We start from the raw sequence: 115,343 nt of genomic DNA on the forward strand, positions 1-115,343 counted from the left end.
AACCGGTAATTCAAATTATTTTTAAACTTTCTTTCTAAAACCCAACCCAATCAATTTTAACTAAGTTGCTGTTTTATCAGAAGTTTTAATCTTCATCACCGCCGATGGATGTGCATTCTACAGCATTTCAGAACCAACACAACCCCTATTCCGCTTTATTTTTCAAATTATCTCCCAACTGTTTATTTATTCTTCAAAATAGAGGGGTTTTATTATTTTTAAGTTTAAATTAACAACAATTTTGATTTAAATTTATAAATAACGTCATTTCAATCCATTTTACTTCTTCTAATTTTTTATCTTTTTTATTTGCTCATCTAAACCGCACTGAAGTTATTAAAATAATCAACACTTCTATCGACTTAAAAAATTATAAGGTATAAACAAAAAATAGTCGTAATAAAAAACCAAGCTGGAAATCTCTCTTTCTAGTAAGTAATTAAATAAAAGAAATACCCTAAATGCGATTTGCTAATTTTTAATATTACGTTTAAGCAAAACTTTCATCCTTTGGCTTATGTTCAAATTTTATATTCCACTAGAGCTGATTAAATTATTTGAACATCGAGAGCAGGATCAATACATACGATTCAAGCCATGTTGAATGTTGAATGTTGAATGTTGAATGTTGAATGTTGAATGTTGAATGTTGAATGTTGAATGTTGAATGTTGAATGTTATTATTAAATTTCAGGCATAAAAAAACCGCATTTAAGCGGATCATTTATTTTTAAGTTTAAACTTAAAATGGTCGGAGCAGTAGGATTCGAACCTACGACCCTCTGGTCCCAAACCAGATGCGCTACCAAGCTGCGCCATACTCCGAATTGGGGTGAATGATGGGATTCGAACCCACGACAACCGGAATCACAATCCGGGGCTCTACCAACTGAGCTACATCCACCGTTACAACATTTTGGTTCTATAACACCAGACTACCAAATGGTGCGCCTGACAGGATTCGAACCTGTGACCATCCGCTTAGAAGGCGGATGCTCTATCCAACTGAGCTACAGGCGCATGACCGATGATAAAAATATCATGCGATACTCGCCTTGAAGAATTGGTCGGAGCAGTAGGATTCGAACCTACGACCCTCTGGTCCCAAACCAGATGCGCTACCAAGCTGCGCCATACTCCGATTCATCTCAGCTTTTAGTGTATCGCACATCGTGCGGTACGGGGTGCATTTTAGGCGTGACGCCTAGTGACGTCAACACCTATATTCAAAAAAACTCAAAAAATCACTTCAACCGCTTATTTATCAAGCATTTTAGGTATTTTTTGATCAAAATTAACGTTTTAAATTAGCACTAAAGCTTAACATACGATCAAGTGGCAATTTAGCACGTTCTGCAAGGGCTGGATCAACGTGTATTTCTTGATCACCCTTTTGTAAAACCTCTAAAATTCCATCTAATTCGTTCATGGCCATCCATGGACAATGAGCACATGAACGACATGTTGCCCCCTCACCTGCCGTCGGAGCTTCTATTAAAATCTTGTTCGGTACGGCTTGTTGCATCTTGTAAAAAATGCCACGGTCAGTTGCCACAATTAAACGCTCATTTGGAAGCGTTTGTGCCGCTTTAATCAGTTGCGAGGTACTTCCTACTGCATCAGCAATATCCACCACTGACTCAGGCGATTCCGGATGAACCAACACGGCTGCATCCGGATAGATGGCTTTCATATTGGCAATACCGCGTGCACGGAATTCTTCATGCACAATACAGGCACCATCCCATAACAGCATATCCGCACCTGTTTTCTTTTGGATGTAACGTCCCAGATGCTGGTCGGGTGCCCAAATAATCTTTTCACCCAGGCTATCGAGATGTTCAATAATTTCCACTGCACAGCTCGATGTCACTACCCAGTCTGCACGTGCTTTGACTGCCGCCGAGGTATTGGCATAGACCACCACGGTATGATCAGGATGCGCATCGCAAAATGCAGTAAATTCATCTACCGGACAGCCCAAATCTAAAGAACAGGTCGCTTCCAGGGTTGGCATGAGCACGGTTTTTTCAGGAGAAAGTATTTTTGCTGTTTCTCCCATAAATTTCACTCCGGCAACCACCAAAGTTGACGCTGGATGATCACGGCCAAAGCGTGCCATTTCCAATGAGTCAGAAACACAACCGCCAGAAAGCTCTGCAATCTCCTGAACTTCAGGATCGCAATAGTAGTGGGCTACAAGGACAGCATCACGTTTTTTGAGTTCTGCCAGAATTTGTGCAAATTTTTCCTGTTTGACCTCATCACTTAAATGAATATCTTTAGGTTCACCCAATCGATCTAAATGCGCCTGCACAATCGATTTAGCCTCATTGGCAATTAAATTGGTCGCATTACTCATAAACGTGTTCTCTATCCTTAAAACTTGCTTCTAACAAGTCATTTAACCCACTCACCAGTCACAATGGCATCATGCTTTTTTGACCAGTCATTAAAAACTTTACCTTATAAAAAAGCCTCACTACGGAGGCTTTTTTTATTCAACTTAACTTAAGAACGGTAATCTGCATTAATCTTGACATAGTCATAAGACAAATCACAGGTATAGACGGTATCTTTCGCCTGTCCTCGGCCTAAATCGACACGAATGGTCAATTCAGCCTGAGACATCACGCGCGCGCCAGCTTCTTCCGTATAGTCCGCTGCTGCACCACCATCTTTACAGATCTGTACATCATCTAACCAAACCTGAATTTTTTCAACGTCTAAATTTTTAACGCCCGCATAACCAATTGCTGCAAGGATACGCCCCCAGTTCGGATCTGAGGCGAAAATTGCAGTTTTCACCAGTGGTGAATGAGCAATACTATAGGCAATATCGCAACATTCCTGGGTATCTGCTCCACCTTCAACCGCAACGGTAATGAATTTGGTTGCACCTTCACCATCACGTACAATCAGTTGTGCCAAACGTTTCATGACACGTGTCAACACATCTAAAATAATGGCATAACGTGAATCGTCAGTTGAGCTGATTTCAATACCGCCCGCTTGACCTGTCGCCACAAAAATACATGAATCATTGGTTGAAGTATCGCCATCTACCGTAATACGGTTGAAAGAAACATTCACAGTGGTTTTTAATAGTTGCTGTACCAATTCACGGCTGATCGGCGCATCGGTTGCGACATAGCTGAGCATGGTCGCCATATTCGGACGAATCATACCGGCACCTTTGGAAATACCAGTCATGGTGTAGGTCACACCATCCATTTCAAACTGTTCTGATGCCCCTTTAGGCAGTGTATCTGTCGTCATGATACCTTTTGCTGCATCCAGCCAGGCATCTTCTTTTAAAGAGTCTAATGCAGGCTGCAAACCATTGACCAAGCGTTCTATAGGCAACTGTTCGCCAATCACCCCGGTAGAAAAAGGTAAAATTTCGTTTTCAGTAACACCAGCCAGTTCAGCCAGTTTTGCACACGTCGCCTGCGCATTCGCCATACCGATTTTGCCGGTACCGGCATTGGCATTACCTGTATTAATCACTAAATAACGCGGATTACTCACCTGAAGATGCGCTTTACAGACATGCACGGGTGCAGCACAAAATGCATTTTGGGTAAATACACCGGCAACGTTTGAACCTTCAGCAAATTCAAAAATAACGAGGTCACGTCGGTTCTGATAACGCACATACGCTTCAGCTGAACCAATCTTTATACCTTTAACCACATGCATCTGTGGCATTGTTAAGTCGCCCACCGCCATTTTTAAACTTCCAAATAAGTTCGTAATAAAAAAGACAGCTTAGTAGAAATTCAGCAAAAAATCGAGCAGAACACCGGGTTTGATTTATTTTTTATTGGATTGATATTTTCAGGCACAAAAAAACCAGCCCGTAGACTGGTTTTAGCAATACATTCGATTTAGTTGGATGCCAACTGAGTCGATTCCGACAATAGCGCCTGTTTGGCTTTTTCCTGACTTGCAGCAGATAAAGCCGGATTTGAAGCCACAATGCGGTTTGCATTCGCTGCATTTGCCGGTGTGATCGCTGCAGTTTTTAACACTACTGGACGCTGCTGCGGATTAGCAAAGGTATAGCGAATTCCCGTACGTGGACTCATAACCGTAGTGTTTTCATCTTTAACAGCATTCACCGCTGTGTTTTTTGAGGGCTCATTTGCAAAAGCCAAACCTGGAATAGCTAAAGCTAAAATCATCAATGGTTGTAATACTTTTTTCATTGTCTTTTCCGCTTCTCAATGTTCATCAATATGCACTAAATACCACTTAATTCAGCTCTCTGCAAACATATTCACATCTTGCAAAAATAAACCCTATATTTTGCTGCAATAAAAAAACCACTTTATCTATTCAAATCCAAAGGAAAAGAAATATATAAAGTGGCGAAATGTTTAGGGTCTGTTGACAATTCGTCTACGTTTGCGACGACGAGTATTTTTTAGAGGATACTAGGCATGAACTACAAAATTTAGTCATTCTAAATGCGTAGTTCATAACGACGTAGCGTCAAAAAATACTCTAGTCCCGAAGGGTTGTGGCTAAAATTATCTCAAACTGCGTCATGAAATTTAAAAATGGAACCACCATTCTTTGCATTTCATTCCTTGTTTGCTCAATTTTAGCCTACAACGCAAGCCATTTATGAAATGTCAACAGACCCTAGATAAAATTAAATTTTACCGTGACATTGCTTGTATTTTAAACCTGAACCACATGGGCAAGGTGCATTACGGCTTGCAGGCGGCTCAAATGTTTGCTCTGCTGAATTAAAGCCAGACTCTACTTCAACAATTTCAGTACCGCTTAAATCGCCTGCTAACAAATTATCAAACTCTGCATGAGAAAGATTCAATTGCATGGCTTCAGCTTGAGCCTGCTTTTGTGCTTCCATTTCAGCCAGTTCTTCAGCTGTAGGAACATGAACACGTGAAAGATCTGTAATCACATCTGACTTGATCACAGCCAGCATATTTACAAACAGATTAAAGGCTTCTTTCTTGTATTCCTGTTCAGGGTTCTTTTGTGCATAACCACGCAAGTGAATGCCCTGACGCAAGTAATCCATGGCAGCCAAATGATCTTTCCAATGGCGATCCAAAGCACTGAGCATGAAATGACGTTCCAACATGGCTGCTGATTCATCACCCATCTGTTCACGGCGAGTGCGATAGCGTTGTACGATTTCATCAGAAATACGTTCCACCAAAGCTTCTTCGTCTAAACGACGGTCTTCTTCCAGCCATTGATTGACCGGCAAATCAACACCTAGATCTTCACGCAATGCACGTTCCAGACCATCGATATCCCATTGATCATGAATGGATTCAGGCGGAATATAATTTTCAATCACGCCTTTAATCACTTCATGATGCATTTCTTCAATATAATCTTGTAGCGTACTTTCAGCGAGCACTTCATCACGTTGTGAATAAATGATCTTACGCTGTTCGTTATTCACGTCATCGTATTTCAACAAGTTCTTACGAATATCGAAGTTACGTGCTTCTACTTTACGTTGTGCATTTTCAATCGAACGCGACACCATTTTGTGCTCAATGGCTTCATCTTCTTGCAAGCCCATTGCCCGCATCATGCCCACAACGCGGTCGCCGGCAAAAATACGCATCAAGTCATCTTCAAGTGACAAGTAGAAACGTGAAACACCCGGGTCACCCTGACGACCGGCACGACCACGCAGCTGATTATCGATACGGCGCGACTCATGACGCTCTGAACCAATGATATGCAAGCCGCCAGAAGCCAATACCATTTCATGGTTTTGTTCCCATTCAGCCTTTAAGCGTGCTTCATCTTCAGGGGTAGGATTTTCAATGTGAGCCAGTTTGGCTTTCCAGTTACCACCCAGCAAAATATCGGTACCACGACCAGCCATGTTGGTTGCAATAGTCACAGCGCGCGGTGAGCCTGCTTGAGCAATAATGTCTGCTTCACGCTCATGCTGCTTCGCATTCAATACTTCATGCGCAATACCCGCTTCTTTCAATTTTTCAGAAAGAATTTCAGAAGCTTCAATCGTTGCCGTACCAATCAGGATCGGTGCAACACCGTCTTCATGCACCCGCTGAATTTCTTGAATGATGGCGTTATATTTACCATTACGGTTTAAATAAATAAGATCGTTTTCATCTTTACGAATCATTGGTCGGTGGGTTGGAATAAGTACCACATCCAGACCATAAATTTCTTTCATTTCCGCAGCTTCGGTATCGGCTGTACCAGTCATACCAGAAAGCTTTTTGTAAAGACGGAAATAGTTCTGGAAAGTCGTGGTTGCCAAAGTCTGGTTTTCAGGCTGAATTTCCAGACCTTCTTTCGCTTCAACTGCTTGATGCAAACCTTCAGACCAGCGACGACCTGGCATGGTACGACCGGTGTTTTCATCAACGATAATCACTTCGCCATCATGAATGATGTACTGAACATTACGTTGATAAAGATAATGTGCACGAATAGCAGCCGAAACATGATGAACCAGGTTCAAGTTAGATGGTGAATACAAGCTCTCGCCTTCAGCGAGCAAACCCATCTCAATCAATTGATCTTCTACGGTTTCATAACCAACTTCAGTCATTTCAACCTGACGTTGCTTTTCATCAATCCAGAAATGACCGCCATCCGGCACTTTTTCTTCTTTTTGCGCACGAAGTTTTGGTGGGATGCTATTGATCGCAGCATACAATTGTGAAGAGTCATCACTTTGACCAGAAATGATCAATGGTGTACGCGCCTCATCAATCAGGATCGAATCGACCTCATCGATAATGGCATAGGTTAGGCCACGTTGTTTTTTCTCGGCTTGCGAAAACACCATGTTGTCACGCAGATAATCGAAACCAAATTCGTTGTTGGTACCGTAAGTAATATCGGCACGGTAGGCTTCAGCTTTCTCTGTTGGATCCTGCATGGAATAAATAATACCAATGCTCAGACCCAAGAATTCGAATAAGGGACGGTTTAATTCCGCATCACGCTGTGCCAAATAATCGTTCACAGTGATGACATGTACACCCTGTCCGCTAATGGCATTCAGATAGCAAGCCAAGGTACCCATCAGGGTTTTACCTTCACCGGTACGCATTTCTGCAATTTTACCTTCATGAAGGGTAATACCACCAATCAACTGAACATCGTAATGACGCATTCCCATAATTCGCTTTGCCGCTTCACGACAAACAGCAAATGCTTCGGGTAATAATTTATCCAGGCTCTCGCCCTTGTTATATCGTTGTTTGAATTCTTCAGTTTTTGCAGATAAGTCTGCATCGCTTAGTGCAGATATCGTCGGCTCGAGCGCATTAATCTTATCTACGATTTTACGCATGCGTTTGAGTTCGCGCTCATTTTTGGTACCGAAGATTCCTCCGATCAGACTTGCCAACATGAATAGACTCTCTAAATCTTGCTTGTCGAATGAATAAATTTTTTCTCAGTCGTTATTATGGTGCTAGAAATTTGAAGTACAAGGGGTTTGCACAAAACCAATAAAAAAATTCTGCTCACTCGTTCTAGCACGTGACAGCTAAGGTCAAACAATGTAACAAATTTTAAACAACCAATATAGTCATAAAATTCATCATTATCCGGATTTCACTCATCAATTGCGGCCTATATATTCCATTTACTCATAAAGAAATACAAAAACGCTATTTTCATTGCAAAGAAAATTGCGTCATATTAGATCGCATCAACATACATAACAAAGCATATGAGGCTATAAAAATGACATTACGTTTAGGCGATACCGCACCCAATTTTGAACAGGAATCCAGTGAAGGCTTAATTAATTTCTACGACTTCCTGGGTGACAGCTGGGTAATCTTGTTTTCCCACCCTGCGGACTATACTCCGGTATGTACTACTGAATTGGGCTATACCGCAAAACTGAAAGACGAATTTACCAAGCGCGGTGTTAAAGCCATTGCCTTGTCAGTCGATGATGTCGAATCACACAAGGGCTGGATTAACGACATTAACGAAACCCAAAATACTTCGGTCAATTTCCCGATCATTGCGGATCAAGACCGTAAAGTATCTACCCTTTATGACTTTATTCACCCGAATGCCAGTGAAACCCTGACTGTTCGCTCTTTAGTGATCATTGATCCGAACAAAAAAGTACGTTTGATTATTACCTATCCAGCTTCTACAGGCCGTAACTTCAATGAAATTTTACGTGTGGTCGATTCGCTGCAACTGACAGATAACCATAAAGTAGCAACCCCAGCCAACTGGCAACAGGGTGAAGACGTCGTAATTGTGCCTTCTCTTAAAGATGAAGACGAAATCAAGCAACGCTTCCCGCAAGGCTATAAAGCGGTTACCCCTTATTTACGTTTAACGCCACAGCCTGAGAAAAACTAAAGCGCTGCTTTAGTTTTTCGCAAGACAAACGAAGTGCGTAGTATCAAAAGCACTGCTCTGCCCTTGCGCAAGGCAAACGAAGTGCGCAGTACTAAAACTGCTGTCTTATTTTGTCGCAAGACAAGCGAAGCGCGTAGTACAGGATCAGCAAGGCACTGCCTTGCCCTGAGGAATATATTCCGCAAGAAGACGAGAAGCTATGCTTCGAGTAAAAAACTAAAGCGCTGCTTTAGTTTTTCGCAAGACAAGCGAAGCGCGTAGTCTCAGAATTAGAACACTGTTCTGAGGAATATATTCTGCAAGAAGATAAGAAGCTATGCTTCGAGTTAAAATTAAAGCACTGCTTTTATTTTTGTCGCAAGACAAGCGAAGTGCATAGTTTCACTTAGAAAATACTGCTTCGCCCTTGCGCAAACAAGGCGAGAAGCTATGCTTCGAGTATGCAGCAAATATGGAACTCAAATGACGAGCCAGTTCCAATATTGCCCAAGCCTGTCTGATGACAGGCTTTTTTATTTGACCAGGAAGTTGAATTACAAAATCAAGTTGGTGTTTGTTTCACAGCCAGTTTATAAATACGCCTAATCATCTTAAGAATAAATATCGTGATCTATAATATTCATCATTTGCACTGTGGCACCATGTGCCCCGTTTGTGGTCCCCTATTTGGGCAAAAAGGCTTATTTGCCAAAGTAATTTGCCATTGCCTGCTGCTGGAAACTGATCAAGGTCTAGTACTGGTAGATACCGGTCTGGGCATTCAGGATTATCTTCATACCCAAGCCCGCTTAGGCCATATGGTTTCGAAGCTAGGCCGCATAGAAAAGAATTTAGAGTTGACCGCCATTGCCCAGATTCAAAGCCTGGGCTTTAATCCTAAAGATGTAAAACATATTCTGATCTCACATCTGGATTTTGATCATGCAGGCGGTATTTCCGATTTTCCTCACGCCACCGTGCATGTGCTGTCCAGTGAATATAATGCCACCCAAAGTTTTTTTCCCTTAAAAAATAAAGCGCGTTATAAAACCCAGCAATTTAAACAGCATCGATATTGGAATTTTATAGAGCCCAATCAGGGTGAAGCATGGTTTAACCTGCATCAAGTGCAGGGGTTTCGCTTATTTCAGGATGAAATTTTAATGATTCCACTACTAGGCCATAGCCAAGGTCATTGCGGGATTGCCATTAAACAGCATGATGGTTGGCTGTTTTTCTGTGGCGATGCCTACTATTCACACTTGCAACTTGATCCTAAAAATCGACTTCCTACGCTGGATAAACTGGAACGATTTTTTGCTGAAGATAATTACATGCGCGTAGACAACTTGCACAAAATTCAGCAACTTGCACAAACGGAAAAAAATATCGAGATTATTTGTGCGCATGATCCTGTAGAGCTGGAGCGTTATCAAACATGATGAAAAGAACTGCTTTCGTCCTTATCCTGAGTTGCTCAAGCCTAATAGGATGTATGACGTCGTCCGCTGTACCCCTGGAACATCGGTCACAGCTTTGGGGCCAAAGCATCTATCCTGGGCATAATTTTTATCAAATCAGTAATGATGTATTTCGTAGCGAACAGCCCTCGGCTGAACTGATTCCGCAATTAAAAGCACATGATATTGATGTAGTGATTAATCTCAGATCCAGAAATAAGGATGTCGCTGTCCTGCCCGCTACAGATTTTAAGCTGGTGCATGTGCCTATACGCACGTGGGCAATAAACCGGGAAGATTTATTGCAGGTGATGCAACAGATTCAGCAGGCCAAAGCCGCAAACCAGCGGATTTTGATTCATTGCTATCATGGCTCAGACCGCACCGGTGCAAGTATTGCCATGTATCGGATTATTTTTGAAAACTGGTCGATTGAGGATGCCATGAATGAAATGAAACATGGCGGTTATGGATTTCATCCGGTCTGGCTAAATATTGAAAAAATATTTAGCCCTGAAAATGTAAAATGGATTCAACAGCAACTGTTGAATCCATCTTAATTTATTTCGCTTCAAGCCAGATTTAGCGTTTATCCAGCGGAACCCAGTCAATCACCCATGCCGACTTCATTCCCAGGCTTGCATCACTGGTAATTTTCTTGCGGGCAGCATCAGCAACATCACGGTCTTTAGCCGGTCCAACCATAATTCGAACCCCTTTCGAAGTTGGACTCTTGGTCACCTTATAGCCTTTAGCACGCAACTTAGAGGCCAGTGCATCGGCATTGGCCTCATTGGCAGCCAAGGCCACTTGCACCATCCACTGTTTATCGCCATGCTCCAACAAGTCACGAGCTTTTTCCGCTTCTGCTTTTTTCTTGACTTCAGCTTTTTTCTTCGCTTCTGCTTCAAGTTGGGCCTGTTCTTTTTTCTTGGCTTCTAACGCTTTCTTTGCAGCCAACTGTTTTTCGTCTTCAGCTGCTTTGCGTTTTAACTCAGCCTCATGCTTTGCCTTGTCTGCAGCTGCTTTTTTCGCTGCTGCCTGTTTTGCAGCCAACTGTTTTTCAGCTTCGAGTTGGGCTTTACGTTTGTCTTCAGTTATTTTTCTATCAGCATCAGTTCGTTGTTGTTGAGCCGTCTGCTGTTGTAACTTTTTTGCAGCGAGCAGCTTTTCATCTTCCAGACGCTTTTGTTTGACTTTTTCATCTTCCACCAATTCAGGAGGAATATTGTCCGAACTCTGCTGTGCTCCACTACGACGTGCATTTAAAGCGGCGTATTCTTCAGCTGCTTTACGTGCTGCATCTGCTTCAGCCTGTTGCTGCATCGCCAAAAATTCGGCTGCGCGCGCTTCTTGTTCTGCCACGGCTTTTTCACGTGCCCGGCGTTGTTCTTCAAGTAAACGTTTTTCTGTTTCCACATCAACCGTTAAAGGTTGCAGCTGAACCATTTCCCCTTCTGCTGCCGGCTTTTTTTGCTCAACTTGAGCGGCTAAATCCGGGGTTCTCAATTCATTCTGATATATTTCTTCTTTACCCTTGAGAAGCAATGCTGCCAATAAAACACCACCACCTAATAAAACAACGCCTCCCATCCAGCGTTGTTTGCTATTCATTGACATTCTTCCAAATACTCCCATACCGCTTCTAAGGTATGAAATGAACCACATACCAAGATCAACTGATTATTTTTTGTTTCATTTAGCGCTGATTCAAAAGCCAATTGAACACTGTTGAAGTGTTGTACTGTTTCACCCTGTAACGCTTCATCAAGCTGCGCTATTGCGGCGGCTCGTGGAACGGTTAATGGCGCAATTTTCCATGTTAAAACAGTATCTTTCAATAAATCTACGACAGAATTGATATCTTTATCCGCCAACATGGAAAAAACACTGATCACTTCTGTGTACTGTTTATTGTATTCTAAAAATTTTCGCAACTGATTTAACAAAAATTCTACGCCATGTGGATTATGTCCGGCATCAAAAATCACGGTTTTATCTTGAATCTGGCGTATTTCAAAGCGGCCTGGCAATTTTGCATTTTGAATGCCTTGTGCAATGGCAGCTTGAGTCACTTTTAGCCCACTGACCAAAATCGCGGCAACGGCTGTAGAAATATTTTCCAGTGCCAGAGCACCGAGCGGAAGTTTTAACGTGCTGCCTGATGAGGCAAACATCCAAGACTGACCATCTTCGCTATATTGATAAAAATAATCACGGTTGAGCGCAAACAGTTTCGCCTGAGATTCCTCAACCTTGTTTTGGATGGCTTGGGGAACTTCTTGCAAACCAGCAAAAATTACGGGAATATTCGGGCGAATAATCCCGGCTTTTTCAAAGGCAATCTTTTCAATGCTATCGCCCAGCCAGTCTGTATGATCCAGCCCGATATTGGTAATCACTGCGACTTCGGGGTCAATCACATTCACAACATCCAGGCGACCACCGAGTCCGACTTCCAATACCCAGACATCACATTGCTGGGCTTTAAAAATAACAAAAGCCGCCAGTGTGGTAGCTTCAAAGAAGGAAAGCGAGAGATCACAGTCACGACGTGCCTGATCCACCTGCACAAACGCATCTACCAAAGTCTGGTCATCCACTTCAATCCCGGCCAGTTTCACCCGTTCATTAAAACGGTAAATATGCGGTGACTGGTACAATCCTACTTTATAGCCTTGCGCATTTAAAATAGCAGCCAAAGTAGTGGTGGTTGAGCCCTTACCATTGGTTCCCGCTACGGTCAGAACTTTTGCCTGCGGACGAATTACCCCGAGCTTTTCAGCAACAGGAATAACCCGTTCCAGACCTAAATCAATACCCGTAACGTGAACATGGCTCCAATAATCGAGCCATGTATTTAAAGAGTCTGTTGCAAGTGGAGCTGTGTTCAAGACAAATTCATCAGTTTCGCGATAATACGATATACAGTATCACGTAATGCGTGACGGTGAACAATTTGATCGATTACACCATGATCAAGCAAATATTCTGCGCGCTGGAACGGTTCTTCCAGTTTTTCACGTACGGTTTGCTCAATGACACGTTTACCCGCAAAACCAATCATGGCTTTAGGTTCAGCGATATGCACATCACCTAACATTGCCAGTGACGCAGTTACACCACCATAAACCGGATGAGTCAGCACCACTAAATACGGTAAACCTGCATCTTTCATGCGTTGGATTGCAGCTGAAGTACGTGCCATTTGCATCAATGACAACATGCCTTCCTGCATACGTGCACCACCTGAGGCAGCAAAACAGACTAAAGGCTGTTTCTCTTTAATTGCACGTTCAGCCGCTTGCACAAAACGGTCACCAACCACTGTACCCATTGAACCGCCCATAAAGTCGAATTCAAATGCGCATGCGATTAAAGGAACACCTTTAAGCAAACCTTGCATAACAACCAATGCTTCAGTTTCACCAGTTTTCTTTTGCGCTTCAGACATACGATCTGGATATGCTTTGCTATCTACAAATTTCAGCGGATCTTTCGCAACAAATTCCTGACCCAATTCGTTTTGAATCTGATCGAAGAACCAGTTCAGACGGTCGCGTGCTTTCATGCGCAAATGTTCATCACATTGCGGGCAAACATAGGCGTTAAATGACATCGCGGTACGGGTAACCAATGCGTGACATTCAGGACACTCAATCGTAGGCTCGGTAAATGTTGCTTTGAGTGAGGTTTGCTCATCAGGCGTGTGAATACCCGGAACATGGCGTTCCGTCCACGGCGTCGCTGGGCTAAGAATTTTTCCTGGTTTCACTTCTTGATTCATACTAACTCATCGAGCGCAGCTCGAAGCTCCTTGACTTTATTGACCGTTTCGACAACGGCTTGTTCTGGCGCTAAGTTCGCAAACTGTTTCACAAAAGCACTACCAACAATCACAGCATCAGCAGCTACACCCATGGCTTTTGCCGAGGCAGCATCGCTAATACCAAAACCGACACCCACAGGAACGTCAGTCACAGCTTTAATTTTCTGGATACGGGCTGCCGCTTCGGCAACATCTAAAGTTGCAGCACCTGTTACCCCTTTCAAGGATACATAGTAGATAAAACCACTGGCCTGATTTGCCACATGCTGAATACGCTCATCGGTCGATGTAGGCGCCAGCAAGAAAATTTGATCCATGTCGAATTTTTTCAACACATCATCCAAATCTTTAGCTTCTTCAGGCGGTAAATCCACCAGCAGTACACCATCCACACCACATTCATTCGCATACGATACAAACTTTTCGTAACCGATCACTTCTACCGGGTTTAAATAACCCATCAGTACGACCGGTGTTTCTGTATCTTTTTGGCGGAACTCTTTCACCATGTTCAAAGCATCCAGGGTATTGGTGCCGCCTGCCAATGCGCGTTCTGCAGCAAGGGCAATCACGGGACCATCTGCCATAGGGTCTGAAAATGGTAGGCCAAGTTCAATCACATCTACCCCAGCCTCAACCATTTGATGTAACAATGGAACGGTTACCTGTGGATGAGGGTCACCAGCCATCACATAAGAAACGAGCGCTTTACGCTGCTGAGATTTAAGCTGTCCAAAACGAGTGGCTAAACGTGACATAGGGTTGTACTTTCCTTGAATTATTAAAAAACTGAGGAGTTGGCTTTGTAGAAATACAAGACAACGCATTGTAACGCTATTTTTTACTCATTGAATAGAGCCTGAGCATTTCGCGCTACATTCGACTCACCATCTCATTTTTCAGAACAATCCGAGAACACCATTTACTGATATTTACGCTTTTTTCTCAATGATCAAAGATGCCTAATTTTGCTATGTAAACAATTATCCATCATTCAGATAAACTTATTTTTATGTATAAAAAATTGATAAAAATAATCAAGTTAGCCTTTATATTTAAAGTTTTATACAATAGCAAAACCTGTACTTTAGTCAGTAGGTTTTATTTTATAAGATTCCAAAGCCGCAAGCTGAAGTGCTTGCTTGCGCGCTTGCATTGAATTAAAAAACAGCCTGAATAAGCCATTTTTATGGTTCAGATTGGTCTTTCAGTTGCTGTTTTCGCTGTAATAAGGTTTGACCGCTATAGGCCTTATAAGCACGCGCCAAAGCCGACTGATCTGAATATCCCAGGCGCATGGCAATTTCAGTCAGGCTGGTATTGTGTTGCAACAACTGTTCACAGCGTTTCATTCGTTCCGATTCCAGCACAGCCTTAAATGAGCTTTCAAGCTGCTGCAATTGGCGTTGCAGCGTTCGTGTAGAAACATGCAATTCATCAGCAATCTGATCAATTTTTGGGGCTACAGCGTGCAGTCTTAAATACTCGGCCACAGCAGTATGAATTTGCTGTAATACACTTTCATAATGTGGCTTGAGTGCAATAGCCTCCTCTGCCTGTTTCAGCAATAACTGCATCAGTGACGGATCAGCCAGTACCGACTTCATGGTTAAGCTATCCACACCCATCACATAGGCATAACGTGGCTGATCAAACAACACCTCACAACCATAAAATTTTTGATAATGATACTGTGCCATTTGCGGTCTATGTGCCATCTGGATATTTAGAAGTTGCGGTTGATCCGGAAAAATTTGCTTGGCCAAATGCACCATGGCAGCCATGGTCATTTCATGTAACAAGGCATATTTTTCATCTAAAAACTGCCAGCTCAGCCAGATCTCATTGCCCTGCTGATACATCTGTAATGGGATTGCATCGGCACCATCAATCACCAGACGGCTGAAACGTACTATGTACTGCAATGCTTCAGCCACACTGTTACTTCGGGTGGCCATATAACCGAGTACGCCAAAATGTTCAGGACGAATTCGCTTGGCCATTTCAATAGTCAACTGCGGGCAATCCAGCTGCTCACGGGTTAATTGCAAAATGCTGTAAAAAAAAGAAAAGGGGGACTGGGTATCTATGGGCAATTGCAGGACATGTTTCAGATCGTCCCGATAAGGTGCTAAAAATTCAAGCGTGTAAAAGTCGAGCCCCTGTTCTATCAGATACATATTCCAGAGCTGAAAATAACCATTTGGGATTTGTAATTCTTGCATGGCGACTCACTTATAATTTGACATATTATATTTTCACTTTGGCGTAAAATGTATAAAAAATGGCAAGTACTGTCAAAACAAAAATGAAAAAGCACGACATACTGCAATTATCCAAGGCAATTGAAGTAAAACAACATGAATGCCATTGTCCAACCGCAAACCACTCCTGTGGTTCGTAGCAATCTTGATTTCAAACTGAATGAAGTGCCTCGCTTCTGGTTTTCAGGTGATCCGTTTATTACCCGCATGTTCGATGCCTTAAGCCTGACTTTCCCCGATGGTGAACGCTATTTCATTCAATCTGTACGGCTGTTCCGCGACCAGATTACCAATCCGGATTTAAAGCAGCGTGTGGCAGACTTTATCCGTCAGGAAGCACAACACGGCATAGCGCATGACAAGATGAATCAGGTCATGAAAGAACAAGGTATGCCGGTCGATCAATTTATTCAGCGTTTAAATAAGATTTTTAAATTTGAACTAGAAAAACGTTCACCACAATACAACATTGCCATGACCGCTGCGGCTGAGCATTTGACAGCTCTCATGGCCGAAACTTTTTATGGCAATAAAGAGACATTACGCGGTGCCCATCCTTATGTGCGGGCACTGTTTGCCTGGCATGCGATTGAAGAAATGGAACACCGTGATGTCGCTTTTGATGTGATGAAACAGGTCGGTAATGTCCCTGAAAGTACACGAAAACTTGTACTGGCATGGACCACCGTATTGATGTTCGGTTTTACCATTTACCGTGCCAATGTGATGTTGAAACATGATGGGTTTACGCCGTTACAACGACTGCAAATGAATATTCGTGGCCTGCCCTGGTTTTTTGGCAAGCAAGGCGTGCTCACCAGAATGGGCAAGCAATACAAGGACTGGTTTAAAAAGGACTTTCACCCCAGCCAGCATCCGGTGATTGCCCAATACGACGTCTGGGTCAAAACTCTGGAACAAACGGGTGATCCGATTTTAGCTGGTGAAGCCTTTTGGCAGGCTGCAAAAGAATAAGAAGAAGAATAAGAAGAAGAAGAAAAAGAAAAAGAAAAGCCTGCATCCTGCAGGCTTTTTTTATCTTTATAGGCTTAGCACTTGGCGCTTACCACTTTGCATAGTGTTGTTCGAGCAAACCATATTCATTGACCAAGACAATTTCCTGATCATCCTGCTGAATGGTGCCACTGATTTTGGCCTGCCACTGACTAAACTGACTGCCGACCAGTCTTAAATTCAGATTTTCATAACGGCGCCAACCCGTCTTGACCTCCAGATTCAGCTTATTATCCAGTGAGCGAATCTTCCAGTGTCCTTCATCCAGATGCTGGAATAAAACATCGCTTAGCGGATAGAGCACACCATTGATCCACAAGCAGTTCTCATTGCCAAAACTTTCATTGACTCCAGAAGCCAGATTCAAGCCGATCCGGTTATTATTTGAACCCCAAAAATTACTCGATAACCAGAACCATGCCGTTTCCGGACGCAGAAAACCGCAGGTATCATCCAGCGATGCAAAAGTTCTTTCATTAAACTGTATGGTTTCACCCTGTTTATTGATAAAAAAACCTTCACACGCCAAGGTGGTCAGCTTCTGGGTATAAGTCCAGCCATTGATCCCGGTCGGGCTGCACATACTGAGCGGGTCGGTACCAGCACAGAAGATTCGCGCACTGAGCCTAATTTCCCCATATTTGGTGACATGAATATAGCGCACACCGTTGGCATGCTGGATATCGATTTGAAAAGGTGACTTGGAAAAAAAACTCTGGTTATAAAGCGGCTGTTCATCCACAACGGTATTGCGTGATAGCAGATTAATGGCATTCCACTCTAAAACTTCATGGTTCTGATGATTATAAATATAGAAAAAACCATGCCCTGCCCAGGCAATATCGGCAATGGCCAAACCAATGGTGTAGTGTTGATGCTGAATTGAACAGAATTTAAACTTCTTATATTTTAGTCGCTTGCGCCAACCAGTTAAGACATCACCATAAGGCGTCTTATACTGGTATTGATTCAAGTCGATGGTTTTTGGGAGAGAACTAAAACGTCCATAATTCGGTTGTCCATTTGATTGAATCAAATCCATTTATCAAATTCCATCTAGCCAAGAGATAACAATTCCTTAATCTTATTATGCCTATATAAATCCAAGTTAAAAATATCCTTAGTCATATTTTCTTGAAAAAATACAAAAATATATATTATTTACTGAGTTTGATATGTGATGGATATAATTTATTAGTCAAATAGATATAAATTAGCTTTCAGGCAATATTAAATAAGTGTTTTCCCAACAATTCGCACTAAAATCACCCTCGATCAACTGTACATAACGCCCATGGATATGATCAATCGCAATACAATCATCCACATCTAATATGCGATCGGTATGCTGTTTTTGCCAATGCTGTGCAAAGTAGGCTTTACCGCGTTGCTTAGCCAGCATGGCATTTTCTGCCACGACCAGAACATAACGGTGTAACTCGCCAAACTCACGGGCATCGTAACCACCCAGATTAATTAAAAACAGCTTTTGTTCAGATGAATTCGGCTGAGCATTGCTAAAGTGAATTTGATATTGAATACCTTCAAATTCCACGCCATTGATTTGTGCCCAGGCATCGATATGCAGTCCTTTTTGTTCACCAAACCAGGAATTTTTCAGTTGAGGATAAACCTCTTGCAATGAATCACCTACCGCTAACACGACATCATGGACTTCTGTATTGGCACGTGCATGACGACCACCGAGCATGACGATAAATAGGCTGGGCATTGCTTACTCCTTATAGAATCCTCCCCTAGCCCCTCCTTTTTCTAAGGAGGGAAATTTCTCTTTAAAAATAGAAACTCAGGACGGTAAATATTTATCTTCAATATGATACGCGCTGGCGACAGGGATGTCGCCTGTTGAGCAGCATTACAGGGAAGTAATGTCTGCTCAACAAAAAGCCTTTGGTTACTTTGGGCTTTTCCAAAGTAACATCAACATTTACTGCTCGTTTTTTATTAAATTAATTTGTCATGCACTCCAATTTTTACTTAAAAATTCTCTTTTCATTCGTAAGTGAGGCCTTACTTTTGACGGGCCAAAAGTAACAAAAGCCCTTTGTATTTCTGATGATACTTCCCTGTATCATCAGAAATACGGGCGACATCCATCTCGCCTTTCCATTTATTCAAATTTCTGTTGTTTAATGACATAAAAAAATCGTGCTGAGTTTTCTCAACACGATTTTTTGTAATCCACCCTTGCGGATTCAGAATATATTCCGAAGTCCTCACCTTTAAAAAAGGAGGGCTTTCCCCCTCTTTGAAAAAGAGGGGGTTAGGGGGAGATTCTTACATCTCAACCATTTCCACGCCATCAATACGGGCAACCGTCATCAAGTCTTTATCACCACGACCAGAAACCGTCGCGATAATAATTTGATCCTTGTCCATGGTCGGTGCAAGTTTAGTCACATACGCCATCGCATGTGAGCTTTCAAGCGCAGGAATAATCCCTTCAATTTGGGTTAAATCACGGAAGCCTTGCAGCGCTTCCTGGTCATTGATCGGCACATATTCAACACGGTGCATATCTTTCAAGAAACTATGTTCAGGCCCTACACCCGGATAATCCAGACCGGCAGAAATCGAATGCGTTTCAATAATCTGGCCTTGATCATCAGACATCAAGTAGGTACGGTTGCCGTGAAGTACACCCACATGACCTGCATTGAGTGGTGCAGAGTGCTTGCCGGTTTCAATACCGTAACCTGCGGCTTCAACACCGTACATTTTCACATCTGAATCATTCAGGAATGGATAGAACAAGCCCATGGCATTCGAACCACCACCCACACATGCCACAAGTGCATCTGGAAGACGGCCTGCCTGTTCCTGAATCTGACGGCGCGCTTCACGGCCAATAATCGACTGGAAGTCACGAACCAATTGCGGATATGGATGTGGACCTGCAACCGTACCAATCACATAATAGGTTGAGTCAACATTGGTTACCCAGTCACGCATTGCTTCGTTCATGGCATCTTTCAATGTTTTTGAACCGCTTTCGACTGGCACAACAGTTGCACCCAATAGACGCATACGGTACACATTCATGGCTTGACGTTTCACGTCTTCTGCACCCATGAACACCACACATTCAAGACCCAAACGTGCTGCGATAGTTGCAGTGGCTACACCGTGCTGGCCGGCACCGGTTTCGGCAATAATGCGTTTTTTACCAGAAAGTTTTGCCAGCAGTGCCTGACCAATGGTGTTGTTGATTTTATGTGAGCCGGTATGGTTCAAGTCTTCACGTTTTAAGTAAATTTGCGCACCACCCAACTCTTTAGACCATCGCTCAGCATAATATAAAGGACTAGGACGACCTACATAGTAGGCTAAATCACGGTCGAATTCTGCCAGAAACTTAGGATCATCCTTCATTCGGAAATAAAGTTTTTCCAGGTCTTCTAATGCTGCCATGAGCGTTTCTGACACAAAACGTCCGCCATGAATACCGAAATGCCCACGTGCATCGGGGAATTGGGTATAGTCAATTGCCTGACTTTTCTGGCTAGTATTTTGCTGATCCACGATGGACTCCTTGCATAAACTGTTCAATGAGTTGTTGGTCTTTAATACCTTTTGCGGACTCTACGCCTCCGCTGACATCTACTGCATAAGCATTGGTCGTCTTTATAGCGTCTTCAACATTGTCAGGTTTTAAGCCGCCTGCCAAAATTAAAGGAATATCCAGTTTGGGGAACTGTGACCAGTCAAAGCTGTGCCCTGTTCCGCCTTTAAGTTCAGGATGCCAGGCATCCAACAGTACCGCGCTTGCCCCTGCCTGCTGATAGCTTTGAATCGTTGCAACCACATCTAAATCTGGCTTGATCTGGATGGCTTTATACCAGCGACGACCGACCTGTTCGGCAATATCCCGACATTGTTCAGGTGTTTCATCGCCATGAAATTGCAGCACATCTAAGGGTACATCTTTTAAAATGTGTTGAATGTCATCCGCAGATGCATTCACAAATAAACCGACAGTTTGCACATAGGCAGGAACCTGCTGTATCAATACTTTGGCCTGTTCTGCAGTTACGCTACGTGGGCTAGGTGGAAAAAAGACAAAACCAATCGCATCTGCTCCTGCATGCACAACTGAATGTATATCTTCTATTCGTGTGATTCCGCAAATTTTGGCACGGGTTCGCATACAATTCGCTCTAATTTTTAACCTAAACTTTGCCAATTTATAGACATTCTATAAATATTGGGGCGAATCATTGTAATGCAATTTTTTTGGCTTGCGTAAAGTTCATCCGAATTATTCTTGTGTGACGTTGTTTATAGGACATACAAACTTTATACTTCGCCCATCTTGCAACGAGTTAAGCTTAGGCCTTAGGGAAGTTGGTGCGAATCCGACACTGCCCCCGCAACGGTAAAATGAAAAGCATATCTAGATAAATTGAAAAATTTACACCACTGCATATAGATGTGGGAAGGTGGATATGTAGCTGATGAATTCATGGCACATTTAAGTCCGGATACCTGCTTGTTGTGTTCTTTAACTCAATCATTCACGGGGGGTGAATGTATGGAGCTTAAATCATGTCACGTCAATTTCAGCCTACAGCCTTAGTGGGTGCAATCGCTATTGCCTTGGGTTTCTCGGCTACAGCTCAAGCTGCAGATCAACCCGCTGCTAAAGCCAGCTTAGATACCATTGTGGTTACTGCATCACGTAGTGAAGAAAATATTAAGGATATTCCTGCGCGTATTTCAATTATTGCACCACAAATTGTAGAGCAGTCGCCTATTGCCTCTTTTCCAGATCTGCTCAAACATGATGCAGCCATCAATATGGTACAAAGTGGCGGGATCGGGCAACTTGCCGATATTTATTTGCGTGGCACTGAATCTGACCATACTTTAATTTTACGTGATGGCATTCGACTGAATAATGCATCTTCAGGTACAGCAAGTCTTGCTTTTATTGATACGACTGATATCAAGCAAATTGAAGTTTTAAAAGGCCCTGCTTCGGTTTTGTACGGTACTGATGCCATTGGTGGTGTGGTTCAGCTGATTTCAAAAAAACCTGAAAAAACAGGTGCATTTGTTACAGGTGAAATAGGAGAACATAAAACCTATAAATCTGTTATCGGTGCAGATTTAGCGGAAAACGGTTTCTATGCCCAAATTCGCGGTCAACGACTAGAATCCGATGCAACCCAAGTGACCAATCAAAAAACCAATACCAATGAAACGGCTTCTTTTGCGCAAAAAGGCTTTAGTAGCAAATTCGGTTTCGACAAAGAAAATTTTGCCGCTTCTGTCGACTACAGCAGCAATCAAGGCACTAACCTGTATGACGCTTATACATTTAATGGTGCCTTACTGAAACAAGACTTTGAAAATGAAATTATCAATCTTCGTGGTCGGGTGAATTTAACTGAACAACTTGAACTAAATGGTCGTTTATCGCAGTTTAATGATGAAGTTGAACAAAAAGATTCAACCGATTTTGTGCATAGCAAAACGCAGGAAGCTGAACTCTATACCAAGTGGAATTTTCTCCCTCAACAGACTTTGCTAGCAGGTGTTACTCATCGCAAGCTGGATGGTGATATTCTGTCCTACGGCACACCATATGATGAAGATGTAGACTCGACTGGATATTATGTTCAACACCAATTTAACGGGACTAAACTCAATACTCAGGTGGGTGTGCGTGTCGAAGATAATGAAAAGTATGGTTCACATACGGTAGGTCAAATCGCTGCACGCTATCAATTGCTTCCATCTACGAGTGTATATGCAAATGTGGGTACAGCATTTAAATCACCAACATTGAATGAACTTTATAATTCTTGGAACGGCAACCCTGATCTAAACCCTGAAGAAAGCCGCTCTTATGAAATTGGGCTTGACCAAAATCTGGCTTACGGTTTCCAAACCGGTTTATCTGCCTATTACGCCGAAGTAAAAGATCTGATTTCATCAGTCAATTTTGGCAAGTTAGGCAATATCAATAAAGCAAGTTATCAAGGTGGTGAACTTTATTTAGCTTGGCAGCAAGATGATTTATTCGCTAAAGTAACCTATAGCTATGTCAAACCTGAAAATGAAGAAACCCATGAAGACTTAGGTCGTCGTCCCCGTCAAGGGTTAACGTTAACTACCGGTATTCAAAATGATGTATATGGTATCAGTGCATCTTTAGTGGCCAAATCGAAAGCCAAAGAATGGGATGCCAACTACAAAACTCCGGGTTATGCGACTGTGGATGTAAATGCATTCTGGAATGTAAACCCAAATGTTAAGCTCTTTACCAACATTCAAAACATTGGTGATGTTGAGTACAAGACGGCATATCAAGACCAAGGTTATTACTATGTTAACGGTGGTCGTTTAGCTTCTGCCGGTGTCACATTCAAATACTAAGTTCAGCATAAAAAATTGCTAAAACTTTGAGGATAATGTCATGCCTGTGGCATTATCCTTTTGCATAAACAGACATAGAATTTCAAACTTTTAAGGAATAAAGCATGGGCCACCGTTTAAGTAAAATTTACACCCGTACAGGCGACTCAGGCACAACTGGTCTTGGTGATGGTTCACGTGTAGCCAAAGATGACTTGCGTATTGCGGCCTTAGGTGATGTGGATGAACTCAACTCTTGCATCGGAGTTTTGCGTGCGCAAATTGCCATCAGTTCAATTGAAGACAAAGCCCCTTGGGATAAATCACTCAGCCTGATTCAACACTGGTTATTCGATCTGGGCGGTGAGGTGTGCATTCCCAACTACAATATGGTTTTACCGCTTGCAATTGAATTTCTGGAAAAAGAAATTGACCAAATGAATGAAGCGCTACCCATGCTGAAAGACTTCATTTTACCGGCCGGAACTTTAGCTTGCAGTTATGCACATCAAGCACGTTCGGTATGCCGCCGTGCTGAACGCAGCTTAATGTCGGTGCATACTCGAGATCAGAATATTCAAGCACCTTCACTGCAACTCCTCAACCGCCTTTCCGACTGGCTATTTGTGGCATCTCGTACCTTGCAACGTGCTGAAGGTGGTAGTGAAGTGCTTTGGCAAAAAAACATCAATGATACTATTTAATCCCTCTGAACCACTTACACACTTTTTCATAAGTAAAACTAAACCGTGATAGTACTATCGCGTTAGGCGACAAGGATGTCACCGTTGGGCAAGGGTGATATGGATATCCCCTTTGCCCAACAAAGGATTTTTGTTACTTTTCATCCTTGAAAAGTAAGGCATCACTTACGCAAATTAATTTAACTTTTCAATACAATATAAGGTCATGATCATCTTATACTTTTAGAATTAGATAAAAAATCACATCAAACAGAGTTCATTATGATCATCATCGGACATCGTGGTGCACGAGGAGAAGCCCCTGAAAACACTTTGGGTGGCTTTCAATACATTCATAACCTCGGCATTCGAGCAGTTGAGTTTGATGTCCGTCAGCTGAAAGATGGTGAACTCATCATCATGCATGATGACAACTTCTTAAGAACCACCGGCACCGATCAACAACTTTATGAATTAAACAGTCACCAGCTTGAAGCTTATAACCAAGCCCATATCTGGATGGACTGGGAAAAGCAGCTTACCCCGACACTTCGCCAGACCCTCAGCATTATTCATGACTTTGAGCATATTGAAGTTGAAGTCAAAGCTGTTACAACCATGGCGGAAGCAGAAAAACTGGTTTTAGAATTACAAAAACAATTACACGGTTTTGAACAAAGCGCGGTAATCACCAGTTTCGATCTGAAAATCCATCAAGCCTTAAAACAGCAGTACTCTATATTTAAACGCGGCTTACTAGTTGAAGATGACATCAAACATCAAGCCATTGAACAGGCTTTAGAACTGGGTTGTTGCCAAATTGGCTGGATGAATCAACTGGCGACAGATGAGATGATTCAAGCCACACAACAGGCCCACTTACAAATTAGTGTGTGGACGGTGAATGATATTGAACGCGCCAGACATCTTCGAAATTTGGGGATAGATGGATTAATTACCGATTTTCCAAAAATGATGCTCGAGCAACTTTAAAAGAAATTTTTCGCCCTATTTTTGTGACGGAATTGCCTATTTGCTCACTGCAAAATGATTCAAATCGTTGCGGTTGACTGAAGCCGCTTTGACCTTCGATAAAATCAATCAACCCAACCCGGTATTCTGTTACTGTTTAGTACAATACACCTGTAGAATAATGCTAGTGAAGCTTTGCTCGCTCATGCTAATATTGAGAAAGTCTTAATCCCTATAAATTGTATTGAATTAAGTCATTCGTTTATACCTTACCTTTACCAGGTTCTAGGAGTGCTGTTGGAGATGAATGCTCCCTTACCCAAAGCCCCAATTAACTGGATTGCAGTATTCGCACTGGTACTTTTACCAATTGTGGCTGTAATCGCTATCCCTTTATATGCTTATCATCATGATTTTAGCTTAGGCGCATGGATCAGCTTATTTGTACTACTCGGTGTGAGTAGTTTAGGGATTACTGCGGGTTATCATCGCTTATGGGCACATCGTGCTTATGAAGCAACCTTGCCATTAAAAATTATTTTAATGCTTATGGGTACCTTTGCCGTTCAGAACAGTATTTTGTTTTGGGCTTCAGGTCACCGTACCCATCACCGCCATGTTGATGATGTCGAGAAAGACCCATATTCAATTAATAACGGCTTTTGGTATGCACATATTGGATGGATGCTACGCAACTATCCGGCAGCAGAAGCAAACTATAAAAACGCACCTGATTTGTTAAACGACAAAGTGGTGATGTTTCAGGACAAATACTATATTCCACTCGTGATTGCTGTACATGCCGTCATTCTGACTACTGTAGGCTGGGCTGTGGGTGATATGTGGGGCGTAATGTTATTAGGCGGTTTACTTCGTCTGATCTTGAGCCATCACGTGACTTTCTTTATTAACTCTCTTTGTCATATGTGGGGCAAACGTCCTTATACCGACGAAAACACTGCTCGTGACAATTTCGTTTTAGCGATTGCCACTTGGGGTGAGGGCTATCATAACTACCATCACATCTTCCAGTATGATTACCGTAACGGGGTGAAATGGTGGCAGTATGATCCAACAAAATGGTTGATCTGGTCATGCTCAAAACTGGGCTTAGCTAAAAACTTGCGCCGTATTCCAAGCTTTAATATCAAAAAAGCAGAATTGGCGATGCGTTTTAAATATGCTGAACAAGACTTGGCGGTTTATGGTCATAATGTCAATGAAGATATGGCTACGGCTAAACTTCGTATTGCTCAGGAATATGAAGCGTTTACCCAAACTTTAAATGACTGGGCCAAGCTGAAAGAGCAAGAAATTCAGGCGAAAAAAGCCTCTGTTGCTGAAAAGATTCACCAAATCGACAGCAAACTTAAAGTCGATTTCCAGTTGGTGGAACAGCGTCTTTCACATCACCGCAATACCCTGAAAATTTTAATGCGCAATATTAAAAAGAATCCTGTGTCTGAATAAGACCGGAGTCAATATAAAGCCCCATTATTGGGGCTTTATTCATTTTAGCCGTTTAAATTTGCTATAGTGATCTGGTCTCCCCCGATTTTTATAGATTGTTACCATGCAATTTAATCCGCGTTACCCTTCGCTCAATCCCAAGCTTTTTCACCATCAACTTCCTGTTCCCTTAAAAGGAGCAAAAGCCGGTCATTTCAATGCTGCGCTAGCTGATGAATTACAGTGGTCAGATGCAGATAAAGTCCAATGGGTGGAAATCTGTAGTGGACAAAAAACCTTTGCCGAATTTGAACCATTGGCGATGGTCTATGCCGGACATCAGTTTGGACAATGGGCAGGACAACTAGGGGATGGTCGCGGCTTGCTGATCGGGCAAATTCTGGATAAGAACAATCAAACCATCGACTTGCATTTAAAAGGTGCCGGTTCTACCCCCTACTCGCGTATGGGTGATGGACGTGCCGTATTACGTTCAGTGATTCGCGAATATCTGGCCGGTCATGCTCTGAATGCTTTAGGGATTGCTTCCAGTAATGCAGTTGGTTTTACTTCTTCGACCCAAGGCATACAACGGGAAAAACTGGAACCTGGCGCAATGATGCTGCGTACTTCAGACTGTCATATCCGCTTCGGCCATTTTGAATGGATCAACCAGTATCAACCCGACCTTTTAGAAGACTTTGTACAGAAATGTATTGAGTGGCATTATCCTGAATGTCTGGAAGCTGAACAGCCTGTTTTGGCTTTCGCAACTCAAGTCATTCAACGTACTGCGGTGATGATTGCCAAATGGCAACTGGTGGGCTTTGCCCATGGGGTGATGAATACTGATAATCTCAATATTACAGGTTCCACCCTCGATTTTGGTCCTTATGGTTTTATGGAACGCTTCCGCCCGAACTGGATTAACAACCACTCGGATTATCAAGGTCGTTATACCTATCAACAACAACCGAGTATTGGACACTGGAATTTATGGATGTGGCTGAATAACCTGATTCGGCTAAAAAAAGATCCTGCTGAAAAAGAACAATTCAAAGAAGATTTAGCCAAATGTTTAGAGCATTTTGAGCCTACTTTCCTGGAACATTATACAGTTGGGCTTTGTCAAAAAATGGGCTTGCCAAGTTTCCATAAAGACAGTTTTGATTGTGGTATGGCATTCTTACGAATTTTACAAACGGAGCAACTGGACTACATCGAAAGCTTTATTCGTTTGCAAAATAAGCAATATGAAACCATTAAAGATGACTGTCTGGACCGACGCCAATTTGAAAGTTTCCTGGCTCAATATGAAAGTATTCGAGCGAATCAGGATACCGATGCACTAGATGCCGAAATGGTGAAAGCCAATCCACAATATATTCTGCGTAATCACATGGCGCAGAAAGCCATTGAACTGGCAGAACGGGATGACTTTTCAGAAGTCGAGCGTTTGTTTAAATTATTAAGTCAGCCATTTACCAAGCAGCCGGATTTGGAACAGCCTGAAGATTTAGGCCCCTTGCCGAGTGATGTTCCGGAAGTGATGGTAAGCTGTTCGTCTTAATTTATTCACAACACATACAAAAACTGTGGATAATTTAAGCATTATCCACAGTTTTTATTAGATTTATTCACAGCTTATGACTTTACACAAACTTGCATCATCCACGGCTTTAAAACTTCCTGAAGTGACTGTGACCCAGCCTTTTGGCGATGGCTGTGATGTATTTAAAGTGCTCGATAAAGTCTTTATGCTGAGTTTCCATTTGCAAGGCCAAGCTGCGATTAACCTCAAAGTTGTACCTGATCATGGGGCAATGCTGCGAGACTTTTATCCTTATATTCGTGCTGGCTGGCATATGAATAAACAGCACTGGGTAACTGTGTATGAGGATGAAAACCTGGATCAATCTTTGGTTCAGGATTTGATAAGGAATTCTTATGATTTGGTGGTGATTAAATTAAATAAAGTGCAACGGCAACGGATTGAGCTGCTTAAAGCAATTCAATAGCCACCTTCTGTTAGAAAAATTCCAATTTCGTATAAGCACCATTATGTTAAATGGGCATACAATTTATCTCTTAATTCATTTAAATAATCATTTTCTTCAATAAGAGCAATTCCATCACGATGTAAGATAAGATCATTAAATGATCCCATTCCTCCAAAACTAATACGCAATTGATACTTAGCATATTCTGGATCTTCTTGAAGACATAGGAGCATATTTTTATATGCTTTTTCCCATTTTTTTAAATTAAATTCTTCAAATAATGCTATTAGCTTTTCAATTATCGATTCTAGATTTTCAATTTCATTTTTCATAGATTCTTTAATTTTCCTAAAATTAACATAATACACGTTATACGAAATTATTTTTTATCCGTATATAAATCATTCGTTTATAACTTAATAAAAACATCCAATCATATAGAATTGATTTTTTTTAATCACTTATCATGTTCCACGACCACTTCTTAATCAATGTTTCACAATACTCATTAAAAATTTTAAACAATCAAAAACCATAAAAAAAGCGAATAGGCTCTCTCCTATTCGCTTTTTTACTTTATTCTGAATCAGTCCTCAGGATATTCAAAACGATAGCCTACCCCATAAACAGCCTGAATCCACTCATGACGGTTGCCTGTTTCGGCAGCATCCGAAATTTTACGGCGCAGGTTTTTAATGTGGCTGTCAATCACACGGTCCGCCACATCAAAACTGTCCGGGTTAATATGATCCAGCAATTGCGCACGTGAATACACCTGTCCTACATGTTCCAGGAACAATTCTAATAGACGGAATTCGGTTGGGGTCAGGTTTAAGGTTTTTTGCTGATACCAAATGCGTTGCTGTGCCTTATCCATACGGAACAGGCTGTTTTGTTCCGGCTCGACTTGACGGTCTAGACGACGTAATACCGCTTGTACACGTGCAACCAGCTCTTTCGGGCTAAACGGCTTACAAATGTAGTCATCTGCGCCCATGTTCAAGCCCAATACCCGGTCAATTTCTTCAGTACGGGCTGTCACCATAATAATCGGTAAATCAGACTGTTCACGTACTTTACGGCAAATGGTCAAACCATCCATACGTGGAACCATCAGGTCCAAAATCATCAAACTGGGTTTGCGTTGCAGAAAGCTATCATAAGCCTCCTGACCATCATGAAACATGCTGACTTCAAAACCCGCAGCTTCCAAATAGTCCCGCACCAACTGTGCAAGTTCAACTTCATCTTCAACCAGCATGACATGTTTCATGAATGTTATCCCTTTATTTGTTTAACTGTTTTGGAAAAGTCAGTTTGCAACGCAAACCACCTAATGGAGAATGCTCAAAACTCAATTTCCCGCCCAACGCCTGGGCAATCTTACCAGATAATGCCAGACCTAAGCCTGTTCCCCCGGTACTGCGTGTCCGTGAATCATCTACACGATAGAAACGCTCACCTAGACGTGATAATTGTTCATCACTTAGCCCAAGCGGACTGTCATCGACAATCACGCTCCACTCCGTTTCAGACTGTTCAGTATGCACACGAACCTCTCCGCCTGCTTCGGTATAACGAATACTGTTGCCGAGTAAGTTGACCATAATTTGTTTAAAACGATCTATATCTAATTGTAAATTCGCACCTTCACCTTGCACTGAAACAGATAAATCAGCCTGTGCAAATTTAGGTTTGAAGTTTTCAACTTCCTGCAACACTACATTCCATGGATTAACTTCTGCCATATAGCATTTCAATTGTTGGGCTTCGGCCTGAGCCAGATCAGCCAAATCCTGAGTCAGTTTTTTCAGACTGGTCACCTGACGCAGCATGGATTCAAAATGCTCCGGTGTCGGTTTTCGAATCCCGTCCTGCATGGCTTCAATTTGTGCTTGCAGCACCGCCAAAGGTGTTTTCAATTCATGTGAAGTATCTGCCACCCATTGACGACGCGATTGTTCATGTTGATCCAGAATCACCGCAAGATGGTTCAATTCTGTCGATAAATCACCAAGTTCATCATTGCGGTTAACGGTCACCTGATGCTGAAAATTGCCTTTGGTCAGTTCACGGGTACCTTGCAGCAAACGCTGAATCGGCTTTTTAAAATAAGTAGCCAACAATAAAGCCGCAATTAAACTGGTCAGGAAAGTTAAGCCATAAACCAATAGTAAATAGCGTTTTTGATTACTAAAGAAATTGATACTGATAGCATCATCCTGATCCAGTACTGGCTTCAATCCCAAATAACCGACCACTTTGTCGTTCACCATAATCGGACGATACGACACTGGACTGTCTGAAGGCTCACCCACCACAAACTGTTTATTTGCATCATACAGTGAAAGTCGAGAACTTAAGCCCAAACGGTCAGGCATGGAAATAAACTGCTTTTTCTTGTTTGGATTAGATGCTGGATCTGTTGGTCGCGTCTCAGTTTTTCGGTCTGGACGGAATACATTTTGATTGGCACTTAAAGGAAATTTCAATCCTTCAAAGGGCTGATATTCAGAAGGTAAATTGAGTTTTATCATACGGAGTTCTTCCGCATCAAGCATCGGTTTGCTTTGTTCCGCCTGATTTAAGCTCGGAGTAACACTGAGCAAAGTATTTTCCTGAAAATAACGCTGCTGCAAGGCAATATCATATTGACGACGTAACCACCAACGCGATAACCGGTCATAATCATCGGGTGCCGCAGTGCCTTCAATTTGCAGGATTTGCGCCTGAATGGCATTACCCCAGTCATGATAAACTGTGTAGACTCCCGCCAGATTGCTGATCACGTGATCCAGCTTCTGCATTTCGACATCAGCCACATATCGAGCAAAGTTTTTTTGCATGGTCCAGTGCAATACCCCAAGACTGACAGTCGTAATCACCAAGGTGGTGAGTAATACCGTCAAAAACAGGCGTAAGGCAATCGGAACACGGCGAATTTTCAAAAGTGAAGTCTCAATATTTGTTCTCAACTTGTTATTGTAACCAACCCGATCTCAAAAAACTCTCCATTGTTTCTTCATCATTATTATTTAATCTTTAACTGATAAAATTTACTGTATTTCTCTTGGAGATAACAACAATGAATTCCATGAAAAAAATAGCTTTAATTACTGCCAGCGTGCTGAGTGTGGGGGCTTTGAGCGCTTGCCAATCAGCCAATACGGTTCCAGATAGCGACCACAAGCCAATGATGAAACAGCACCATGGCCAACACGATCGCAAAATGACACCCGAACAGCGTGAACAGTTCCAGCAGGCACGTGCTGAACGTCGACAAATGATGCAGCAGATCCACAAAGCCTGTGACGGTAAAGCGGTCGGTACTGCAGTACAAATTAAAGCCGGTGAAAAAATCATTGATGGTACCTGTAGCATGGGCTTTAAAGCGGACCGTCAAGAGATGAAACGCATGCATAAAGAGATGATGGGCATGCATGGTGAGATGGAAAGTATGCATATGCAAGGTGACCATAAGCCTATGCGCGGTGAAATGAAGGGTATGCACATGAAAGGCATGCCAATGCAATCGGCAGAACCGCTTACTGATGCCAAACGTGCAGAACTGACCAGACAATTTGATCAGCGCCTGGCTCAACATCAGGCACATCAGCAAGCCATGCTAAAAGCTTGCCAAGGTCAGCCCAACGGTAAGGCTGTTCAAGTCAAAATGGGCACCCATACCATCAATGGTAAATGTGAAGTCCGCTTTCAACCTAAAGCCCCAATGGCTCCGGCAACAGCAAAACCAGCATCATAAAATTTACCCAAAATTAAAAAGGCGCAACTCTGCGCCTTTTTTATTACCTATCAAAAAGTGAGCAATTTGACTATTTATGCCACTCATAAAACTATAAAAGCATTTACACTCAAGATACTTAGCAATTTCAAGTCAGAAATCTTTGACTTTACAGTCACCAAGAAAAAGTCCCTAAAGCTTGTACCAACTAAGAAGATGTTGCACGATTAAGCCATAGAAATACGTGTCATTGAAGATACGTTCCAATGTTTATTTAGAATTATTAACGCTGGTACAAACCAGTATTGAGGAAAACGATATGCCACAATACAAAGCGCCCTTACGTGATATGCAATTCGTTCTGCATGAACTTTTAAATGCAGAAGAACATTACGGAAAACTACCTGCATTCCAGGAAAGCGTAAGCCGTGAGTTGGTTGACCAATATCTGGAAGCTGCTGCAGACTTCTGTGAAAACGAACTTTCTCCTCTTAACCAAGTTGGCGACCGTGAAGGTTGTACTTGGAACGACGGCGTTGTTACAACTCCGACTGGTTTTAAAGAAGCGTATCAAAAATATATCGAACTTGGTTTCCCTTCTCTTTCTGCTGAAGAGCAATACGGCGGTCAAGGCTTGCCTAACTCTTTAGGTATCACAATTTCTGAAATGGTCGGTACTGCGAACTGGGCGTGGGGTATGTACCCTGGTCTTTCTCACGGTGCAGTCCGTACTTTAGAACACCACGGTTCTCAAGAACAAAAAGATGCTTACCTGCCAAATCTGGTTTCAGGTGTTTGGACAGGTACCATGTGCTTGACTGAATCTCATGCAGGTTCTGACTTGGGTATCATCCGTACCAAAGCTGAACCAAATGCTGATGGTAGCTATGCAATTTCTGGCGAGAAAATCTTTATCTCTGCTGGTGAACACGACATGGCTGAGAACATTGTTCACATCGTACTTGCTCGTCTGCCTGGTGCACCTAAAGGTACTAAAGGTATTTCATTGTTCATCGTGCCTAAGTTCAACCTGAACGAAGATGGCTCAGTGGGCGAACGTAATGCTGTACGCTGTGGTTCAATCGAACACAAAATGGGTATTCACGGTAACTCAACCTGTGTCATCAACTTCGATAACGCAAAAGGTTTCTTAATTGGCCCTGAAAACCGCGGCTTAAACTGCATGTTCACATTCATGAACACTGCACGTATCGGTACTGCTGTACAAGGTCTTTCAGCTTCTGAAGGGGCTTTCCAAGGTGCACTTGCCTATGCCAAAGACCGTTTGGCAATGCGTTCACTTTCAGGTGTTAAAGCGCCAGAAAAAGAAGCCGATCCGATTATTGTTCACCCTGCTGTACGTAATATGCTTTTAACTCAAAAGTCATATGCAGAAGCTGGTCGTGCACTGGTGTACTTATTGGCTCAATACGCTGACGTGGTTGAACACGGTACAACTGAAGAAGAACGTAAAGCTGCAGACAACATGTTGTCTTTATTGACTCCAATTGCCAAAGCTTTCTTGACTGAAACTGGTTCTGAATCTGCAAAACACGGCGTTCAAGTATTCGGTGGTCATGGTTTCATCTCTGAACACGGCATGGAACAGATTGTTCGTGACACCCGTATTGCTTGCTTGTACGAAGGTACTACTGAAATTCAGGCACTAGACTTGTTAGGCCGTAAAGTTTTGGGTACTCAAGGTGCAATGTTGAAAGACTTCACCAAGATCATCCACAAATTTGCTGAAGCAAACAAAGACAATGCTGCAATGAAAGAATTTGTTGAACCGCTTGCTGCTCTTAACAAAGAGTGGGGTGATTTGACCATGCAGATTGGTATGCGTGCAATGCAAAATCCGGATGAAGTTGGTGCAGCTGCGGTTGACTACCTATACTTCTCTGGTTACGTAACGCTTGCTTATTTATGGGCACGTATGGCACTTGTTGCTCAAGAAACGCTTGCAGCAGGTACGAGCGATGTAGATTTCTATAACGCGAAAATCACTACAGCGCGTTTCTACTTCAAGAAAATTCTTCCACGCGTTCGCTCACACGTTGACGTGATTGCAGGTGGTGTAGAGCCATTGTTGTCTTTAGATGCTGAACACTTCGCATTCTAAGTGCATGACATTTTAAACTGATGTGAGAAAAAGGACGGTCATGGTTTTGGCAGTCCTTTTTCTTTATCAAATCAACAAAAAATTAACCTTTAGTCGTCTAACAACATGAATTTTCATCTATTAGACTGATCAAACCGAACTGAATCAAACAATAAACAGGTGACTCACTATGCCAATCTATAATGCGCCTCTTGCGGATATGAAATTCATCCTTAATGATGTTTTTAATGCAGAACAATTCTGGCAAGCCAATGAAAACCTTGCTCATGTTGATGCTGCAACAGCAGAAGCTATTCTTGAAGAAATGGCGAAATTTGCACAAAACGTGACCCTTCCATTGAACCGTACAGGTGATGAAGAAGGCGCTAAAATTGAAAATGGCAATGTGACTACCCCTGCAGGCTTTAAAGAAGCATTCAAGCAATATGCTGAAGGTGGCTGGATTGGTTTAGGTGCTGATGCTGAATGGGGCGGTCAGGAAATGCCTAAAATGCTGACTGTACTGTCTGACGAAATGCTGTTCGCTACCAACCCATCATTCATGCTCTACCCGCTTCTTTCTGTAGGTGCTGGCATGGCATTGAACAGCTATGCATCCCAAGAACAAAAAGAAACCTATCTTCCTAAAATCTATTCTGGCGAATGGTCAGGCACCATGTGCTTGACAGAGCCACACGCAGGGACTGACCTAGGCATCATCAAAACCAAAGCTGAACGTAACCAAGACGGTACTTACAACATTACCGGTACCAAAATCTTTATTACTGGCGGTGACCACGACCTGGCTGAAAATATCATTCACTTGGTATTGGCAAAAACCCCAGATGCACCTGCCGGTTCGCGCGGTATTTCCCTGTTCATCGTACCTAAATTCATTGTGAATGCTGATGGTTCTTTAGGTGAACGCAATCCTGCTGGCCCAGGTTCGATTGAACATAAAATGGGCATTAAAGCTTCTGCAACCTGTGTGATGAACTTTGACGGCGCCAAAGGTTACCTGGTTGGTAAAGAAAATGAAGGCTTGGCAGCCATGTTCGTGATGATGAACTACGAACGCTTATCAATGGGTATTCAAGGTCTAGGCGCATCTGAATTTGCATACCAAAATGCTGCACAATATGCGACTGACCGCCTACAAGGTCGTAGTGCAACAGGCATTCAATCACCAAACAAACCTGCAGACAGCATTCTTGTTCACGGTGACGTACGTCGTATGTTGTTAAACGCGCGTGCCAACAACGAAGCATCGCGTGCATTTGCGGTGTATGTCGGTCAACAGCTCGACATCACTAAATTCTCGAATGATGCTGAAGCAGTGAAGAAAGCCAACGACCGTGTTGCTCTACTTACGCCAATCGCAAAAGCATATTTAACCGATACTGCATTTAATGCAACTTTAGATGCGCAAATGGTGTTTGGTGGTCACGGTTATATTCGTGAATGGGGCATGGAACAATGTATCCGTGACTTGCGTATCTCACAAATTTACGAAGGCACCAATGGTGTTCAGTCACAAGATTTAATCGGTCGTAAAACCATTAAATGTGGCGGCGCATTCATTGCAGAATATATTCAAGAAATCCGTGACTTTGCCAATGGTCTAGATGCAGATCTTAACTTCATCAAAGATGCAACATTGGATGCCGCAACTGAAGTTGAATCGGTAACGCAGTACATTATTGAAGCTGCAAAAGAAAACATCGACTTCCCGAATGCAGCGGCAGTTGACTATCTACATGCAGTCGGCTTACTCAGCTTCTCTTATATGTTTGCGAAAATTGCCAAAGCTGCAAGTGCGAAAGAAGGTGACTTCTACAGTAATAAAGTTTCACTTGCACTTTACTTCGTACAACGCGTTTTGCCTGAACTTGCACTACGCATTACCAAAGTAAAAGCAGGTGCTGAAGTGGTCATGAACTTCTCTGAAGACTACTTTACTAGCCAGGCTTAATCCTGAACAAAAATAAGCAATAAAAAAACGCCTGCAATTGCAGGCGTTTTTTTATGGTCCCAGAAGGACTTAAACTTTTTCAATAATAATTGAATCTGCGGTTTTTTTACCACTTTGTTCTGGATGATTAATCTTTACAATTTTAATCACACCTGTAGCCGCCAATGATTCACATAGATCGACAATATTTTGCATATGGCTGATTTCAATCCCTGAACCCAATATGAGTTTTTTTCCAGCTTGCAATTCATTAATTTTTGTTTGAATTTTTTCTATCATTTTCTTTTTCCCTAAGATTTAAAACAACACTCTCTACATTACATGAATTTCGCATAAAAAAAACACAAAAAAAATTATGTTTTTTTGTTTGACGGTTGATATGTGCATGAAATTTGCTTGTTATTTAATGAAATATCAATTGATAAATATAGGAGGTAGAGATGACAAACCGTGATTCTAAAGTAGAAAAGATAGAAGCCTTCCTCGACCGTTTTGGTAATATCGCAGTAGAAGGCTTTCACTATATTGCGCTATTTATTATTGGCTGTATGGTGATCTGGTCTGCCGGACATACCGTATTTGAAATTTTGACGGTCAATCAATTCGCCACGATTGATGACATTCTTTTATTGTTTATCTATCTAGAACTGGGCGCGATGGTCGGAATCTATTTTAAGACCAACCACATGCCGGTTCGCTTTCTGATTTATATCGCCATTACAGCACTCACCCGCTTATTGATCTCAGATATCCAACACGACCATAAGGCGGATATGGACTTGATCATTATTACCGGTTCAATCCTGATTCTGGCTTTTGCGATTTTAGTTGTCCGTTATGCTTCCTGGACTTTTCCTTCCGTGATTCGTGACAAACATTCAGAAAAGCCCCTACCTGAAGGTAAAACACCACGCCCACAAGATGACGAGTTGGCTTGAACTAGCATGATTCCCTCTCCTGAGCGCACTTTAAAGCACTGCTTTTAAAGTGAAGCGCAAGTGAGGGTTAAGGAGAGGTTTCAAATCAGCGATTCGGCACCAACATATAACGCCCATTTTCAAAAATCCAATAAGTGCCTGTCGGCGGTGCAGGTAAACCCAAACGTTGCCAATCACTGATAAAGGTGGTGCTTGAACTTTCAATGCGGGCCGTTCTCGGATCTCCATTCACCCAGCTATAGCTTTGAGAGTTTTGTGTAATGGTCGTAGGTGCCTGATATTGAATGCTAACGCCATTCTGAATAGTCGGATAATTCTGATGATGCGGTGGACGCTGCGGATAATTCGGATAGTGCTGTGGATAATGTTGCTGCTGATGAGGATAGTTATTTTGAGGATAACTGTTTTGTGGATAATGATTTTGCGGATAGTAGGGACGAGGTTGATACTTGGTGGTATCTACCCCCCGATAATTTGACCAGCGATTTTCCGCCTGCGTTGTTGCAGAAGCTCCCAAGAGCACCATGCCACTCAAAGCACAAAGAACTGCTAATTTCATAAGAGCCACCAAACATACGATATAAAACTTATTTTAATCCCTAGTTTAGGATAAAAAATGAATAAAAAAACAGCAAATGCAAAGTTTTGTAAATTAAATATTTCGCTGATTTTCTCTTCAGACAGATCTCGGCTCAAATCATGAATATGTTAAAATACTGTTTTTTATTATGGGATCAAACAAAGTGTCTGATTTAAGTTTTGACCGCCTACATCAATTCTTTTGCAAGGTTCCAAGTATTCAAGAATCTTTAATTAATGCTTATGGTTCAGATGGTCAACATGCCTGGTGGTTTAAATTTCAAATCAATATTGAACATCCACTGGCATGGCAAACCGTACAGGAACTGGGTCATGTATTGAATTACATTTCCAAGAATGAACGTTTACCGACACAGTTTTTACCCGTATCTCCACCACCTTATATGAATGGTGAAGCCAAAGACTTTTTGGCTTGGGTGATTCAATGCAACCATCCAGATTTCTCACCCGATGTCGTTTGTGACTGGTTAGAAGCGCGTTTACCGCAGCCAATCGAAGACGAAAGCCAATGGAAAATTAAAACGGATTTAAAAGAACTGGATAAAATGAAAGATGCCGATTTGGATAAACTCGTTCCACCGAATCCGCAATAATAAAAAAGCGCGTAATGCGCTTAGTAATCTCCCTAAATCCCTCTTTTTCAAAGAGGGACTTTCCTTCTATCTTATTAATATTTAAATAAAATAGTTCCTCCCTTCATCAAAGGGTGAGAAGCACTGCTTCGCAAGGAGGGATTCAAAATAATTGCAATTTATTTTTCACCTCTCCCTAGCCCTCTCCTAAAAGGAGAGGGAACTCCTTCTCCCTCTGGGATGAGGAATATATTCCGCAAGGGAATGAGGGACTTAAAACGTCGACAACCCGCTCCACTCCATAAAACGGTAAATCAGATATTTCAGTTTCGATTCATCTGCATATTGACGGTAATCGACACTCATATTTTTACCATCCAGATTCGACCAAGCGGTATCAAAATAAGCTTGAGCATCGGTAAACACTGGCGCTTGTGATGAACCGACCACGCGTAAATTGGTTTCCAGATTATAGTTTTTAATGTTCCGTGCAGTGAAATTGGCGGAACCCAGAATCAAGTCAGACTGCTGTGCATATGATTTAATGATCATCTTGCTATGGCATTGTTCACCTTGGGTATTACACCAACGTACAGGCACACCCGCATCATTCAATTCAGAGGCGACTTGCCGGTTGGGAATGCCATTTTTCTTACGCCCAAACGCATCCTTATTCGGATCCAGCAGAACCCGGACTTTAACTCCACGTTCATGCGCTGCAATCAGGGCTTTCACAATATGCCGTTCAGACAAGTAGAACATGGCCAGATCAATCTGCTCTTTAGGTTTAGCGGTCTCAATCAGTTTGAGTGTTGCATCGTAAATCGCTTTTTCTGTCAGGACCTGAACCTGGGGTAAAGATTTTTCAGCTTCAAATTCACCCACAATCACCATCGGAATATCGCCTTTGGACATCCGGCCCACCGCCTGCTCGGTCTTCAAGACATCAATGGCTGTATTCCCCGATACCAGCAAGGCAACGTTGGAATGACGGGAACTGCCATCATGCGGATTGGCAGAAGTCACCAATGCTTTCCAGCCCTGTGCCGTATCGACCACCAGGGTTTTACGGTGATTGGCCTTAAAATTAAACAGGTTAAAGTAGCTGCGCAGGGTAATTTTTTCCTTCCCAAACGGATTGTTTAACCAGCCTTTTTCAGGATTATTGCCGGCATCCTGACAACAGAGATACCAAAAGCCAGACCATAATGGATTGGATGCGCGTAACGGTCTTAAATCCGTTTCAATCACATCAATACCTGCATTACGCAACTGACGATAATGCTCGGGTGCAAGACCACCATAAACAGAATTAATCGGGTCGGTAATCACCTTAATTTCAATATTTGGCTGCACCCCACGTTTTAAAATCAGGGCATCGGTGAGTTGTTGCGCCAGTGTTCGATGGGGCAGCGTCGACTCCCCGACTTCACTATTGAATAAAAACATGTCCAGCACAATGGTACTTTGTGCCTCATCAATCATTTTTAACATTTCATTAAAAATATGATGGTCTTGCTGCTGTTTTCCACTCGCGTCCAGATAGGTTTGGTCTGCAATAAACTTCACCTCGGCATGCCGCAACTTACCACTAAAATCCAGGCCTTCCGGCAAGGGTTTATAGGTATGATAAATGGCCGATGAGAGATATCCCAAAGCCAGCAAACCGATAATCACACTGACATAACGACGGCGTGACCAATTCAATTTCTGATGAATTCGTTGAAAAATACGCATAACAAAAAACCTAGTCCAATGCCATCAGACTAGGTTTTATTGCTTGATTTATCAAGAGGATTTCTGTGATGCCAGTTGAAACTGGCATATCCTGCCCAGCTTCAGCTTAAAAACCGAATTCCAAACCGACAGTAAAGTTACGCCCCACTTGCGGAATATTGGGCAGGAATGATGCATGCGAATAGACCTGTTCATCCAGCAGGTTATTGGCTTTGAAATAGACGCGGTAATCATTGCGATCTTTCAATTGACCGGCATAAGACAGCCCCACATTCAGCATGTTATAGCCATCGGTTTCTTGTTCATAACTGGCAATCTTGCCCTGATTAAACACATGGTAATACTCAGCCAAACCTGACCAGTGATCATCAAAACTTGCATCCACTTTTGTACCGAGGCGGCCTGCCGGAACACGCGGTGCATTTTCACTGTCAATTTTGCCACGGACATAATCGCCAAACACACCCAGTTTATAAGTATCGCTTAAGGCATAAGAAGCTTCTGCTTCAGCGCCATAGAACTTGGCCTTGTCCTGGGTATATTCAACCAGGCGAAAATCTTTAAAATTATCCAGGGTCTGGGCATAAATATAGTTATCAAACCAGTTGTGATAGACATGCACATGGTAATCAAACTTATCCTGCTCATAATGCAGACCAAGCTCCAGATTGTTGGATTTTTCTGCAGCTAAATTTTCATTGCCACGTTCATAAGTGTTGGTCGCGAAATGCTTGCCATTGGCATATAGTTCTTGCGCCAAAGGTAAACGTTCTTGATGAGAGCCAACCAGCGACAATTTATAACTCGGTGCAAATTCCCAGTTCACGGCGCCTGAATAAGAGAAACCATAATCATCAAAATCTTTTTTGTTCGAATCAATCGCAATTTTCTGCTGATCTAAACGTGCGCCCAGTTCCACATGAACATCATTAAACTGCTTATGCTCTAAGGCAAACAGGCTCCACTTTTGGGTTTTGGTCGGATCAAGTAAAGATTCTTCGCCAGTAATATTTAGCTTTTGCTGATTATACTGCCCACCGATAACCCCTTCCCAGTTGGCAATAGGATGATGCAGCAGTTCTAAACGTGCATCATAGCCTTGGCTCTTGAAAGTCGTGGCAATATTATCTTCTTCAATTTCATCATGTTTATAGTCGGTATAACTGGCATGGGCGCGAAGCTTTTGAAATCCTGCAAATGGTTCAGACAATTCCGTACGTAAATCATAACGTTCTGATTTTAAATCGACCCATGGCCCAGCGGCATGAGCGTGTTCTTCATCATGATCATGTCCATCATGGTTCAGCACATGGCCTGCATGGTCGCCACAAAAAAGTTCGTTATCATGCGGATGACAATCTTCATATTCATGGCTATGTCCCGGCAAACCATACTGGTCCTGACGGTTGCTATATGAAATCCCGCTAAAACCGCGGTCGTGAATCCAGGATAAACCCACATTTACCGTTTCGCCTTTTGCAAAAGTATTGTCTACACGACGTTCTTTTTCACCCTCATGAACATAATCTGGCGCAATATAACTGTTGGCATCCCGTTTTGATCCTTCAACACGTAAAGCCACTTGATCAGTTAAAGCAACCGTAGCACCAGCGCTCGCCAGTTTTTCATCACTACCCGAGTTATAGCGTAAGCCCACCTGACCTTCATAACCCTTTTCAGGCATTTGGGTGGGAATCTTATTATCTGTGACATTCACTAGCCCACCCACTGTTCCTGCGCTATACAGCAAAGTCGAGGGTCCACGAATGATTTCAACCTGTTTCGCCAAAATAGGATCAACAGTTACTGCATGGTCTGGTGAAAGCGTGGATACATCTGCTGTTTCAGAAGCATGTTGCAAGACTTTAACGCGTGCGCCATCCTGTCCGCGAATTACCGGACGGCTTGAACCTGAACCATACTGGTTTGAAGATACTCCAAGCTCACCTGTCAAAGCATCACCAATGGTCGTGCCACCTTCGGCAAGCTTTTTGTGATCAATCACTTGATCGGCTACTGCAAAATCTGCAGCCGACTGGACTAAAGGATGTGCCTGCAATTTAAGGGTGGCGAGTTGTTGAGTTTGAGAATCCTCATCAGCAAAAACAGCCGGGGCAATAACAGCAAAAATAGACAGGGTAATTAAATTCTTATGAAAAAGCATGGAACGGACTCAAGGCTGCGATTTTTGAATTATGTTATATTATAACATTTCATTTTTTTTTGCAATAAAAAACATTTCATTTCTGATGCTTGAGTTAAACTATTTCAAGTTCTATTCCATAATGATTAATCCTTAAATAATTTTAGATGCCTTTTACCTTATCTCACGCGGTACTTGCCCCACCTATTTCCAAACTTACTGGAAATCGATTGCCCATAGCTGCCCTAGCGATAGGAACCATGGTGCCGGATTTATTTCGTTTATTTACCAATGCCGATTACAACGGCTCGCATCAATGGTCTGGCTTGATTATTCCAGATTTATTAGTGGGGCTGCTGTTCTGTCTGATTTGGTATAGCCTTTACCGCCCAATGCTGTTCGCATTTTTCGGCTTAAACAAACCATTAAATATCCAAAGCCTTAATCGTTTTTGCGGTTTTATGCTCAGTATGATGGCTGCTATTTTAATTGGAACAACAACACATATCCTTTGGGATGGACTCACCCATGTCGATTTTCGGACTTTTGCATTTAAAAATTTTTTGATGCAGCCTGTAAATCTGTTGGATCACAGCTATCCTTTACACCGCGTGTTACAAATTGGGCTATCTGCTCTAGCGCTACCGGTTTTAGGCTGGATGATTTACCGCCACCACTGCCAATACCGCAGTGCTGATGCTGTCAATCAAAATATCAAATGCTATGTTTATGCTTGGTCTGCACTTTCACTACTGGCAGGCATTGCCAGTTATGTTTATTTTGCTGAAAGCATATATTCTGAAGCCTTTGTTCATGATTTATATAGCTATGTCGGCAAAGCGATTAATTATTTTTTTCGGGCATTATTAGCGACATTTACAGGGGGCAGCCTCATTTTCCTGATCTTAAAATCAAGCACAGATATTTTCTCTAAATCATCGGCCTAAGCTGTTTTTGCCCTTTTGCAGCATGCTTTTTTATTGTTTTAAGCTGAAGTCCTTGTGACAAAATAACCAAAAAGAGGCATAATCTCCCATTCGAATAAAAGCAGTACGCTGTTTACGTATGTGCTTTCCTTAACCCATATAGTTGGATTTCTAACGCTATGATGCGAACTCATTACTGCGGCTCTCTTACTGAAGCCCAAATTGACCAAACCGTAACATTATGCGGTTGGGTACACCGTCGCCGTGACCACGGTGGTGTAATCTTCCTTGACATGCGCGACCGTGACGGTCTAGTTCAAGTGGTTATTGACCCAGATACTCCTGAAGCATTCGCAACTGCGGACAAATCACGTTCAGAATTCGTATTAAAAATTACAGGCCGTGTACGTCGTCGTTATGCAGGTACTGAAAACGCGAATATCACTAGCGGTCAAATCGAAGTTCTTGGTAAAGAAATCGAAGTTCTTGCTGCGTCAGAAACTCCGCCATTCCCATTAAATGACGAAAACACAAATATTTCTGAAGAAGTACGTTTGAAATACCGTTTCCTGGACATCCGTCGTCCAGAAATGTTAGATCGCCTACGTTTCCGTTCTAAATTAACCAACCTGATTCGTAACTACTTCGAAGAAAATGGTTTCTTAGACGTTGAAACTCCGATCTTGACCCGTGCGACACCTGAAGGCGCACGTGACTATTTAGTGCCAAGTCGTGTCTCTAACGGTAGCTTCTACGCACTTCCACAATCTCCACAGCTGTTCAAACAGTTGTTGATGGTTGGTGGTATTGATCGTTACTACCAAATTGCTAAATGTTTCCGTGATGAAGACTTACGTGCTGACCGTCAGCCCGAATTCACCCAAATCGACGTTGAAACATCGTTCATGAGTGACGATGACATCATGGATTTAATGGAACGTTTAACTGTTAAGATGTTCAAAGAACTTCTAAACGTTGAATTCGACAAATTCCCGCGTATGACTTACGCAGATGCAATGCGCGACTATGCATCTGACAAACCGGATATGCGTATTCCTTTGAAACTTGTTGACGTTGCAGACATGATGCAAGACGTTGAGTTCAAAGTATTTGCAGGCCCTGCTAAAGATCCTAAAGGCCGTATTGTTGCACTTCGCGTTCCAGGTGCTGGCGCGCTTCCACGTAGCCAGATTGACGAATACACTAAATTCGTGGGTATCTACGGTGCGAAAGGCTTGGCTTACATTAAAGTCAACGAACTTGAAAAAGGTATCGAAGGTCTTCAGTCTCCAATCGTTAAATTCATCGAGCCAATCGTGCTTGATTTGTTGAAACGTGTTGGTGCTGAAAATGGCGATATCGTCTTCTTTGGTGCGGACAAAGCCAAAGTTGTAAATGATGCAATGGGTGCTTTACGTATTAAAGTCGGTCACGACATGAAATTGGCGACTTGCGAGTGGGCTCCACTTTGGGTTGTTGACTTCCCTATGTTCGAAGAAACTGATGATGGTAAATGGACTTCTGTTCACCACCCATTCACGCTTCCAAAATCAAGCGTTGAAGAAGTGAAAAACAACCCAGGTGCAGCATTGTCTGTTGCTTACGATATGGTATTGAACGGTACTGAAATCGGTGGTGGTTCACTTCGTATCTTCAACCTTGAAATGCAAAAAGCGATCTTTGAAGCGCTTGGCATTGGTGAAGAAGAAGCAGAAGAGAAATTCAGCTTCTTGCTTAACGCGTTGAAATTCGGTGCGCCTCCTCACGGTGGTTTAGCATTCGGTCTTGATCGTCTTGTAATGTTGATGACTGGTGCATCTTCAATCCGTGACGTGATTGCATTCCCGAAAACTAAAACTGCGGAATGTCCTTTAACTCAAGCGCCTGCGCCAGTTGAAGCGAACCAATTGCGTGACCTTGGTATTCGTTTACGCGAAAAACCTAAAGCTGAAACTAAAGCAGAAGCTTAATTCTTCTTTAGCGAGCAATAAAAAACCCTGCATAAAGCAGGGTTTTTTATTGCTCGCTAAAGCAGAAGCTTAATTCTTCTTTAGCGAGCAATAAAAAACCCTGCTTTATGCAGGGTTTTTTATTGCTTCAAAAATAGAATAAACAATGATTAAAATTTTGATGATTTTTGATAATAGTTTCTTAAACGCTATATGCTATCCTGTTTAAGAATTGAACCCATGTGTACAATATTACATTGATTTAATTGCTTATATTTTGTTCTTAAGACTCTCTTCTTTTTTGATCAGTTCTATCTTAGATTTTTAGACTCTTGCCAAAATTCTAATCCAGCCTCATATCTTAAGAGTCTATTCTAACAAATCATGTATTTCATTCTAAAAGTTTTAGCCTTGCTACCTTTACCCATTTTGCAAAATCTGGCCTGCTTTGTAGCATGGTTACTGTGTATAAGAAATTCATCCTTTAAACGCATAACTTGTATTAATTTAAAGCTTGCTTATCCAGAATTGACAGCGGCACAAAGATCAAAACTGCTCCATGACAGTATTCGAAGCCAATGCTTAAGCTATGTAGAATGCATTAAATGCTGGGGTATGTCGCCCTGTTATAGCTTAAACTTACTGAAAAATATCAATGGTGAAGATGTCTTAACTGAGGCGCTAGCAAATAAAAAGGGTGTGATTGTGGTGGTTCCTCATTTTGGTAACTGGGAACTCTTGAATGCCTGGCTCTGCACTCATACTCAGCCAATGATTATGTATAAGCCGAATAAGATAAAAGGCATTAACCGCTATATTTTAGAATCGCGTCAAAAGACCAATGCAGTATTAGTGCCAGCCGATGAAACTGGTGTACGTGCTATCTTCAAACACTTAAAGCAAGGTGGCCTTACCGTCATTCTTCCCGATCATTTACCTAAACCTTCGGGAGGAATTTATGCTCATTTTTTTCAGCAAAATACCTTATCCGCCACCATTGTTTCTAAATTGGCATATAAAACTCAGTGCAATGTAATTGGTTTAAGCTGTATAAGAAATCCTGATACCTCCAGTTTTGCTGTTCAATGTGTTCCCCTATCCACTGAGATTTTATCAAAAGATCTGCAAAAAAGTGTGGAATGCTTAAATCAGGAAATGGAGCTCATGATTACAAAAATGCCGGAGCAATATATCTGGTCTTATAAACGTTTTAGAAATTGTTATGGAAACGTTAACCCCTATAGAGTTTAAACGTGTATTTCCCTTCACATCTTGAATTAGGTCAGCCGAACACTCAAATGGAATGAATTGAGATTGATGGTTGCTAATGGCATAATAGCCCTGTTTTTCCATTATTGAGTTAAGCAAGCTATGGCTATGCGTCCTGCTGTTCGTAATCGTGGCATCATGATCATTGTGTTCTCTATCGCGCAATGGCTTTTCATGCGTTACATTTTGGCCAATGGCTTATTTAACATGGATACCAATGAACGCATTCTTTATTTTTGTGTAAGTAGTTTAGGTGGGGCCTTACTTATTTTTGTCGGCTTGATTTATATGGTATTGAAGGGTAATCCGGATAAGGAATAATCAAATCATCTAACCCAAAGACATACGGCATAGCCCCACAAACACATCATTGGACTCGTGTGACTATGCCTGTTATGGTAGCCTTCAATTTAAGCAAATATTCTGTTGAACCAGTATTTTAAATACACTGCATATTTAACCGGATAATAAACAAAAGCACCTTTTTTCTTATAATGATACTTTAAGATTGAACGGTTAATCTTGAATTCAGCATCCAAAAAACTTTTTTCTTGACGATATGGCTGAATGACTTTCATCATTTCCTCAGCCATTTTTAATCCATTCTGTGAAAAACTCTCATCATGAATTCGATACTGACAAACCACTTCGGGGATATATTTTAAGATTTTTTGTTGCTGGGTTAACTTGAGCAACATATACCAATCTTCCACTTTAATGCTTTCGTCATATCCTCCAACGTCCATAATATCTTTTAAATGAAACATTTGAGTTAAAGTGGGTAAGTCATGCAGATTTAATAAAATATCATCAAAGCTATATTCAGTACGAGCAGATACTCTTTGATCTATAACCCGGTTATTAGAATCAATCAGTTCAATCCCAGCAAAAACACCCGTTACTTCCGGATGCTGTTTCAAATAATCGACTTGCAGCTGCGTTTTATGCGCCAGCATCATGTCATCAGAAGCAATAATGCTGACATACTTTCCCTGACAATGCGTCAATGCTTCATTCAACGTCGCACATAAGCCTTTATTTGGGCGTGTGTTGAAATAGATATGTTCAAAACGCTGTTCGCAGACAGGTAGCATTGCCCGTATTTTTTCAACAGATTGATCCTTAGAACCATCATCAATAATAATTAATTCAATACGCTGATAGGTCTGATTAATAATGCTTTGAATGCTATCTTCAATATAATTTTCATGATTATAGCAAGGGATCACTATTGAAACTAAAGGCTGCATTTAAACTCTCCCTACAGGTGCAAAAGCATTACATAGTTCAATCACCTTTTGAGTTTCTTCTAAAGTTTGAGTTGGTCCCATAGGCAAACTTAAAACTTGTGTATGGATGCGTTCAGTTATAGGGAAACTTAAACCATTCCATTCTTTATAAGCCAGCTGCTTATGCGGCGGAATAGGATAATGAATTAAGGTCTGTACGCCATTTTCTTTTAAATAGTTTTGCAACTCATTACGATACTCTGATTGAATCACAAACAAGTGCCATACATGCTGCTCATATTGCTGAGCATCTCCACCCGTTAAAGGTAAAGTCATAAAAGGGTTTTGGATTTGGCTTAAATACAACGCAGCAATTTGTCGACGTTTTACTACTTCCTCATCTAGATATTTCAGCTTTACATCCAGCATGGCGGCTTGAATTTCATCTAAACGGCTATTCACGCCCGCAAACAAATTTTTATATTTCTCGTGTGAGCCGTAGTTACGCAAAGCTTTTAAAGTCTGCGCAAGTTCAGCATCATTGGTGGTAATCGCCCCGGCATCACCCAATGCACCCAGGTTTTTCCCCGGATAAAAACTGAATCCTGAAGCATCGCCCCAGTTCCCTGCTTTCTTCCCATCAATTTCGGCACCATGTGCTTGCGCGGAGTCTTCAAGCACCAATAAATTATGATGTTGTGCAATTTGCATGATTTTTGGCATATCCGCCAATTGACCATATAAATGTACAGGCAAGATGACTTTGGTTTTCGCTGTAATTGCAGCCTGAATAGCAGCTGGAGAGATGTTGAGGCTTTGCTCATCCGGTTCAACTAGCACAGGAGTTAAGTTGTTCGCAGTAATTGCCAATATACTTGCAATATAGGTATTGGCGGGAACAATCACCTCGTCGCCATCTTGTAGTTTACCCAGCTCTTTCCAGGCACGCAGAGTTAAAATTAATGCATCTAAACCATTGGCAACGCCAATAGCAAATTCAGTGCCGCAATACTGAGCAAAATGCTGTTCAAATTTTTCCAGTTCTTGACCACCAATATACCAGCCAGAATCAAGCACACGAGTACATGCCTCTATCAACTCCGCTCTATACTGTTGATTTATCGTTTTTAAATCTAAAAAAGGAATCATAAAAACCGCTCTTTCAACTTTCTATTTAAAGGTTTTTCAATATATTTGAATGCTAAAGCACTCAGCCCAATTGAGATACATAAAATAATCAATGACAGCAATAAACCATCCATTTTTAGAGCATACTGCGCTACTGTGTGTTCGGCCAAACGAATCACCAGCAAATGGATTAAATAAAAGCAGAAACTGATTTCGCCTAACCAAACCATATGTTTATTGGAGAGGAACCGATTCAGGAACGTAGGCTGTTTTTCCTCACTGGATAGTGCAAAGGAAAGGATGATCAAAACCATAGGAATCCAATAATACACTGAATATCTTAAGCCCATATCTGCAAATTGATGCAGTGCAAAAAATACAGTAAAGATCATCAATGCAACAATTTCAAAATATGCCAATGACCAGTTTTTTAAATTGCGCCATTCTTTCAGCTTCACATACGCATTAAACAGCATCATTCCCAAAAGAAAGTCTGAAAATCTAATGAGCGGAGAAATATAAAGCCAGTAATGCTTCTGCTCTTCGGATAAAAAAACATTCAGCATCAATATGATTGCGAATAACGTTGCAAATATCGCGAGTTTTGCTTTTTGTCTTAGCAGCAGGATAAAAGGAAACAATAAATAGAAAAACATTTCATCTGAAATACTCCATGAAGGCGCATTCAATGAAAAGAAAATTTTCTCGCTCGGGAAAAAGCTTTGTATTAACAATACATTTTGTGCTACATACTTGCCGCTTCCATCCATGAAGCTGCTTAAAATTAAGGCTGCCAGTATGGTCACAAAATGCATCGGATAAATTTTTGCGAGTCTCGCAATAAAAAATTCTTTTTGGGTAATTTTTTTCTCTGCGAACTTATGTTCGTAGTTATAAGCTAGAATAAAACCACTCAAAATAAAAAAGAAACTTACCCCTAAAAAACCTTCAGCAAATATTTTCTCAAATATATGCCGATAATTTTCATAACCTTGTAAAAGAGCAAGATGACTCAATAAAACAAATAATGCAAAAAAAAATCTTAATGAGGTGAGTGGTTTTATCATTTTTCAACAAAACCCTTAATCGTCGCAGGATTACCGACAACAATTGCATTTTCAGGTACATCCTTGGTGACAACTGCTCCCGCACCAACCATTGCATTTTTACCTATTTTAATTCCAGGTAAAATTGTAGCATTGGCACCAATGCTCGCACCGGCTTCTACCACTGTTCTTAAAAACTCTTCCGGATACTGCTTTGAGCGCGGATGCTTATCATTGGTAAAAGCAACGCATGGACCAATAAAAGCATTATCTTCAATGGTAATGCCATCCCAAATAAATACCCCTGATTTCACGGTGACGTTATCACCAATCAGGACATCATTTTCAATCAGGGTATGAGCACAAATATTGCAGTTTGCCCCGATCTGAGCTTGCGCCAGAATCACACTATATTGCCAAACACGTGTATCCGTGCCGATTTTGTGTGTCTGTACATCTGCTAAAGGATGAATAAAAGGCTTGTGGACTTCTTTTAAGAAAGCATCATAGCTACGGATATAATCAGACTCATCATAATGATCACTGGCCAAAACCAATAATAAACAATCATCCGAAAAGTCATGCATTTCATGCCAAACCAGAGGTGGAATTCGCAGTCCTTTATTGGCACCTTCCAGCCAGACTTCCTCTTTGTGTTTACCACTATCCATCACCATTTTGCACTTTCCTTTTAAGCAAAAAGCAATTTGATGAAGCTCTTTATGTGCATGAAAGCCACGGGGAACATCGGTTTGAGTGTCGAAAATGTAATAGAGCCTTTTCACTTCAAAAGGGATATTTTTATTTGACTCTGCCACAACCAGAGAACCTCTCTGATCGCCCAAATCTGGCAATTCAACCCACTCAATTAAATTCATTGCCAGCTCCATGTTGTACCAAGGAAATCAAATACTGACCATAATCATTTTTACTCATGCTTTGGCCAATTGCTAAAACCTGTTCCTTGCTTAACCAGCCTTGATTAAATGCAATTTCTTCTAAACATGCCACTTTATAGCCTTGGCGTTTTTCCAAAGTTTCCACAAACTGAGCGGCTTCCAATAGACTGCTATGCGTACCGGTATCTAGCCAGGCAAAACCGCGCCCCAGCAGCTCAACATTTAAATCGCCACGCTCCAGATACATTTGGTTGACTGTGGTAATTTCCAGTTCACCACGGTCTGAAGGTTTAACCTGTTTGGCGATTTCAATCACGTCATTATCGTAAAAATACAGCCCTGTGACTGCAAAATTAGATTTAGGATGCTTTGGCTTCTCTTCCAAAGATACGGCGCGTCGCTGTTCATCAAACTCAACCACGCCAAAACGCTCAGGATCTTTCACTTGGTAGCCGAATACAGTTGCTCCTTGACCACGTGCAACAGCTTGTTTCAACATTGGGGTAAAGCCTTGACCGTAAAAAATATTATCGCCAAGCACCAAGCAAACATTGCTGTCGCCAATAAAATCTTCACCAATAATAAATGCTTGTGCCAAACCATCAGGGCTTGGCTGAACTGCATATTGCAGACGAGTTCCAAATTGTGAACCATCGCCCAATAAACGCTCAAAACTGTCTTTATCTTCTGGTGTGGTAATGATTAATACATCCTGTATTCCCGCCAACATAAGAACAGAAAGCGGATAATAGATCATCGGTTTATCATAAATTGGCAGAAGCTGTTTCGACACACCCTTGGTAATAGGATATAAACGCGTACCCGAACCGCCGGCGAGAATAATCCCTTTTGTAGTTATAGACATTATGATTGCACACCTAATCTTTCACGTTGATAGCTACCATCTTGAACTCGACGGCACCACTGTAAATTATTTAAATACCATTCAACTGTTTTACGGATACCTGTTTCAAAGGTTTCCTCTGGCTTCCAATTAAGCTCATTGGCAATTTTTGCAGCATCAATCGCGTAACGCAAATCATGCCCAGGACGATCTGTCACATAAGTAATTAAAGATGCGTAAGTCGTCTGATCTGCTCGTGGTCTTAATTCATCCAGTAATGAACAAATGGTTTTCACCACTTCAATATTTTGCTTTTCGTTATGACCGCCAATGTTATAAGTTTCACCAATCTTGCCTGTTGAAGCGACTTTATATAAAGCACGGGCATGATCTTCCACATAGAGCCAGTCCCGAATTTGTTGACCATTGCCATAAACAGGTAATGCCTTACCTTCCAGGGCATTTAAAATAACCAGTGGAATCAGCTTTTCCGGAAAATGATACGGACCATAATTATTCGAACAATTGGTCACAATGGTCGGGAAACCATACGTTCGATACCAGGCACGGACCAGATGGTCTGAGCTTGCTTTACTTGCAGAATACGGAGAACTTGGCGCATAGGGTGTGGTTTCGGTAAATAGATCGCTTGTTCCGTCTAAGTCGCCATACACTTCATCTGTTGAAATATGATGAAAACGGAAATGTGCTTTTTTGTCCGCATCTAAAGCCGCCCAATATTTGCGCATGACTTCAAGTAATGTATATGTGCCGAAAATATTGGTTTGAATAAATGCCGCGGGACCATCAATTGAACGGTCTACATGTGATTCTGCCGCTAAATGCATGACGATATCTGGCTGAAAGCCTGCAACGGCTTGTTCTAATGCGGCTGTATCGCAAATGTCGATTTGTTGAAATGAATAGCGCGTATTATTTTCTACTTCTATTAAAGACTCTAAATTGCCTGCATAAGTGAGTTTATCAATATTTAAAACTTCATCTTGAGTATGATTGATAATATAGCGAATAACTGCTGAGCCAATAAAACCTGCTCCGCCAGTAATTAAATATTTCATTCGTTTCTCATCCTGACACTTTATGATCATCATAAATTTGTGAAGTTTGGCTGGTCATTTTATTACTTTTTATAATTTTTTTATACGAATAATCCTGTTAATTTTCATTATTGACTCTACTCAAGCGAAATACTTCCGCCAAATAAAACCTTGTTCTTCTCAAGACTTACTCAATAAAATCAACAAATAAAATCAAGATGTTATATATTTTATTATTGGTTTAATTTAACGACTAAAAAATATAGAATAGCGCTAGCAACAATTTATATTTGAATATCAATATGGCAAAAATCTTAATTTTATGCATCACCCTTAAAGATAGCATTGAAAGACAACAAAATATTACTCAACAGATTACGGCCTTAAAACAAGCAACTCCCGATATTCAAGTAGATTTTCAGTTTTTTGATGCAGTCTATGGTAAAAAACTGCCGCCTGAATATATTGTTTTTCTGGATTTAAGCCGCAAATTTGCAGGTCAGTGTGAACATGCTTTAGGTCCAAGTGAGTTTGGATGCTACTTAAGCCATCTGAAAATTTGGCAAAGACTTTCTCAAGGCGATTATACTGCCTATGACCGTGTCATCATTCTTGAAGATGATGTGATAGTGAACCTTAATCACATTAATGAAAAGTTGAAATCACTTATTCAGACCAATCCAGAATTTGCATTTTTAAGTGGTCATACTGAACCTTCACGTCGCAGAATCCGCGGCTATAGCAGTGAAGATGGTTTGTATTTCAATATGTCTGGTCCCAAAGACTTATATACAGGCGCGTTTGCTTATTCCATTACACCTGCAACGGCGCAAAAATTCATTGAAAAGCAAATTAGAAAATTATCTTATTTAGATGACTGGACTTACCTGCTCAAGGGTTCAACCACGGCACCATTTTATTATTGTTTTGAACATAATGATGATATGCAAAGTAACATTGCTCCAGACCGGCAAATTTTCATGAAAAAGCCAAACCGCTTTAAAAAGAACTACCGAAAAATTAAGAATGATGTTTTTTCCCGCATTATCTCATTACTCTTATTTAAGAAAATTATTCGCTTGTCTGCATTTATCGCTGAAAATAAAAATGTTTTGCACACATTAAATTCCCAGCATAAGCAGGACTAAAATCATGAAAAAATACCTTTTTATTCAGGATCACCTGTATGGCGGTGGCGCAGAACAGATTTGTATTGATACTGCGGTGGGGTTAAAAAATAATGGTCATCAAGTTACGGTTTTACTGTTAGACGGAACCCATATTCGCACTCACTACCCCGCTGATCTTGATGTTATTAAATTCAACATCACCCCTGAGTTTTTACAAGGTAGTATTAAAAAAAATAAGCTTAAACGTGTCAGCCTAGATCAGCAAAATGAGCTAAAGCGGATCATAACTGATCTGAATCCAGATACGATTATTGCTGGGCATTCACATGCCTTTTGGCTGTCGCCTATTTTATCTGGCAATGTTTGGTACTGGGTCCATGGTGATTCTTTAGGCTTAGTCATGAAGAAAAACCTAGGTTTCTTTAAATATCTAGAAGCACTGAAAAAATTTATCCAGTGCAAGCGTGCATGTAACTTTCTTTTTCAGGGCAAACAACTGGTCGTGGTTAATCAGGACATTGCCGATTTGCTGAATAAACATGTCAAAAATGTCACAGTTAAAGTAATTCATAATGGAATTGATGTTGAACGTTTAACTCAAAATATCGATTCACAAACTGCCAGTGAAAAAAAATGGGACAGCATTTTTGTAGGGCGCTTGTCTGAAGAGAAACAACCGGATGTTGCGCTACGTGCATTTGCACAAACCAATCTGAAGGGCCGCATGGCGATTGTGGGCGATGGCCCGATGCTGGAAGAATTAAAGCTTTTAGTCCAAGCGTTAAAGCTTGAAAATCGCGTTGATTTTTTAGGTTGGCAAAACCAGCCCAATCAATTTATTCAACAAAGCCGTAGTTTAATTTTATCTTCCAGAACAGAAGGTTCACCGCTGATTATTCCAGAAGCATTAATATTGGGCACACCTGTAGTCGCCTATAATTGTTGTGAAGGTGTGGAATTTCAGCTGTCATCAGGTGAACTACTCCAAGGATTAGTGCCTTTAAATGACCTTTCTGCCTTGGCAAAACAGCTTGAACTTGTTGTAAACACACCTTATGCAATTCGCGAGCAAGATAGGCAACGTCTCAGCATTGCAGAAATGGTTAAAGCTTTTGAAGCTCTCTAAATTCAGCAAGCACCGATTAATTTATTTTGAGAATTTGTTATGTCATTGTCTCGTATCTTGTTAAAAAAGTGGTATAAATTTCAACAAAACCAGCATGCCAAAAAATTTGATTCCCACTGGTATATGCGTTTTGGCTGGCTTGATCAACCATTAAAAAGCCAAGAGCAATTACATGACTTATTTGAAATCCATTCGCCTGGAAAATTTACCTTTGCAGACTGCTTTTATGTACAGAAAAATGATCGTCACTTTATTTTCTTTGAAGAAGTCGATGATGTTCATCCCGTAGGTTTTTTATCTGTTTTAGAAGTTTTTAAAGATGGCACTTATACAGAACCACAAACCATTTTAAAACTGGATTATCACCTGTCTTATCCATGCGTGTTTAAGGTCGAAAATGACTGGTATATGGTTCCTGAAACCAGTGCCAATAAAACCGTTGAACTTTGGAAATGTGTTGAATTTCCACTAAAATGGAAAAAACATTCCAATATTTTAGAAGGTATTGAAGCAGTTGATAGCACACCTTTTTACCATGAAGGCATGTGGTACCTGTTTACCTCGACACGCAGAAACTGTAAAAAATTTGGTGACCGTTTAGACCTATTCTTTACTGAGGATATTCTCAATCCAAACTGGCAAGAACATCCGCAAAATCCGGTATGTAAAGGTCAGCAACAGTTCCGTATGGCAGGCAAACCGTTTATTTACAACGAAAAACTGGTTCGACCAAGCCAAGATTCACTTAAACGCTATGGCGGCAATATTGAGCTCAAAGAAATTATTCAACTTAGCCCGACAGTCTATCAAGAGCAGCTTTTAGAAGTGCTATTGCCGGACTGGAATAGCGAGGACGATGGCTGCCACACCATTAATGCCGAAAATAATTTTGTAGTACTGGATGCAATTCGTCTATCCGCTAAAAAATAATTAAGCCTTGAGCAAATGTTCATAAATCTTGAGCGTTTGCTGGGTCATTGCAGCCACCGTTAATTCTGCTTTGGCTTGAGCAAATAAGGGCTGAAAATCCTGTTGGGCATGTGCATTTAACGCATTTTGAATGGCATGTTGTAATCCCTGTACATCGCCAATATCAGCCAAATAGGCTTCAGGCAGCCATTCAATCACCCCATTAACCTTCGTTGCAGCCATGACTTTGTCTGCCTGTAAGGCTTCTACCATGACCAATGGAAAACCTTCCCGGTCGGATGAAAGCACCACGACATCGGCCAACTGCAACAAATTACGCGCATCGGTTCGAAAGCCTAAAAATGCAACCCGGTTTCGCATATTCAATGCAGTCACTTGCTGTTCAAGTGCCTGCCGTAATGAACCATCGCCAACGATATACAAATTGGCATCTACGCTCTGCATGGCCTGAATCAATAATGCAATATTTTTGACTGGCTCTAAACGACCAATACACATCACATTTTTTTTGCCAGCATCCAAGGCAGGAAACTTCTTATCAATATCTGCTTTCAAAACCTGCTTTTCTGCATCTGTCAGGCTGGGCTGTGTATGCACGCCATTATAAACAATATGGGCTTTTTCTGCAGGAATACCCTGTGTCAGTGCTTTGCTGACTGCAATTACAGCATCTCCCACCAAATAAGCCGACTTATTCTTTTTTGTGCCGTGAACGGTCGTTACCACTTTGAGATTGGCTAAAAATGGTCGAATCCTAGAAATAAGTTCAGCCGCCTTGCCTGCCTGGGCATGCACGATATCAGGCTGAATCTGCTGAATGAGCGATTTCAGTTGCCACAATAAAAAGATATTCCAGCGACTACGGGCAAAATCGAGTGGATGAAAATGTACATGCTGATTAAACTTTTCTGCATAACATGGATGCGCAATCATATGCACCTCATGCTGCAATGACATTTCATTAACCAAATTAAATGTGTGCTGTTCTAAACCTCCAACACCGCCACTAGTCGCCAAAACCTGAACAATCTTCATGGCTTGTCCTGTTTATTCTTGGCCGCATTTTGATACTGTTCAAACAGCTTGGCTTCTTTTAAAAAAGCATAAAATGCATTAATCATACTGTTCACAAAACCACGCCAGCCATTCAAACAACTACGGCGGATGAAATATGATTTCAAGAAAGTCACCGGCATGACCAAACTCAATTTTAACAAGCTGGGCTTTTTGCCTTTTTGAAATTTCTCGGCAGCTTTCAAATTGGAATACTGATTGTTTTTTTCAACTTTGACAAAAATGCTGGATTCACCGTAATGGTAAATATCACCTTCTGCACGGACACTCTGACCATCCACAATCACATTTTCATGGACTTTATTTTCCAGGTCGTAATGTCCTGTATTTTTGCGAAAAAAGCGTACTTTGGCATGCTTTTTTGTATGTTTACTGTTTGGTACGCCCAGGAAAACATCATTAATAGGCGTGATTAAAGCATCAATCTGATTGGCTTGAATAGTCTGTTGAATTTCGTTCTTCAACTCGGGGGATAACACTTCATCGCCATCCAGATTCAGCACCCAATCATGTTGACACTGCGCCAAAGCCAGACTTTTTTGTCCGGCATAACCCTGCCAGTCTTGGTGTGAAATACGCACATTAGGAAATGACTGGACAATGGCATAGGTATTATCGGTGCTGCCAGAATCCAGAATAATCACTTCAGCAAAATCACGCACGCTGTTTAAAGTGTCTTCAAGCCATGCGCCGCAATTTAAAGTGACGATATAAACACTACATGGAATACTCATAATTTATAACGTCCTTTGGCTAAGGCAATTCGCATTTGCAAGGCATTCATGGCCCCGTGTGTGCTGACACGAGGAATATTAAATTGATTATCTGTGGTATAGGCTTCGATTTTTTTGCGGGTAGATACAGCATTTTTAAAGCCGATTGCTTTGGCCATGTGCTGATGCTTTTCATTAAAACGGCCGAAGGGATAAGCAAAACTTGGACAGCGTCCCACCAGCTTTTCGACATCCTGTTTGGAAGCCTGCATTTCTGCAAAAGCTTGTTCATCAGACAGTTTCAGCAAATTGACATGATGCTGTGTATGCGCACCAAACTCGATCATGCCCGAATCAGACATTTCACGAATCTGTTCTGGACTGAGCTTTTCAATGCCTTCAATTTGTGTTGCCAGGAAAATGGTCGCCTTGGCATGGTATTTTTTCAGCAAAGGATAGGCATATTGATAATTATCTAAAAAACCATCATCAAAGGATAAGGCCACGACATTTTTATGTCCCTGAAACTGATCCAGTTCCGAAACAAAACAGAAGGTAGGCTGTTTTTTCGTGAGATATTGCAGCAGTTGCTCAAACTTGGCCGGTGGCATATTCATGCCTGAAGCTTCAGCATGGGGTGCCACCTGGTGCAACATGACTATTCTTGGCAAACTAGCACTACGAAATGGCAGCCAAAAGGTATAATTTCCCAATAGATATAATACTGCTGCAAAGACGACTAGACCCAATACCACATACAGTAACCACATTATGCATATACCTCATGTGACCATTCATAAGCTTCGGACAATGGCTGATCAAACGTCACTTCAAGCATAAACTGGCTAATGCGTTTAGCATTAAAACTGTTGCGTGTTTTTTGCCAACCCGCTTCTGCTATACGCTTCGCCTCAAATGGATGTTCTGCATAAAATTTAATTTTTTCAGCCAAATCAAACTGATCATCAAAGTAAACGATTTCTTGATCAGTATAGAGTTTATCGAAGCCCGGAATTCGTGGACTAAATGTTAACAAGCCATTGCCTGTGAGCTGCACAATCCGGTCCGAACTATAGAGCGTGACATCATTTTTACGTGAATAGTTCAGTCCCATACGCGATTCAGACAATACTTTATAATAGCCTTTACCGTACACGCCCGGTTGGTCAAAACAGCCATAATACTGATATTGAATATGATTATTCTTTAAGGTATCGGCCAAATCTTTCAGGAATTTTTCACGCTCCGGCTCTTTATACACCACGCCACAGAAAATAAATTCCTTATCAATATTGCTTGATTCAAACTGTTTTAACTGCTCAACATTACGATGTCCCACATTCGGCATGTACGCCACTTTTAAATGCGGCTGCTTGAGTTTTTTCAGATACTCACCTCCGGTAGTACAGAAAATGGCATCCAGATAGGGTGAAAATTCACGTACAAAACCGAGTTTCTGTTCCAGATACAGGGGATCAACGTACCAGAAAGCTATTTTTGTTTGTGGATAATGCTGCTTGATTTCTTTGAGTACATTCGGACTCATCAAGTCACTATGCCCCACTAAAACCAGGTCCGGCTCAATATTATCCACAATTTTTAGAATTTCTTTATTGGCCCAGTTCGCACCAAGCTTTTTGGTTTTAAACACCGTCCCCATACGTGCCATATCGCGAAAACTGAAATCATAAACAAAATGACCATTTTCAATTAAACCCGCTGAAATTTTGCGGTCTGTACAGTAAAAATGTGCGCCTTGTTTATTAAAGCCAAAATTCGCAATATGTAAAATTTTCATGAAGAAACAACTCTATGTTTTCAATAATATATCAGCAACTCGGGTTGCTTCATTCAGTTTTAAATTCAATAGATTATGATGGGTTTTATCGGACGATGTCGATAAAAGCTGATCTAACAACGTGGTGATTCTATCAGATTTCAAACGGTCTATCGCAATTATCCCCACCTTACAACCGGCTGTTAAAGCCTCAAAAATCATCGAGACACTGTCTTCTGTGACCCACACCGCTTCTGCCTTTTGCATTTCCTCAAAAATCCAGCCTTGTGGCGTGTCTTCCACTGGAAAAATCTGTAGCTGACTTGCATAAGACTGTGCGGATAAATGTCCAAGAAATTCTTTCGGGGTACGGCGCGAAGTGGTTAAAATAATTTCAGCTTGTGGATTATGCTGCACAATATTTTGAATTGCCTCCAGCACCTTAGTTTCATTCCACTGATGGCGTTTAGAAGAACCCCCTAAAGCAATCAATATCCGATTGGCTTGATGACGCTGTTCATTGACAATCGGGTTTAAAGCGCCTTGGGTAGTGATGACCTGCCTGGATTCAGCTACGCCATCATGCTCAGGAATAATTGCATAATCAAACCAGCTGAAAGGAAAATTCGGTTTCATTAAAATAACCGTTTTCGCCTGCGGATATACTTTCCCCAGCAGTAAAACCCGTGATTGGGTATGGCTACCTACGCCAAAAATATAATCCGGCTTTTGTTCAAACAGCGCCAATTGATGACTCAACATGCCTTTTAACAGCGTGAAAATTGGCAACTGCTGAATGGATATTTCCTGAAAAGTCACTTCGCTATTGCTTATGCGCTGCATCGCCTTATATAAACCGACTGCTTGCGAACGGTGTCCGGCTTTACCATCACTGACGTAGACAATATGCATGTTGTATTGTTTCCTTTCACAGCCTAAAGCAATAAAAAAAGGCGAAACTTTCGTTCCGCCTTCTCATCTTAACCGATCAACTTATTTTACGTAAGTTAACCAGTGTGCATATTTAGGATCTTTACCCTGAACTGCATCAAAGAATGCTTTCTGGATTTTTGTCGTAATTGGACCACGACAGCCTTCACCAATGATACGGTCATCATATTCACGGATAGGCGTCACTTCAGCGGCAGTACCGGTGAAGAATGCTTCATCACCGATATAGAATTCGTCACGGGTAATACGGCGTTCAACCACTTCATACCCCAAGTCTTTGGCAATGGTAATGATGGTTTGACGGGTAATACCGTCTAAAGCACCGCCAGCGATATCAGGCGTATGTAATACCCCATCTTTCACCAAGAATACGTTTTCGCCAGAACCTTGACATACATAGCCTTGCGGATCCATCAACATCGCTTCGTCATAACCCGAATGTGCCACTTCCTGATGCGCAAGAATAGACAAGGTATAGTTACCAGACGCTTTTGCCTTACACATGGTCACGTTTGGATGGTGGTGAGTGAATGAAGAAGTTTTCACGCGAATACCTTTCGCCATTGCTTCTTCACCTAGGTAAGCACCCCAGCCCCATGCCGCTACAGTGGCATGAATGGTATTATTGGTTGCAGCAATACCGAGTTTTTCCGAACCGATAAAGATAATTGGACGCAAATAGCATGAAGCTAATTTATTTTCACGCACTACATCAATTTGAGCTTGCTCAAGTGCCGCTTGATCAAATGGAACCTTCATTTGATAAATTTTTGCAGAGTTAAGCAAACGTTTTGTATGATCTTGGAGACGGAAAATCGCGGTACCATTTGGTGTTTCATAAGCACGGACACCCTCAAAGACACCCATACTGTAATGTAATGTATGAGTTAGGACGTGGATTTTCGCCTCACGCCAGTCAACCATTTGTCCATCTTGCCAAATAAAACCATCACGATCAGCCAAGTTCATGGCACACACTCCAAATTTTTATACACAGTCATTTCTATCCAACGCAAAAGTTGCAGTTGGATCAATTAATCTTTGCCATAACTTGCAAACGACCTTTCGGGTATCGTGCCAGTCGTCAGCTGCAACTTGCATGGATTGATTCGCAAGGGCTAAACGATGGCTCTCGGCTCGTTCACGGAGATAAGCTTGAATCAATGCTGTCGCATCGGCGCTGGATAAGCGATCCGTTTTTGCGGCATCCTCAAGGATTCGTACGTTGTCGGAGTAATGGGCGAGATCAGGATTCGACCCACTCCATGCTAATACCGCATACTGTGCCATAAATTCGATATCAACGATACCACCTGCATCCTGTTTTAAATGAAAAATCCCATCTTTTTGCTGCTCTTTGGAAGAACCAAGATGGTCTTTCATCTTCTGGCGCATTTTTAGCACTTCTGCACGAACATTCGCCTCATCCCGAGGTTGAGTCAAAATCCGGCAACGTAAATCTTCAAATTTTTCTCGCAGTGAAGTATCCCCTGCAATTGATCGGGCACGAACCAGCGCCTGATGTTCCCACACCCAGGCACTTTTTAATTGATATTGTTCAAAGGCTTTGAGGCTTGTCACCAGAAGTCCCGCCTCACCCGATGGACGTAAGCGGGTATCAATTTCATAAACGCGCCCATCTAAGGTTTGCGTGGTCATCAGCGACATGAATTTTTGTGCGACGCGCATGGCAAACTCAAAACCGCTAATCTGCTTGATCCCGTCAGTATCGCCCTGCTCGCTCATATAATGGATAAATACCAGATCCAGATCCGAGCCATAACCCAGCTCAATACCACCTAATTTGCCATAACCTGCAACCGCAAAAGCCATATGATCGAGTGAACAACGTTGCCCTTCGGCATCTAAAGGATAGCCATGCTTTTTAGCGGTAATTTGATAAGCGAGATTCAGTGCAGCATTCACCGATACCTCGGCAATATCGGTTAATGCATCGGAGACTTTCATCAGTGGACTTTCCGCCAGTACATCACTGGCAGCCACAGCCAAAACATTGGATTTCTTGAATAAACGCAGCACGCGCATTTGATCTTCAACCTGATCAATTTCAATACGTAGCAATTGTTGACGCAGTGAATCTTCCAGATCCTGACGTTTTGGCAGTTCAAAATCCATCGACAGGAATTCATCCAGCAATACCGGATAATGCGTCAGCTCCTCACAAATCCATGGACTCACCGTCGCCATTTTTACCAGACGCTGTAACGCGCCTTTGCTTTCAATCAGCATCACCAGATACACGGTACGGCGCATTACCGATTCGACCAAAGGCATCAAGCGCAGCAGTGCGACTTGCGGTTTATCCGACTGCAAGATCGCTTCAATCAGATGTGGCCAAAACGTCTTTAAACGCTGTACCGCTTTAGCGGGTAATTTTTTCAGCGCATGCCCATACCAGAATTCATGCACCAGTTTTTTAGCATCTTCATCCAGCACCTCATTCAACTGTTTCTCTAATTGGGTAAAACTTTCCACCAGTGGATCAGGCTCTTTTTCTTTAATTAAATGCTCAAACTGATAAATGACTTTGGCGCGTTTTTGATTGAGTAACGCTAAAAATTGATTCCAGCTATCAAAGCCCAAGGTTTCAATAATACGGTTGCGTAAATCAGGTTCAGTCGGTAAAGACTGGGTTTGCTGGTCATTTAAGGCTTGAATGGCATGCTCGATACGGCGCAGGAACAGATAGGCATCTTCCAGTTCAAGCACGGCATTTTGCTCAAGAAGTCCCACTTCCCCCAAATGATGCAGACTCACCAGACACTGGCGATCTTGCAGCTCCAGTTTTGCCCCGCCATAAATCAGCTGAAAGACCTGAACAATAAATTCAACTTCCCGAATTCCGCCGGCACCGAGTTTAATATCATCTTCAATATTTCGGCGTTGCACTTCGCGTTCAATCATGGCTTTCATTTCACGCATCGCTTCAAATGCGGTGTAATCCACGTATTTACGAAAAACAAATGGCCGGGTCATATCCAGCAATTCTGCCCCTTCTTTGCCGCCAGTGACAATGCGCGCCTTGATCCAGGCATAGCGTTCCCATTCACGGCCATGCTGGCTTAAATATTTTTCTAAAGCGGCGTGGCTGATTGCCAGAGCAGAACCATCTCCCCAAGGGCGCAGGCGCATATCAACACGGAATACAAAACCGTCTGCAGTAATATGATCGAGCAGATAAATCAGTTTTTGTCCCCACAGTATACAAAACTGCTGTACGTCAATACATTTACGGCCATTGGTTTCGCCCTGTTCATCAAAGGCAAAAATAAGATCGATATCACTTGAAAGATTAAGTTCTTGCGCCCCCAGTTTACCCATGGCCACCACAATGAGGTCCTGCACAGCACCGCCATAACCGATCGGCTCACCATGCTTGGCCACCAAGGGAGCGCGGGCAAAATCTTTGGCTGCACAAATAGCAGCATCGGCAAAATCGGAAAGTTCACGTGTCAGTGTGACTACATCGGTCAGCCGATTGGCATCCTGCCAAATCCAGCGGAACATCAAGCGCGCACGAAGCACACGAATGGCATGCATCCATGTACTTTCATCTGCAATCTGCTCTAGCGTGTCATGAATAAAATTCTGGATTTGCGTGGTCGTTAAAGGAAGGAGAAATTGATCAATTGCATAATCTTGTTCTAATAAAGCGCTGTGTTTTCCCAATACCTGTTCTGCGTATTGGCTCGCTCGCAATGTGTTCTGCAATTGTTCCGCATTCATCTTAAAACCTTCAGCCTGATTTTTTTCTAGTTATAGCAGCTGAAAAGAGATAGTGGAAAAGAAATTTATTGTTCTGTGCCGATTTATTCAGTAATCGCCTGCTTCATCCGGTCTAAAGAGAGGGCTTGATAATCATTGTCAGCAATCGGTAAAGAAACCTTAAATATCGTGCCTACACCTTCTTTCGATTGCACCGAAATTTTACCCTGATTCAAATCAACAAAACGTTGACACAGCACCAACCCCAGCCCGGTACCTTTTTCACCCGCCGTTCCCTTAAAACTGATAGTCAAACGAGGCTGAAAAAGTTCATCAATCTGCGCTTGCGTCATACCCAAGCCGGTATCCTGAATATAGATATCCACAAAATCTGCTGATTTTTCAGCATACATGGTTACTTTTCCAGTGCCATCCATATGGGTAAATTTCAACGCATTGGACACCAGATTCTGCAAAACCGAGGTGACCATATTGATATCGGCATGGACTTTTAAATCTTCAGGCACCTGATCAATCAGCTGAATATCTTTCTTGATTGCCAAGCTATTCAAGACTGAATAAACAATGGTAGATGACTGTTTTAAATTAAAATTAATCGGGTGGTAAACAAAGCGTCCACCTTCTGCCATCGCCCAGTTCAGCAAACTTTCCAATAGACTATAGGTCGATTGCGAAGTATCCAGTAAATAATCTGCAATCTCCTGAATATTTGCATCATTCAGTGTATCCCGTTCCTGTGCCAGCACTTCCGAAAAGCCAATCAGGCCATGAAATGGAGCGCGTAAATCATGGGCAATAATTTGAAAAAATTTGGTTTTACTAAAATTGAGTGCCAATTGCTGTTCATATAATTCTTTCAGTTCAGCATAGTCTGAACGCAACTCAATAATGCTAATCAGGCTCATGGCAAATTCATGTACCAGCTCCAGATTATTCCCTTTAAATGGATCAAGCTGGTCATCAAACAAAATAACCTGACCAATAGATTGTTTTTTATTAATTTTTAAGTCAAAACCTACAATACGGCGATGCTCCACGCCTAAATCATGAATATGTTGGGAAAAAGCACTGTAGTTTTGATGTTGCGAACAGAGGATAGTATCGCCTGCAAAAAATGAGGCTAAATTGGCTTCGGTCTTTGCTTGATATACTTTAAAGCCTTCGGCTGAAGAATGCCAAATATAAGGTTCATCATGAAAACACAGAATGCCGCAATCTGCCTGCAGAATGCCGCGCGCAAACTTTAAAAAACCTTCAACACGATTATTTGAGGTAAAAACGCCAAGCAATAATGATAACCTGCAAGCACTAAGCTGATCTGTCGTTGTGCCTATTTCGAGTAATTGCAATGCCATATTTGCCTCTCTAGAGAATGTACCTACCCCTATCGTTAAAAACCAACCATTACATACAACTTTATTAACAAACTTTCACATCTAATACAATAAAGAAAGACACAAATAGATAAAAAGTGACAAATTAAGTCAGTTAACACTTAAAATTAATTCTCTTACCTCTATATAGCGCTGTTATTTGAGCCAATACGCTTAGCATAGGCTTAAAGTACAGAGCTATCTCCGCTTGGTTTAAATTAAGATCACTTCACGTTACTTTATGTCCTGGCACCATCGCTGCTAAAAAGCCTCTAAATTTAGGATGATAAAATAATAAAATGCAGATTAGGGTCTGTTGACAATGAAAATTTTTTTCGAATGAACAGCAAGAAATTTGCACTGTATTCACTGAGCAATAATTTATTTCCATGATACCCAACATGTTTTAAGTAATTAGTTTGTAAAACGGTAGAAAGAGCCAATTTATTTTTTATCAAGCCTATAAAGCATTAATTATTTAAAATATTGATAAATATAAATAATATCAAATTAAAGCTTTAAAATAACTTTTATGCAGTGAAGTGCCTATGCGAGCCTTACCCAGGCCGATGAACCTGCCCAAATTCGAAAAAAAGCTAAATTTCACGTAGAATAGAGGTATTGGTGAACAACACCGATGTATACGAATTTTCAGCTAAACAGCAATATGAACAGATATCGCAGTTTAGCTAGGGTGCAATAAGCACCGATACTTTCAATGTTTTATTTAAGCAAACCGGTTCGCTGGACTGAGCCAAAAGCTCGGTTTCAACCAACTCAATCCAAAGCAAGGGGCTATATATGGCTGGTGGAAAGTCAAAAATCATTTACACATTGACCGATGAGGCGCCATTATTGGCGACCTACTCCCTGCTGCCGATCATTGAGACCTTTACCAAGCCGGCTGGCGTTGAGATTGTCAAAAAAGATATCTCTGTGGCCGTACGTGTGCTTGCAGAATTTACGGACTTCCTAAGCGATGAGCAGAAGGTACCGAATAACCTCGCAGAGCTTGGCCGTCTTACCCAAGACCCAGACACTAATATCATTAAACTCCCAAATATTAGTGCTTCAGTTGGCCAATTGACAGCTTGTATCAAGGAACTTCAATCGAAAGGCTATGCTCTTCCTGACTATCCGGAAAACCCGGCGACTGAGGAAGAAAAAGCAATCAAAGCACGTTACAGCAAATGTTTAGGTTCTGCTGTAAACCCGGTACTTCGTGAAGGTAACTCTGACCGTCGTGCACCCACTGCAGTTAAAAACTACGCGAAAAAACACCCGCACTCTATGAGTGAATGGAAACAGTGGTCACAAACTCACGTTTCACATATGGAAGAAGGTGACTTCTACCACGGTGAAAAGTCTATGACGCTTGACCGCGCGCGCAATGTGAAAATGGAATTGATCACTAAAAGCGGTGAAACAATCGTTCTTAAGCCAAAAGTAGCACTTCTAGACGGCGAAATCATTGACTCAATGTTCATGAGCAAGAAAGCGCTTTGCGATTTCTATGAAAAAGAACTTGAAGACTGTAAAGAAGCAGGCATTTTGTTCTCTCTGCACGTTAAAGCAACCATGATGAAAGTTTCACACCCGATCGTATTCGGTCACTGTGTGAAAATTTACTACAAAGACGCATTCGAAAAACACGGCAAACTGTTTGATGAGCTAGGCATTAACATCAACAACGGTATGGCTGGCCTTTACGAGAAGATCGAAACTCTTCCGACTTCTTTACGTGAAGAAATCATCGAAGATTTACACGCTTGCCAAGAACACCGCCCTGCGCTTGCAATGGTGGATTCTGCTAAAGGCATCACTAACTTCCACTCGCCTAACGACGTTATTGTAGATGCTTCTATGCCTGCAATGATCCGTGGCGGCGGTAAAATGTGGGGTGCTGACGGCAAACCTTATGACTGTAAAGCAGTAATGCCTGAATCTACTTTCGCGCGTATTTACCAGGAAATGATCAATTTCTGCAAATGGAATGGTAACTTCGACCCACGCACTATGGGTACTGTGCCAAACGTTGGTTTGATGGCGCAAAAAGCTGAAGAATACGGTTCACACGACAAGACTTTTGAAATTGCTGAAGCAGGTATTGCAAACATCACCGACCTTGAAACAGGTGAAGTGTTGATGTCTCAAAACGTGGAAGAAGGCGATATCTGGCGTATGTGTCAGGTGAAAGACGCTCCGATCCGTGACTGGGTGAAACTCGCAGTAACTCGTGCACGTAACTCTGGCATGCCTGCAATCTTCTGGCTTGACCCATACCGTCCACACGAAAATGAATTGATCAAGAAGGTACAAGAATATCTTAAAGATCATGACACTGACGGTTTAGATATCCAAATCATGTCTCAAGTACGTGCGATGCGTTACACACTTGAACGTGTTGCTCGCGGTCTAGATACTATTTCTGTAACTGGTAACATTTTACGTGACTACCTCACTGACTTGTTCCCAATCATGGAGCTTGGTACTTCTGCGAAAATGCTTTCTATCGTGCCTTTAATGGCTGGTGGCGGCATGTACGAAACTGGTGCAGGCGGTTCTGCTCCTAAACACGTACAACAACTTGTAGAAGAAAACCACTTACGTTGGGATTCTTTAGGTGAGTTCTTGGCTCTGGCTGTATCTCTTGAAGAAATGGGCATTAAAGAAGACAATGCTCGCGCTAAATTGCTGGCTAAAACTTTAGACCAAGCGACTGGTAAATTGCTCGACAACGACCAATCACCATCACGTCGTACTGGCGAGCTAGATAACCGTGGCAGCCACTTCTACCTTGCTAAGTACTGGGCTGAAGCATTGACTGCACAAGACGAAGATACTGAATTGAAAGCCAAGTTTGCTCCACTTGCGAAAGCATTGGCTGAAAATGAAGACAAAATCATTGCTGAGCTTGCTTCCGTTCAAGGTAAAGCAGTTGATATCGGTGGTTACTACGCTCTTAATGAAGAGAAAGTAAACGCAGTAATGCGTCCAAGTGCGACATTGAATGCTGCTCTTGCAACAATCTAAATTTATACAAAACTGACGATGTTAGTGATGTAAAAAACCGGTGCTTAGGCGCCGGTTTTTTTATTTATTGCCATTTCATATCAAATAAAAAAATCTTAAAAAAGCTTATTAGGTAGACTTACCATTTCTTTCTAGCAATATAATAGTTTTAGGTTTTTTAATATTTTTATATTTTACGTTAGCTTCATTAATTTCGTTTATGAAATCAATTGCATCTTTAAGTTGATCTTCAAGTACTAAGCATAGTAATGCTAGTGCAATAAACACCACCGAAATAAAGATAAATCCAATACTAACAAAAACTTGAATACCGCTAGAATAACCAAGCACCAATAAAAGCACCATGCCTAATGAAGCAAAAACAAAATAACCTCCTATTAATACATAACGCCGAAAGGTGGCGTTCAAAGACAAAAATGGCTTAACAGATAAATCTTTAGAGATATTTAATGTTTGCCCTTTTGTATAAGAAATATAATTAATCCCTTGATCAAACAAAAAAACCATATGATCAAAATTAACTAAATAGTTCTGATGAAACTCAATTAGTTTATTTACCAAGTTATGATCAACATTCGGACTTTTTGCAAGATCTTGCGCTGCTCTATCCAGTACTAACTGATTAACATTTCCACTTTCATAATATTTCTCAAAATATTGAATACTTGATACAAGCCTATCTGAAATCTTTTTATGCTTAAGGTTTGTTATTTCATGTCTTTTCAAAAACAATGTAATAATAGCTATCACCACCCCTGCTATCGGCGCAACAAGCTTCCAATCCATTTCCATTTATTAATCACTACGCAATTTATTAAGCTAGAACTATGATTTATCATTAGATTTTAATAATGTGAAGTACTTATTATTCAAATATTTATTTCAGGCAATAAAAAACCCCAAGACTTAATATGCTTGGGGTTCTTCAGAATTTTGGTCCCGAGGGTCGGACTCGAACCGACACGTCATCTCTGACAGCGGATTTTGAGTCCGCCGCGTCTACCAATTTCACCACCTCGGGAAAGGTGTTGCAAGCTAATCAGCTTGTGGTGGCTATATTACTATCAAACTTGAAATTGTCAATTATCTAATTTAGCCGATCGCTCACTTTTAAAGCAAAATCAAAAACTTTGTCTTAAAAAGCATCAGATATCATCTGTTTTACCCTTTTCAGGCCTATAATGCACAGGTTTTTCTTATTTCTATACATTGACGATGCAACTTTCCGACTTTAACTTTGATCTCCCTGACGAGCTGATTGCCCGTTACCCTCTTGAAACCCGTAGTGCTTCACGTTTATTACACCTCGACGCCGCAGGTCAATATCATGACCATCACTTTACCGATATTCTAGACTTACTCGAACCCGGTGATTTACTGGTTTTAAATGACACCAAAGTCATGAAAGCGCGTCTTAAAGGTAAACGTGCCACTGGCGGTGCGGTTGAGGTCTTGGTGGAACGCATGATGGACAAGTTCATTGCGCATTGCCACATTAAAGCCAGCAATACCCCGAAAGAAGGTGCAGAACTGTTCATTGGTCCAGATGAAGTTAAAGTGACGGTAAAAGGTCGTCATGAAAACTTGTTTATCGTTGAGTTTTCTCAGCCCATTTTAAATGTTTTAGATCTATATGGTGCTTTGCCAATTCCGCCTTATTTCAACCGTGAAGCAGAAGCCATTGATACTGTACGTTATCAAACCGTGTTTAATGATCCAACTAAACTCGCCAGTGTCGCTGCTCCTACTGCCAGCCTGCATTTTGACGAAGCTTTGCTGAAAAAGCTGGAACAAAAAGGCATCCAGAAAACCTTTGTGACCTTGCATGTCGGTGCAGGAACATTCCTGCCGGTACGGACCAATGATATTGAAAACCATATCATGCACAGTGAATGGTGCGATGTGTCTGACGAGTCTATGGCGCTCATTAAAGAAACCAAAGCCCGTGGCAATAAAGTGATTGCTGTGGGCACGACTGCAACCCGTGCCACCGAAAGTGCTGCACAGGCGAATGGTGGTGAATTGAAAGGCTGGACTGGCGATACCCAAATCTTCATTTATCCAGGTTACGAGTTTAAAGTGGTCGATCGTCTGATTACCAACTTCCATCTTCCTGAATCTACTTTATTGATGCTGGTTTCGGCGTTGTCAAATCGTGATAATATTTTAAATGCCTATAATCATGCCGTGGAAGCGAAATACCGTTTCTTCAGTTATGGTGATGCCATGCTGATTGATAAAATCACGCCTTAATATTGATCCATTAAAAGAAGCAGACCATGCCGCTCGATACTGTTAGACATTCGATTCATATTCGACGTAAAAAAAATGAACGGGTTTTTAATAATGTTGCGCGGCTTTGGGATATCGCCCGCAAGGCGCAATCGCATCAGGATATTTTAGATGCCCTGCATCCATGGAATGCCCCGATCGTACTCAAGTTTGAAAATGTCTTACCGCTGCTTTTGGCAGCAGTAGGACTTTTTTTTATTCTGCTGATTTTTATTAAACCCGGCAATATCTGGATTCAGCTCAGCCTGATCAGTGGCTTTTTTATGATTTTCTGGGCTTATATCAGCTACGAAGAAAGTAAGCCCGTTGATGAAGTGATCGAATATCTGGAACAGCAAAGCATTGCTAAAAAATACAATCTTGCTTTCCAGCAACAGCCGCAACATATTGGCGTTCCGCTGCAACCAGTCTTGTTCATTGCCCATTTAAAGCGCCTGTTTCCGGTTTTTAATCAGGGCAGCATTGCCAATGACTTTCCCTATTACGCCAGCACCCAATGGACCGATGATGAAGATAAACAGCATCAGGTCATGGTGTTTCAATATCATTATGTCAATGAAATCCGGGTTCGCAATAAGGACGGCAATGAAGTACAAGTAAAAGAAGTACATAAAGATTTATGGGGTGTATTTGTTTTTGATGTCGAAACACAGGGACTGGCTGTCACCACGGCCAATAAAGAATTTTATTATCCTTATGATTTTCCCTGGCATACCAGCGATATTCAAATCAATCAGAAACTCAATATTTTTGGCAGCGATGAAATGCAAATGGCAAAACAGCTCACGCCCGCATTTGTGCTGAAGCTGGATGAATTTTTTACCCAGCGTCAGGGCGATTTAATCTTCCACCCCGACAGTCAGATCTTATGCTTTCTCGGGCCTGCCGACTTATTTAGCATCTCAAGCCGGGCAAAAAAAATTCAAGATATTTCCGCATTACGTGGACACTTGCGTACTTTTAAATTACCTTATCTAGAAAGCTTACAGCGTGATTTAACACATTTTTTAAAATAAAAATCTTTGATTTTTAGGGGACTAATACATGGGGCTGTTGATTTTTTTTCTTTTAATTATTGCCGTGGTCGTGGCCTGTATCATGATCCGCAATAATATTGTGCGTCATCACAATGCTTCTATTCGCGCCTGGTCGGATGTGGCCAGTTATGAACGTCAGAAACTTAAAATTCTAGATGGCTTGCAGCCCTTAGTAGAACAATATTCAAACTTTGAAAAAGGCACTTTAGAAAAAGTGACCGAACTGCGCCAGAATATTTTGAATCTCAACCTCAACAATGCCGATGTTGCCCAGTTACAGCGCATTGAAAGCTTGAACAAGGAAGTGATGCACAGCTTAAATGTCGTGGTGGAGAACTATCCGGAACTGAAAGCCGATGAAATTTATCTGAAAATGATGAATGAAATTGAAGAACAGAATGAAAATGTCGGTGCTGCCATTACCATTTTTAACCGCAATGTCGAGCTGTTTAATAACCATATTCAGGTTTTTCCCAATAACATCATCAATACCATGTCACTGGGTAAAAAAGCCATTCGTCCTTTTCGCGATCTGGCTGCCACGCAAAATTTTGACTATCGGCCTAATTTTTAATATTCAGGACTTTTTGCGTTTCTTATTCACATATCAGCGCAAGAAGTCCGTTAACCGATAGAATTAGAAAAAATATAACTTAACCAACAAGAATAAAAACCATGTTAGAACATATACAATTGCTGCAAGATGCGCTGATTGAAGAATTTTACTCATTATATGATCAATACAATGAAGATCATATTTATGCTTGTGCCTTGGTCTTTAATGAATATTTATTGGTTGATTATCTGGCAATATCGACAACACGCAGTTTATTTGCCGAACATGAAGAGACGGTTCAATATTTATCAGAGCAGGATAAGTGGGCAGTCAAAAAATGGCGCTATCGTTCTCCTCCATCAACAGAAAGTCGTTTTGCCCAATTTAAATCGCTTTTAGCGGACTATTTAAAAACCACCCATATCTTTGGCAATCCTGTGCTGGAACAGGAACAAGCCAATGGGCAAAACAATTTAGATCTATTCATCACTGCGTTTAAGCAAGCTCAACAAGCCCTTGCTCATTCTTATGGTTTGGATATTAATAACATCGTTTTTTTTATCAGCATTCCCAATCGGCCTCAAGCAGTAGTGCATTCAGCGCAAAGCCTGAATGTTGACAGTTTATTATTGGCCGAGCTGATTCAACATCATGCCCCGCAAAATCTGCCTGCAAAAACCAGGACGAAACAAAAATTATCCCAAGCAGACAAAGACTTGCTGGTCGATGTGGCCCAGATGGTGGAAGTTGAACCTTATGATTATTTGCAAGTGGCTCAGGAAGCCTATTTACTGACCTTAGAATCGACTTTTATTGATACTAATCCCTATATTCAGAAACTGATTCAGACTATTGCTGCAATGGATTCCGGATTAAATGATGGCTGTGCCCTAGAAAAACAGGAAATACTAGACCGCATTGAACAGTTCTATCATGCCAACCATAGCCTGCCTTTACCTCCCCCCCCATCACTTTCCCGATATACCGTGAAAAAGAAAGTATCGAGTTAAAATTCGACAACACTGGCGTTTGTGTGCGTAATCAAGGAAAATAGCGGACTTTTAGCGGCGAACTGTTTTTTCGCTCTTGCACTGCATGCAGTGCTTTGCTCTTGTTCAGGATATTTTATGAAGTTTGAGAAATTAGGTCAGTCGGGTCGTGCCCGTCGTGGTCGTTTAACACTTGAACACGGCGTGGTGGAAACCCCTGTGTTTATGCCGGTCGGTACCTACGGTACAGTCAAGGGCATGCTCCCACGTGATGTAGAAGATATTAAAGCTCAGATTATTTTAGGTAATACTTTCCATCTTTATTTACGTCCAGGTCTGGATGTGATTCGTGAACATGGCGGCTTGCACGAGTTCATGAAGTGGAATAAACCAATTTTAACCGATTCAGGCGGCTTCCAGGTGTTCAGCCTCGGTGCAATGCGTAAAATTAAAGAAGAAGGTGTGACCTTCCGTTCGCCAATTGATGGTTCAAAAGTCTTTTTATCACCTGAAATTTCAATGGATATTCAACATACCTTGAATTCAGATATCGTGATGATTTTTGATGAATGTACGCCTTACCCTGCCACTCGTGAAGAAGCGCAAAAATCTTTGCAGCTGTCGCTACGCTGGGCCAAACGTTGTAAAACCCATCATCATGATGTGTTAAAAAATAAAAATGCCCTGTTCGGTATTATCCAGGGCGGTATGTATGAAGATCTTCGTGATGAATCACTGAAGGGCTTAAAAGAAATTGATTTTGATGGTTTTGCCATTGGCGGTCTTTCTGTCGGTGAGCCGAAAGAAGAAATGATCAAGATCCTGGATCATCTGCCACCGAAAATGCCGGAAGACAAGCCACGCTACTTGATGGGCGTGGGTAAACCGGAAGATATCGTGGAAGGCATTCGTCGTGGTGTAGACATGTTTGACTGCGTGATGCCAACCCGTAATGCACGTAACGGTCATTATTTTGTGACAGACGGTCTGGTGCGTATCCGTAATGCCAAATATCGTCATGACCAAAGTCCGCTTGATTCTGAATGCGACTGCTATACCTGTCAAAACTTCACCCGTGCCTACCTGTTCCATCTGGAAAAATGCGGTGAAATGCTAGGTTCCATGCTGGGTACCATTCATAACTTGCGTTATTACCAAAGATTTACACAAGACATCCGTGATGCGTTAGATAATGGTACTTTTGATGAATATGTTCAGGATTTTTATGCGCGTCGTGGTCTAGAAGTCCCGCCTTGTCCTGAAGATTAATCTCTCAGCATTTGCGCTGAAGAAAAAGACAAGGTAAATTGCAGAACAAGTCAGTTTATTTATCATGTAGTTGATAGGGTCTGTTGACATTTCATAAATGAATTGCGTTGTAGGCTAAAATTGAGCAGGCAAGGAATGAAATGCAAAGAATGGTAATTCCATTTTTAAATTTCATAACGCAGTCTGAGATAATTTTAGCCACAACCTGAGCAAAAACAAAGCACTGCTTTGTTTGCAGCGCAAGGCGCAGCTGGGGACTGGAGTATTTTTTGGCACTACGTCGTTGTGAACTACGCATTTAGAATAACTAAATTTTGTATTTCACGCCTCGTATTGCCTAAAAAATACTCACAGTCGCAAACATAGACGAAGTGTCTACAGACCCTAATACATTTTTTAGTTTAGGAAATTGAAATGAGCCTTTTTATTTCTACTGCTCACGCAGCAGGTGAAGCTGCACAACAACCAAGTTTGGTAACCAACCTTTTGATGATTGCAGTATTTGTCGCAATCTTCTATTTCCTGATCTGGCGCCCTCAAGCGAAACGTGCCAAGGAACACCGCACTTTGGTTGAAAGCCTGGGTGTAGGAAGCGAAGTGGTATTTGCGGGTGGTCTGATGGGTAAAATCACTAAAATTGAGGGTGATTTTGCAGTGGTTGAATTAAGCCGTGGCGTAGAAGTAAAAATTCAGCGCGCAAGTGTGATTTCAGTTCTGCCTGAAGGCACATTAAATAATCTCTAATCAAAAATAAGTCGTGCCCTTGCACGACTTTTTCATTTTAAGAAGAAAACAGATGCGTTACCCAGCATGGAAATATCTGCTGATCATCGTGGTTTTGCTGATCAGTACATTATATGCCCTGCCTAGTTTGTATCCCGATGAACCTGCTGTTCAAATTTCTGGTGCCAAAGCTGGTACCCAGATTGACCAAAGCATCGTACAAAAAGCAGAGCAATTATTAGAAAGTGAAAAAATTACCAGCCATGACAACAGCTTTAGCAATAATGCTGCCCTTTTACGTCTTGATTCTTCTGAAGCACAATTAAAAGCCAAAGAAGTGTTACGTCGTGGGCTTGGTGATAATTATGTGGTTGCATTGAACCTTGCTCCAACCACTCCGGAATGGCTACAAAAAATTGGTGCCAAACCCATGAAATTGGGTCTGGATTTACGTGGTGGTGTGCACTTCTTGCTGGAAGTGGATATGGACAAGGCCATCAGCCAGCGCATGGAAACCTCGGCGACCGATTTACGCCGTCAATTCCGTGACAACAAGTTAAAATTCAACAGCCTGGCTTTGAATAACAATACCATTACCGTACAGTTTGCCAATAACAGCGACCGTGAAGCGGTGATGGACTTCTTGCGCCGTAATGGTAATGAATTCAACCAGCAGGCGCTTGCTTCTGCTTCGGGTTCAACTTTACGCTTGAACTATACCGATGTACGCAAGCAAGAAATTCAGTCGTATGCGGTGAATCAAAACTTAACTACTTTACGTAACCGTATTAACGAGTTAGGCGTAGCGGAAGCATTGGTTCAAACTCAAGGTAGCAACCGTATTGTGGTTGAACTGCCAGGGGTGCAAGACACGGCTGAAGCGAAACGTGTCTTGGGTCGTACAGCGAACCTGGAATTCCGTATCGTTTCCGATTTGAATGACCAATATATCGATCCATATACGGGTCAGGTAAAAGGCACACTTCCACCAGGTACAGAAGCTTTTGCTTATGAATCGCTGGATAGCGGTCGTCAATTACTGCTCAACCGCAACCGTATTTTAACGGGTGAACGTGTACAAAACGCTTCAAGTGGCTTTAGCCAAGATAGCGGTGGTGCTGAAGTAAACATTACTTTGGACAGTGCTGGCGGTAAGCTGATGGCCGATGCAACCCGTAATGCAGTTGGTAAACGCATGGCGGTATTGTTCATCGAGAACAAGCAGAAGATCAGTTATGTTCCAGATCCTGTGACTGGTGCGCAAACTGAAGTTCGTACCCCGTATGCTGAATCTGTGATCATTAATGCGGCAACTATTCAGGCTGTATTGGGTTCTCAGTTCCGTATTACCGGCCTGGATTCACCACAAGAAGCGGCTGAACTTGCATTGATGCTTCGTGCCGGTGCCCTTGCTGCGCCGATGTACTTCGTCGAAGAACGAGTGGTTGGTCCTAGCCTGGGTCAGGAAAACATTGACAAAGGTGTGTTATCGACTCAAATCGGTTTCATTCTGGTCGCAATCTGGATGGTGGTATTCTTCCGTCTATTCGGTCTAATTGCCAACTTCGCCCTGGTGGCTAACCTGGCAATGATCCTGACAGTGATGTCATGGATTGGTGCATCCCTCACCCTTCCGGGTATTGCCGGTATCGTGATCACCATTGGTATGGCGGTCGATGCCAACGTACTGATCTGTGAACGGATACGGGAAGAAATGAAATGGGGTGCCTCGCCCAAACAGGCCATTGTCGCGGGTTATGATCGAGCCTATAACACCATTTTTGACTCGAACTTAACCACCTTCCTGGTTGCGTTTATTCTATTTGCCATCGGTACCGGCCCGATTAAGGGCTTCGCGGTCACCTTGATGATTGGTATTGTCTGCTCGATGTTTACAGCCATTACTGTGACTCGTGCGATTGTGCAAATTATTTATGGCAAAAAACGTAACTTGAAAAAGTTGAGCATTTAGGAGATCGAAGATGACTGATATGACTCAACCGCAAAAGAAATACGGTCGCCCGGATGATGAGCGCGTCATAGACTTTATGAAGATTGCCAAACCTGCGGCAATCATCTCTATTCTTTTAACCTTGGCCAGCATTTTCTTTATTGCCACCAAAGGTCTAAACCTCGGTTTGGACTTTACTGGCGGTGTTTCTGCCGAGCTGAACTATAAGCAACCTGCCAATCAGGTCGAAGTTATTCAGGCTTTGAATCAGGCCGGTTTTAAAGATGCTGTGGTGCAAACCCTCGGTAGCAACAAAGATCTTTTGGTTCGTATGCCTGTTCAGGACATTGAAGTAGAAGACCTGAATAACGCCATCACCAAAGCGGCACAATTACCTAACAATCCGGCTGAAGTCCACAAGGTAGATTCTGTCGGTGGACAAGTCGGTAATGAACTTTATGTCCGTTCGGCAGGTGCTGTAGCCTTGGCATTGCTATTAATGCTGGTTTACGTGACCATTCGTTTTGAGTTCAAGCTAGCGGTAGGTGCGGTGCTTTCGTTATTCCATGATGTCATTGTAACCATTGGTGTTTTTGCCATGATGCAATGGCCGTTTGACTTAACCGTACTGGCTGCCATTCTGGCGCTTTTAGGCTTCTCGCTAAACGATAACATCGTTGTTTCTGACCGTATCCGTGAAAATTTCCGTAAGATTCGCGGTGCTACGCCTCGTGAAGTGGTCAATATTTCTTTGACTGAAACTTTACGTCGTACCATTCACACTTCTATGACCTTATTGCTGGTTGTGGTTGCGATGATGTTCCTGGGCGGTGAAGGTTTGCACTGGTTCTCTGTTGCCATGTTTATTGGGGTATTTGTCGGTACTTATTCTTCAATTTATATTGGTACTGCATTTGCCTTATGGCGTGGTCTGAACCGTCAGGACTTTATTGTTCAGGTTAAACCTGAATTTGAAGAAGAAGAAATTCCTAAATGATCCAAGCGATCGAAGTAGTTTCTATCTAACCTTCTTTGAATAGATATAAAAAAGCCCATCACAATATGGGCTTTTTTATGCAGGTCAAAAATACAAAACGCTGTACCTTTAACTAGACATTTTATAAATTGAAATGCTCAAGCTTATAGCTTTGCAATATCCCCTTTTAATGCTACCCCTGCAACCGCCATGCCTTTGGCACATTGATAAGTGGTACTACTCTTAGTCTCATTAGCCTTATAGTAGCTCACGATATTGGTCACGGCATTGGCCCCCTTTGCCTTGGCAGTATTCTGGAACTGGATCAAGGCTGAACGCAATACATGATCACATGATGTTTCAGCAGATTTGGCAAAGCCATTGGTTTTTTTGTTGGTCACCAAACCTTTTTGAATGACTTTGCCACCAGCACGCGTACCCGCCAAATAAAATTTAACCGAACCGTCCAGCGTACCGTCAGCAACGGCACGACTGACCGCTTCCTGAAAGTTGAAGTCATGCATTTGATCTGCGGCCTGAGCTGAAACTACCCCACCCAAACACAATGCAGCTGTAAGTGCTAATTTTTTGATGAACATAATGTACCCTCTAGTTGTTGTTAGACACGTTTAAAAATCAGGGAGGTATTGATTCCTCCAAAAGCAAAATTGTTGCTCATAATAATATCGGCATGCATATTTCTTGATTGTTTGACGATGTAATCCAGATCACCGCATGCCACATCAATTTCATCCAGATTTAAAGTCGGTATAAACTGGCTACGCTGCATCATTTCAATACTGAGCCAAGCCTCAATCGCACCGCAAGCCCCCAGAGTATGCCCAAAATAGCTTTTCAGTGAGCTGATCGGTTTCTTGCCCAGTACGCGAGCAGTGGCTTGGGTTTCTGCAATATCGCCTTGATCGGTGGATGTTCCATGCGCATTGACATAATCAATTTGATCTGCCGCAATTTGCGCATCTGCCAGGGCCAGCTCCATACAGCGCCCCATCATCTCGGAATCTGGACGGGTGACGTGCTGACCGTCGGTATTGCTGCCATAACCGATAATTTCTGCATAAATCTTGGCGCCACGTGCTTTGGCATGCTCATATTCTTCCAGAATTAAACAGCCTGCACCTTCACCGACCACCAAGCCATCACGCTTGCTATCGAATGGACGCGGTGTTTTTTCCGGATGTTCATTTTGGCTACTGGTAGCTAGCAATACATCGAATACCGCAGAACCGGCAGCACTGAGTTCCTCGGCACCACCTGCCAGCATCACGGTTTGCTTGCCGTACTTAATCGCTTCATAAGCCTGACCAATCGCCATAGAACCCGAGGTACAGGCGCTTGAAGTCGGCAGAGTTAAGCCTTTCAAGCCAAAATAAACGGTCATGTTGACTGCACTGGTATGCGACATCATGCGGATATAAGTGGTGGCATTCAGCTTGTTCATGTTGTTATCAATCAACATGCTGCCAAATTCGCCAATTGCATCGACACTGCCTGCGGATGAACCGAAGGCCACACCGGTTTGACCACTGCTTAAGATTGGGTCATTTAACAGGCCTGCATCTTCAAGAGCCTTTTCCGCACATACGGTTGACATTAGAGCCACTCGTCCCATGCCGCGGGTCACTTTACGGTTAAAATGCTTTGGGATGGTATAGGATTCGACCGGGCCGCCCAGTTTGCTGCGCAAGTCGGTATACACTTCCCAGTCAGGCATGTAGCGAATACCGCTTTTACCCTGTTCAAATTGACTAAAAATCTGCTCCGCGGTTTCACCCAAAGAGGTAATCCCGGCCATGCCCGTGACCACAACACGTTTCATCAAATCAAGCCCCCATTGACTGAAATCACCTGTCGGGTGATATAACTGGCATCATCACTGCATAAAAATTTCACCACTTTGGCCACTTCGTCGACATGCCCCATGCGTTGTAACGGAATCATTTTTAAGGCATGTTCTTTGACTTCTTCGGTGACCATTTCAGTTTCAATTAGCCCGGGTGCCACACAGTTAACGGTAATTTTGCGTTTCGCCAGTTCCAATGCCAAAGCCTTGGTCGCACCAATTAAGCCCGCTTTTGCCGCGCTGTAATTCACTTGTCCCCGATTGCCCATCAAGCCTGACACAGAAGACAGGGTCACAATACGTCCGCCTTGTTTCAGGCGAATCATTGGCATAACCAGCGGTTTTAAAACATTATAAAAACCGCCCAGAGAAGTCGAAACCACTTCGTCCCAGTCACTGTCGGTTAAAGCCGGAAATGCTGCATCACGGGTTAAGCCTGCATTCAATACCACACCATAAAATGCGCCATGTTCTGCAACATCTTGCTCCAGCAATTGCATGACTTTTTCGCGCTCATTTACGTCAAATAAGAGTGCATGGCTGGCTTGTCCCAAGGCCTGAATTTCCTGCACGACCTGTTCGGCTTCTTGTAGTCTGGAGCGTGCATGGACGGTGACATCAAATCCTGCCTGTGCCAGTTGCAAGGCAATGGCTTTACCAATTCCGCGGCTTGAGCCGGTTACTAAAATTCGTCTACTCACACTGACTTCCTGATCTCTTCTTTCATTTCTGGCGGCTCAAATACACTCAACATGGCACTAAAGCGATGTTCCCGGTATTCAATTTCACAGTGAAACTGCCCCAGCCCCTCATGTAAATAGCCTTGTTCGGCTTTAATCCGTAGGGTTTCCCCTAAAGCGAAATAAGGCACGGGCAACTGCATTTTACGCGTACCCAATAAAAACCCGATTTTCGGTGGCAAGCCCGACATTTTTCCTTTATGCCCCGCATAGACGCTAATAGTCTGCGCCATCAACTCAATACTGGTCCAGGTCGGTAAACCTTCAGCTTCACAAAACATCAGTTCAGGCCGAATCACCAATTCCGCAATGGCAAACACATCATTGGCTTCAATCAGATGATCGACAAACACCATTGGCTGTTCATGCGGGATAAACTGTACTGCATCCATCATTTCAGTTTTGTTCCAAAAATCAAACTAATATTGCTGCCGCCAAATGCGAATGAATTGCTCATCACATAATGAATCGGTTGTTGTAATGCTGCATCCAGCACATAGTTGGCTTCGTCCAGTTCCGGGTCAATACTACCCGAGTGATGCAGTGGTAACCAGGATTGATCGGCTAATACCTGCTGACAAATCACCGCTTCAATGGCACCCGCTGCACCCAGACAATGTCCGGTTTTATGTTTGCTGCTACTGATCGGCACCTCATAGGACTGAAATACTGTCTGAACCGCTTTAATTTCCATGGCATCATTTTGCGGGGTCGCTGTGCCGTGCATATTCAGGTAACCAATATCGTTTGCGCTAATCCCAGCCATATCCAGCGCTTTTTGCATGGCTTCGGCAGCGCCTTTGCCTTCCGGATGCGGTGCGGAAATATGCCAGGCATCCATCGACTCGCCGGCTGACATCAGCATCACCGGTGCAGTTTCTTTGGACAATAAAAACAATCCCGCTGCTTCGCCAATATTAATCCCGTCACGCTGCGCACCACAGGGCTGACATAAATCATTAGACAGACTTTCCAGACTATGAAAACCATTCAATGTCAGTTTACATAGGGTATCGACACCCCCAACCAGTACAGCATCGGCCAGACCGGCATTAATCAGGCGCTGCCCTGCCGCCATGGCTTTGGCACTGGAAGAACAGGCGGTGGAAATGGTATATGCCGGACCTTCCCAGCCCAGATACGTTTGCAAGCCTTTAGCCAGGCTGCCCATTTCCTGTTTGTAGTGCTGAACCTCTACATCTGCCTGATTAACGAAATGCTGTTTCAGCAACTTTTCATTATCGGCAATACCTGAAGTCGAAGTGCCCAGAATAATCGCCAGACGCTTACGATCGAATTGCGCGGTATAGTCACGGATTTCGGTTTCAATTGAACTTAAAGCGGTTAAGGCAAAACGTAGATTACGCGAATCTACATCTTGCAAAAATGCTGGAATATTATCGATTAAGGACTGTTGATAAGCACCCACCCAAACCTGTTTTTCAGGAATAAATCCTGAACGAAGGCTCAAGGTATTTTGCGGTGTAGTCAGCGCCTGCCTGATCTGTTCAGTGCTATTGCCAAGTGCAGATAAGCCGACGCTACACTGAATACCCACCGCAGGATGTTGTGTCGTGATTTTATCGTCCATACCCATCCCTCTTATTCAGTGCTTTCCAGATTTGTACTTTCCACATCTGAGTTTTCCAAGCCATCATTGATGCGACTGATGACCATTTGATACGGCACCTGTACATTATTCAGCTCAATGGCATCATCCTGCTGCTGAATATTCAGCACATGCTGCTGATTGATAAATACTTTCTGTGTCTGAGCTGAAGTTTCAATTCTGACATTCTGCTGCTTTAGCTGAGCAAAATTCGGATAAGTTGCATAGAGAATATCGCGCACCACAAATTCAAACGGCAACAGTTTCATTTGCTCGATGCGCTGTTCGACATGCACTCTCTGACCATCAAAACTCAGCTTAAACAGTTGCTGTCCGGTCAGGGTCAAAGCCAGCATTTCCAGCTTTGAACCCTGCTGTTGCTGATACAGCAAAAAGCTAAAACTCTGGTCTTTCCACTGAATTTCTAACTGATCCTGACGCTGGTAGTTTTGCGCAGCCCAGCTAGCCGTTGCCAAGCCCTGCGCTTTAGGCAACATGGATTGGCAGCCGCCACACAGTAGCACTGCACTGATTAACATCGCCGTCCATTTCAGTTTCATCTTAAGCACCATTCAGTTCTGTTTGCTGTAGCTGTGGATCACGGCAATATTCTGCCAAAGTATTTAAACGCTTTTTGGCATTTTTATGAATCGGATTGGTGGTATCCCAAGCATATCCTGCCAGTAGCGATGACACCATACGGCGGATTTTATCCTCCTGATTTTTCGAGAACACCACATCCTGAAATTCACCGCTATACCACGACTCCACATAGGCACGGAACACCTGAATGCCTTGACGCAGCGGTTTTTCATATTGCTCCATCCAGTTCACCGGCTGGCCTTGCAGCACCTGATCGACCAGAGGAATCGCCAGACTGGAAGATTTCAGGGCAATGGTCACGCCTGAAGAGAATACCGGATCGAGGAATTCACCAGCATTGCCGAGCAAGGCATAGTTACGTTCTGCCAGATGTTTGACATTGGCTGAATAGCCGACCAAGGTACGCACCGGCGTGTCAAATTTGGCATTGCGCAGTACATGTGACAGGCTTTCTTCATCCGCCAGAATACGTTTAAACAGGGCTTCTAAATCATAATCGGCACTGCCATCAAAGCCATAGTGCTCAAAGAAATCCTGTTCTGCCACCACACCGAAAGATGAACGGCCATCGGCAAATGGAATCAGCCAGTACCAGGCACGCGGATCTTTAGCATGTACCGTAATCAGGATTTTTTCACGGTCAAATTCCGGATCATCCAGAATACCATCTTCAATATGGGTAAACACGGCACGACGTACCGGAAAATCGGATGGACTTTCCAGATTCAAAAACTTCGGCAGAATTCGGCCAAAACCACTGGCATCCAGTAAAAATTTAGCCTGAATCTGATACACATTTTGCTGTTCATCTTTTACGGTTAACACCGGATGTTCTGGAACAACATCCACATCAATCACTTCATGGCCGAAACGGATATCTGCACCGTATTTTTCTGCCTGCTGTGCCAGTACATGGTCAAAATTGGCACGGCGTACTTGCCAGGTGGTGCCTGGACCGTCGGTAAATTTCTCGCGGAAATCATAAAAACTGCGCTGCGTACCCTTTAAGAAAGCCGCGCCATTTTTAAACTGGAAGGCAAACTGTTCGACATGCTCACGCACTGTATCCAGCAAGCCAGCTTCTTCCAGAAATACCATCGATTGCGGCAGCAATGATTCGCCAATGGAAAAGCGTGGAAAATGTTGTTTTTCGATGATCGTGACCTGATAGCCCTTTTGGCGCAGTAATGCTGCTGCCGAACTCCCCGATGGGCCTGCTCCGATAATTAATACATCTGTATGTTGCATAGTGCTCATTGCACGGTACCTTATTTTCTCAGCTCTTTGGCTGATATTGTTGAAGCACAACATGTTTGGCATCCGATGATGTAAACAATGTTGCATAGATAAATGAAAAAATAACCCCAAGTAACACGGTCAGACCAAAGCAGTGAATGGCATAGGTCTGGCTAAAGGATAATAACCCGAAACCGAGCAAGGTCGACATCATACATAGGAATAGGGCCATGCCCACCACTTGGGGATGATCATGTCCGTGACGGTAGAAAATGGCATAGTCCACCCCAATCCCGATAATCAGGAAAGTGCCCATGATGCTGAACAGATTGATTTCCACACCCAGCCAGGCCTGAATGGCAAAGGTGGTCATTAAGGCCAGACTCACCGGTAGCACCAAAGGCAAAACTGACTTGATGCCATAAATGATGCCCAGACCTATCATCAGGCAGATCAAGGCTGAAACCAGTAACCACTGCGCCTGAATACGGTGCTGCTGGAACAAGTCAGACAGCTGGTTCACCGGACGCAATAATTGGGCCTGCGGACTATTTAGCTGCTGCAAGGCAGTTACATCATGCACATTTTGCAACAGCACCAGACGCTCGGTTGGACTCATTTGTAAAAAGGCCAAAGGATGCTGGCTCATTTCAGCAGAACTGAGTAAAGGCTGCTGGGCCAGTTGTTTTTGCCAAGCCAATACCTCTGCCGGATTCAGTTGCAAGGCTGCGGCATAGTCCTGTAAGGCACTGGCTGGAATGGCCTGCAACAACTCAATATTGTGTTGCTGTATAGCTTTTGATGGTAGCCATTGGCCTAAAGCCTGGAAGCCTGGAAGCTTGTTTTGCGCCTGTAAGACTTGCAATTTTTGTAGCAAATGCTGTTCGTTTTGTTCCAGTTCCTGAGCCGTGTTGCCATGCACCACAAAGTATTCACTGCTCTGCTGCTGCATAAAGCGTTCACGTACATACTGGTCTTCCTGCTGCAGCTTCTTATCCATACTTTGCAAGTTACGGATATCATCATTGCTTTGCAGCAACATCAAACTGCTGCCTGTGACCACAGCAATGACGAAGATAATGCCATAACGCAGGCCTTTTCGAGCCTGTAGCCAGGAGCGTGCCTTGCCAATAAAACTTAAACGGCGAATGGCCGGTTCAGCATTTAAAGGTGGCAATCTTGGCAACAATAAAACGCTGGTGATCCATGCAGCAGCCAGCCCGACCATCGAAAATACCGCAATCTGTCTAAAGCCTGGAAAGGGGGTAAAACTTAGGAAAATATAAGCGACCAAGGTGGTCATCAGACCCATAAACAGGCTTGGCAACAGCGGTTTAAGTACTGCAAAGCCGTTGATATGCCGATGCTGCGATTGCATGGCCATAAAGTAAAACGAGAAATCGACACAAACCCCGACCAGACTGGCACCAAACACCAAGGTCATCAGGTGAATTTCACCAAATACCCAATGCGTGATGGCGAATGCCACCAGACATCCGGTTCCCACGGCAATCATTTCAGTCAGCATCGGGCGAACCGAGCGGAAGCCAAACAGCACTAACAGGAAAATCCCGATGGTCGAACCTACCCCAATAGTAGAAATTTCCTTTTCAGCCGAAGTGGTACCGAATTGGGCAAATAGCAAAGTACCAGTCCAATGCGGTTGCACCTGCATCTGTTTTAGCTTTGAATTTAACTCTTCAATCCAGATGGCAGTTTTTTGCTGATAATCAATATTGTACGGACTGTTTTTTAGCTCTAAAACCAACAAACGTGAAATCCCTTGATCATCTCGAATGGTGGCAAAGCCATCTTCCAACGCAATATCAGCATTGATCTGTAAACTGGATAAGCCCATGGCATAACGCGGGAACAACAGCAGCGGATCTTGTTGTAATAGCTCTGCCGTCACAGGCATTCCCGGACTCATGATTTGCAATAAACCTTGATCTGTCAGGGAGGCATAATCCTGTTGTTGCAGCAGCTTTTGATCATCAACAGTGAGCAAGCCAGCGCGATGCTGATAGAGCACCTGTGCAAACTTGTCACTGTCTAGCTGTGCATTTAAGGGCTGCCATAAATCGCTTTCTGCCACGCTTTGCTTAAAGGCGTTGGTGGCTTGGGCCAAGGCTGCATCATCTTTGGCATTCAGCACCACAAAGACTTTGTCATTCAATTGCTGACTGACATACTGCTGCGCCCGTTCCAGTCTTGGGTCTTGATTCGCTTCCGGCAATAAGGCAAAGATATTGGTCTGAAGATGAATCTCTTTTTTCAGCCACGCGCTACCCAGCGTGATCGCAAGCACGCTGAGTACAATCAGCCACAGTGCAGTAAATTTATTTTGCCAGTTGGAAAAGTGCATTTTCCTCAGCCGTTAAAGTTTGGGGTTGAGTGGTTTGCTGGCTAAAGCGAATGGTGGTGCTGTTATTGGCTTTCTCACGAATCACAATACGGTCAACATAACGCTGCCCTTGTGCATCAACACGGACAAACAGTTTTTTAAACAGACTGCTTTTCGGGGTTAAAGTCACATTCCACTGCGCAGGACTATAACTTGCCGAAACAACATTAAAGTTTTTGGCGATTGCAGCCTCATTACCCGACATCAGCTGCAAGAACATGGTCGCTACCGAACCATAAGGCGATTTATCAATTTCAATCTGGCTATAGGTGCGCTGGGTTTTCTGTACCAGTTTACGTGGGGTCACAATCAGGTCGGCTTTGACCGGATTTTGAATTTTCCAGATCACGCCCTGCGACTTGGAAAACAAAACCGTGCCTTTGGATACAAAAGTTTTATTCATGCTCGCCAATTTTTTTTGCTGTTCAAAATTGGCCCGCACGGTTGGAGTTTCGGCGAGCTGGCTAAAAATTTGTCTGAGCTGCGGATTTTGTGCATGTACAGCTTGCGACAGCAACATGGTCAGAGACAGCATTGCAGCCAAAACCAGCCATACTGCACGTTGTAGATTAATCGATGTCATCTGCTTTACTCCGGTTTAAACTCAGACCAAGCGTGTAAACGCTGCAATAAAATTTGTGGTGACTGGAAACACATTTCACGGCTTTCAATATGTACCGCCACTTGCGTGGTATAACCTTTGGTCAGCCTTTTACCGCTTTGGGCATCAAAAATTTGATACTCAATTTTCAGGCGGTTTTCCCATTCTTTTAAAATGGCACGCACGCGAATTTTCTGTTCAAACAGGATGCCATGCGCATAACGCACGTGGCTTTCAATCACAGGCCATGCATAGCCGGAATCACGCATCTGCTTATAGTTATAATCAAACTGATCCAGCAATTTGCAGCGTGCAATTTCAAAATACTTCAAATAATGCCCATGCCAGACCACGTCCATGGTATCCACATCATGAAATGGCACTTCAATCATCACATCGGCATGCATAGTCTGTTTCCCATCACGTTTAGCAAACGAGTTCACTACTTAACAATTCTAAATTTTCCAGACGATCCACCAGCTGTTGCAACTCCTGTTGCAATGGTCGATCTTCTACCACATAGTCAAATGTCTGCAAGACCCACGCTTTAAAGGCAGTCAAGACTTCAGCTAACTTGCCATCTAAACCTTTTAAGTTCACCGCTTGCACACTGGCACAGCACAGTGCCGCGATCACCTGTTCAGTCAGGACAATCACCCGACTGGCATCACGTGCCGCAATAGTGCCCATACTGACCTTGTCCTGGTTATGACATTCGGTCGAGCGCGAGAAAATCGAAGCAGAAAGCGTCTGTTTTAGGGCCTCTGCCGTCCATGCTGACACGCCAATCTGTACCGCTTTAAAGCCATGATTCAGCGGCAAACGCTCATCGGTTGCCCCGGTCAAATTCCGTGGCAAACCATTATTCATTTTATAGTCCACCAGTTGCGCAAATTGACGATCCATTAAATCGGCAATATTGGCAATCATGATTTTCAGGCTATCCATGGCCTGGGCAATATGACCGCCATAGAAATGACCGCCATGCAACACACGCAAATTCACCGGATCAATCAGCGGATTGTCATTGCTCGAGTTCAGTTCATTTTCAATAAACTGGCGTAACCAGGGTTTAGAGTCTTCAAACACACCAATAATATGCGGCGCACAGCGTAGCGAATAACGGTCTTGCAAACGTGAACTTTGATGTTCGGTTTGCACTTCGCTGTTCAGCCAGTCACGCAGTTGTGCGGCAATATTTTGCTGGCCCGGATGCGGCTTTTGCGCAAACAGCACTTCATCAAAATGACTCGGATTGCCTTCTAGGGCCAATACATTCAGCGCAGTAATACAGGTGCTGGCCAAACTGATTTGCTCAGCTTTTTTATAGTTCAGGCAGGCAATGGCAGTCATCACCGCGGTGCCGTTCATCAGTGCCAGACCTTCTTTAGGACGCATCACCAAGGGCTGCATGCCTTTTTCTGCATATACCTGACTGATCGGAACAATCTGTCCCTGATGGTAAACATCACGTTCACCAACCAAAGCTCCGGCGATATAGGACAATGGGGTTAAATCGCCACTGGCGCCAACCGAACCTTCAGAGGGAATCACCGGAATCACATTTTCATTCAGCATCCACACCAGACGTTCCAGCAGTGCATGTGAAACACCGGAATAACCGCGTGCCAGCGAACATAGGCGTGTTACAACCACTGCACGGGCAGTGATTAAATCCAGATTTTGACCCAAACCGCAGCCATGAAAGCGTGATAAATGCAAAGGCAGTTCATTGACCTGATGCGCGGGAATTTCGACCAGACAGGAATCCCCATAACCGGTGGTGACGCCATAAATCACGCCTTCGTCTTGCAGCAACTGATCCAGAAAATCGGCGCCGCGCTGAATCAATTCGCTCCATTCAGCACCGGCAGGCAAAGCCACTGATTTTTCCTGACGCGCTACAGCGACAACATCTTCAATTGAAAGTGGATTTTCCCCAACAACTAACACTTGCATTATTGTTTGTTCCAGAAATTATAAAAATTAAACCATTGATAGGGCGCACGAATACAGTGCTGCTCAAGTAATGTCACATATTGACGGGTCGTATTTTGCATGGCCTGAATACGGCTTTTACGCGGAAAATTCAATTGCTCGGCTATCGAATGAATATGCACTTCAAATTGATTTTCAACTCGATAACAAAACACTGCCAACACCGGAACTTTAAGCAGACTGGCGAGAATCCACGCGCCTTGTGGCCAGTTGGCCTGTTCGCCTAAAAACGAAATCGGTTGTACCCGATCCGACTGCACCGGCACACGATCTGCTGCAACTATGACCCATTCCCCTCGATCGAGCTTTTCTTGCAATACCAAGGCCGTTTCAATACCCAGTTCATCTACTGAAACCAGATTGACATCGGCATGATCATTGAGCTTTTTGAGGAATTGGTTAAATTTGGTGGCATGTTTTTGATAGACCAAGACATTAATTTTCTGGGGATGTTCCGACTTGATGGCACGCAGCAATTCAATATTGCCAAAATGCGATACCACAATCACCGCGCCTTTTTGATAATGTGCCCGGAAATGTTCGTGTCCATGCAAAACCAGTTGCTGCTCCGGGATTTTACCCAGCCAGCCCTCAATTTTATCCAGAATACATTCACCAAACTGCATGAAATGCTGATAGCTATGTGCCAGACTCGGGGTATGCGGAAATGGAGAATTTTTGCCGGCAAAATGATGTAATCGGGTTAAATATTGCAGCGAAGCCTGACGCGCGACGGTCGAAAACAACCAGTACCATAGAATCACAAAATACATCAGTGCCCGGCATAACCATCGGCCACCCAGACGATAGAATGCCAGTACCAGACTCAGTGAGGTCATGCCGCCACGTTCCTGAATGTCACTCCATTTGCTTGAATTTAGCTCGGCCACAGAATCAACCTTTTACTTTCTGTGCCAGCAATTTTGGCAAACGAATCAGCATCCCGCCCAGCAATTTGGCATGAGCCTTACTCATGCCCAGATTGTCTCGCCAGACATGGTAATGAGAAATACCGCCTTCAGGGTAAATCACTTTGGTCGGTACATTGATAAAAGGCACATTGGCCCATTTCAGACGCACCAGAATTTCACTGTCAAAACCCATACGTGGCTGAAATTTTGCAGAATCCAGTACTTTAATAGTAGCGGCTAAAGGATAAACCCGGAAACCGCACATGCTGTCCTTAATGTCAAAAGACAGGCTGTTGATCCACACCCAGATATGCGTGGCATAACGTCCATAAAGTCGTTTTTTCGGTACAGACTCATCAAAAATCGGCTGACCAATCACCATCGCCTCGGGATGCTGTGCTGAAATTTCAAGGAATTTGGCTACATCCTGCCAGTCATGTTGACCATCCGAATCAAGCTGCAAGGCATGGCTAAAACCTAGTTTATAGGCATGACGCAAACCGGTGATGACCGCCTGTCCTTTGCCTTGGTTATGGCTATGTTCAACCAGCTCCACGCTTGTATTCTGTTCAGCAATGTGATGTAAAAGCGTAGTACATGCAGCATCACTGCCATCATTGACCAGAATGATCGGCTTCTGAAAATGATCCAAATGCTCAACCAGGGCCTCAATATAATGAGGATGGTTATAAACTGGAATCACAAAACATTGCTGCATATACATTTACCTTTAAATCTGATCGCTCGGTGTTTTAAACAACAATCGTCCAGAGGCCAAGGTCTGATCTGCATGGCTGAGTTCAAAACTGACTTTGTGCAATTTTCTGGTTAATTTTAATTGCAGCACCATGAAAGGCTTGATCAGATCCTGAAATTTCAACTGCTCAAAACCGTTACACCATTCCAGATCGGCCCAAGTCTGGCGGGAAAAATGCTGAATAAACCCGATCTGACCTACACCCGGGAAAATAGGATAGTCCGGAAAATGCCCTTTAAAGCATTCCAGTTCAGGTGAAAACTCTAAACGATATGACGCCGAATCCGCATCATTCTGTTGTTCCAATACAATAGGCAATAACATAGGTTGAAATAAGGATTTCATGTATTGTTTATTCAGCTTAGATTGGGAATTTTGCGGTAATTGTGTCAAAAAACGCCACTGTCTTGGAATGGCGATGCTTTCCAGTTTGGCTTTCAACTGGGCTTTTAAGGCCGCGACATATTGGGCTTTACTGCTATTTTGTAATTGCTGTCTGGCCTGCTCTGACAATACCGCAACGCAGGCTAAAATCTGACGATGTTCCCGTTCCAGAATCAGCACATGACACTGCAGCATGTCATCCAGCTCGACAATTTTCTGCTCAATCGAATCCAGGCTTAAGCGCTTTTCTTCCAGTTTAACAATACGGTCTAAGCGCCCCAGCAAGCGGAATGGACTTTTTAAATTACCTGCTTCAAGCAGTTCAACTTTATCGCCAGTCAAAATCCAGTCTGCACTAAAAGCATGATTGGTTCTGACCTGGAGTTCCTGCTGCTCACCAGCCTGTATATCGACATTGGCAAACGGTGTCCACAAGGCATCATCCTGCTGCCGGTGGGCAATCCCACCGGTTTCCGAACTGCCAAACACTTCGGTAATCGGCCGGTTCAGATACGGCCGTACACCGGATTCCAGTTTTCCACCAGATGAATATACGGTTAAGCAATCTTGCAACAGCACATCCTGAGTCCAGCGTTTTAACAATGCCGGACTGGAAATCACATAATTTTGAATATTTAAAGCAGTTAATTTTTTCTGAATATCGGCGACATCTTCCGGGAAAGCCAGCTGTGCCTGATAAAAACAGCGCCCGCTTGCCAGCGGCCATAGCAACTTAAACAGCAAACCATAAATATGCTGATGACTCACTGTCGCGATGGCAATCGCCTGTTCAGCTAACTGAAAACTGGCATCCAGTCCCTGCACTTCATTGAGTAACTGACGCAAGCTGCGCGGGATTTTTTTCGGCTGACCGGTAGAACCGGAAGTGTAAAAATAGATCTGCGCCTGATTTAAAAAGGCATCATCCAGATTCAGTTCAATCGTTTGATTTTGTGAAGCAGAGACCGGCTGACGCTGTAAAAAATAAATGTTCTGTTCTGCCAGTTCTTTTTCCAGATCACTGACCCGATTGGGTGGCAGCAGCACCTGTTTTTTGGCCAGCAGTGCCGCAAACAGCAGCACTAAAAATTGATAACTGTCGGGTTCCCAAAGCGCCCAACTGTCCTGTAAAAGTGACTCAATGGCATGGCTTTGTTGTATCACATCCTGCCAGAATTCCTGAAAACGGACTTGGCTTAAATCGGGCTGAATACACAGCGGTTTCAGTGAATGGAGATGATTTTGAAAATGACACAACATAATATTCTGTTTTTATTCCTGAATTTGATTTAAGCGCTGCTGTCGCTTACGCAAGATAAATTCGCCCAGTAGTAATAGTCCCATCAACACATAGGAAATAAAGCCGTTATACAGCACCCAGGTCTGCATAGAGGCAAACAGCACGGTTGCCAAGGCAATCAGAGCATTCAATACAAAAAAACCACACCAAACGATGGTGACTTTACGGGTCCAGATCACGCCTGCTTCGGGTAAATCCGGTTCTGCCAGACGGGCAAAACGTTCAATCATTGACGGTGGTCGAATTAAAGTGGAGGCAAAAATCATACATGCCCCTACACTCATAAACACCGGATACAGTTTCAGCCAGGCATGATCTTTTAAAATCAGGCTCAAGCTGCCACACAAAATCGCAAATCCGGTTAAAGGCCACAGCAAGGCATTACCCTTACTGAACAAGCGCACTAGACCCAAAACAATCAGCAGGCTACTGACCCAGACATATTGTCCATGTGCCAAACTATAGCCCACTAAAAAGGGATAGAGCATCAATCCGATTGCCACTATCCCTTTCAAGATCAGTTTCATGCAGCAGACATGTTCTGAATCACAGTCACCACATCCTGCACTGTGCGTACACTTTTAAAATCTTCAGGATTGACCTGTTTACCGGTCAATTCCTTAATTTTAACCACCAGATCAATCGCATCAATACTGTCGACATCCAGATCTGTGGCTAAATTTGCATCCAGCTGAACATCTTCAGGGGTAATTTCAAACAGATCTTCCATCCATTCTCTAAGTTTTTCCAGTACTTGTTCCTGAGTTAACATCCCAACCTCTTATGCCTGTTGCTGTGCTTCAACCAAAGCCACCAGGCTTTGAATTGATTTAAAATGCTGTTTGGTTTCTGCCGATTCAGCATTCAAATGAATGTTGTAACGCTTTTTCAAAGCCAAACCGAGTTCCAATGCATCAATAGAATCTAGACCCAAGCCATCGCCAAATAAAGGTGCTTCAGTTTCAATATCTTCTATGCTGATGTCCTCAAGAGCGAGAACATCAATAATCATTTGCTTTAATTCATCAGCAAGATTGCTCATTTTTTAGATAACTCTTGGTTAAAAATTTGGTGTAATTGATGATTGAGCTGACGCACATTTTTTGGATTTACGGTGGTATTCTCCAAAAGATCATCGACTTGAATGGCATCCAGTACTTTCACGTGAATATGAAATGGACGTGAAGGAACGTGATACCACTTTTCATTCTTGGTTAAGGTTGAAGGCGTACAAGTAATCAGTACCGGACGAATCGGCACGTTGGCACGAATCGCAATATTAGCAGCCCCACGCTGAAACTCATTCAGCAATTCCCCTTTTGCCGTACGTGTACCTTCCGGAAAAATCAGCAACGACGCTGACTGATCCTGCTGTAATTTTTCCACACAGTCATGAATAAACTCTTCAGAACCGGCATTTAAAATATAGCCGGCATTTTGCACCGGACCTTTGGTAAACGGATTCGACCACAGCGCCTGTTTCACGACACAGTTGGCCTGCTCCATCAAACCAATCAGTACCACCACATCTACCAGGGTAGGATGATTGGCAATCACCAGTTCCTGCTTACTGTGCTGTAATTTTTCTAATCCTTCAATGTCATAGGTCATAATTCCAAGTTTTACCATCATTTCGGTAAAGCCCTTGAAACTGTGCTGAATGACTTTTTGGGTACGCTGCTGTCTTAAACTTGGGTTCTGGGTCGATAAATTCACCAGAGGAGCCACCAGAGCACCAATGGCCACACCGCCAATGCCAAAACTGGCAAAACTAAAACCGGTCGCGCCAACACGCCACAGGTAGTTGGCTTTTTGTTTGATCTGATCACGCTTTAACATTTTTGCCATGCCTGAGTTTGAGGATGTTTTAGATCCTGTTCAGATTGCTGCCAAAAATCATAAAAATTCTGAGCATCGAGATATTTATGACGATGATTGCTTAACGCATGCATGTCCAGTTGCAAGTTTGCTGCTTCAAGCGCAATGATTGCCGACATGGCAAAAGCATTGAAAAGTGGAGCTTCCTGATAAATTGCCGGTAAAGCCTCGTCGTAATACACCACCAATACACGTGCATTGGGCCGACCGCTGGTCTTTAACCAGGCATAAGCTTCAATCAGGGCTTCACTCCACGATGCAGCCAAACTGGTTGATGGTGTCGCATCCTGACATAAAATCGAATATAAGCCGGCAATGGCATTATGTACGGAAGTTGAAAACTGGGTCGGTGATGGTGTTTGATCTTGCAGTACATCGGCCAGAATTTTTAGCGTCTTATGTTCATCACCATACTGCGATGCCCAGACGATATAATCCACCGCTTCGGAATTCAGCGAATGAATGGCACTGCTTAATGCCAATTTGGCAATCCCCGACAGTCGTCTGCGCTGCATGGCCGGAATTTGTTCGAGGGCTGGAGCTGTTTCATCGGCACGACTCATGCACAGTTGTGACACATTGATTTGAAGCATTGCCGTAATTTCCACACCCTTTAATCGTTTGGCTCAAGGCCATTTTATTGGCCGGATTATAGCATTTGTAATAAAAATTACACAAAAAGTATCTTGTATAATATTAATTACTTAAATTTATAGTTTTGATTTAATTGCGTATTTTATTAATAATTGAGTTGAAAACTGCTTATACATAAAAAAACCAGCAACACGATGCTGGTTTTTTCAATTCTGAATTTAAGGATTCAATTAATTGCCCTGCACCAATCGGCGAGCACTAATGATCCCGGGTTGCTGCTCCAGACGTGCCAACAGACGTGAAAGCTGTGCCAGGCCTTTGACCTCAATCAGCAGTTTCATGTTGGCAATACCGTCGGATTCGGAAATGGTATTCACCTGACGAATATTGATCTGATCCGAGAAAATCACTTGAGTCAGGTCTTTAAGCAGACCGCGGCGGTCATACGCTTCCACCACAATCTGTACGCTTTGACCACGGGTCGGCTGCATTTCCCAATCGGCTTCGACAGCACGCTCAGGTTCCTGAGAAATCATGCGTACATAATCCGGACAGGCAACCTTATGAATACTGACACCACGGTTCAGGGTGATATAACCGCCAATCGATTCCCCATGCACCGGCTGACAGCACTGTGCAATATGCAGTTCCACGTTATCCAAACCGTCAATTAAGATACCATGTGCAGACAAGGTATGACTGGCACGTGGATTCAAGGTCGGTTTAAGCACCAGTTCAGGTTCATCCTGGCCAATGTGCATATGACGATTGATCTGATTGATCATGGCATGCAGGCTAATATCACCATTCACCAGTCCAATCAGGATATCTTCACCCAGTTTGACATTGAAGTGATTGCAATAATCATTTAAATCAATACTTTTAGGATGAATCGCCAGACGTGAAAGTTCTTTATTGAGAATTTCACGGCCCACTTCCAGGTTCTTACTGCGGTCTTGCTGTCTGAACCAATGACGCAGTTTGTCACGTGCGCGTGCGGTCTTAATGTAGCCGAGCGAATTTACCAGCCAGTCGCGATTCGGCTCGCGATCTTTCTTGGTTAAAATTTCGACCTGTTCACCAGTTTTTAGAGTATAGGTCAAAGGTACATAACGCTGATTCACACGTGCCGCATAGCACTTGTTGCCCACTTCAGTATGGACGTGATAAGCAAAGTCTAAAACGGTCGAGCCACGCGGTAATTCTTTAATATCCCCATCACGGCTAAACACGTAAATTTTTTCAAAGCCTTCGAAATCTTGAATCTGTTCAAAATTTTCAGTTTCATCATCTGCTTTATGCGCACTGGCATCGTTACGTTCCTGATAATGTTCAAGTACGGCACGCAGTGAATGCAAACGGTGATTGAAGGAATGATCGGTATTTTTGGCACCTTCCTTATAATTGAAGTGCGAACATACCCCAAGCTCGGCCTCTTCATGCATATCCTTGGTACGGATTTGCACTTCCAGCGATTTGTTTTCGGCAATGACCGCAGTATGCAATGAACGGTAGCCATTGGCTTTTGGATTGGTAATGTAATCATCAAACTGATGCGGAATATGACGCCAGATTTGATGCACAATGCCTAAAGAGTGATAGCACTCAGGGACGGTTTTGACCAATACCCGAACCGCACGAATATCATACAGCTGGTCAAAGCTCAGGTTCTTGCTTTTCATTTTTCGATAAATCGAATAAATGTGTTTCACCCGCCCGCTAATCTCGGCTTCAATATTGTACTGAGCCAGCTCATTCTTCAGTTTATCAATCACAAACTGGATATATTGTTCACGCTCCAGCCGTTTTTCATTCAGTAAAGAGGCAATTTCTTTATAGCGTTCTGGTGCCAGATAACGGAAAGCTAAATCTTCCAGCTCCCATTTCAGTTGGGCTATTCCCAAACGATGCGCCAAAGGCGAGTAAATGGTCAGAATTTCACGCGCCACACGTTCCTGACGCTCTCTAGAAGCTTTGGTCAGCTCACGTAGGGCATAGGTACGTTCTGCCAGCTTGATCAGTACTACACGAACATCTTCAGTCACTGAAATCAGCATCTTGTAAATGCCGCTTAAATGTTCACGCTGGTTATTATTAAAATGATCTTCCAGACGCTTGTTCTTTTCAATCAGTTCGGAAAGCTTACCCATCGCCAGTGTGCCTTGCACCAGCCCATAGACTTGCTCACCAAAATGTTCCTGTACCTCTTCCAGCGTCATTACGCCTTCACGAACACTACGGTACAGCATTGCGGCAGACAAGGTCGCTTCATCGACATGCAGATGCGCCAAAATATCCGCCATTTCAATGCCGGTATAAAAGGTATTTGAGCGATGATCGACTGTCGTTTGTAGCTCTTTATATAAAGTCAGATGTGCAACTTCTTCGAGTTGCTTGAGTGCTGTATCATCTAATATGCCACGAACCCGATTTAACCATTCGGCCAAATCATGTCGAGCTTGTTCGGCATGTTCTACAGTCGCTTCCTCCGACAACTCATTAAGACGTCCAGGAAGCTGCTCACGTACTGTGACCATACCCTACTCCTACTTTTTTACACTTCATATTATAAATCGTTTATTTCTTTATATTTTTCGAATAAGGCAATAGATTCCACATGTCCCGTATGGGTAAACATGTCCATTACCCCAGCCTTTTTTAATCGATAACCATGTTTCACCAGTACACCCGCATCTCGCGCCAATGTTGCAGGATTACATGATACATAAACGATTCTTTTTGCACCAAACTTGGGCACATAATACATTATTTCTTCCGCACCGGAACGTGGAGGATCAATCAATAATGCATCAAATCCTTGATTTGCCCAAGAATGCTGCGAAAAATCTTTTGTTAAATCTTGTGAATAAAAATGTACCTGAGTCATGCCGTTGTGTTTAGCATTTTCTATCCCACGTTGCACCATTTCTTCACTTCCCTCCACCGCGACCACATGGCCGGTTTCACCGACACAGCGAGCAAGCGGCAAGGAAAAATTACCTAAACCACAAAACAGGTCGAGTACGCGCTCACCTTGCTGCAATTGAAGCAAATCACATGCCAGCTTCACCATCTGCGGGTTAATAGTGGAGTTGACCTGAGTAAAATCCAGCGGATTAAAGCCAAATTTCACATCAAACTCATCCAAAGCATAATGCAAACGCATGGCCGAGGTCGGATCATCTACTCGATGCAAACTGTCGCTACCTGCAGGCTGCAAATACAATTGCCACTGTCTGTTTAACGTAAACTGTTTTAATTGGTTGACATCATCGGATGACAATTTTTCAGTATGACGAACCAGCAGAGCAATATCCTGATCGCCCATGGCCAATTCTACATGACCAATCGCTGCTTTGCCCTTTAGACTTTGGAGTAATTGTTTTAACTCGGTAATGGAACCAAATTCACGGTCTAGCACCATACAACGGTCAATCGGGGTCAGTTTATTGCTTTGACGCTCACGAAAACCCACCACCAGCTGATCTTTAGCCGGAATATAGCGCACACCGATACGCGCTTTACGGCGGTAATCTTCTCGCTTGGAACGTAATGGTGCCAACCATTGTTCGGGTTGAATGCCGGCAAAATGTTCCAGATGAGATTTCAAGACATCCTGTTTTAAACGAATTTGCTCATCTTGCTGGATGTGCTGCATATTGCAGCCCCCACAGATACCGAAATGCGGACATGGCGGTTGAACACGCAAATGCGAAGGCTCACTCAGAATTTCAACACAATCGGCTTCTTCTAAACGTTTCACCACATTGGTAATTTGGGCTCTCACCGTCTCACCCGGCAAGGCATAAGCAATAAAAACTTTTTTACCGTGCTTGTCACTCGGATGATCGGGATGTGATCCATAGTGCGCGATCCCCCGTCCTTCATGTGAAAGAGACTCAACCTGAAACGTGTAAATCGGATGTTGAGCTGGACGTGGCTTGGTTCTATGTTTCATGAATACCTAGAGTGTGGGAGAGATAAAATCTGCAGTGGTAAATTCGGTATGTTGTGAGGTTTCACGCCATACCTGAAGAAAATCCGCATGTTGCGGTTGATGCTGTAAATACTGAATAGTGGCTTGAATCCAGTAACGATGATCTTCAGTCAGTAACTGGCCTTTCAGCAATAACCAGCGCAAATAGATCAGCCAGGTATTCAGCACATCGCCTTCACAATAACTGGTCAGTTTTGACCACTGTTGCGCTCGGACATATTCCGGAACATGGTAAGCACCATCGCCACGTTTTCCAGGGAAACCGAGTAAGTGTGCAACATCGTCCAGCTTCTGGAAATGACGACCATTAAACATGGCCATGACATCCATTAAATCGACATGACGCTGATGGTAACGGTTCTGGTAATTATTATAGCGCTTTTGCTGATCAATTTCGCCCTGATCAAACAAACTGGGTGCCGAAAGACCATGATACATGGCGCGGAACAGAATCACCGGCAAATCAAATTGCGAGCCATTCCAGCTCACCAGGGTTGGATGACGCTTGTCAAAAATGGACAGGAATTTTTTTAAAATTTCCGCTTCTCCATATTGCTCGCGGCTAAATGAAAACAGCTTCATCGCGCCATTTTCATCAATCCACAGACCCGAAATACAGACAATTTCATGTAGCGGCAAACGCTGAAAATCCATGCCCGATTCCTGACGGCGCAATTTCATTAACGCCTGTTCCAGATCTGCCTCGGATAAATCCAGATGATATAAATGCGCTCCTGACTTTAAATCGGTCAGCGTTTCGATATCGAAAATTAAGACAGGTAAGCGCATTTCATCTCACAATTTTGAATTATTCAGGATCGACTACAGAGAATAAACCGGTAGACAGATAGCGATCGCCACGGTCACAGATGATGCAGACAATCACGGCACCCGGATTTTCTTCCGCCAGTTTAATGGAGGCCCAAACAGCACCGCCTGATGAGGTTCCGGCACTGATGCCTTCTTTGCGCGCCAATTGACGTGCGGTTTTTTCCGCTTCAATTTGCGGAATGTCCATAATACGGTCAACGCGTTTTGGATCAAAAATGGTTGGCAGATATTCTTGTGGCCAACGACGAATACCAGCAATATTTGAACCTTCCGAAGGTTGTAAACCGACAATTTGAATATCAGGATTTTGTTCTTTTAAATATTTGGAAATTCCCATAATCGTACCGGTTGTTCCCATGGAACTGACGAAGTGGGTAATTTTACCGCCGGTTTGCTGCCAGATTTCCGGCCCCGTGGTGAGGTAATGGGCTTCAACATTGTCCGGGTTACCAAACTGGTTTAATACCAGACCCATGCCGTCTTTTTCCATTTGCAGCGCCATATCACGCGCTTGTTCCATATTTTCCGACTCGATCAGCTCAGCACCGTAAGCACGCATCGCATCTTTGCGTTCCTGGCTGGAACCGGCAGGCATAATGAGTTTCATTTTATAGCCACGCATTGCAGCAACCATGGCCAAGGCAATCCCTGTATTTCCACTTGTCGCTTCAATCAAGGTATCACCCGGCTTGATTTGACCCCGTTTTTCAGCTTGCATAATCATGTTGTACGCTGGGCGGTCTTTTACCGAACCTGCAGGATTGTTTCCTTCAAGTTTAGCCAATACTGTTGCTTGAGTGTGACTTGCCAGACGTTGCAAACGCACCAAAGGAGTATTTCCTACATAGTGGTCCAGTAAAAAATCGTCAGCTTGAAAATCAGGGTTGGTATTACTCATTATTTGCACCTATATCGAGGTGCGCCTATTGTATGAAAAAATGCTTCTCCCTGCACCCATTTAGCAGGCTTTTTATTGAAAGTGATTAAAGCACAGCCAGTTTTAAATAAAGCATGCTAAACTGCGTTGCATAGGGAATAAACTGCTTTAACCATGTCAAATATCAATAAAAAGTTATTTAAGCGTCTACACTTAAATCATGCTTATGGACAACTCATCGCCATGATTTTTGTCCCCATTATGGTTTTGGCAGGTGTGGGGGCATTGCTGGTTTTATCCGAAACCTCAAATGCATCACGTTCACAGCAGCGTCAAATGGCGATTGCCATTGTGGCTCGCTATCAGCATACCGCCGAAGCTGCGATTGATCTTTTAAACCGTTATCCATGGCAATACGATCAGGCCCGTAACGCCTTGCAGGTCATGCTGAATGAAAAGCATTTGATTCGTGCTGCCATTATCGATCAAAACGGCAGAAACCGTTTAAGTATCGGTTTTCAGGATCAGGACACCTGGCCTGTCATTAAGGCCAAAACCTCCTTTGTTGGCCCCATTTTATTTAATAACAACAATGTTTATGCACTGCGTATCAATGAGCATTCATCGGTACCTGAATGGCTGGTGGTTGAACTGGATAACCAGCCGCTGGAAATTGCCCATTACCGGGTCATGATTGTTCTGATCGCGACCGGTTTACTGACTTTATTACTGCTGTTACTGTGCCTGAATTTCTATTCACGGCGCTGGATTGCACCGATGTACGAAATCCGGATGCAGTTACAGCGCCTGAATGCCGATACCCTCGATCAGCACATGGTGATTAACAGTACCGGCGAATTGCGGTTGTTACAGCGTGATATTGCCAACGTGGTAAAACGCCTGCACTTCAGCTTTCTGGAACTCAAAGAACATACCGAACAGACTGAAGATGATTTACGCCGTACTTTAGATACCCTGGAAGTTCAGAACATTACTTACCGTCAGGCACGTGATCAGGCGATTTCAGCCAACCAGTCCAAATCGGTATTCCTGGCCAATATCAGCCATGAATTACGCACGCCACTGAACAGTATTGACGGTTTTATTCATTTATTGCTGCGTCAAGGCAACTTAAGCAACGAGCAGAACCTGTATCTGCAAACCATTCGTAAATCATCTGCGCATCTATTGGCACTAATTAACGATGTACTGGATTTTTCCAAAATTGATGCCGGCAAGCTGGAACTGGAAACTGCACCGTTTGATCTGGAAGAAGCCATTTTTGACGTGATGGATATGCTCTCGCCATTGGCGGCACAAAAGCATATCGATATGGCGTTTTATTATGCCGACAATGTTCCAACCCAAGTGATTGGCGATGCCCTGCGCTTCAAGCAGATTCTGACCAACCTGATTTCCAATGCCATCAAATTTACCCCGGATGGTGAAATTATTGTCCGTGCCCGGATGGAACATGATGATATCGGGCAATGCCTATTGCACTTTAGCGTGCAGGACAGCGGTATCGGCCTGAGCGGTACAGACCGGAAAAAACTGTTTGAATCCTTCTCGCAAGGCGATGCGTCCGTGACCCGTCAATTTGGCGGTACAGGGCTCGGCCTGGCTATTTCCAAACAGCTGGTACATTTAATGCAGGGGCAAATTGGCTTTGAAGATAACCAGGAACGTGGACCGACTGAAAAAGGTTCCACTTTCTGGTTCACCGCCATGTTTGTCGTGGAAGAAGATATTGAGATTGTGCATCCGCACTTTAATCAAATGCAGGTGGTGTCTTATTTGGCCCATCCTGCAACAGCCAATATTTTACGCCATTATCTTGAAAATTATGATGTTCATCATGTCGAAACCACCTCGATTCTGGATTTGTTCAGTCAGCTGAATAAATTCTCGAAAAGCGATGAAAATACCTGGCTGATTGTCGATCATAGTGGCGATGGTGAAGCGCTGCTGAAAGAAATACGCAATCGCTATCATGGCAATATTGCGGTATATGGCTATCAGATGGCGCTCGATCCGAACATGCTGAACGAATACCGTGCCCGTCCACTGTATCAACCGCTAAGCCGCAGTGCCTTGATCCAGCTCCTCAGTAATCAGCCTATTTTCGAGCAAGATGTACATGAAGAGTTTAATGGACAAGGTCTGCATGTACTGGCCGTGGATGACCATTTACCGAATCTGATTGTTCTGGAAGCGCTGCTCGCAGAACTCAATGTCACCACCACCAAAGCCCTGAGTGGTCAGGAAGCCATTGATATTATCCAGCAGCGTATAGGACAAGGTTTGCCTGCATTTGATGTGGTGTTTATGGATATTCAAATGCCGGTCATGTCCGGTATTGATACCACTCGCGCCATTCGCTCGCTAGAGTCGACCTTGGAAGACCATAAACGCTTGCCGATTATTGCCCTGACTGCCCATGCACTGGCGGATGAAAAGCAGAAACTGTTGCAGGTGGGCATGGATGATTACGTCACCAAACCGATTCAGATGGAACAGATTACTCAGATTCTGACGCACTGGACTTCGGAAAGCTTTAAAAAAGCTAAAAGTGTAGAGCAATCCATTCTGATTGAAGCGCTGGATCCGACTATTCTGGATTGGCAACAAAGCCTGCAACTGGCAGCCAATAAAGAAGATCTGGCTCTCGATTTACTGAAAATGCTGACGGACAGTTTCCCGACCGAACTTGATGAAATGCAGCAGTTAATCGAGATGGAAGATTTTCCGCAACTGGAACATGTGCTGCACCGTTTATATGGTGCAACCCGCTATGTCGGCGCACCGAGTCTGCAAGAAGTCACCGGTGGATTTGAACAGTTTGTTTCTTCCTTACGTAAAGAACGACGCAAAGCAGATGAAGCCTTTATTCAGGAAACCCTGCAACGCTTTGACCAATTGCAGTCCGTGATTCAGCAGGTTGAACAGGCCTCACAGCAAATTTTAAACAAACAGAATATCTGAGGCTTATCCAAATTTTGGCAGTAGCGTCCATCTTTAGATGTGACTCTGCTGTCATGTATCGCGGCATGTATCAGAGAAATACCCATGTTATGCTCAGAAGCATATAAAAATACAGGTCTACCCCATGGCGTTACTTCGCATAGAAAAAAACAATGGTATCGCAACCGTTTCTTTAAACCGTCCAGAAAAACGCAATGCCATGAGCTTTGCTTTATTACGCGAACTAGTCAATGCTGCCAAGCAGATCAAAAAAGACCGCTCGATTCGTTGTGTCATTTTAACCGGCGAAGCGCATGTGTTTAGTGCCGGCATTGATCTGGCCGATTTAAACGCGCCGAAAAATACCGCTTACGCGGCTTGGGAACTGATTAAACCGGGACAAAGCCTGTTCCAGAAAGCCTTTTTAATCTGGCAGGAACTTCCAGTACCGGTCATTGCTGCGATTGAGGGTTATTGCCTGGGTGCCGGCATGCAGTTGGCACTGGCTGCTGATATTCGTATTGCTCATCCAGACACCAAAATGTCAATTATGGAAAGCCGCTGGGGATTGGTGCCGGACATGGGGCTGACCCGTTCCATTAAAGGCATTATCAGTGTTGATCTGGCCAAAGAGCTGACCTTGACCGGTCGTATTTTTGATGCCAGCTATGCCAAGGAAATTGGTTTGGTGACTCATCTCGATGCCTCTCCTGTAACTAAAGCACAAGCCATAGCAGAAGAAATGCTGCAACGTTCTCCAGATGCACTTGCTGCAGCCAAACGCGTGCTGGATGCCATGGAACATGAACCGAAAAAATCGTTACGTCTTGAGAAAATCTGGCAGCTGAAATTACTGTTAGGTAAAAACAGTAAATTGGCCCGTAAAAAAGACAAGAACCCTGAAGTTCAATTTTTACCGCGCCAATATAAGTAAAATAGTGAAATAACAGCATTGTCCAGAGAAAAACACATGAGTTTTGATCGTAATACAAAAATTGCATTCTTAGGCATGGGTCTCATGGGAAGCCGAATGGCGACTCGGCTGATTCAGGCCGGTTTTGAAGTGGCTGTATGGAACAGAACGGCATCCGCCTGTGACGTGCTGATTGATATGGGCGCCACTGCCCTGGACTTGCAGAATATTGGACACTATCCGGTGATTCTAACCTGTCTGGCCGATGATGCTGCCGTACAAGCGGTTTATGACCAGATTCAGAATAATTTACAAGCCGGACAAGTGATTGTGGATTTCTCCAGCCTGTCTGTAGATAAAACCAAAGTTTTGGCACAGCAGGCACAAAACCAGCAAGTGCAATGGATTGACTCCCCTGTTTCCGGTGGCACGGCAGGTGCAGAACAGGGCACACTGGTGATCTTTGCCGGTGGGGACAGGCAAACCATCCAGGATTTATCACTGATTTATAATGTGCTTTCGCAACGCGTGACCCGTATGGGTGAAACGGCTACCGGACAAGCGACCAAAATTTGTAACCAGCTGATTGTGGCAGCGAATAGTACCTTAATAGCTGAAGCCGTTGCCTTGGCGGCGCAGGCAGGTGTGGATACTACCCTGCTGGCTCCGGCTCTTGCCGGCGGTTTTGCCGACTCGAAACCGTTCCAGATTTTAACCCCGCGTATGGCCACGCATACCTTTGAACCGGTGCAATGGAAAGTGCAAACCCTGTCCAAAGACTTAAATAATGCCGTACAACTGGCTGAACAGTTCAATTTAAATATTCCTGTAGCAAAACAGGCACTTTCACAATTGAAAACTCATCAAAATAAAGGCTATGCTGAAGCTGATCTGGCGACGGTCATTCAACTGGTTGAATCTTGAGCAGAGCATTTTTTAGCGGGCAAGGAGTAAAAGCATGATTAAGCTAGCAGTAAATTTATCGATGATTTTTACTGAAGTGCCTTTGCTTGAGCGCTTTGCTCTGGCGCAAGCACACGGATTTCAGCATGTAGAAATTCAGTTTCCCTATGAACTCAGCATTGAACAGATTCAGACCCAACTGACCCTGCATGATCTTAGCCTGTGCCTGATTAATGTGCCTGCAGGTGACCTGATGCAAGGTGGTAACGGGCTGGCTGGCGTACCGGGTCAAGAAATCGAGTTTCATCATGCCCTGGAACAGGCAATTCAATACGCCACAGCACTGAATGTACCCAGTGTGAATATTCTGGCCGGCAAGCAACCGCTAGATGCAGACTTGTTGCCTTGCTTAAATACTCTAGCAAATAATTTAAAACTGGCCTGTTGCATGCTTGCTGCACATAACATCCAACCGGTGTTTGAAATGATTAACAGCACCGATATGCCACGCTTTTTGGTGCAAAATATTGCCCAGGCCCAGGAGATGCTGGAAGCTGTACAACACCCTGCGCTGAAAATGCAATATGACTGTTATCACATGGCAATGATGGGTGAAGATGTACTGCAAGGCTTAAAGGAAAATATTCAGGATATTGGCCATATCCAATTTGCAGACTGTCCGGGACGACATCAGCCCGATACTGCACAAATTCAATATGCAGAAATTTTTCAATGGTTAAATCAAAGCACTTATAACGGTTTTACTGCGGCAGAATACCGTCCACAGGCGCATTCAAACCATTCTTTTGCATGGAAAGATAAATATTTTGCAAAACATCCGCAAAGTTAAATTATGAACTGATTTGAAATTCGGCACCAAAACCGCTATATTACACGATGAGATATTGTCCGGAAATTAAACCCTTTATGAATTTAGAACCATCGCCCAGCGCTTCTAATTCTCTCGAACACGCAATGAATGCTCATGCTAAAGATGTACAAGCTTGCTTAAAAGTTGTACATGAAGCCCTATCAGATGTAAAAGCAAAAGATATTTTAGAACTTGATGTAAGCGCGATCAGCAATGTGGCAGATGCCATGGTTATTGCTAGCGGTACATCAACCCGTCACATTAAAGCCCTCGCAGACAATGTTGCTGAAGAAGCACGTAAAGCGGGTTTCCGCCCTATCGGCGTTGAAGGCGAACGTGATGCTGAATGGATCCTCATCGATCTTGGTTTTGTAGTGGTCCATGTCATGCTTCCAACAGCGCGTAAATTTTACGACCTTGAAAGCTTATGGCGCGCGACTCCAGAATCAGTAGCTTAAAAATTTAAATTAAAAAAGCGACCTTTAGGTCGCTTTTTTTGTGCCGCTGGTTTTATCGGGTGGCTTAGCCTTGGGTTAAGGCTGAGCCACCATCTGATCAAGACAGAGCAAAACTATAATAATTGATGTAAATCTACCTCTGGATATTTGTTCTTAATATCCATTTTTACCCGGGCATAAACCTGATCTGCCTTGCTTGGGCCATAGAATTCACAATAACATTCATATGATGCGGTAATCACCTGTGCATAACTGGTTAAGGGTAAAGATTCCGCAAAAGCAGCATCATTCAGATTCGCAGATTTCTCAATCGCAATGCCCATGGCTTGCACATGATTTTTTACTTCCGCATTAAAATCATTCAGATCAGCTGTAGCTACTGTAGCAACCACGCCATTGATCAAATCAAAAAAAGCATCGGCAAAATCGGCTGAAATCGGCACTTCAGTTTGGACTTTCGGCTTGGTATCCAGTAGCACCTGTTTTTCAACCGCCGACATCTCACATAATACCTGTCTCAGCATTTCTTTGCGCTGCACACGCAATTCATCGGTATTGCAAATGTCATTCATAAAACGGTTGAGTACAAATGAAGGTTTGTCTCCATACTCCTGTTCCCAATAATTCAATACCCGTTCCAGTACAGTTCCTTGCAGATAATGACTTAAACCGCGTTCAATCGCCTGTTTCTTTTGCATTACACTGAGTAATTCGTTTGGCATAGCTAAACTCCTTAGTGGCGGTTGGTAATATCATCTGTTTCAAAAGTCACATCACGCTGAAATTCGGGATAAGACAGTTCGGCATGTTCGGTATAATCCAGGCCACGTTGTTCATGCTGTTTGCTCACACGCAACCCGCCCAGCAACTTGTCCAGAATTTTAAAAACGATCAGTGCAACTCCAAAGCCCCACATAAATGCAGCACATACGCCCAGAACCTGAATAGAAATAATTTGTGAATTAAACATATCTGTTTCAAAAAACAGCCCTGCTGCAATCGTTCCCCATGCCCCGCAAAAACCATGGACCGTCACGGCATCCACTACATCGTCCAGTTTGAGTTTTTCCATCACACTTGGCAGCACACTCACCAGCAGACCTGCAATAAGACCGGTAATTACGGCAAATATTGGTGACATGGTGGCACAACCTGCGGTAATACCGACCAGACCGCCCAATGACGCATTAATGGTGGTTTTCATTAAAATCGCCTTGCCACGAATCAGAGCATAAAGCATGTAAGCAACCGCACCAGAACAAGCCGCCAGATGGGTATTTAAGGCAATGCGGCCAATACTGACATTGGCATTGATGGTGGATGCTGCATTAAAACCAAACCATGCCAACCAAAGCACAAAGCCACCCAAAGCCACCAAAGGCATGTTATGTCCTGCCAGATAATGACTTTGTCCATTACGCCCGAAACGCCCCAAGCGCGGCCCCAGTACAATAATCCCGGCCAGCGCAACCCAGCCACCGATTGAATGCACCACAGTAGAACCGGCAAAGTCGATAAAGCCCAAAGCTTTTAACCAGCCTGAACCATCAAAAATACTGCCCCAAGCCCAGCTGCCAAACACAGGATAAATCAGGCCGCTGACCACTGCTGCACTTACCACATAAGCGACAAAGTGAATGCGCTCAGCCATTGCACCACTGGCAATGGTGGTTGCAGTTGCTGCAAACATCATTTGAAAGAACAATAGATTCCAATGCCAGCCATCCATGACATTGGGGGCAAAATGACTGGTTCCGATCCAACCTGAAGCATTGACCCCAAACATCAAGCCAAAACCCAACAACCAGAACACCAATCCCCCCAGACAAGCATCCATATAGTTTTTCATCAGTACATTCACTGTATTCTTGCTGCGTACCGAACCACTTTCGACCAGTGCAAAACCGGCCTGCATAAAGAACACCAAGATACCGCCCATCACCACCCATACGCTGTCGAGTGATAAGCGTATTTCCTGAATATTGGCAGAAGTTGCCGCCCCCTCACTGGCAAATACCGGTAATGAACATACAGTTAACAACAACCATAGATACTTTATTATTTTCATGAACAGTCCCCCTTAAACTTGATCACAAAAATGCAAAACAAATGCCAAATTCTAGGGATATATTTTTTTATTTTTAAATGATGCTGCGCCTATCCTTTAACCATTTTTTATTTTCACAATAACCAACCCCACAACTCCATTTAAAATAAATATTAAAAAATAAATAGTTAATTGCTATTTAATGAAGCATTTTTATTCATTATTTCTGCACTATTGCACCAAATAGATAGAAGCCCTGATTGTTATGACGATATGTCTCATGATCCTCCCACTGTTTAGCAAGTGAAAAATCACACATTATAAAAATAAAAAACCACCCGAAGGTGGTTTTTTTCATGATCCATGCTTTAGGCTTCAGTTTGTTGATAGAGCGCCTTTTTATTTGGCAAGCGTTTACATAAATACAAACTGGCCAACAAGCTACAGGTCGCTGCAAACATGAGCCACAACGCTGGCATACTTGCATCTCCAGTTTTCGCAATAATGAAGGTACTCACCATTGGGGTTACCCCACCAAACAGGGCTGTCGCCAGACTAAAAGCCAATGAGAAACCGACTGTTTTTACGCGAAGTGGCATAGATTCAGCCAGTGTCGCCACCATACTGCCGTTATACATGCCAAAGAAGAATGAAAAGTACAACAAGGCCATAATCAGATGATTAAAGGAAATATCATTCACCAGCCAATTCAAGGTTGGGTAAGCGGTAAAGATCGCCAGGAGGCTAATACCGACCAATACCGGTTTACGACCGATTTTGTCAGAGATCAAGCCCCCGATCGGCAACCAGATAAAGTTTGATAATCCTACTATCACAGCAGCAAGCAAACTGTCCGCAGTCGATAAATCCAGTTCCCGTTTTGCAAAAGTTGGCGTGTAAACCGTAATGAAGTAGAACGTGGTGGTGGTCATCGCACTCATCAACATTCCGGCAACAACCAGTTTCCAGTTACTGACCATGGTCTGGAAAATTTCTTTTCCTGTCGGATGGGTTTTTTGTGCTTTAAAGGCTTCAGTTTCTTCCAAAGTACGACGCAAGATGAAAATCAATGGAATGATTAAACAGCCGACGAGGAATGGAATACGCCAGCCCCAGTCACCCACCTGTTCAGGAGGGAGCATGGAATTGATGCCATAACCCAGAATTGCCGCGAATACCACCGCAATCTGCTGGCTACCCGACTGAAAACTGGTAATAAAACCGCGGTTCTTGTCTGTGGAAATTTCCGCGAGATAGATAGAAACCCCGCCCATTTCCACCCCAGCCGAGAAACCTTGTAACAGACGCCCCAACACAACCAGGATCGGAGCAATAATCCCGATCTGATCATAACCTGGAACAAAGGTAATTAAGATAGTTCCCAAAGCCATCAAGCTTAAGGTCACAATGAGTCCCTTACGGCGCCCGACTTTATCGACATATGCGCCTAGAAAAATGGCACCCAAAGGACGCATTAAAAATCCGGCAGCAAAGACGGTAAATGTCATCATCAAAGAAACATATTCATTCTCTGAGTGGAAGAATTTAGCCGCAATATATGAGGCGTAAAATCCAAACAGAAAGAAATCATATTGTTCTAAAAAATTCCCACTGGTCACATTTAAGATTTTCTTAAATATTCCCTTTTTATTTTCTGCTACAGCCATATAGAACCTCCCTGGTTATATGAGCAAATGAGTAAAAAACAACCTATTTTTGCAACAATTATTTGGCCTTCTTACTGCGGCGCTCTTCGATCTCAAATTTGATCAAAGCTGCGCTGCGGTAAAATCCGTGTGCGAACTTGCCAAATGGAATGGTTAAGAAGAAAGTCATGACTGTAGCCAGATGTGCGATGAGTAAAAGACCCATCCAGCTAGAATCTCGTAGACCGAGCAGAGCCAGCCCTGTAATGCTGATGAGTAACAGCAGAAAGATAAAACCGCGATCCATAGGTTTCTGCTTGGCATCGCCATGCTTGGGATCACGTTTCAGGTTCAGATAAAGCAAACCGATTGGCCCTACAACTAGCCCCAATCCACCTAAAGTTCCCAGTACAACCGGCACACTTAAAACTGGATAAGGCGCATGCAGATCGAGGAAGTAGTGATAGCCTGTGGCTACGCAGGTGGCCAAGAAACAAAGCAGGAAGCCATACATGGTGAAATGATGGAAACGACGGCGAATCAAGGTATAGCGGTCGTCATCTTCATTACAGCCTTTGCCATGACCACCATCTAAATATTTCAAGGTCAGCACGTTTTTGGCAGCCTGTAAAATATCCGGCTGTTCCACCCCACCGAGAACCACTTCCGATGTCTGTTTCCAGAATTGACGAATGCCGAGTCCCAACAGGATAAATGCCATGCTAAAGACCACACCAAAAAGCAAGGCTAAAAAGTTATGCGGAAAAATCGCGTAGAAGTTGCCCTGATATAAACCGAATAAATCATTTCCTTGCATGAATGAGCCAACAAGCATGAAGAAAATAAAAGTCACCACCAAAGCGCTGACTAGGGTAATTCCGGCTTTCTGATACAACTTGCCAAAGCTTTGCGGTACGGCAAACTTTTGATAGGTTTCAAGACGAACCTGTGCCATAGCCTGTGGAATATTCACGCCAAATTCATGTGGTGGAGCATATTGGCAGGCATGTAAACAGGCACCGCAGTTATGGCAAAGATTGGCTAAGTAATGGATATCGGCTTCATTAAATTCCAGACGTTTGGTCATGGCCGGAAATACTGCACAGAAGCTTTCGCAGTAACGGCATGCATTACAAATCTGTAAAGCCTGCTTGACCTGCTCTTCATTGGCCGTCAACTGCACCACAGGAATTAAATTTTTAGCTGGAGCATTCATTTAAACCGCCTCCTTGGTTAAGGCTCTGTTATTCAAGGCAGCAGCCGCTGCATTTTTTCCTGCAATCCGGCCAAAAGTAGTTCCAATCGACATCCCCACGCCTGCGGTATAACCCTGTCCCAATACATTTCCGGCCATCATTTCCCCAGCCACGTACAGGTTTGGACTCGGCACATTGTTAAAACGCACCGCAGCGTCATCTTCAACTTTTAAACCCAAATAGGTGAAGGTAATTCCAGGACGCAAGGCATAGGAATAGTAAGGCGGCGTATCTAAAGGCACAGCCCAGTGGGTTTTTGCGGGTGTGAGATTTTCGGTATGACAGTTATCCAGAACGGTATGGTTAAACTCGCCTTTGACACAGGCCTGGTTAAACTCATTTACAGTCTGTTCAAACTGATCCGGATCAAGATGAATTTTTTGTGCCAGTTCACGAATGGAATTGGCTTTTACCCCTTCAAACACAGGCGGCATAAAACGCCCGACCGATTTTGAATCGATAATGGAATAGCCGATTTGCTGCGGCTGTTTCGCGACCAAGCGCCCCCAGATGGCATAGCGTTTAGGCCAGAAATCTTCGCCTTCATCATAAAAACGTTTGGCTTTGTTGTTGACGACGATACCCAGTGACACACAGTCAATACGGGTACAAATACCGCCATCATAGAGTGGAGCGCGGGCATCAACTGCAACACAGTGCGACTGTGAAGGATCACCAATCACATCTACGCCCTGGTCGATCATAAATTTCAGCAGATTGCCCTGATTGAAGCGCGTACCCCGGATAATAAAGTTATCCGCCGGCCATTCCCCAGCTTCGTTTTGTCCCCAGGCTTCTCGGAGCCATTCACGATTCGATTCAAAGCCACCGGCAGCGAGTACACAGGCTTTGGCCTCAAAACGTGTGCCATCTTCGGCAATGGCTGCAACAAATTTGCCTTGATCTAAAATAATTTCCTGAATTTTGGTTTCATATTTCACCACCACACCCAAATCTTGGGCGCTGCGGAAATAGGCATTCACCAAAGCCTTGCCACCGCCCATAAAAAAGGCATTGGTACGGGCTACATGTAGTGCACCGGACAATGGTGGCTGAAAGTTAACCCCGTGCTTTTTCATCCATTCACGGCAGGTTTCGGTACTGCGAATGACCAGACGTGCCAAATGTTCATTGGTCTTGCCGCCGGTCACTTTTAACAGGTCTTGCCAATATTCTTCTTCTGGGTAGGCATCAATCAGCACATCTTGAGGCTGGTTATGCATACAACGTAGGTTACGCGTATGTTGAGAATTGCCTCCACGCCATTCCTTTGGTGCAGCTTCTAATAATAGAACCGTTGCGCCTGCTTCACGTGCAGTGATTGCAGCACATAAGGCTGCATTGCCACCACCGATTACAACAACATCGTACATGTGATAGATCCCATACAATTTGTGGCAACTGTATGAGATAAACAGGTTTCAGAGTGAGAGGCTAAAAGCGATTGGGTGTTTAATTATTTTAAAGACTAAAGCAGTTTTGCACTGGGCCAGGCATGTTGTTGAATAAGCTCATTTATACATGAGCGAATGACCGTTTTAGCTGCCAGACTTGCCGGAGATAGCTCATCCTCAGATAAGCTAATGAGATAATTGGTCCGGTCTATTGAAGGTTCGGTGATTTTTAAAAAATTTAAATGCTGACGGCTCAAGTTCATAAAAGCACTGCCCGGTTGCAGGGTAGCGACATCTAAATTTGCCACCGCATTCATCAGCAGGCTCAAGCCATCAATTTCATAAGCCACATTCAGTTGATGATGCTGTTGTTCCAGCAGTTTTCGCAAACCATGATTGGTGCTGGGCAAGGCCAAAGGCAATCCTTCGACGGCGCGCAATGGCAATAAACCGGTGGTTAGATATTCTTCCAGCTGATAATGTTGAAAGAAGGCATCATTGCCGATCAGGAACATCGACTCGGATGCAAGCGGTTGCAGTGACCAGTTCTTGTCAATGTCCTGACTAAAAATAATCGCAGCATCCAGTTGTCTGGAATTAATCAGCTGTACCAGATTCCCGGATAAGCTCTCCACCAGATGTACCTTAATATCCGGATAGCGTTCTGCCATAATTTTCAGAAAAGGAACCGCTAGAATGGATGCCGTACTGGGTGGAAACCCGACACTGACATATCCTACCAACCGGGAAGACTGAGCTGCCTGAACAGCTTGCTGGGCATGACGTAAAACCAGTTGTGCCTGCTTTAAAAATGCCAACCCTGCCGGAGTCGGTGTCACCCCCAAAGCGGAACGCTGCAATAATCGGGTCGACAATTCAGATTCCAATTTTGAAATTTGCTGACTTAAAGCGGAGGTTCCCACATCAAGTTTTTGCGCTGCCTTACCAATACTGCCCTGTTCCACAATTGTGACAAATGACTGTAATTGTCTGAGTTCCATTGGCTGATTCATCCATGCTATGAATTGGCTAGTACTTAAAACTTGAAGCAGAATAGCTTAACAAGGGCTGAATATAGAAGTCTTTGTTTAAATTAACCGTGATGCTAAAGAAAAATTTTCTGCAATAAAAAACCACCCGAAGGTGGTTTTAATCTCCCTAAATCCCTCTTTATAAAAGAGGGACTTTTGAAGCATGGATTTAGTGACCGCCGCCGTTAATCGCTTTAGTCATGTCTTCAACAACTTTCTTGGCATCACCGAAGATCATCATGGTTTTTTCGTTATAGAACAAGTCATTGTCCAGACCCGCATAACCTGTTGCCATAGAACGCTTGATCACCATAATGGTACGTGCTTTATGTGCTTCCAGAATCGGCATACCATAAATTGGTGAAGTTGGGTCATCTTTTGCCGCAGGGTTCACTACGTCGTTTGCACCAATCACCAGTACCACGTCAGTTGCAGGGAAGTCAGAGTTAATCTCATCCATCTCTAAGATGTCTTCATACGCCACGTCTGCTTCAGCCAAAAGTACGTTCATATGACCTGGCATACGACCTGCAACAGGGTGAATCGCAAAGCGTACTTTTACGCCTTGTTCTTTCAAAATTTCACACAGTTCTTTTACCGCATTTTGTGCACGGCCTTGTGCCATACCATAACCCGGAACAATCACTACGCTGTCTGCATTTGACATCAGGAAGCCTGCATCATCTGCCGAACCAGAACGGTGGTTACGCTGAACCTGTTCGCCCTTGTCACCAGAAGCAACTGCCGCACCACCCATTGCACCACCAAACAATACGTTGATGATTGAACGGTTCATGGCTTTACACATGATGTAAGACAGAATCGCACCTGAAGAACCAACCAGTGAACCTGCAACAATCAACATATTGTTTTCTAAGGTGAAACCAATACCTGCTGCTGCCCAGCCAGAGAATGAGTTCAACAGTGACACCACAACTGGCATATCACCACCACCGACTGGTGCAATCCATACCCAGCCAAATGCAAGTGCAAGTGCGGTCATTGCCCAGAACGATGTCATGTCGCCGGTTAAGAAGAAGTTGATACCACAACCGAGCATTGCCAGGAAGAT

The 115,343-nt window shown here is 43.0% G+C and carries 100 protein-coding genes, 5 tRNA genes, 1 pseudogene and 1 riboswitch (1 of these 107 running past the window's edge); of the genes and pseudogenes, 36 read left to right on the forward strand and 70 right to left on the reverse strand.

Annotation, left to right across the window (positions count from 1 at the left end):
* Positions 1 to 748: 748 nt before the first annotated feature.
* From B9T26_RS10855 to secA, 8 genes are all read right to left on the reverse strand, one after another.
* Positions 749 to 825, reverse strand: a tRNA-Pro gene (locus B9T26_RS10855).
* 3 nt (positions 826 to 828) lie between these two features.
* Positions 829 to 904, reverse strand: a tRNA-His gene (locus tag B9T26_RS10860).
* A gap of 39 nt (positions 905 to 943) precedes the next feature.
* Positions 944 to 1,020: transfer RNA gene (locus tag B9T26_RS10865), tRNA-Arg, on the reverse strand.
* A gap of 44 nt (positions 1,021 to 1,064) precedes the next feature.
* Positions 1,065 to 1,141, reverse strand: a tRNA-Pro gene (locus tag B9T26_RS10870).
* A gap of 153 nt (positions 1,142 to 1,294) precedes the next feature.
* A complete protein-coding gene (nadA, locus tag B9T26_RS10875) occupies positions 1,295 to 2,362 on the reverse strand; it encodes a quinolinate synthase NadA (protein WP_086199717.1) in 1,068 nt (355 codons plus the stop codon).
* Between the two features lie 149 nt (positions 2,363 to 2,511).
* Positions 2,512 to 3,732 (reverse strand): bifunctional glutamate N-acetyltransferase/amino-acid acetyltransferase ArgJ, encoded by a 1,221-nt coding sequence (gene argJ, locus B9T26_RS10880; RefSeq protein ID WP_086199718.1) that lies wholly within the window; start codon positions 3,730 to 3,732, stop codon positions 2,512 to 2,514.
* 158 nt (positions 3,733 to 3,890) lie between these two features.
* Positions 3,891 to 4,211: a hypothetical protein gene (locus tag B9T26_RS10885; RefSeq protein ID WP_086199719.1), complete on the reverse strand. Its 321-nt coding sequence runs from the start codon at positions 4,209 to 4,211 to the stop codon at positions 3,891 to 3,893.
* Between the two features lie 449 nt (positions 4,212 to 4,660).
* On the reverse strand, positions 4,661 to 7,393 hold the full coding sequence (secA, locus tag B9T26_RS10890; protein WP_086199720.1) for a preprotein translocase subunit SecA: 2,733 nt from the start codon (positions 7,391 to 7,393) through the stop codon (positions 4,661 to 4,663).
* Positions 7,394 to 7,731: 338 nt separating this feature from the next.
* Here secA and B9T26_RS10895 point away from each other — a divergent pair, with 338 nt between their 5' ends.
* The 3 genes from B9T26_RS10895 to B9T26_RS10905 all read left to right on the forward strand — a co-directional run bounded on the left by B9T26_RS10895 (position 7,732) and on the right by B9T26_RS10905 (position 10,372).
* A complete protein-coding gene (locus B9T26_RS10895; protein WP_086199721.1) occupies positions 7,732 to 8,373 on the forward strand; it encodes a peroxiredoxin in 642 nt (213 codons plus the stop codon).
* 605 nt (positions 8,374 to 8,978) lie between these two features.
* Positions 8,979 to 9,794, forward strand: coding sequence for an MBL fold metallo-hydrolase (locus B9T26_RS10900; RefSeq protein WP_086199722.1), 816 nt, complete (start codon positions 8,979 to 8,981; stop codon positions 9,792 to 9,794).
* Complete coding sequence (locus B9T26_RS10905) at positions 9,794 to 10,372, forward strand: dual specificity protein phosphatase family protein (RefSeq protein ID WP_086199829.1); 579 nt, start codon at positions 9,794 to 9,796, stop codon at positions 10,370 to 10,372. Before B9T26_RS10900 ends, B9T26_RS10905 begins: the two co-directional genes overlap by 1 nt.
* A gap of 22 nt (positions 10,373 to 10,394) precedes the next feature.
* On the opposite strand, the gene B9T26_RS10910 is transcribed toward B9T26_RS10905, so the two are convergent.
* From B9T26_RS10910 to B9T26_RS10930, 5 genes are all read right to left on the reverse strand, one after another.
* Entirely contained in the window at positions 10,395 to 11,432 is a 1,038-nt protein-coding gene (locus B9T26_RS10910; protein WP_205666418.1) for an SPOR domain-containing protein, read from the reverse strand.
* Positions 11,423 to 12,706: a bifunctional tetrahydrofolate synthase/dihydrofolate synthase gene (gene folC / locus B9T26_RS10915; protein ID WP_086199724.1), complete on the reverse strand. Its 1,284-nt coding sequence runs from the start codon at positions 12,704 to 12,706 to the stop codon at positions 11,423 to 11,425. The genes B9T26_RS10910 and folC overlap by 10 nt, the downstream gene beginning before the upstream one ends.
* Entirely contained in the window at positions 12,703 to 13,599 is an 897-nt protein-coding gene (accD, locus tag B9T26_RS10920) for an acetyl-CoA carboxylase, carboxyltransferase subunit beta (protein ID WP_086199725.1), read from the reverse strand. The genes folC and accD overlap by 4 nt, the downstream gene beginning before the upstream one ends.
* Positions 13,596 to 14,399: a tryptophan synthase subunit alpha gene (gene trpA / locus B9T26_RS10925; RefSeq protein ID WP_086175442.1), complete on the reverse strand. Its 804-nt coding sequence runs from the start codon at positions 14,397 to 14,399 to the stop codon at positions 13,596 to 13,598. The genes accD and trpA overlap by 4 nt, the downstream gene beginning before the upstream one ends.
* 429 nt (positions 14,400 to 14,828) lie before the next feature.
* The gene (locus B9T26_RS10930; RefSeq protein ID WP_086199726.1) at positions 14,829 to 15,866 is read right to left on the reverse strand and encodes an AraC family transcriptional regulator; all 1,038 of its coding nucleotides are present in this window, start codon (positions 15,864 to 15,866) and stop codon (positions 14,829 to 14,831) included.
* Positions 15,867 to 16,001: 135 nt separating this feature from the next.
* Here B9T26_RS10930 and B9T26_RS10935 point away from each other — a divergent pair, with 135 nt between their 5' ends.
* Positions 16,002 to 16,880 (forward strand): metal-dependent hydrolase, encoded by an 879-nt coding sequence (locus B9T26_RS10935; RefSeq protein WP_086199727.1) that lies wholly within the window; start codon positions 16,002 to 16,004, stop codon positions 16,878 to 16,880.
* An 88-nt stretch (positions 16,881 to 16,968) separates the two neighbouring features.
* On the opposite strand, the gene B9T26_RS10940 is transcribed toward B9T26_RS10935, so the two are convergent.
* The 4 genes from B9T26_RS10940 to B9T26_RS10960 all read right to left on the reverse strand — a co-directional run bounded on the left by B9T26_RS10940 (position 16,969) and on the right by B9T26_RS10960 (position 21,087).
* Positions 16,969 to 17,961 (reverse strand): DUF2804 domain-containing protein, encoded by a 993-nt coding sequence (locus tag B9T26_RS10940; RefSeq protein WP_086199728.1) that lies wholly within the window; start codon positions 17,959 to 17,961, stop codon positions 16,969 to 16,971.
* Between the two features lie 171 nt (positions 17,962 to 18,132).
* Entirely contained in the window at positions 18,133 to 18,651 is a 519-nt protein-coding gene (locus B9T26_RS10945) for a DUF1543 domain-containing protein (RefSeq protein WP_086199729.1), read from the reverse strand.
* A gap of 566 nt (positions 18,652 to 19,217) precedes the next feature.
* The gene (gene trpB / locus B9T26_RS10955; protein WP_086199731.1) at positions 19,218 to 20,462 is read right to left on the reverse strand and encodes a tryptophan synthase subunit beta; all 1,245 of its coding nucleotides are present in this window, start codon (positions 20,460 to 20,462) and stop codon (positions 19,218 to 19,220) included.
* Positions 20,443 to 21,087 carry a phosphoribosylanthranilate isomerase gene (locus B9T26_RS10960; protein WP_086199732.1) on the reverse strand — a complete coding sequence of 215 codons (645 nt, stop codon included), beginning with the start codon at positions 21,085 to 21,087 and terminating at the stop codon, positions 20,443 to 20,445. The genes trpB and B9T26_RS10960 overlap by 20 nt, the downstream gene beginning before the upstream one ends.
* Before the next feature lie 155 nt (positions 21,088 to 21,242).
* A riboswitch (cobalamin riboswitch) is annotated at positions 21,243 to 21,448 on the forward strand.
* A gap of 37 nt (positions 21,449 to 21,485) precedes the next feature.
* On the opposite strand from B9T26_RS10960, the gene B9T26_RS10965 reads away from it, so the two are divergent.
* From B9T26_RS10965 to B9T26_RS10990, 6 genes are all read left to right on the forward strand, one after another.
* Positions 21,486 to 23,321, forward strand: a complete 1,836-nt coding sequence (locus tag B9T26_RS10965; protein ID WP_086199733.1) for a TonB-dependent receptor plug domain-containing protein — start codon at positions 21,486 to 21,488, stop codon at positions 23,319 to 23,321.
* Between the two features lie 104 nt (positions 23,322 to 23,425).
* Positions 23,426 to 24,004 carry a cob(I)yrinic acid a,c-diamide adenosyltransferase gene (locus tag B9T26_RS10970; RefSeq protein WP_086199734.1) on the forward strand — a complete coding sequence of 193 codons (579 nt, stop codon included), beginning with the start codon at positions 23,426 to 23,428 and terminating at the stop codon, positions 24,002 to 24,004.
* A gap of 261 nt (positions 24,005 to 24,265) precedes the next feature.
* Positions 24,266 to 24,976: a glycerophosphodiester phosphodiesterase gene (locus B9T26_RS10975; RefSeq protein ID WP_086199735.1), complete on the forward strand. Its 711-nt coding sequence runs from the start codon at positions 24,266 to 24,268 to the stop codon at positions 24,974 to 24,976.
* Positions 24,977 to 25,258: 282 nt separating this feature from the next.
* Positions 25,259 to 26,425 (forward strand): acyl-CoA desaturase, encoded by a 1,167-nt coding sequence (locus tag B9T26_RS10980; protein WP_086199736.1) that lies wholly within the window; start codon positions 25,259 to 25,261, stop codon positions 26,423 to 26,425.
* A 103-nt stretch (positions 26,426 to 26,528) separates the two neighbouring features.
* Positions 26,529 to 27,974: a protein adenylyltransferase SelO gene (locus tag B9T26_RS10985; RefSeq protein WP_086199737.1), complete on the forward strand. Its 1,446-nt coding sequence runs from the start codon at positions 26,529 to 26,531 to the stop codon at positions 27,972 to 27,974.
* 76 nt (positions 27,975 to 28,050) lie between these two features.
* Positions 28,051 to 28,422, forward strand: a complete 372-nt coding sequence (locus B9T26_RS10990; RefSeq protein WP_086199738.1) for an MmcQ/YjbR family DNA-binding protein — start codon at positions 28,051 to 28,053, stop codon at positions 28,420 to 28,422.
* A gap of 41 nt (positions 28,423 to 28,463) precedes the next feature.
* Here B9T26_RS10990 and B9T26_RS10995 read toward each other — a convergent pair whose 3' ends face one another.
* The 3 genes from B9T26_RS10995 to baeS all read right to left on the reverse strand — a co-directional run bounded on the left by B9T26_RS10995 (position 28,464) and on the right by baeS (position 31,352).
* Positions 28,464 to 28,736: a DUF6966 domain-containing protein gene (locus B9T26_RS10995; RefSeq protein ID WP_086199739.1), complete on the reverse strand. Its 273-nt coding sequence runs from the start codon at positions 28,734 to 28,736 to the stop codon at positions 28,464 to 28,466.
* Positions 28,737 to 28,990: 254 nt separating this feature from the next.
* A complete protein-coding gene (locus B9T26_RS11000) occupies positions 28,991 to 29,677 on the reverse strand; it encodes a response regulator (RefSeq protein ID WP_086175456.1) in 687 nt (228 codons plus the stop codon).
* Positions 29,678 to 29,690: 13 nt separating this feature from the next.
* Positions 29,691 to 31,352 (reverse strand): sensor histidine kinase efflux regulator BaeS, encoded by a 1,662-nt coding sequence (gene baeS / locus B9T26_RS11005; protein WP_086199740.1) that lies wholly within the window; start codon positions 31,350 to 31,352, stop codon positions 29,691 to 29,693.
* A gap of 137 nt (positions 31,353 to 31,489) precedes the next feature.
* Between baeS and B9T26_RS11010 the strand changes: the two genes are divergently transcribed.
* The 3 genes from B9T26_RS11010 to B9T26_RS11020 all read left to right on the forward strand — a co-directional run bounded on the left by B9T26_RS11010 (position 31,490) and on the right by B9T26_RS11020 (position 36,219).
* Positions 31,490 to 32,167 carry a hypothetical protein gene (locus tag B9T26_RS11010; protein WP_086199741.1) on the forward strand — a complete coding sequence of 226 codons (678 nt, stop codon included), beginning with the start codon at positions 31,490 to 31,492 and terminating at the stop codon, positions 32,165 to 32,167.
* A 298-nt stretch (positions 32,168 to 32,465) separates the two neighbouring features.
* The gene (locus B9T26_RS11015) at positions 32,466 to 34,268 is read left to right on the forward strand and encodes an acyl-CoA dehydrogenase C-terminal domain-containing protein (protein WP_086199742.1); all 1,803 of its coding nucleotides are present in this window, start codon (positions 32,466 to 32,468) and stop codon (positions 34,266 to 34,268) included.
* A gap of 169 nt (positions 34,269 to 34,437) precedes the next feature.
* On the forward strand, positions 34,438 to 36,219 hold the full coding sequence (locus B9T26_RS11020) for an acyl-CoA dehydrogenase C-terminal domain-containing protein (protein WP_086199743.1): 1,782 nt from the start codon (positions 34,438 to 34,440) through the stop codon (positions 36,217 to 36,219).
* 69 nt (positions 36,220 to 36,288) lie between these two features.
* Here the strand turns inward: B9T26_RS11020 and B9T26_RS11025 are convergent, their stop codons facing one another.
* Positions 36,289 to 36,498: a hypothetical protein gene (locus B9T26_RS11025; RefSeq protein WP_086199744.1), complete on the reverse strand. Its 210-nt coding sequence runs from the start codon at positions 36,496 to 36,498 to the stop codon at positions 36,289 to 36,291.
* 161 nt (positions 36,499 to 36,659) lie between these two features.
* On the opposite strand from B9T26_RS11025, the gene B9T26_RS11030 reads away from it, so the two are divergent.
* Positions 36,660 to 37,157: a phosphate-starvation-inducible protein PsiE gene (locus tag B9T26_RS11030; RefSeq protein ID WP_086199745.1), complete on the forward strand. Its 498-nt coding sequence runs from the start codon at positions 36,660 to 36,662 to the stop codon at positions 37,155 to 37,157.
* Between the two features lie 85 nt (positions 37,158 to 37,242).
* Here the strand turns inward: B9T26_RS11030 and B9T26_RS11035 are convergent, their stop codons facing one another.
* Entirely contained in the window at positions 37,243 to 37,716 is a 474-nt protein-coding gene (locus B9T26_RS11035) for an RcnB family protein (RefSeq protein ID WP_086199746.1), read from the reverse strand.
* A 184-nt stretch (positions 37,717 to 37,900) separates the two neighbouring features.
* Between B9T26_RS11035 and B9T26_RS11040 the strand changes: the two genes are divergently transcribed.
* Positions 37,901 to 38,350, forward strand: coding sequence for a hypothetical protein (locus B9T26_RS11040; protein ID WP_086199830.1), 450 nt, complete (start codon positions 37,901 to 37,903; stop codon positions 38,348 to 38,350).
* Positions 38,351 to 38,602: 252 nt separating this feature from the next.
* Here B9T26_RS11040 and B9T26_RS11045 read toward each other — a convergent pair whose 3' ends face one another.
* Positions 38,603 to 40,066: a phospholipase D family protein gene (locus B9T26_RS11045; protein WP_086199747.1), complete on the reverse strand. Its 1,464-nt coding sequence runs from the start codon at positions 40,064 to 40,066 to the stop codon at positions 38,603 to 38,605.
* Positions 40,067 to 40,172: 106 nt separating this feature from the next.
* Positions 40,173 to 42,230: a zinc piracy TonB-dependent receptor ZnuD gene (gene znuD / locus B9T26_RS11050; RefSeq protein ID WP_086199748.1), complete on the reverse strand. Its 2,058-nt coding sequence runs from the start codon at positions 42,228 to 42,230 to the stop codon at positions 40,173 to 40,175.
* Between the two features lie 146 nt (positions 42,231 to 42,376).
* On the opposite strand from znuD, the gene B9T26_RS11055 reads away from it, so the two are divergent.
* The 4 genes from B9T26_RS11055 (at position 42,377) to B9T26_RS11070 (ending at position 46,674) form a co-directional block, all read left to right on the forward strand.
* Positions 42,377 to 43,156 carry a DUF4184 family protein gene (locus tag B9T26_RS11055; protein WP_086199749.1) on the forward strand — a complete coding sequence of 260 codons (780 nt, stop codon included), beginning with the start codon at positions 42,377 to 42,379 and terminating at the stop codon, positions 43,154 to 43,156.
* Between the two features lie 158 nt (positions 43,157 to 43,314).
* A complete protein-coding gene (gene aspS / locus B9T26_RS11060; RefSeq protein ID WP_086199750.1) occupies positions 43,315 to 45,105 on the forward strand; it encodes an aspartate--tRNA ligase in 1,791 nt (596 codons plus the stop codon).
* Positions 45,106 to 45,468: 363 nt separating this feature from the next.
* Positions 45,469 to 46,335: a lysophospholipid acyltransferase family protein gene (locus B9T26_RS11065; RefSeq protein ID WP_086199751.1), complete on the forward strand. Its 867-nt coding sequence runs from the start codon at positions 45,469 to 45,471 to the stop codon at positions 46,333 to 46,335.
* A 120-nt stretch (positions 46,336 to 46,455) separates the two neighbouring features.
* Positions 46,456 to 46,674 (forward strand): hypothetical protein, encoded by a 219-nt coding sequence (locus tag B9T26_RS11070; RefSeq protein WP_086199752.1) that lies wholly within the window; start codon positions 46,456 to 46,458, stop codon positions 46,672 to 46,674.
* 89 nt (positions 46,675 to 46,763) lie between these two features.
* Here the strand turns inward: B9T26_RS11070 and B9T26_RS11075 are convergent, their stop codons facing one another.
* The 6 genes from B9T26_RS11075 to rfbB are packed head-to-tail and all read right to left on the reverse strand — an operon-like array spanning position 46,764 to position 52,578.
* Complete coding sequence (locus tag B9T26_RS11075; protein ID WP_086199753.1) at positions 46,764 to 47,603, reverse strand: glycosyltransferase; 840 nt, start codon at positions 47,601 to 47,603, stop codon at positions 46,764 to 46,766.
* Positions 47,604 to 48,731, reverse strand: a complete 1,128-nt coding sequence (locus B9T26_RS11080) for a DegT/DnrJ/EryC1/StrS family aminotransferase (RefSeq protein ID WP_086199754.1) — start codon at positions 48,729 to 48,731, stop codon at positions 47,604 to 47,606.
* The gene (locus B9T26_RS11085) at positions 48,728 to 49,777 is read right to left on the reverse strand and encodes an acyltransferase family protein (RefSeq protein ID WP_086199755.1); all 1,050 of its coding nucleotides are present in this window, start codon (positions 49,775 to 49,777) and stop codon (positions 48,728 to 48,730) included. Before B9T26_RS11085 ends, B9T26_RS11080 begins: the two co-directional genes overlap by 4 nt.
* The gene (locus tag B9T26_RS11090) at positions 49,774 to 50,634 is read right to left on the reverse strand and encodes a WxcM-like domain-containing protein (protein WP_086199756.1); all 861 of its coding nucleotides are present in this window, start codon (positions 50,632 to 50,634) and stop codon (positions 49,774 to 49,776) included. Before B9T26_RS11090 ends, B9T26_RS11085 begins: the two co-directional genes overlap by 4 nt.
* Positions 50,621 to 51,520, reverse strand: coding sequence for a glucose-1-phosphate thymidylyltransferase RfbA (rfbA, locus tag B9T26_RS11095; RefSeq protein WP_086199757.1), 900 nt, complete (start codon positions 51,518 to 51,520; stop codon positions 50,621 to 50,623). Before rfbA ends, B9T26_RS11090 begins: the two co-directional genes overlap by 14 nt.
* Positions 51,520 to 52,578, reverse strand: coding sequence for a dTDP-glucose 4,6-dehydratase (gene rfbB / locus B9T26_RS11100; protein WP_086199758.1), 1,059 nt, complete (start codon positions 52,576 to 52,578; stop codon positions 51,520 to 51,522). The genes rfbA and rfbB overlap by 1 nt, the downstream gene beginning before the upstream one ends.
* Positions 52,579 to 52,859: 281 nt before the next feature.
* Between rfbB and B9T26_RS11105 the strand changes: the two genes are divergently transcribed.
* The 3 genes from B9T26_RS11105 to B9T26_RS11115 are packed head-to-tail and all read left to right on the forward strand — an operon-like array spanning position 52,860 to position 55,743.
* A complete protein-coding gene (locus B9T26_RS11105; protein WP_086199759.1) occupies positions 52,860 to 53,705 on the forward strand; it encodes a glycosyltransferase family 25 protein in 846 nt (281 codons plus the stop codon).
* Positions 53,706 to 53,709: 4 nt separating this feature from the next.
* Positions 53,710 to 54,813 carry a glycosyltransferase gene (locus B9T26_RS11110; protein ID WP_086199760.1) on the forward strand — a complete coding sequence of 368 codons (1,104 nt, stop codon included), beginning with the start codon at positions 53,710 to 53,712 and terminating at the stop codon, positions 54,811 to 54,813.
* 39 nt (positions 54,814 to 54,852) lie between these two features.
* Positions 54,853 to 55,743 carry a hypothetical protein gene (locus B9T26_RS11115; RefSeq protein WP_086199761.1) on the forward strand — a complete coding sequence of 297 codons (891 nt, stop codon included), beginning with the start codon at positions 54,853 to 54,855 and terminating at the stop codon, positions 55,741 to 55,743.
* On the opposite strand, the gene B9T26_RS11120 is transcribed toward B9T26_RS11115, so the two are convergent.
* The 8 genes from B9T26_RS11120 to B9T26_RS11155 form a co-directional block, all read right to left on the reverse strand.
* A complete protein-coding gene (locus tag B9T26_RS11120) occupies positions 55,744 to 56,778 on the reverse strand; it encodes a glycosyltransferase (RefSeq protein ID WP_086199762.1) in 1,035 nt (344 codons plus the stop codon).
* On the reverse strand, positions 56,775 to 57,554 hold the full coding sequence (locus B9T26_RS11125) for a glycosyltransferase family 2 protein (RefSeq protein WP_086199763.1): 780 nt from the start codon (positions 57,552 to 57,554) through the stop codon (positions 56,775 to 56,777). The genes B9T26_RS11120 and B9T26_RS11125 overlap by 4 nt, the downstream gene beginning before the upstream one ends.
* Positions 57,548 to 58,303 carry a polysaccharide deacetylase family protein gene (locus tag B9T26_RS11130; protein ID WP_205666419.1) on the reverse strand — a complete coding sequence of 252 codons (756 nt, stop codon included), beginning with the start codon at positions 58,301 to 58,303 and terminating at the stop codon, positions 57,548 to 57,550. Before B9T26_RS11130 ends, B9T26_RS11125 begins: the two co-directional genes overlap by 7 nt.
* Complete coding sequence (locus B9T26_RS11135) at positions 58,300 to 59,328, reverse strand: glycosyltransferase (protein ID WP_086199765.1); 1,029 nt, start codon at positions 59,326 to 59,328, stop codon at positions 58,300 to 58,302. The genes B9T26_RS11130 and B9T26_RS11135 overlap by 4 nt, the downstream gene beginning before the upstream one ends.
* Before the next feature lie 12 nt (positions 59,329 to 59,340).
* Positions 59,341 to 60,219: an ELM1/GtrOC1 family putative glycosyltransferase gene (locus B9T26_RS11140; RefSeq protein WP_086199766.1), complete on the reverse strand. Its 879-nt coding sequence runs from the start codon at positions 60,217 to 60,219 to the stop codon at positions 59,341 to 59,343.
* Between the two features lie 81 nt (positions 60,220 to 60,300).
* Positions 60,301 to 61,227 (reverse strand): branched-chain amino acid transaminase, encoded by a 927-nt coding sequence (locus B9T26_RS11145; protein WP_086199767.1) that lies wholly within the window; start codon positions 61,225 to 61,227, stop codon positions 60,301 to 60,303.
* Positions 61,228 to 61,245: 18 nt separating this feature from the next.
* The gene (glnE, locus tag B9T26_RS11150) at positions 61,246 to 64,005 is read right to left on the reverse strand and encodes a bifunctional [glutamate--ammonia ligase]-adenylyl-L-tyrosine phosphorylase/[glutamate--ammonia-ligase] adenylyltransferase (protein WP_086199768.1); all 2,760 of its coding nucleotides are present in this window, start codon (positions 64,003 to 64,005) and stop codon (positions 61,246 to 61,248) included.
* 83 nt (positions 64,006 to 64,088) lie between these two features.
* Positions 64,089 to 65,360: a sensor histidine kinase gene (locus B9T26_RS11155; RefSeq protein WP_086199769.1), complete on the reverse strand. Its 1,272-nt coding sequence runs from the start codon at positions 65,358 to 65,360 to the stop codon at positions 64,089 to 64,091.
* Positions 65,361 to 66,179: 819 nt separating this feature from the next.
* On the opposite strand from B9T26_RS11155, the gene B9T26_RS11160 reads away from it, so the two are divergent.
* Complete coding sequence (locus tag B9T26_RS11160) at positions 66,180 to 68,411, forward strand: NADP-dependent isocitrate dehydrogenase (RefSeq protein ID WP_086199770.1); 2,232 nt, start codon at positions 66,180 to 66,182, stop codon at positions 68,409 to 68,411.
* A 108-nt stretch (positions 68,412 to 68,519) separates the two neighbouring features.
* Here B9T26_RS11160 and B9T26_RS11165 read toward each other — a convergent pair whose 3' ends face one another.
* Together B9T26_RS11165 and B9T26_RS11170 are read right to left on the reverse strand one after the other, a co-directional pair.
* The gene (locus B9T26_RS11165; RefSeq protein WP_086199771.1) at positions 68,520 to 69,203 is read right to left on the reverse strand and encodes a hypothetical protein; all 684 of its coding nucleotides are present in this window, start codon (positions 69,201 to 69,203) and stop codon (positions 68,520 to 68,522) included.
* Between the two features lie 142 nt (positions 69,204 to 69,345).
* Positions 69,346 to 69,432: transfer RNA gene (locus B9T26_RS11170), tRNA-Leu, on the reverse strand.
* A 194-nt stretch (positions 69,433 to 69,626) separates the two neighbouring features.
* On the opposite strand from B9T26_RS11170, the gene queA reads away from it, so the two are divergent.
* The 8 genes from queA (at position 69,627) to secF (ending at position 78,225) form a co-directional block, all read left to right on the forward strand.
* On the forward strand, positions 69,627 to 70,664 hold the full coding sequence (gene queA, locus B9T26_RS11175; protein WP_086199772.1) for a tRNA preQ1(34) S-adenosylmethionine ribosyltransferase-isomerase QueA: 1,038 nt from the start codon (positions 69,627 to 69,629) through the stop codon (positions 70,662 to 70,664).
* Positions 70,665 to 70,690: 26 nt separating this feature from the next.
* A complete protein-coding gene (locus B9T26_RS11180) occupies positions 70,691 to 71,719 on the forward strand; it encodes a hypothetical protein (protein WP_086199773.1) in 1,029 nt (342 codons plus the stop codon).
* Positions 71,720 to 71,747: 28 nt separating this feature from the next.
* Complete coding sequence (locus tag B9T26_RS11185) at positions 71,748 to 72,314, forward strand: LemA family protein (RefSeq protein ID WP_086199774.1); 567 nt, start codon at positions 71,748 to 71,750, stop codon at positions 72,312 to 72,314.
* Positions 72,315 to 72,415: 101 nt separating this feature from the next.
* Positions 72,416 to 73,306 carry a DUF4303 domain-containing protein gene (locus tag B9T26_RS11190; RefSeq protein ID WP_086199775.1) on the forward strand — a complete coding sequence of 297 codons (891 nt, stop codon included), beginning with the start codon at positions 72,416 to 72,418 and terminating at the stop codon, positions 73,304 to 73,306.
* A 117-nt stretch (positions 73,307 to 73,423) separates the two neighbouring features.
* A complete protein-coding gene (gene tgt / locus B9T26_RS11195) occupies positions 73,424 to 74,554 on the forward strand; it encodes a tRNA guanosine(34) transglycosylase Tgt (protein WP_086174398.1) in 1,131 nt (376 codons plus the stop codon).
* 414 nt (positions 74,555 to 74,968) lie between these two features.
* Entirely contained in the window at positions 74,969 to 75,298 is a 330-nt protein-coding gene (gene yajC / locus B9T26_RS11205) for a preprotein translocase subunit YajC (RefSeq protein WP_086195837.1), read from the forward strand.
* A gap of 52 nt (positions 75,299 to 75,350) precedes the next feature.
* Complete coding sequence (secD, locus tag B9T26_RS11210) at positions 75,351 to 77,249, forward strand: protein translocase subunit SecD (protein WP_086199777.1); 1,899 nt, start codon at positions 75,351 to 75,353, stop codon at positions 77,247 to 77,249.
* A 10-nt stretch (positions 77,250 to 77,259) separates the two neighbouring features.
* The gene (gene secF, locus B9T26_RS11215) at positions 77,260 to 78,225 is read left to right on the forward strand and encodes a protein translocase subunit SecF (protein ID WP_086199778.1); all 966 of its coding nucleotides are present in this window, start codon (positions 77,260 to 77,262) and stop codon (positions 78,223 to 78,225) included.
* 143 nt (positions 78,226 to 78,368) lie between these two features.
* On the opposite strand, the gene B9T26_RS11220 is transcribed toward secF, so the two are convergent.
* The 23 genes and pseudogenes from B9T26_RS11220 to cysM all read right to left on the reverse strand — a co-directional run bounded on the left by B9T26_RS11220 (position 78,369) and on the right by cysM (position 100,809).
* The gene (locus B9T26_RS11220; RefSeq protein WP_086199779.1) at positions 78,369 to 78,803 is read right to left on the reverse strand and encodes an excinuclease; all 435 of its coding nucleotides are present in this window, start codon (positions 78,801 to 78,803) and stop codon (positions 78,369 to 78,371) included.
* 20 nt (positions 78,804 to 78,823) lie between these two features.
* Positions 78,824 to 80,044 (reverse strand): beta-ketoacyl-ACP synthase, encoded by a 1,221-nt coding sequence (locus tag B9T26_RS11225; RefSeq protein WP_086199780.1) that lies wholly within the window; start codon positions 80,042 to 80,044, stop codon positions 78,824 to 78,826.
* Positions 80,044 to 80,769, reverse strand: coding sequence for a 3-ketoacyl-ACP reductase FabG2 (locus tag B9T26_RS11230; protein WP_086199781.1), 726 nt, complete (start codon positions 80,767 to 80,769; stop codon positions 80,044 to 80,046). The genes B9T26_RS11225 and B9T26_RS11230 overlap by 1 nt, the downstream gene beginning before the upstream one ends.
* Positions 80,766 to 81,203, reverse strand: a complete 438-nt coding sequence (locus B9T26_RS11235; RefSeq protein WP_086199782.1) for a 3-hydroxylacyl-ACP dehydratase — start codon at positions 81,201 to 81,203, stop codon at positions 80,766 to 80,768. The genes B9T26_RS11230 and B9T26_RS11235 overlap by 4 nt, the downstream gene beginning before the upstream one ends.
* A complete protein-coding gene (locus B9T26_RS11240; RefSeq protein WP_086199831.1) occupies positions 81,200 to 82,399 on the reverse strand; it encodes a beta-ketoacyl-[acyl-carrier-protein] synthase family protein in 1,200 nt (399 codons plus the stop codon). Before B9T26_RS11240 ends, B9T26_RS11235 begins: the two co-directional genes overlap by 4 nt.
* A gap of 11 nt (positions 82,400 to 82,410) precedes the next feature.
* Positions 82,411 to 82,977: a DUF3261 domain-containing protein gene (locus B9T26_RS11245; RefSeq protein WP_171262991.1), complete on the reverse strand. Its 567-nt coding sequence runs from the start codon at positions 82,975 to 82,977 to the stop codon at positions 82,411 to 82,413.
* Between the two features lies 1 nt (position 82,978).
* A complete protein-coding gene (locus B9T26_RS11250) occupies positions 82,979 to 84,277 on the reverse strand; it encodes an NAD(P)/FAD-dependent oxidoreductase (RefSeq protein ID WP_086199784.1) in 1,299 nt (432 codons plus the stop codon).
* A gap of 19 nt (positions 84,278 to 84,296) precedes the next feature.
* A complete protein-coding gene (locus tag B9T26_RS11255; RefSeq protein ID WP_086199785.1) occupies positions 84,297 to 86,621 on the reverse strand; it encodes an MMPL family transporter in 2,325 nt (774 codons plus the stop codon).
* A complete protein-coding gene (locus tag B9T26_RS11260) occupies positions 86,596 to 87,195 on the reverse strand; it encodes a LolA family protein (protein ID WP_227518805.1) in 600 nt (199 codons plus the stop codon). The genes B9T26_RS11255 and B9T26_RS11260 overlap by 26 nt, the downstream gene beginning before the upstream one ends.
* Before the next feature lie 53 nt (positions 87,196 to 87,248).
* Positions 87,249 to 87,668, reverse strand: a complete 420-nt coding sequence (locus B9T26_RS11265) for an acyl-CoA thioesterase (protein WP_086199787.1) — start codon at positions 87,666 to 87,668, stop codon at positions 87,249 to 87,251.
* Positions 87,669 to 87,687: 19 nt separating this feature from the next.
* Complete coding sequence (locus tag B9T26_RS11270) at positions 87,688 to 89,220, reverse strand: HAL/PAL/TAL family ammonia-lyase (protein ID WP_086199788.1); 1,533 nt, start codon at positions 89,218 to 89,220, stop codon at positions 87,688 to 87,690.
* Positions 89,220 to 90,098 (reverse strand): acyltransferase, encoded by an 879-nt coding sequence (locus B9T26_RS11275; protein ID WP_086199832.1) that lies wholly within the window; start codon positions 90,096 to 90,098, stop codon positions 89,220 to 89,222. The genes B9T26_RS11270 and B9T26_RS11275 overlap by 1 nt, the downstream gene beginning before the upstream one ends.
* A 55-nt stretch (positions 90,099 to 90,153) precedes the next feature.
* The gene (locus B9T26_RS11280) at positions 90,154 to 90,888 is read right to left on the reverse strand and encodes a glycosyltransferase family 2 protein (protein WP_086199789.1); all 735 of its coding nucleotides are present in this window, start codon (positions 90,886 to 90,888) and stop codon (positions 90,154 to 90,156) included.
* Positions 90,889 to 90,900: 12 nt separating this feature from the next.
* Positions 90,901 to 92,571, reverse strand: coding sequence for an AMP-binding protein (locus B9T26_RS11285; protein ID WP_086199790.1), 1,671 nt, complete (start codon positions 92,569 to 92,571; stop codon positions 90,901 to 90,903).
* Between the two features lie 12 nt (positions 92,572 to 92,583).
* Complete coding sequence (locus tag B9T26_RS11290) at positions 92,584 to 93,138, reverse strand: septation protein IspZ (protein WP_086199791.1); 555 nt, start codon at positions 93,136 to 93,138, stop codon at positions 92,584 to 92,586.
* Complete coding sequence (locus B9T26_RS11295; RefSeq protein ID WP_086174380.1) at positions 93,135 to 93,383, reverse strand: acyl carrier protein; 249 nt, start codon at positions 93,381 to 93,383, stop codon at positions 93,135 to 93,137. Before B9T26_RS11295 ends, B9T26_RS11290 begins: the two co-directional genes overlap by 4 nt.
* A gap of 9 nt (positions 93,384 to 93,392) precedes the next feature.
* Entirely contained in the window at positions 93,393 to 93,653 is a 261-nt protein-coding gene (locus B9T26_RS11300; RefSeq protein WP_086199792.1) for a phosphopantetheine-binding protein, read from the reverse strand.
* Positions 93,637 to 94,450, reverse strand: a pseudogene (locus B9T26_RS11305) (lysophospholipid acyltransferase family protein). Before B9T26_RS11305 ends, B9T26_RS11300 begins: the two are co-directional and overlap by 17 nt.
* Positions 94,444 to 95,082 (reverse strand): beta-ketoacyl synthase chain length factor, encoded by a 639-nt coding sequence (locus B9T26_RS11310; RefSeq protein WP_086199793.1) that lies wholly within the window; start codon positions 95,080 to 95,082, stop codon positions 94,444 to 94,446. The pseudogene B9T26_RS11305 and the gene B9T26_RS11310 overlap by 7 nt, the downstream one beginning before the upstream one ends.
* A gap of 231 nt (positions 95,083 to 95,313) precedes the next feature.
* On the reverse strand, positions 95,314 to 97,620 hold the full coding sequence (locus B9T26_RS11315) for a RelA/SpoT family protein (RefSeq protein ID WP_086199794.1): 2,307 nt from the start codon (positions 97,618 to 97,620) through the stop codon (positions 95,314 to 95,316).
* Positions 97,621 to 97,649: 29 nt separating this feature from the next.
* Positions 97,650 to 99,041 carry a 23S rRNA (uracil(1939)-C(5))-methyltransferase RlmD gene (gene rlmD / locus B9T26_RS11320; RefSeq protein WP_086199795.1) on the reverse strand — a complete coding sequence of 464 codons (1,392 nt, stop codon included), beginning with the start codon at positions 99,039 to 99,041 and terminating at the stop codon, positions 97,650 to 97,652.
* Between the two features lie 6 nt (positions 99,042 to 99,047).
* Complete coding sequence (locus tag B9T26_RS11325) at positions 99,048 to 99,869, reverse strand: 3'-5' exonuclease (protein ID WP_086199796.1); 822 nt, start codon at positions 99,867 to 99,869, stop codon at positions 99,048 to 99,050.
* A 19-nt stretch (positions 99,870 to 99,888) separates the two neighbouring features.
* Entirely contained in the window at positions 99,889 to 100,809 is a 921-nt protein-coding gene (cysM, locus tag B9T26_RS11330; protein ID WP_086199797.1) for a cysteine synthase CysM, read from the reverse strand.
* 153 nt (positions 100,810 to 100,962) lie between these two features.
* Between cysM and B9T26_RS11335 the strand changes: the two genes are divergently transcribed.
* From B9T26_RS11335 to rsfS, 5 genes are all read left to right on the forward strand, one after another.
* On the forward strand, positions 100,963 to 103,773 hold the full coding sequence (locus B9T26_RS11335; protein WP_086199798.1) for an ATP-binding protein: 2,811 nt from the start codon (positions 100,963 to 100,965) through the stop codon (positions 103,771 to 103,773).
* Positions 103,774 to 103,897: 124 nt separating this feature from the next.
* Positions 103,898 to 104,686, forward strand: a complete 789-nt coding sequence (locus tag B9T26_RS11340) for a crotonase/enoyl-CoA hydratase family protein (RefSeq protein WP_086199799.1) — start codon at positions 103,898 to 103,900, stop codon at positions 104,684 to 104,686.
* A gap of 36 nt (positions 104,687 to 104,722) precedes the next feature.
* The gene (locus B9T26_RS11345; protein WP_086199800.1) at positions 104,723 to 105,589 is read left to right on the forward strand and encodes an NAD(P)-dependent oxidoreductase; all 867 of its coding nucleotides are present in this window, start codon (positions 104,723 to 104,725) and stop codon (positions 105,587 to 105,589) included.
* Positions 105,590 to 105,623: 34 nt separating this feature from the next.
* On the forward strand, positions 105,624 to 106,418 hold the full coding sequence (locus tag B9T26_RS11350; RefSeq protein WP_086199801.1) for a hydroxypyruvate isomerase family protein: 795 nt from the start codon (positions 105,624 to 105,626) through the stop codon (positions 106,416 to 106,418).
* Between the two features lie 77 nt (positions 106,419 to 106,495).
* Entirely contained in the window at positions 106,496 to 106,897 is a 402-nt protein-coding gene (gene rsfS, locus B9T26_RS11355; protein ID WP_086199802.1) for a ribosome silencing factor, read from the forward strand.
* A gap of 113 nt (positions 106,898 to 107,010) precedes the next feature.
* On the opposite strand, the gene B9T26_RS11360 is transcribed toward rsfS, so the two are convergent.
* The 7 genes from B9T26_RS11360 to B9T26_RS11390 form a co-directional block, all read right to left on the reverse strand.
* Complete coding sequence (locus tag B9T26_RS11360) at positions 107,011 to 107,619, reverse strand: hypothetical protein (RefSeq protein ID WP_086199803.1); 609 nt, start codon at positions 107,617 to 107,619, stop codon at positions 107,011 to 107,013.
* A gap of 11 nt (positions 107,620 to 107,630) precedes the next feature.
* A complete protein-coding gene (locus B9T26_RS11365) occupies positions 107,631 to 108,965 on the reverse strand; it encodes an ammonium transporter (RefSeq protein ID WP_086199804.1) in 1,335 nt (444 codons plus the stop codon).
* Positions 108,966 to 109,312: 347 nt separating this feature from the next.
* Positions 109,313 to 110,611, reverse strand: a complete 1,299-nt coding sequence (locus B9T26_RS11370) for an MFS transporter (protein ID WP_086199805.1) — start codon at positions 110,609 to 110,611, stop codon at positions 109,313 to 109,315.
* Between the two features lie 58 nt (positions 110,612 to 110,669).
* Positions 110,670 to 111,806, reverse strand: a complete 1,137-nt coding sequence (gene tcuB / locus B9T26_RS11375) for a tricarballylate utilization 4Fe-4S protein TcuB (RefSeq protein ID WP_086199806.1) — start codon at positions 111,804 to 111,806, stop codon at positions 110,670 to 110,672.
* Entirely contained in the window at positions 111,807 to 113,219 is a 1,413-nt protein-coding gene (gene tcuA / locus B9T26_RS11380; RefSeq protein WP_086199807.1) for an FAD-dependent tricarballylate dehydrogenase TcuA, read from the reverse strand. It lies immediately after the preceding gene.
* 95 nt (positions 113,220 to 113,314) lie between these two features.
* Positions 113,315 to 114,241: a LysR family transcriptional regulator gene (locus B9T26_RS11385; protein ID WP_086199808.1), complete on the reverse strand. Its 927-nt coding sequence runs from the start codon at positions 114,239 to 114,241 to the stop codon at positions 113,315 to 113,317.
* A gap of 199 nt (positions 114,242 to 114,440) precedes the next feature.
* Positions 114,441 to 115,343 carry the 3' portion of an NAD(P)(+) transhydrogenase (Re/Si-specific) subunit beta gene (locus tag B9T26_RS11390; protein ID WP_086199809.1) on the reverse strand. 552 nt of this gene lie beyond the right edge of the window, so only the last 903 of its 1,455 coding nucleotides appear in the window; its start codon lies beyond the right edge, outside the window; the stop codon is at positions 114,441 to 114,443.

It is taken from the genome of Acinetobacter sp. ANC 4169, from assembly GCF_002135355.1.
Lineage (GTDB): Bacteria > Pseudomonadota > Gammaproteobacteria > Pseudomonadales > Moraxellaceae > Acinetobacter.

Excerpts from the sequence above, each read along its gene's own strand:
- nadA (WP_086199717.1), bottom strand. The coding sequence starts at position 2,362 with ATGAGTAATGCGACCAATTTAATTGCCAATGAGGCTAAATCGATTGTG.
- argJ (WP_086199718.1), bottom strand. The coding sequence starts at position 3,732 with ATGGCGGTGGGCGACTTAACAATGCCACAGATGCATGTGGTTAAAGGT.
- B9T26_RS10885 (WP_086199719.1), bottom strand. The coding sequence starts at position 4,211 with ATGAAAAAAGTATTACAACCATTGATGATTTTAGCTTTAGCTATTCCA.
- secA (WP_086199720.1), bottom strand. The coding sequence starts at position 7,393 with ATGTTGGCAAGTCTGATCGGAGGAATCTTCGGTACCAAAAATGAGCGC.
- B9T26_RS10895 (WP_086199721.1), top strand. The coding sequence starts at position 7,732 with ATGACATTACGTTTAGGCGATACCGCACCCAATTTTGAACAGGAATCC.
- B9T26_RS10905 (WP_086199829.1), top strand. The coding sequence starts at position 9,794 with ATGAAAAGAACTGCTTTCGTCCTTATCCTGAGTTGCTCAAGCCTAATA.
- B9T26_RS10910 (WP_205666418.1), bottom strand. The coding sequence starts at position 11,432 with ATGTCAATGAATAGCAAACAACGCTGGATGGGAGGCGTTGTTTTATTA.
- accD (WP_086199725.1), bottom strand. The coding sequence starts at position 13,599 with ATGAATCAAGAAGTGAAACCAGGAAAAATTCTTAGCCCAGCGACGCCG.
- trpA (WP_086175442.1), bottom strand. The coding sequence starts at position 14,399 with ATGTCACGTTTAGCCACTCGTTTTGGACAGCTTAAATCTCAGCAGCGT.
- B9T26_RS10930 (WP_086199726.1), bottom strand. The coding sequence starts at position 15,866 with ATGCAAGAATTACAAATCCCAAATGGTTATTTTCAGCTCTGGAATATG.
- B9T26_RS10935 (WP_086199727.1), top strand. The coding sequence starts at position 16,002 with ATGAATGCCATTGTCCAACCGCAAACCACTCCTGTGGTTCGTAGCAAT.
- B9T26_RS10940 (WP_086199728.1), bottom strand. The coding sequence starts at position 17,961 with ATGGATTTGATTCAATCAAATGGACAACCGAATTATGGACGTTTTAGT.
- B9T26_RS10945 (WP_086199729.1), bottom strand. The coding sequence starts at position 18,651 with ATGCCCAGCCTATTTATCGTCATGCTCGGTGGTCGTCATGCACGTGCC.
- B9T26_RS10960 (WP_086199732.1), bottom strand. The coding sequence starts at position 21,087 with ATGCGAACCCGTGCCAAAATTTGCGGAATCACACGAATAGAAGATATA.
- B9T26_RS10965 (WP_086199733.1), top strand. The coding sequence starts at position 21,486 with ATGTCACGTCAATTTCAGCCTACAGCCTTAGTGGGTGCAATCGCTATT.
- B9T26_RS10970 (WP_086199734.1), top strand. The coding sequence starts at position 23,426 with ATGGGCCACCGTTTAAGTAAAATTTACACCCGTACAGGCGACTCAGGC.
- B9T26_RS10975 (WP_086199735.1), top strand. The coding sequence starts at position 24,266 with ATGATCATCATCGGACATCGTGGTGCACGAGGAGAAGCCCCTGAAAAC.
- B9T26_RS10980 (WP_086199736.1), top strand. The coding sequence starts at position 25,259 with ATGAATGCTCCCTTACCCAAAGCCCCAATTAACTGGATTGCAGTATTC.
- B9T26_RS10985 (WP_086199737.1), top strand. The coding sequence starts at position 26,529 with ATGCAATTTAATCCGCGTTACCCTTCGCTCAATCCCAAGCTTTTTCAC.
- B9T26_RS10990 (WP_086199738.1), top strand. The coding sequence starts at position 28,051 with ATGACTTTACACAAACTTGCATCATCCACGGCTTTAAAACTTCCTGAA.
- B9T26_RS10995 (WP_086199739.1), bottom strand. The coding sequence starts at position 28,736 with ATGAAAAATGAAATTGAAAATCTAGAATCGATAATTGAAAAGCTAATA.
- B9T26_RS11000 (WP_086175456.1), bottom strand. The coding sequence starts at position 29,677 with ATGAAACATGTCATGCTGGTTGAAGATGAAGTTGAACTTGCACAGTTG.
- B9T26_RS11010 (WP_086199741.1), top strand. The coding sequence starts at position 31,490 with ATGAATTCCATGAAAAAAATAGCTTTAATTACTGCCAGCGTGCTGAGT.
- B9T26_RS11015 (WP_086199742.1), top strand. The coding sequence starts at position 32,466 with ATGCCACAATACAAAGCGCCCTTACGTGATATGCAATTCGTTCTGCAT.
- B9T26_RS11020 (WP_086199743.1), top strand. The coding sequence starts at position 34,438 with ATGCCAATCTATAATGCGCCTCTTGCGGATATGAAATTCATCCTTAAT.
- B9T26_RS11025 (WP_086199744.1), bottom strand. The coding sequence starts at position 36,498 with ATGATAGAAAAAATTCAAACAAAAATTAATGAATTGCAAGCTGGAAAA.
- B9T26_RS11030 (WP_086199745.1), top strand. The coding sequence starts at position 36,660 with ATGACAAACCGTGATTCTAAAGTAGAAAAGATAGAAGCCTTCCTCGAC.
- B9T26_RS11035 (WP_086199746.1), bottom strand. The coding sequence starts at position 37,716 with ATGAAATTAGCAGTTCTTTGTGCTTTGAGTGGCATGGTGCTCTTGGGA.
- B9T26_RS11045 (WP_086199747.1), bottom strand. The coding sequence starts at position 40,066 with ATGCGTATTTTTCAACGAATTCATCAGAAATTGAATTGGTCACGCCGT.
- znuD (WP_086199748.1), bottom strand. The coding sequence starts at position 42,230 with ATGCTTTTTCATAAGAATTTAATTACCCTGTCTATTTTTGCTGTTATT.
- B9T26_RS11055 (WP_086199749.1), top strand. The coding sequence starts at position 42,377 with ATGCCTTTTACCTTATCTCACGCGGTACTTGCCCCACCTATTTCCAAA.
- aspS (WP_086199750.1), top strand. The coding sequence starts at position 43,315 with ATGATGCGAACTCATTACTGCGGCTCTCTTACTGAAGCCCAAATTGAC.
- B9T26_RS11065 (WP_086199751.1), top strand. The coding sequence starts at position 45,469 with ATGTATTTCATTCTAAAAGTTTTAGCCTTGCTACCTTTACCCATTTTG.
- B9T26_RS11070 (WP_086199752.1), top strand. The coding sequence starts at position 46,456 with ATGGCTATGCGTCCTGCTGTTCGTAATCGTGGCATCATGATCATTGTG.
- B9T26_RS11075 (WP_086199753.1), bottom strand. The coding sequence starts at position 47,603 with ATGCAGCCTTTAGTTTCAATAGTGATCCCTTGCTATAATCATGAAAAT.
- B9T26_RS11080 (WP_086199754.1), bottom strand. The coding sequence starts at position 48,731 with ATGATTCCTTTTTTAGATTTAAAAACGATAAATCAACAGTATAGAGCG.
- B9T26_RS11085 (WP_086199755.1), bottom strand. The coding sequence starts at position 49,777 with ATGATAAAACCACTCACCTCATTAAGATTTTTTTTTGCATTATTTGTT.
- B9T26_RS11090 (WP_086199756.1), bottom strand. The coding sequence starts at position 50,634 with ATGAATTTAATTGAGTGGGTTGAATTGCCAGATTTGGGCGATCAGAGA.
- rfbA (WP_086199757.1), bottom strand. The coding sequence starts at position 51,520 with ATGTCTATAACTACAAAAGGGATTATTCTCGCCGGCGGTTCGGGTACG.
- rfbB (WP_086199758.1), bottom strand. The coding sequence starts at position 52,578 with ATGAAATATTTAATTACTGGCGGAGCAGGTTTTATTGGCTCAGCAGTT.
- B9T26_RS11105 (WP_086199759.1), top strand. The coding sequence starts at position 52,860 with ATGGCAAAAATCTTAATTTTATGCATCACCCTTAAAGATAGCATTGAA.
- B9T26_RS11110 (WP_086199760.1), top strand. The coding sequence starts at position 53,710 with ATGAAAAAATACCTTTTTATTCAGGATCACCTGTATGGCGGTGGCGCA.
- B9T26_RS11115 (WP_086199761.1), top strand. The coding sequence starts at position 54,853 with ATGTCATTGTCTCGTATCTTGTTAAAAAAGTGGTATAAATTTCAACAA.
- B9T26_RS11120 (WP_086199762.1), bottom strand. The coding sequence starts at position 56,778 with ATGAAGATTGTTCAGGTTTTGGCGACTAGTGGCGGTGTTGGAGGTTTA.
- B9T26_RS11135 (WP_086199765.1), bottom strand. The coding sequence starts at position 59,328 with ATGAAAATTTTACATATTGCGAATTTTGGCTTTAATAAACAAGGCGCA.
- B9T26_RS11140 (WP_086199766.1), bottom strand. The coding sequence starts at position 60,219 with ATGCATATTGTCTACGTCAGTGATGGTAAAGCCGGACACCGTTCGCAA.
- B9T26_RS11145 (WP_086199767.1), bottom strand. The coding sequence starts at position 61,227 with ATGAACTTGGCTGATCGTGATGGTTTTATTTGGCAAGATGGACAAATG.
- glnE (WP_086199768.1), bottom strand. The coding sequence starts at position 64,005 with ATGAATGCGGAACAATTGCAGAACACATTGCGAGCGAGCCAATACGCA.
- B9T26_RS11155 (WP_086199769.1), bottom strand. The coding sequence starts at position 65,360 with ATGGCATTGCAATTACTCGAAATAGGCACAACGACAGATCAGCTTAGT.
- B9T26_RS11160 (WP_086199770.1), top strand. The coding sequence starts at position 66,180 with ATGGCTGGTGGAAAGTCAAAAATCATTTACACATTGACCGATGAGGCG.
- B9T26_RS11165 (WP_086199771.1), bottom strand. The coding sequence starts at position 69,203 with ATGGAAATGGATTGGAAGCTTGTTGCGCCGATAGCAGGGGTGGTGATA.
- queA (WP_086199772.1), top strand. The coding sequence starts at position 69,627 with ATGCAACTTTCCGACTTTAACTTTGATCTCCCTGACGAGCTGATTGCC.
- B9T26_RS11180 (WP_086199773.1), top strand. The coding sequence starts at position 70,691 with ATGCCGCTCGATACTGTTAGACATTCGATTCATATTCGACGTAAAAAA.
- B9T26_RS11185 (WP_086199774.1), top strand. The coding sequence starts at position 71,748 with ATGGGGCTGTTGATTTTTTTTCTTTTAATTATTGCCGTGGTCGTGGCC.
- B9T26_RS11190 (WP_086199775.1), top strand. The coding sequence starts at position 72,416 with ATGTTAGAACATATACAATTGCTGCAAGATGCGCTGATTGAAGAATTT.
- tgt (WP_086174398.1), top strand. The coding sequence starts at position 73,424 with ATGAAGTTTGAGAAATTAGGTCAGTCGGGTCGTGCCCGTCGTGGTCGT.
- yajC (WP_086195837.1), top strand. The coding sequence starts at position 74,969 with ATGAGCCTTTTTATTTCTACTGCTCACGCAGCAGGTGAAGCTGCACAA.
- secD (WP_086199777.1), top strand. The coding sequence starts at position 75,351 with ATGCGTTACCCAGCATGGAAATATCTGCTGATCATCGTGGTTTTGCTG.
- secF (WP_086199778.1), top strand. The coding sequence starts at position 77,260 with ATGACTGATATGACTCAACCGCAAAAGAAATACGGTCGCCCGGATGAT.
- B9T26_RS11220 (WP_086199779.1), bottom strand. The coding sequence starts at position 78,803 with ATGTTCATCAAAAAATTAGCACTTACAGCTGCATTGTGTTTGGGTGGG.
- B9T26_RS11225 (WP_086199780.1), bottom strand. The coding sequence starts at position 80,044 with ATGAAACGTGTTGTGGTCACGGGCATGGCCGGGATTACCTCTTTGGGT.
- B9T26_RS11235 (WP_086199782.1), bottom strand. The coding sequence starts at position 81,203 with ATGATGGATGCAGTACAGTTTATCCCGCATGAACAGCCAATGGTGTTT.
- B9T26_RS11240 (WP_086199831.1), bottom strand. The coding sequence starts at position 82,399 with ATGGACGATAAAATCACGACACAACATCCTGCGGTGGGTATTCAGTGT.
- B9T26_RS11245 (WP_171262991.1), bottom strand. The coding sequence starts at position 82,977 with ATGAAACTGAAATGGACGGCGATGTTAATCAGTGCAGTGCTACTGTGT.
- B9T26_RS11250 (WP_086199784.1), bottom strand. The coding sequence starts at position 84,277 with ATGAGCACTATGCAACATACAGATGTATTAATTATCGGAGCAGGCCCA.
- B9T26_RS11255 (WP_086199785.1), bottom strand. The coding sequence starts at position 86,621 with ATGCACTTTTCCAACTGGCAAAATAAATTTACTGCACTGTGGCTGATT.
- B9T26_RS11260 (WP_227518805.1), bottom strand. The coding sequence starts at position 87,195 with ATGCTGTCTCTGACCATGTTGCTGTCGCAAGCTGTACATGCACAAAAT.
- B9T26_RS11265 (WP_086199787.1), bottom strand. The coding sequence starts at position 87,668 with ATGCATGCCGATGTGATGATTGAAGTGCCATTTCATGATGTGGATACC.
- B9T26_RS11270 (WP_086199788.1), bottom strand. The coding sequence starts at position 89,220 with ATGCAAGTGTTAGTTGTTGGGGAAAATCCACTTTCAATTGAAGATGTT.
- B9T26_RS11275 (WP_086199832.1), bottom strand. The coding sequence starts at position 90,098 with ATGACCTCACTGAGTCTGGTACTGGCATTCTATCGTCTGGGTGGCCGA.
- B9T26_RS11280 (WP_086199789.1), bottom strand. The coding sequence starts at position 90,888 with ATGCAGCAATGTTTTGTGATTCCAGTTTATAACCATCCTCATTATATT.
- B9T26_RS11285 (WP_086199790.1), bottom strand. The coding sequence starts at position 92,571 with ATGTTGTGTCATTTTCAAAATCATCTCCATTCACTGAAACCGCTGTGT.
- B9T26_RS11290 (WP_086199791.1), bottom strand. The coding sequence starts at position 93,138 with ATGAAACTGATCTTGAAAGGGATAGTGGCAATCGGATTGATGCTCTAT.
- B9T26_RS11295 (WP_086174380.1), bottom strand. The coding sequence starts at position 93,383 with ATGTTAACTCAGGAACAAGTACTGGAAAAACTTAGAGAATGGATGGAA.
- B9T26_RS11300 (WP_086199792.1), bottom strand. The coding sequence starts at position 93,653 with ATGAGCAATCTTGCTGATGAATTAAAGCAAATGATTATTGATGTTCTC.
- B9T26_RS11310 (WP_086199793.1), bottom strand. The coding sequence starts at position 95,082 with ATGCTTCAAATCAATGTGTCACAACTGTGCATGAGTCGTGCCGATGAA.
- B9T26_RS11315 (WP_086199794.1), bottom strand. The coding sequence starts at position 97,620 with ATGGTCACAGTACGTGAGCAGCTTCCTGGACGTCTTAATGAGTTGTCG.
- rlmD (WP_086199795.1), bottom strand. The coding sequence starts at position 99,041 with ATGAAACATAGAACCAAGCCACGTCCAGCTCAACATCCGATTTACACG.
- B9T26_RS11325 (WP_086199796.1), bottom strand. The coding sequence starts at position 99,869 with ATGCGCTTACCTGTCTTAATTTTCGATATCGAAACGCTGACCGATTTA.
- cysM (WP_086199797.1), bottom strand. The coding sequence starts at position 100,809 with ATGAGTAATACCAACCCTGATTTTCAAGCTGACGATTTTTTACTGGAC.
- B9T26_RS11335 (WP_086199798.1), top strand. The coding sequence starts at position 100,963 with ATGTCAAATATCAATAAAAAGTTATTTAAGCGTCTACACTTAAATCAT.
- B9T26_RS11340 (WP_086199799.1), top strand. The coding sequence starts at position 103,898 with ATGGCGTTACTTCGCATAGAAAAAAACAATGGTATCGCAACCGTTTCT.
- B9T26_RS11345 (WP_086199800.1), top strand. The coding sequence starts at position 104,723 with ATGAGTTTTGATCGTAATACAAAAATTGCATTCTTAGGCATGGGTCTC.
- B9T26_RS11350 (WP_086199801.1), top strand. The coding sequence starts at position 105,624 with ATGATTAAGCTAGCAGTAAATTTATCGATGATTTTTACTGAAGTGCCT.
- rsfS (WP_086199802.1), top strand. The coding sequence starts at position 106,496 with ATGAATTTAGAACCATCGCCCAGCGCTTCTAATTCTCTCGAACACGCA.
- B9T26_RS11360 (WP_086199803.1), bottom strand. The coding sequence starts at position 107,619 with ATGCCAAACGAATTACTCAGTGTAATGCAAAAGAAACAGGCGATTGAA.
- B9T26_RS11365 (WP_086199804.1), bottom strand. The coding sequence starts at position 108,965 with ATGAAAATAATAAAGTATCTATGGTTGTTGTTAACTGTATGTTCATTA.
- B9T26_RS11370 (WP_086199805.1), bottom strand. The coding sequence starts at position 110,611 with ATGGCTGTAGCAGAAAATAAAAAGGGAATATTTAAGAAAATCTTAAAT.
- tcuB (WP_086199806.1), bottom strand. The coding sequence starts at position 111,806 with ATGAATGCTCCAGCTAAAAATTTAATTCCTGTGGTGCAGTTGACGGCC.
- tcuA (WP_086199807.1), bottom strand. The coding sequence starts at position 113,219 with ATGTACGATGTTGTTGTAATCGGTGGTGGCAATGCAGCCTTATGTGCT.
- B9T26_RS11385 (WP_086199808.1), bottom strand. The coding sequence starts at position 114,241 with ATGGAACTCAGACAATTACAGTCATTTGTCACAATTGTGGAACAGGGC.